This window comes from Blautia sp. HCP3S3_C4, from assembly GCF_052064095.1.
Classification (GTDB): domain Bacteria; phylum Bacillota; class Clostridia; order Lachnospirales; family Lachnospiraceae; genus Blautia_A.
On sequence record NZ_JBQHWF010000010.1, the window covers coordinates 1 to 115,343 of the forward strand.

Genomic DNA, 115,343 nt, shown 5'->3' on the forward strand with positions numbered 1-115,343 from the left:
CGCGAGTAAACTCGCATAAGATGATTTCCACTTTCCGGACATCTGATTCCCAGATTTCCGGAAGTGCGATTTCATCGCACAGGAATATTCAAACAAGAATCAGAGACTTTACTTGATGCAACGCTGGATATGGATAACGAAACAGTTGCTGCACAAATTGAGAAAATTCATAATGAATACGCTTCTGTCATCAGGTATCATGATGAAAATTCATTAAGCAGCGTATTAACCATTGCCTATCTGGGAACCATGCAGTATTATTTTAAACCGGTTCGTGAATTTCCTACAGGACGCGGATTTGCAGATTTTATTTTTGTCCCTAAGTCTGAATATAAAAGTGCTTATCCTGCATTGGTTGTTGAATTGAAATGGAACCAGAAAGTGCAAACGGCAATACAGCAGATTAAAGACAGAAAATACCCATCCTCGATTTCAGATTATACCGGTGATATTTTGCTTGTAGGAATTAATTATGACAAGAAAAGTAAAAAGCATCAATGCATAATTGAAAAAGTGTAATAGCATCTGAAAAATATATATAGAGAAGTGCGAAAGTCCGTAGAAAGATTATTCCTCCGGTATAGAAGTACATACAGTCAACGCATCACCGAAAGTTGGACTTACTTGATTTGGTTTAAATTTTGGCTGTCACCGTGACTGGGATTCAGAGGGCTCCTACCGTGTTGCGGGAATACTATGTCCTGATATCCATGTGATCATTTTTGAACTAAACGATGCGGTGAAGACATCCGGATCGGAATTTGACGTAGCGAATAAAGGAGTTTCTTCTTAATGTATAATAGGTCCAACTCATCATAATCATTGAACTGAATAACGGAAAAATTAGCAAGTCCAGTAGACTACACATCAAATGTAGACTGCTGGGCTTTTTTGCGTTTATGGCTGATTTCTGGATTCTATTTCTGGGAATTGGCTTTAGTTATTTTGCCCAAAAATATACATATTTTAGCATCGGAATTTAGTGGCCTTGTATGGTTAGTCCCAATCCATTCATCTACCCAATACGAAGTGTGTATGGAGTTCCTACCGGGCACTGTTACTATACTTTGATTTATCCGCGATTCTCATTATGGTCCTCATGATTGCGATCCTGTTTCAACGAAAAGTTCAGGGGAGCAGGACGAATGAACTGCTGATGGCACTTTATCTGAATGTATTGCTCACCACGATTTTCGACTTATGGTCAGAGGCATATAACGTCTGGTTCCTGGCACAGGATTCGGATCGAATATATAGAGCTGAATTTGTCCATGAAGCAGTGCATGAAGATGGATCTGACGGATAAAGTGCTTTATTATCTGAAAAAATACAATCTCAAGCCGGAACAGATCAATCTGGAGATAACGGAGACGGCTGCGAATACGACTCAGGACGTTGTGGAAGAGAATATCCGGGCGCTTTCGGAACAGGGCATTGCTTTTTCTCTGGATGATTACGGTACAGGTTACTCCAATCTCAGCAGAATTATTTCTCTGCCTTTTCGTATCGTTAAGATAGACAAGAGCATGACGGATAAGGTTTTTGACAGCAAGATCAGAGCAATCCTGAAATACAACATCCGCCTGTTGAAGGAAATCGGGATGGAGATCGTGGTGGAGGGGTGTGGAAACCGAAGAGGTTTTGAAGCAGTTTGAAGAAATGGGCTGCGATTTCATTCAGGGATATTATTTTTCCAGACCACTTCCCCAGCAGGAATTTGTGGAGTTTATCAAAAAAGTGGAATGGTGAAAGGAATAGGCAGCTATGCGCATGCTGCCTGCCTGAATCTGGGAGAAGCACTTTCCCTAGTTTAATCCATTCTCCGATATATCATCGGAAGTAACTTCGCCCCTCTTTTCATATGCTTCCAGGAGCTTGTCATATACCTTCTTAGCTTCTGTGTAGTTGTTAAATTGAAAAGTTGCAGAGCCACCAGCATTTGTCACATTCGCAAAATTATTTTTCAATGAATGATATTCATTTGCCGTTCCGGTATTGTACTTTACAACTTCGGCATAATACACATCATATTTACCATCACGATACCCCATAACCGGAACTTTTTTTCCAATCACTTCAGAACCTGTGATATCTACACTGCTCCAATAGATGGCAGGCTTTGAGAGGATATCTGTTGAAGAATCACTTTCTTTAACATAAATCTGCCAGGTCTTAGCCCCATAGTCATTCAGATCAAAACCGTATTTTTTGGCATAATCCGTGAATTTTTTGGTTCCGCCATTCTGAGCGTAATGTTCGTTAGAATTGAGGACTGTATATAGATATTCACTGCCTCCGCCCAGAATGACGCCCAAAACCTCCTTTGTCAGAAAATCTGCGGCAGATATGGAATTGATATGATTTTCACTGCTCCAGTTAAAAAAAACGGAACCGTCCATATAATAAACCTTACAATGTCCTTTTGCACGTGGCTTGTTAAGCCAATGTACACTGTCAGAAGAACTGACTCCTGCAATGACAAGTTTTTCCTGGTCTAATGCCCAACCATCCTTTGCCTGTTTCAGTGGTACGATACTCAGATATGTTCCATTTGCTGTGTATAGAGGTGAACTGGTATCCTGCTCCATTACGGCAAGCATCACCTCTGAGTAAGCTGTTCTCACGTTTGAAAGGTCAGTAGTTTCCCGGCTTTTTTCTATATAACCGGAAAACACAGGAGTTACCACCGCCACCAGAATACCAAGGATAGCCACTACAACTACAAGTTCCACCAGAGTGAACCCTTTTCTGTAATTTTTTTTTCATACTGCTCTCTTTCTGTACATTTTTGTCTTATTATATATGATTTTCCATAGCATGGCAAGTTATTTTATAGGACGAATCTATTTCACAAAGAGTGCGGCAGCAGAGTAAAATGTTCTGTACAGTTTGTTCTTTTTCTACATGTTATAAAATTCCTTGTACCGCTGTGCGAACCGGCGCAGTCCTTCCCGGAGGGAGGTCGCAGGCTTGAAGCCGAAATCCCTTTCCAGAGCAGTGGTGTCAGCATAGGTGACCGGAACATCGCCATGCTGCATGGGGACAAGCTTTTTGTGTGCTTCGAAATCATAGTCAGCAGGAAGAACCTCAGCGCGAATCAGCTCCTCCTGGAGGATGGTCACGAAATCCAGAAGATTTTCCGGGTGGTTGTTTCCGATGTTATAAACCGCGTAGGGAGGAATGGGAAGCCCGTCCTCCCCGTTCTTTTTCTCAGGGGCGCCCTGCATCACGCGTTTTACGCCTTCTACGATATCATCTACATATGTGAAATCACGTTTGCAGTTCTTTGATAGATTGATTATATCTTATTAGCCACTACTGTTACAACGTTAGTATAGCACTTCAGGTGGACCTACGAGAAGCTGGCTGAGAAAGGAATACGGCATCTTGGAAATAATCGGGTCCTTGGCTATGACGAGATTGACGGTGTCCTCACACCGAATAAGGACGCATGGGCGATACAGTTTATTTTCGAGGAATACGCCAAGGGGAAGTCGATAAGAAAGATTGCGGGTGAGCTGGAACAGCAGGGGTTCAAGACTCTGCGCGGATGCGATAGGCTTAGCGTTTCAGTAATCGAAGGGATTCTCCGAAACGAGATTTATAAAGGTGACCGCCAGCTACAGAAAGCACCCCATGTCGACTTACTCACACACAGACCTGAGCCGGGCGCAGAGTACAGAACGTACTACCTGGAGGTCGACCACGAGGGAATTGTGAGCAGAGAGCTGTGGGAGAAGGTTCAGGAGGTCCTTGCAACTCCGAAAACAACATGCTGCAATAAGAACTCCCATTTTCTGAAAGGGAAAGTGATCTGTGGGGATTGCGGCAAGCCCTATGTGAGAAACAGCAGAAAAAATGCCAGGGGTGAATATAAAACCTGGGATTGCAAAGGCCGTAAGGGCGGGGGTGACTGTAGAAATATCATATCGAAGGAAGATCAACTGCTTGAGTTGATTGAGAATAAGATAGGCGCTTCTGATGAAGAAACCTGTGCTGGAATTGAGCAGATTGTTGTTTTCAAGGATGGTCGGATTGAGATTAGGATGCGGGATTGACAATAGAATCGGGGTTGTTCAAAGAAAATTTACGATTGACATGATTCCGGATGGTTGAATAAAAAAGCGGAATGTGGTAAAATTAAGACATAATAGGAGTAGTATACACTCCTGTTTGGAATGGGGTGATGGACATTGGGCCAGAAAGATATTGCAGAAAAAATACTTGAGGCTTACAACGACGTTTTCTCTGATATTGTTAATGTACTGCTGTTTAATGGGGATCAAATTCTAAAAGAAAACGAACTTGAAGACCAAGCTCCCAGATCAGCATACAAGGCTGATGGGAAGTACAGAGAGATTGAAAGAGACGTAGCAAAACGTTGGAAAAACAAAAATATACGATTGGCGTGCATTGGACTGGAAAATCAGACAGAGCCAGACGCAGATATGCCGTTACGGATAATAGGATATGATGGTGCTGAGTACCGGGCACAGCTGAATAATGAGAACCAAAGAGAACGGTATCCCGTTATCACATTGGTTTTATATTATGGGTATGATAAACACTGGGATAAGCCACTTTCTTTACTTGAAAGGTTAGATGTCCCGGAAAAGTTTAGGCCGTATGTGAATGACTACAAGGTAAATCTGTTTGAAATTGCATATCTTAGTAGGGAACAGGCTAAGCTGTTTAAGAGTGACTTTCGAGTTGTGGCGGACTACTTCGTACAGATGCAAACAACCGGGACTTATATTGGAAACCCGGAAGAGTTAGTCCATGTTCAGGAAACATTAAGTCTCATGTCAATCATGACAGGGGATCATCGATTTGAAGCTGTACTGTCTGATGAGGACGGATCGAAAGGAGTAGTGATTAAAACTATGTGTGATGTTCTTGACAGAATTGAGGAAAAAGGCCGCATGGAAGGCCGCATGGAAGGCCGCATGGAAGGCCGCATGGAAGGCCGTATGGAAGGCCGTATGGAAGAAAAGAAAGAGATTGCAATAAATCTGCATTCTATGAATATGAAGGATACCGATATTGCTAATGTGGTAAAGGTTTCACTTGATGTTGTGAGGAAGTGGCTGGGGATCGCACCGGCTTAAAATCGATTCTCAAACCTGTTTCGCATAGAGACGGAAGGAGGTCGAACCATCGTGTGTAGAGCAATTGAAACCTATGGAGAACAGATGGCATTAAGAAGAGCGATTGAAAATGCGTTAAGTATGATAGCGGATGGCCAGCTGTCATTGGAAAAAATAGCACAGTATTCTGGCCTTCCCCTTGAGAAGGTGAAGGAACTGGCGGATAAGAGGACCGCGTAAACACAGAGCCTGCCAGGTTGCTGAAGACGAGTGGCTTGGTGGGCTTTCTTGTTATATATGGCTTGTGCTTTCTTATCACGCCCTTATCTTGCTCTGTTGCTCTATTTTTTCTCAATGGAGAATATTTCTCTTGCTATGTGCAAAGAATTCATTTATCCTCTGTGGTAAGGCCGCATAAAGCGGTAATAACACATTACGCAAGGAGAATCAAAATGGAAAGACTAAAAAACATACATATTGAAAATTACCCATTTTCAACTCAGGAGTTACCTGTCCTCGCTTTGATCAAGCTGTACCTTAGCCAAACCAATGAACCCATCAAAGCGATTGATACGGCATTAAATTCGAGAGCAGGTTTGGAGTTCTTGATAGAAAAGGCGAAAGCCTCTGTGTTCCGTTATTAGTGGAGTAGGCGGGGAATCATCCCTACTGCTCTTGTGATAACGCGACACAGGGGCTTTTCTTTTTTTCTGTGCTGTCGGATGCAGCAAAACCCAAACGGTGAATATGGAAGGAGTTTCTTCCTGTTATAACAGGGAGAATTGAAGATACTGCTTTTTCGTTCAGATACAGCCTGTCTTAAACGCAAAACAGAATAACGAGAAGAATTCAAGTCCAGTAGCCTACAGCTCAGATGTAGACTGCTGGGCTTTTTTGCGTTGTGGATGACTATTTTCCGATTTGTTCGCTGATTTCTGGGAATATTCTTGATGCAACATCTTGGACAAATTGCATAAAAAAGGACATGTTTTTAGAATCGGAATTTAGTGACCTTGTATGGTTAGTCCCTAATCATCTATCAACCGTAAGAAACTACCAATCCACACTCTCCATATCACACCCGTATTCGTCGCTATTCACAACTCCACACCCTCCCAACCTCAAAACTACCACTCTACACAAGAAAAACCACACCAATGGCGGGGAAGTGAAAAAGAGAGTGGCAGCGAGAAGGAAAAAGATGAAAAGGGGTGCGGAACGGCACGGGAGAAGGAGAAAATGAGGTTTAGAGAAGGTTAGAGAGGTGCATCTCGACACCAATCCCTAGGCGCACATAAAAACTACTGTATAAAGCTGAAAAAAATCAGGCTTATATACAGTAGTTTTCTTGTTTTTGATTAAAAGTCTAACTGAACTGCGAAGCAGTATTCGGTTATGCGCAAGTAGGGAAGCGGATGATTTTATCCGCTTGACTTCAGAAGCAGTTTACGGTTACCACGCATTTCGCGATTACTCCGGAGCCATCCAGCGCATGTGCAGTTAAAACTGCAGTTCCGTTGCTGACAGGTGTCAGATGGGATTCACTGAATATAGTGGGCCATCCGATATTCACCAGAACTACAGAATTATCGCTGCATGTCCATCGGCACGCTTTTGTTGTGGCATTTTCCGGGCTGAATGTAGTCTTGATACAATAATCCTTATTTTTATCATTTATTGTAATAGATGTTTTCTTTAGCTTTTTACCTTACAGATAGTGATACCAATTCATGTATCTACATAGTCACTCCCCCTTTGTATGAAATGAAGGTTTACTGTTATTTTAATCATATTCCCGTGTGCCTGTTTTCGTCAAGTTGTTTCCTGTTTTCTGTTTTGCCGGATGTATTGTAAAAAAATATAAAAAAGGGATTGACAAATAAAAATAAAGATTGTATAGTATCCCTATCAAATCAATATGAAAACAAGGAAATAGTAATTAGATAAGAAGGTGACAAGACATGAAACAAATCCTATGTTTCGGTGATTCTAATACATACGGTTTAATCCCGGGAACATCCAATCAGAGATATGGATGGGGCACCCGCTGGACCAGCATTCTGGATGACAGAGTAAGAGAGAAAGGTTACCGTGTAATCGAAGAAGGTCTCTGCGGAAGAACCACAGTATTTGATGATCCATTCCGCACAGAAAGAAGAGGAACAGAAATGCTCCCGGCAATCCTTGAAAGCCACAGACCAGTAGACACCATTGTTCTTATGCTTGGTACCAATGACTGTAAGAGCGTATACAGCGCAACCCCGGAGGTGATCGGACAGGGCATTGAACAGCTTCTTGATCAGATCAAGGCTGTAAATCCGGATACTAAAATATTGCTGGTATCTCCCATCTACCTTGGAGAGAGAATCTGGGAAGAGGATTTTGATCCGGAATTCGATAAGAATTCTATTGAAGTGTCACGGAATCTGCCCCGGGTGTATGAGAAAATTGCCAGAAGAAGAAATGTTTCATACCTTCCGGCTTCGGAATTTGCCCGGCCCGGTGAAGCAGATCAGGAGCATCTGGATGAGTTGGGACATAGCAGACTTGCAAATGCAATTTATGAAAAGCTTGCAGGATGACGCCTGAAATGTTATGATAGTTCACAGATGCGCAGATGTAACGCTTTACCTAAGTCAAGTAATTACCTGTTTCAACCACAAAAAGCAGTAAATTTTAATATTTATCTGACTTATAAAAAGGAATAAGCGGCACCAGCGTTCAAGCCGTTAATTAGGACGGTAAATCATAATAATAGAAGGAGAAGAAAGTAACCATGGATTTTGAGTTTATCCGCGAGCAGACACCTCTTTATGTTGAGGCTGCAAAGCTTACCCTTCACATGGCAGTGATTGGTGTGTTGCTTGCTATTGTGGTTGGGCTTATCTGCAGCATGATTAAGTATTTCAGGATTCCTGTACTTCGTCAGATCGTGGAATGTTACATTGAACTGTCCAGAAATACCCCATTGCTGATCCAGCTATTTTTTCTGTATTTCGGTCTTCCTAAAATAGGGATCGTACTCAGTTCAGAGCAGTGTGCCATCTCCGGACTGGCATTTCTGGGAGGCAGCTACATGGCAGAGGCCTTCAGGAGTGGTCTGGACAATGTTCCACCCATTCAAGTGGAATCTGCATTAAGTCTTGGAATGAGTAAAAGTCAGGTATTTACAAACATTATCCTGCCTCAGGCAGTATCCAATTCCATTCCTGCATTCTGTGCAAATGCAATCTTTCTTATTAAAGAAACTTCTGTATTCAGTGCAGTTGCACTTGCAGACCTGATGTTTGTGACAAAAGACCTGATCGGAATTTATTACAAAACAGATGAAGCTCTGTTTATGTTGGTAATTGCATATCTGATCATACTTTTACCAATTTCACTGATCTGTTCATTTGTAGAAAGGAGAGTCCGCTATGCAGAATATGGGGATTGAGGTTCTTTTTAAAGGAATCAACTCATTAAGACTCTGGCAGGGCTTGTGGGTAACAATAAGGATCGCACTGATTTCTATGGTGCTGTCTGTTATCCTTGGCTTTCTGCTTGGCATGGTAATGAATATTCCAAATAAGATCATTAAATTTATCTGTCGTTTTTACCTTGAGATCGTAAGGATCATGCCCCAGCTGGTGCTTTTGTTCCTGGTATATTTCGGAGCAGCCAAGCATCTGGGAATGAATCTTTCCGGGGAAACGGCAGCAGTCATTGTATTTACTTTCTGGGGAACTGCAGAGATGGGCGATCTGGTGCGAAGCGCACTGATCTCCATTCCAAAGCATCAGTATGACAGCGGATATGGTCTTGGCCTGAATAAATGGCAGGTGTACCTTTATATTATCCTTCCCCAGACCATCCGGAGACTTCTTCCATCCGCAGTCAATCTTCTTACCAGAATGATTAAGACTACTTCACTGGTAGCTTTGATCGGTGTGGTAGAAGTATTAAAAGTAGGAAAACAGATTATTGATGCATCCAGATATACAAACCCAACAGCAGCCCTCTGGGTATACGGTGCAGTATTCTTTATGTATTTCATCATATGTTTTCCCTTCTCCAGACTCTCCAGAGTTCTGGAAAAGAAGTTTGCAGACTAATAGAAATGAGGATAAATGAATGGGACAGCCGATTTTAGAAGTAGAGCATTTAAAGAAATCATATGTAAATAATGTTCCTATTCTGGATGATGTTTCTTTCTCCATGCAAAAAGGAGAAGTAGTAGTAATTGTAGGACCTTCCGGATGTGGAAAAAGCACCTTCCTGCGATGTATCAACCGCCTGGAAGAGACAGACAGCGGTGTGTTGAAGCTTAATGGTGTAAGCTATGAAAACGAAAAAAAGAATATCAGCAAAGTCAGGGAAAAAATCGGAATGGTTTTTCAGAGCTATGATCTTTTTCCAAATATGACAATCTTAAATAATCTTCTTCTGGCACCTTTGAAAGTGCAGAAAAGAAATAAAGAAGAAGTAAAAAAAGAAGCGGAACAGCTTCTGGACAGAGTTGGACTTCTGGATAAGAAAGACAGTTATCCAAGACAGCTGTCCGGTGGTCAGAAGCAGAGAGTTGCCATTGTACGTGCCATGCTGATGCATCCGGAAATTATGCTTCTGGATGAGATTACAGCAGCTCTTGACCCGGAGATGGTAAGGGAAGTACTTCAGGTAGTTCTGGAACTTGCAAAAGCAGGAATGACTATGCTGATCGTAACTCACGAGATGGAATTTGCCAGGTCTGTGGCAGACAGAGTGATCTTTATGGATAAAGGAAATATTGTAGAAGAAAATACTCCGGAACAGTTTTTTGACAATCCACAGACAGACAGAGCAAAGCAGTTCCTGAACAGTTTCCATTATGAAACTGTTAAAAAGTAACAGGTAAAGAACATTGCTCAAATGAGAGCGTGTTTGAAAGGCTGGATCACAACAGGTAATTATAAAAATTATGATATAATTCAAGCGGATATTCGCAATCCGCTTCGCTACTTGCTTGATCCGGTTAAAATTTTAAGACATGGAGGAAAAGGACATGAAGAAAAAATTATTAGCAGTTTTATTAGCAACAGGTGTAGCAGCAACAACACTGCTTGGCGGAAGTATTCTTGTAAGTGCGGCAGATGACGGCGGAAACACTGCGCAGGCCCGTACTCTTGATGAAATCAAAAAAGACGGAAAGATTAAGATCGGTGTATTCAGTGACAAGAACCCATTTGGATATGTAGATGAAAACGGTGATGTTCAGGGTTACGATGTTTACTTTGGTAAGAGACTTGCAAAAGATCTTCTGGGAAGCGAAGATGATGTAGAATTTACATATGTAGAAGCAGCAAGCCGTGTTGAATATCTGCAGTCTGCAAAGGTTGATGTGATCCTTGCAAACTTCACAGTAACAGATGAAAGAGCAGAAAAGGTAGATTTTGCACTTCCATATATGAAAGTGGCTCTCGGCGTTGTTTCTCCTGATGATGCACTGATCACAGATGTAAAAGATCTGGAAGGTAAGAAGCTGATTGTTGTAAAGGGAACAACAGCAGAAACATACTTCACAGAAAACTATCCGGATATTGAGCTTGTAAAATTTGATGAATATCAGGAAGCTTATGATGCCCTTCTTGATGGAAGAGGAGATGCCTTCTCCACAGATAACACAGAGGTACTTGCATGGGCACAGCAGAAAAAAGGCTTTTCTGTAGGAATCGAATCTCTGGGTGATATTGATACAATCGCTCCTGCAGTACAGAAAGGAAATACAGACCTTCTGAATGCAATCAATGATGAAATCAAAGCTCTGGCAGACGAACAGTTCTTCCACAAAGACTTTGAAGAAACTCTGAAACCGGTATATGGCGATAACATTAATCCTGAAGACCTTGTTGTGGAAGGTGGCGTTGTAGACAGTGAAGATTCTGCAGCAGAAGATGCAGAGGAAGCGGATACAACAGATGCAGCATCCGATGATACAAAAGACGCAGACACAGCAGATACAGATGCAGCATCCGATGATACAAAAGATGCAGAAACTGCAGATGCTGAATAATAGGGATAAGTATAAAATACAATAAAATGGACCATAATTCCTATTCTCACAAGTATTGAGTTATAAATAAAATGAGACGCACTTTACAGGAGTTTATTCCTGTGGAGTGCGTCTTGTTTTATTATCCTTGAAATAGTCAAGCAGATAAAATCATCTGCTTCGCTACTTACTCATAACCGAATAACTGCTCCGCAGTTTATCAGAAGAAGCTTGCACTCCTCCTGATACAAGCAAGTCCCCTGCTTCAATTGCTTTTCGCAATTCTTTGCCTATTACACCTACGGCCCCAATGGTTCCATCAAGGAGTTTACCTATGTAGACACAACTCACGTTTACCGTTCCTACGATGGCGGTTCAACCTGGTACGACATTACCCCGTCTCCGTCTTCGTCATCGTCATCAAAACCTTAAATCCATTCCACACCATATCCATCCCCGGGAATCTCCCGGAGATGGATATTTTTTCATCTTAGCCTGCATTAACTTGCTATTTGCCCTGTGAAATGGTAAAATCTAAATATCTTACAGTTTGTGACAAAAATTCAAAAAACTGAAAACAAAGGGGAGGAAGCGATGGAAGAGAGAAATAACAGACTGTTGAATGCAAAGCTGAATAAGTATATTATTCCGGGGATTATGATGTCTCTGGCACTTCAGCTGGGAAATATCGTAGATACCATATTTGTAAGTAATCTGATCGGGGTGGAAGCAATGTCTGCAGTTACCCTGAGTCTGCCGGTGGAGACAATTGTTCAGCTGACCGGCTACTGCCTGGGTATCGGCGGTTCCATAGCCGTGGGAAACATGCTTGGCAAACGAGACAAGGAGGGCGCGTCAAAGCTATTTTCCGCCACCTTTATCGTAACACTTGTAGTGGGAATCATAATTGCAATCTGTGCCATTCCTGCTGCCGGTCCCATTGCCAGACTTCTGGTATCCGGTGACGGTGTGCTGACCCATTATACCAGAGATTACATTCGTGTAAGCATGCTGGGTGCACCGGTAATCGGTATCGGCCTGATGATGGTCAACTACCTTGGGGTAGAGAATCACCCGGAGCTGGCATCTGCTTATCTGATTGCCGCCAATGTGATCAACCTTGTACTGGACTATATTTTCCTTAGGTACACTCCTATGGGGATCACAGGTGCGTCCTTATCAACTGTACTTGGTTTCCTGTTTGCCATGGGAATTTTCCTGATCTATATCCGTTCTGACAAACGAAATCTCCGTCTGATGAGGCTGAAATTCAGTGAGTTTGGAATCACAAAGGAAGCTATTATTACAGGCGTTCCCATGCTGATTTTTATGGCAGCCAATTTTGTGAAAGCACTTGGCCTGAATACCATTATCATGAATCAGCTGGGCGAGGAAGGTATGGCAGTATTTACTGTCTGCGACAATGTACTGCTGATCGTTGAGATGCTTACAGGGGGAATCATCGGTGTGATCCCAAATGTGGCAGGAATCCTTTTCGGAGAGAAGGACTACGTGGGAATCCGGGTTCTTTGCAAAAAAATGCTGAAATACAGCTACATCCTGCTGGCTGTGATCTTTGTCCTTATTATGCTATTTACCGAAGAGATCACCATTCTGTTCGGAAGCGGTGGTGGAGAGCTGGGCAGCCATATGGTCCAGGCGCTGCGCATCTTTGCTTTATGTGTGATGCCTTACCTGTGGAATAAGTTTATTATCAGCTATTACGAATCCATTGAGGAGACAGCCATTGCAAGCTTTGCCACATTCCTGGAGAATGCAGTGGTAGTTCTGCCTGCAACTCTGGTGGGAATCCTTGTATGGAAACAGATTGACGGCATCGGAATCGACGGAATTGCAGTTGGATTTGTTGCCACTGAGATCATAACTGTAATTGCAACCTATATTTTCAGAAAAATCAAACATAAGAACACAAGCTTTTATATTGTTCCTGACAAAAATCCGGGAATTAATCTGGATTTTTCCATTAAGAGTACCATGGAGGAAGCAGAAACAGTTCATAAGAAGATCATAGAGTTCTGCCAGGAACAGGGAGCTTCCAAAAGCAAGGCAAATCTTGCCGCAGTGTGCGCGGAAGAAATGACTGTAAATATTATCCGATTCGGGGGAAAAACCTCCAACTGGATCGACATTAACCTTTGTCTGGAGGATGATCTCTGCAGACTAAGGATCAGAGATAACGGTGTGAATTTCAATCCTCTGGAATATCAGTATGACAGTGAAGATTTTGACATACATGGGATTGAACTTGTCAAGAAAGTATCAAAATCCATGGACTATATCCGTGCAATTGATATGAATAATACCATAATATCTTTTTAGGAGGTACATGAAAATGAAAAATATGAATGAAAGGAGCAATTTTGTTTTTGAGTTTCGACCGGTAACAGAATTGTTCGAAAAACAGGTGAAGCTTCATCCTGAAAAATGTGCGGTTGTCTCCGGCAAGGAGAGCTTTACCTATGCACAGCTCAATGAACGGGCCAACAGAATTGCCAATTCCCTTGTGGAAAAAGGTGTCAGGCGAGAGATCATCGTAGGTGTGGTTCTTGAGAGATGCTGTGATTTCTATGCAGTGCGACAGGGTATCCTGAAATCCGGAGGAGCCTTTGCAGTTGCTACGCCGGATTATCCGGATGACAGAATCCAGTACATTTTTGAAGACTCAGGAGCTCCTTTTATTATCACAACCAAGGAAATCGCAGAGGAACGAAAGGAACTGTTTGCAAAGCTTCCCTGCACAATACTGCTTCTGGAGGAACTGCTTGAAAATGAGAATACGGACAATCCCCAGGTAAAAATCGGAGAGCATGACCTCTGTTATTGTATCTATACTTCCGGTTCCACAGGCAAACCAAAGGGTGTTCTGATCGAGCATATCAACCTTTCTAACTTTGTAAATCCAGATCCGAAAAATGCAGAAACATATGGCTATGTAAGCAGAGGAAGTGTGTCTCTTTCTATGGCAGCCATGACCTTTGACGTATCTGTGCTGGAGGAATTTCTGCCTCTGACGAACGGAATGACTGCAGTGATCGCCTCTGATGAGGAAATTCTGAACCCTCTTATGCTGGGCGAACTGATACTCAAAAATAAAGTAGACATTATGACCACAACCCCTACTTATCTGTCCAATATGATCGATCTGCCTCAGCTTGAAAAAGCAGTTTCTCAGATTAAGGTATTTGATGTAGGTGCAGAGGCTTTTCCGCCGGCTCTGTATGACAAGATCCGCAGAGTAAATCCGGATGCCTACATTATGAACGGTTATGGACCTACAGAAACTACTATCAGCTGTACTATGAAGGTGATCACTGACAGTAAAAATATTACCATCGGTGTCCCTAACGGTAATGTTAAGGTCTATATTGTGGACAAGGAGAACCACGTTGTTCCTGACGGCGAGACAGGAGAGCTTGTGATCGCAGGCCTTGGAGTGGGCAGAGGCTATATGAATCTGCCGGAAAAGACAGCAGCTGTCTTTATTGACCTGAACGGAGAGAGAGCCTACAAAACCGGTGACCTTGCAAGAATCAGTCCTGAAGGTGAGATTGAGTTTTTCGGAAGAATGGATAACCAGATTAAACTTCGCGGACTGAGAATTGAGCTTGGGGAGATTGAAGAGGTAATCAATTCTTATGAGGGAATTATTACCAGCATTACCGTACCTGTGGATAATAAGTATCTCTGCTGTTATTTTATTGCAGACCGTGAGATCAGTCCTGAGGAGCTTTCTGATTATGCTGCAGAATCCCTGGCATATTATATGGTTCCTGAAGTATTTATCCAGCTGGAGAAAATGCCCATAACCCAGAACGGTAAGATTGACAAAAAAGCACTTCCAAAACCGGTTGCCCAGCCAAAGAACCTGAAAGAGCCTGAGACCGTAATGCAGAAGAAGATTTTCCACATCGTTGCAAAGGTTGTAGAGAATGACTTCTTCGGTATTGACACAAACTTTTATAAGGCAGGCCTGTCTTCCATAAGTGCCATGAAGCTGTGTATTCTCATCTCCGATGAATTCGGAGTTACAGTGAAAACCAGTGACCTCCACGAAAACAATACAGTGGAGAAGCTGGAAAAATATATTATGCTGGCACCTAAAATCAGAACCTATGAAAAAAGAGAGGTTTATCCTCTTACAGGTTCCCAGAAGGGAATTTTTGCAGAGTGTATGAAAAATCCAGAAAGCACTGTATATAATATTCCTTTCCTCTTTGATCTGGAGCCTGCCATTGATGTACAGAAGCTTTCAGATGCCATTACCAGTACAGTAAGTGCACATTCCTATCTGCTCACAAGGGTGTATCTGAATGACAGAGGTGAAATGGTACAGAAGCCTTACAATGAAACCTTTGTACCTGAGGTGATCCAGACCACAAATGAGCAGTTTGAGGAACTGAAGGCTCAGCTTGTGCGCCCCTTTAAGCTTGAAAAGGGATGTCTGCTCAGAGCAGCGATCTATATTACTGAAGACAGGAAATATCTCTTTACAGACTTCCATCATATTCTTGCAGACGGTAACTCCTATGATATTATTTTTGAAGATATCAACCGTGCCTATATGGGTGAGAAGCTGAAAAAGGAATCCTATACTGGCTTTGATGCTGCACTGGATGAAGAGCAGCAAATGAAAGAGGGTAAATATAAGAAGGCTGAGAAATACTATGACAGTATTTTTGAGGGAGTCGAGACAGAATCCCTTCCTCTTCCTGACAGAAACGGTGAGATCCCTGAGAGAGGTTATCTGTCAAAAGAGATGGACACAAGGGAATCTGTGATCCTTTCCGCCTGCGAAAAGCTGGGTGTTACTCCTAATATTTTATTTACAGGTCTGTTCGGCGTTCTCATGACCAGATACTCCAATTCTGATGACAGTCTTTTTGCCACCATCTATAACGGTCGAAATGACTCCAGACTTGAGAATACCGTTTGTATGCTTGTAAAGACCCTGCCTGTTTATTGCTCCTGTGATCCAAAGGCTACCATACAGACCTATATGACAGAGCTTTCCGAACAGCTTCTGTCCTCCATGGCCAATGATATTTTCCCATTCTCTGACATCTGTGCAAAATACGGTTTCAGTTCTGACCTTGTTTTTGCATATCAGGCAGAGCTCAGTGACGATTATCCCATCGGTGATACCATTGCCAGAGGCCATGATCTTTCCCCGGATATGTCTAAAATGCCTTTACTTATCCAGGTGAGAGAGTATGACCACAAATATGTACTGACTGCAGAATACCGCAGCGATAAGTACAGTGAGGAGTTTGTAAAGGGAATTCTGGATGCCTATGAGGCAGCAATGGATTCCATGCTGAAGGCAAAATATATTTCTGAAATTTCCATTTTGTCCGGAAATGCTGCAGATAAAATCGCAGGGTTTAATCACACTGCCCATGAATATGACAGAAGCCAAACCATCTCTGATATGTTTGACGAAATGGTGGAGACCATTCCGGATCATACTGCAGTTGTATTTAAAGACAGAAAATTTACCTATAAAGAACTGGATGAGATCAGCGACAGACTTGGAAAATATATTGTATCCCAGGGCATCGGCACTGAGGATGTTGTATCTATCCTGATCCCACGCTGTGAATATATGGCCATTGCACCTATGGGCGTGATCAAGGCCGGAGCAGCTTATCAGCCTCTGGACCCCACTTACCCCAAGGATCGTCTCATGTACATGCTGGAGGATTCTGCTGCCAAGCTTCTCATCGCAGACAGAGAGCTTTTACATCTGGTGGACGGCTATCAGGGACCTGTGTTATTTACAGATGAGATCCCGGGACTTGCAGACACAGAAGCCAAACTTCAGAAACCGCAGTTACATGACCTGTTTATCCTTCTCTATACCTCAGGTTCCACAGGTGTGCCAAAGGGCTGTATGATTGAATATGGAAATATTACTGCATTCTGCCGCTGGTACAGAAAGTATTATGGTATAGATTCTGATTCCAGGATAGCGGCTTATGCGTCCTTTGGTTTTGATGCTTCTATGATGGATATATACGGAGCCATTACAAACGGTGCACAGCTTCATATTATTCCGGAAGAGATCCGTCTGGATTTCCTTGGACTTCAGAGTTATTTTGATGAGAACGGCATTACCCATTCCTTTATGACCACACAGGTAGGAAGACAATTTGCACTTGAGATGGAATGCAAGAGCCTGAAATACCTTTCCGTAGGAGGAGAGAAGCTTGTTCCCTGTGAACCGCCAAAGGGTTATACCTTTATAAATGCTTATGGCCCTACAGAGACTACCATTTTCATTACTTTGTTTAAGGTAGATAAGTATTATCCTAATGTTCCTATCGGAAAAGCACTGGATAATGCCAAGCTTTATATTGCAGACAAGTTCGGACATATGCTTCCCCCAGGTGCATGCGGAGAGCTGATGATCACCGGATGGCAGGTTTCAAGAGGATACCTTAATAAGCCAGAGAAAACAGCGGAAGTTTACACAAAGAATATTTACGATGATACTCCGGGTTATGAGGTAATGTACCACTCCGGTGATGTGGCCAGATATCTTCCTGACGGAAATATCCAGATCATTGGCAGAAAGGATTCCCAGGTTAAGATCAGAGGCTTCCGAATTGAGCTTTCAGAAGTGGAAGAAGTGATCAGAAGATATCCTGGTATCAAGGATGCCACTGTGGTTGCTTTTGATGAGCAGGGTGGCGGCAAATATATTGCTGCATATGTGGTATCTGACAGCGAAGTAGATATTCATGCTTTAAATAACTTTATCAAGGAGACAAAGCCTCCATATATGGTTCCTGCTGTTACCATGCAGATTGATAAAATCCCGCTGAACCAGAACCAGAAGGTAAACAAGAGGGCTCTCCCAATGCCTGAGAGAAAGGCAGCAGAGATCATCAAACCACAAAACGAAGTGCAGCAGAAATTATTTGACTGCATTGCAGAGGTTCTGGGTTATACAGAATTTGGAATCACCACAGATATTTATGAGGCAGGACTGACCTCTATTACAGCCATCCGGCTGAATATCCTGATCTCAAAGGCCTTTGACATTGTTGTGAAAACATCGGATGTAAAGAATCATCCGACCATCCAGATGCTGGAGGACTTTGTAAAAACTGCAGGCAAGGAGACAAAGAGGGAAGTACAGGAAAGTTATCCTCTCACCAACACACAGGAGGGAATTTTCATTGAATGTACTGCAAATATGGGTTCAACCATCTACAATATCCCTTATCTGCTGAAACTTGATAAAAAGGTAGATCTGGATAAACTTGCAGCAGCCATTGACAGTACAGTGGAAGCCCATCCTTATCTGAAAACAAAGCTTTTCATGGACGATAATGGCAATGTGCTTCAGAAACGGAATGATGATCTTGTATACAAAACACAGATCATAAACGGAATGAATAAAGAGACACTGGTCCGTCCGTACATGCTGTTTAATGAGAAGCTTTTCCGGTTTGAGATCTACAGAACCTGTGAAGGTAATTATCTGTTCCTTGACCTTCATCATATTGTTGCTGACGGTACCTCCCTTGCCATTATCATGAATGACATTAACAGGGCCTACAGCGGTGAGAAGCTGGAACCGGAGACCTATACCTCCTATGATCTTGCTCTGGACAACAGGGATGCCCTTGCCGGAGATATTTATAAAAACGCAGAAAGCTATTACAGATCTGTATTTGAGAGCGCAGGAGGAAGCATCAGCTTCTATCCGGATAAAAGCGGAGCAGTTCCCACAGCTGAGCTTTACCGCAGGGAAACAGCAGAAATCTCCGTACAGGGTGTAAGAGAATTCTGCAAAAAACATGGAATTACGGAGAACGTATTCTTTATTTCTGCCTTTGGTATTACATTGGGCAAATATAACTTTAAGAAGGAAGCTGTATTTACCACCATTTACCACGGAAGAAATGATTCCAGACTTTCGGAAACAGTGGGTATGCTTGTAAAAACTCTTCCTGTTTACTGTAATTTTGCAGGAAGCACAGAGCAGTGTCTCACTGAGGTTCAGAAACAGCTGATCAATTCCATGAACAATGATATTTATCCGTTCTCACAGATCAGTCATGAGTTTAATATTAAGGCAGATGCCATGGTTGTGTACCAGGGTGATAATTTTGAATTTGATAATGTGGGCGGAGAATATGCACAGGAAGAGCCTGTCCGCCTGAATATGGCAAAAGCCCCGGTATCTATCAGTATCTCCATTGAGAAGAATAAATTTGTCTTTGACATTGAATACAGAGGCGATATGTACCAGGAAGAAACCATAAAATATCTGGCAGATAATCTGGAGCTTATTGCTGAGGGACTCCTGAATGAATGTGACCCTGCAGATATCAGACTGATGTTTGAGGAAGAAACAGAAATGGAGAATATTCCTGAACATGCAGGAAAGACCTTTGTGGATCTGTTCCGGGAGGCAGCAGCAAAATATCCGGACAGACCGGCTGTAAGGGATGAATTTGGTGACTTTACTTACAGAGAACTGGATAAAATGTCTGACTACGTTGCACAGAGGCTTACGGAAAATGGATTTGGTCCCGAGCAGGCAACCGGTATCCTGTGTGGCAGGACAAAGGAATATGCCATCGCTTATGTAGGTGTTATGAAAGCAGGCGGAGCCTATGTTCCTCTGGATCCGGAATACCCCCAGAGCAGAATTGAGTACATGTTAACGGATTCAGGAGCAGAGAATCTTCTTGTGATCGATCAGTACAGAGATCTGGTAAATTTTTATAAGGGAAATGTGATCAGTCTGGATTCTGTGGAAGCAGAAACAAAGGATTTTGAACTTACTGCCAAGCTTACCGCTCCCAAGCCTGAGAATCTTGCGTATATGATCTATACCTCAGGATCCACAGGAAAGCCGAAAGGTGTTATGCTGGAACACAGAAACCTGATGAACCTGATCGAATATATCACACAGGACAGAGGCCTTACACCGGATGACATTACTGCAGAGTTTGCAAGCTTCTGCTTTGATGCGTCAGTGATCGATCTCTTTGCTCCTCTTACTGCAGGTGCGACCTTATACATTTTACCTGAGGGTATCCGAAAGGATGCAATCGCCATAAGCAAATATATAAAAGAAGCAGGAGTCACCACAGTAACCTTCCCTACACAGATGGGTGAACTGGTGGCAGAGCTTCTGGAGGATGCACCGGCTCTTCGATATGTTACACTGGGCGGAGAGAAATTCAAGCATTACAGAAACCGTACCTATCAGATGATCAATGGCTACGGTCCTACAGAAAATACAGTATCTTCCACAGAGTTCAGGGTAGATAAGCAGTATGATAATATTCCAATCGGAAAATCCCAGAGAAATGTCCGCAGTTACATTGTGGATGAGGCTCTGAACAGACTTCCGGTAGGAGCTTCCGGCGAGCTTTGCCACGCAGGACGTCAGATCGCAAGAGGATATCATAATCTTCCGGAAAAGACTGCCTCTGTATTTGTGGAGAATCCATTCTCCGTATGCCAGGAGGACAGAAGACTTTACAGAACCGGTGATATGGTCCGCATGAAGGGTGACGGAAATATTGAATACATAGGCAGAATTGACTCCCAGGTAAAGATAAGGGGATACCGTGTTGAACTTGGTGAGATCGAGGGAGCCCTTCTTAAACATGAGCTGGTACAGAATGCAGCAGTTACAGTGATCGAAAAGAGCGGAAACAAATATATTACTGCTTATTATACAGGGGAAAGCATTCCGGATGAAGAATTAAAAACCTTCCTGGAGCCGCTGCTTCCGGATTACATGATGCCATCCTTCTTTGTTTACCTTGAGGCAATGCCGGTAACACCAGGAGGTAAGATTGACAAAAAAGCATTGCCAATGCCGGAGATAACCACAAATACTGCCAGCTATGTAGAGCCGGTTACTGCAGCTCAGAGAACACTTTGTGAGATTTTTGAGAAAGCGCTGGGAATCGAAAGGGTAGGTATTGAAGACAACTTCTTTGAGCTTGGAGGATCTTCTCTTACTGCATCCAAGGTTGCTGTTATGTGTCTCTCAAAGAATATTTCACTGGTATATGCGGATATTTTCAAATATCCTACTGTACGGGAGCTGGCAGCTCTGATTGATAATGACGGAATTACAGAGACGGCCCAGAGTAAGAACGAATTTTCAGATTATAACTATAACAAGATCCAGAACGTGATCAGTGCAAATACTGACGAAAATGCAGACAGGGTCACAAAGGAAGAGCTGGGAGATATTATGATCACAGGTGCCACAGGTTTCCTGGGAATCCATGTTCTCAAGGCGTTCCTTGACAATTATGACGGCAAGGTTTACTGTCTGGTGCGCAAGGGCAAATATGAATCACCGGAAAAACGAATGATGAATATGCTGATGTACTATTTCGACAATCCATGCAAGGAACTGTTTGAAAATCGTATTATCTGTGTAGATGGGGATATTACTTCCAAAGAACAGGTGGCAGGATTCTCAGCATACAAATTTAGTACCATCGTTAACTGTGCTGCCTGCGTAAAGCATTTCGCAGCAGATGATGTGCTGGAAAGAATTAACGTGCAGGGTGTGGAAAATCTTATTGATTTCTGTAAGAATAACGGCCGCAGGCTGATCCAGATTTCCACAGTTTCTGTTGCAGGAGAAGGTTCTGACGGTGTTCCGCCAATGTCCAGAGTTTTCTGTGAGAATGACCTGTACATCGGACAGAATATTACCAACGAATATATCCGCACCAAATTCCTGGCAGAAAGAGCAGTTCTGGAAGCAGTATCTGAGGGGCTGGACGGTAAAGTAGTACGTGTAGGTAATTTGATGAGCCGAAACTCTGACGGTGAGTTCCAGATCAATTTCATTACCAACGGATTCCTTCGCAGCCTGAGAGGTTATACAGCTGTAGGCAAATTCCCAATGGGAGGCATGCATGAGGTGGCAGAATTTTCACCTATTGATTCCACTGCACTGGCAGTTCTGAGACTGGCACAGACAGACCGGAGATTTACTGTATTCCATGCCTGCAACAGCCACCATATTTATATGGCAGACCTGATCTATGCAATGCGTAATTATGGATTTAAGATTGATATTGTAAGAGATGAAGAATTTGAGGCAGCAGTAAAAGAATTTGCAAAGACCGGACAGGACTCCGATGCGGTTTCCGGACTGATTGCCTATACCTCACATAATGAAAATGAGATTTACACCATTGATTACAGCAACCGGTTTACAGCACAGGTTCTGTACAGACTGGATTATAAATGGCCGGTTACAGATGACAGATATCTGGAAAATGCAATTGCAGCACTTGACAGACTTACATTTTTTGATTAATACAAAAAGGAGATAATTACAATGGAAATTATTACAAAAACAGAAGGTAACAAAGCAACTATGGAAATCAGCGGATGGCTTGACACCCAGACAGCTCCTCAGTTAGGAGAAGCACTGTCCGGACTTGATGACAGCATTACAAGTCTGGTCTTTGATTTTGCAAAGCTGGAGTATATTTCATCTGCAGGCTTACGTCAGGTGATCGTAGCTTACAAAAAAATGGCCCAAAAGGATGGATTTAAGATCATCAATGTTTCTGATGAAGTTTATGATGTGTTCAGCCTTACCGGATTTGACAGCAAGATCGATATTCAGAAAAAGTAACCGCAAAACCTGTTACAGGCTGCAGATTTTCTGCAGTCTGTAATGAAAAATGGGTTACCCAAAAACGGTAACCGGATAGGAGGGCCTATGGGGATACCTGCTGCCACACAACAGGAACAATATCTGGAACTATCCTGTAATTTAGCGGAACTTAAAAAAATAAAAGAATGTATTTTTCAGATAGCCTGCAAAAGTAACCAGGAAATCAATAAGAAAATTTATCTTGCCTGCGAGGAGATCTTTGTGAATATTGTCAGCTATTCCGGCGCAGATCATGCCCGGTTTTTCTGCAGCAGAAATGCAGATAAGATAACTGTTATTTTCACAGATAACGGAAGGCTTTTTAATCCCCTTGAAAGCAGGCCGGAAAAAGATTTTAATGATTTCGATGAAGGCGGGATGGGGATCATGCTTGTAAAGGAGCTGTGTTCTGCCATCAGCTACAGCAATACTGACGGAAAAAACAATCTCAGGATGGAATTTACAGATCACTGATATGCTAAAATTATACAGAATCAATATTAATCATTTTAAAGATCCTCTGGAGGATAAAAGGCTCCTGCAGCTGGTAGACGACAGCCGCAGGCAAAAAGTCCTCCGGTATCTGATGCCTGAGGACAGAAAGAGAAGTCTGGGTGCAGGGATCATTATCCGAAAGATCCTCAACGAGAACGGTCTTTGTGAAGACTGTCTGAAGTATTCAGAAAATGGAAAGCCTGTTGCGGATAATGTTTTTTTTAATATTTCCCATGGAGGGGATTATATTGTGGGAGTGGCCTCAGACTGTGAGGTCGGATGCGATATTGAGAAGAATGGGAATGCTCCCCTTGAGGTTGCAGAGCGCTACTTCTATTTGTCGGAGCTTGAATATATAAGATCTGCAGCTGATAAAAGCAGGGCTTTTTTTACCCTCTGGACTTTAAAGGAAAGCTATATGAAGATGACAGGACGGGGAATGAGCCTTTCCCTGGATTCCTTTGAGGTTGTTCCCCAAGGAGAAGAATTTATCCTGGGAAAATCTGTGGAAAAAGGATGCTTTTTCAAAACTGCAGAGTTTGACAGTCATATTTTTTCCGTCAGCAGAGAATTACCTTTTACTTTCGATCCGATGGATTTTCATGAGATTCTTCTGTAGAAGGGAGTTATCATCTAATTGCCGGCTTCCGATGATTACGTATATGAAAGGGATAACGGTAATCAGAATCTTCTTGAACTTTTCTCTTGAATGTGTATATAATAGGAATACTATGGTGTCTAAGTCTGGTCTTGCATATCCAGACACCTGGTATTCCTGTTTTTTTGGATATGTACTTTATTTCGAAAGGAACGCAATGAGAAAATTAGCATTAAGTGATGAAATTTTAATGAAGGTTGACAAGGCTGCCCGTTACATCGGTGGTGAAGTCAACTCTGTAATGAAAGATAAGAATGACGTAGATATCCGCTTTGCCATGTGCTTCCCGGATGTTTATGAGATCGGTATGTCTAATCTGGGCATGATGATCCTCTACAACATGTTTAATGAGCGTGAAGATGTCTGGTGTGAGCGTGTCTTTTCTCCGTGGATGGATCTGGATAAGATTATGCGTGAGGAACATATTCCTCTCTTTGCCCTGGAATCCCAGGAGCCTGTAAAGGAGTTTGATTTCCTTGGTATTACTCTTGGATATGAGATGTGTTATACCAATGTACTTCAGGTACTGGATTTGAGTCGTGTTTCACTTCTGGCAAAGGATCGTAAGGAAGATGACCCTATCGTTATCGGCGGCGGTGCCTGTGCATATAATCCGGAACCCATCGCAGAATTTTTTGATATGTTTTATATTGGTGAGGGTGAGACTGTCTATGATGCTCTGTTTGATGCCTATAAGGCAAACAAGACAGCAGGCGGCTCCAGAGCAGACTTCCTGTTTGCAGCTTCCCAGATTCCCGGAATCTATGTTCCCTCTTTATACAATGTAACCTACAAAGAGGATGGCACCATTGCTTCCTTTACACCGGCAAAGGAAGGCGTACCTGAAAAAGTCTGTAAGCAGCTGATCACCGATGTCACTAAGGATTACCGCGCAATCAAAGCTCCTGTTGTACCTTTTATCAAAGCAACCCAGGACCGTGTTACCCTGGAGATTCAGCGTGGCTGTATCCGCGGTTGCCGTTTCTGCCAGGCAGGTATGATTTATCGCCCTACTAGAGAGCGTAATGTAGAGGATTTAAAGGCAAGTGCCAGAGAAATGCTTCAGAATACAGGACATGAGGAGATTTCCTTAAGTTCTCTAAGCTCCAGTGATTACTCTGAGCTGAAGGAACTGGTAAACTTCCTGATCGAAGAATTTCATGGCAATGCTGTCAATATCTCTCTGCCATCCCTGCGTATCGATGCTTTTGCCCTGGATGTTATGAGCAAGGTACAGGATGTAAAGAAGAGCAGCCTTACCTTCGCACCGGAAGCAGGCTCCCAGCGTCTGCGTAATGTTATCAACAAAGGTCTGACAGAGGAAGTGATTCTTCACGGTGCAGGAGAAGCATTTAAGGGCGGATGGAACCAGGTAAAGCTTTATTTTATGCTTGGCCTTCCTACAGAAACAGAGGAAGATATGAAGGGAATCGCCCATCTTGCCCAAAAGATCGCTGAAACCTATTATGAGGAAGTTCCAAAAGAACAGAGGAAAGGTAAGGTACAGGTAAATGTAAGTACTTCATTTTTTGTACCAAAGCCATTCACTCCATTCCAGTGGGCAGGCATGTACAGAGAGGAAGATTTCGTAGAGAAAGCAAAGGTCGTAAAAAACGAAATCCGCGCACAGGTAAACCAGAGAAGTATCCGCTACAGCTGGCATGAGCCGGATGTTACGATCCTGGAGGGCTTCCTTGCAAGAGGTGACCGCCGCTGTGCACAGGTGATCCTGAAAGCTTATGAGAAGGGTGCAATCTATGATGCCTGGTCAGAAAGCTTTGATTATCATATATGGAAAGAAGCTTTTGCAGAAACCAATACAGACATTGATTTCTATACACTCCGGGAACGTTCTACAGAGGAGATCCTTCCATGGGATTTCATTGATGCGGGAGTGACCAAAAAATTCCTGATCCATGAATGGGAACAGGCAAAGAAAGAAACTGTAACACCAAACTGCCGTCAGAAATGTTCCGGCTGTGGTGCTATGCGTTATGGCGGAGGTGTATGTTATGAAGGTAAGAATTAAATTCAGCAAAGAGGGTCCTGTTAAATTTGTGGGACATCTGGATACCATGCGTTATTTCCAGAAAGCCATCCGCAGGGCGAATCTTCCTGTTGCTTTTTCCGGAGGTTTCAGTCCTCACATGATCATGTCCTTTGCAGCACCTCTGGGTGTTGGTACTGAGAGTCTGGGAGAGTACTTCGATCTGGAGCTGGCAGAAACTGTTCCTACTTCAGAGATTACCAGACGTCTGGACGCCGTGATGGTGGAAGGTGTCCGTGTGATCAGTACCCGTCAGGTAGAAGATGGCAAAGCAGGTAAGGCCATGTCTCTGGTAGCTGCTGCCGATTATTATGTAGAATTCCGTCCGGGCAAAGAACCGGAGATTTCCTGGAAGGATAAGATTAATGATTTCCTGGCACAGCCGGAGATCAAGGTTATGAAAAAAACCAAACGCAGTGAAAAGGAAATAGATATCCGTCCCTTTATTTATAAAATGGAACTTCAGGGAGACAAGATCTTTATGATGCTTGCTTCTGCAAGTGCCAATTATACAAAGCCGGAACTTGTAACTGATACCTTTTTCGCATGGCTCGGTGCAGAGCTTCCGGACTTTGCCTACACTATTAAACGTCTGGAAGTATATGCAGATAAGGGTACAGAGGATAACCACAAATTCGTTACTCTGGAATCATTAGGAGAAGAAGTTGAATAAGCTTATTATTACGAAAATGGAAATCTGCCAGGTTCCCTGTTATGTATGTGCCCGGGAAGAGGATGGCAGGATCATGGAGCTTCGCTTTGAACCCATAGATCATAAATCTGCCCTGGGAAACATTTATGTAGGACAGGTAGAAAATATTGCGGCCAACATCGGAGCTGCTTTTGTTCAGATTTCTGCAGGGGAACGCTGTTATCTGCAGCTGTCTGATGTTCAGGATGCCATCTATGCCTCTGTCAAAAAGGAAAACAGGCCTATAAAACCGGGAGATGAAATTCTGGTTCAGATCAACAGAGAAGCTATGAAGGGAAAGCTTCCTGCTGTGACTACCAATCTGAATTTTACAGGAAAATATCTGGTTCTCACCACAGGAGATAAGAAATTTGGACTTTCCAATAAGCTTTCCAATGATGACCGAAGCAGACTCAGCAAATGGATGGAAGAAGAGATTCACCGTCCGGATAAGGAATATGGTCTTATCGTGCGTACCAATGCAGCAGATGCATCCAAGGAAGAGCTTCTGCGGGAGCTGGAATATCTTAAATCACTGTACCGAAAAGTAGCTGTAGCCGGAAAATCCCGTACCTGCTTTAGCTGTATTTATAAAACAGAACCCATTTATATTTCTGCAGTCAGGGACATTAACAGCCGAAGCCTGGAAGAGATTCTGACAGATGTACCGGAGATTTTTCAGGAAATTTCCGGTTATCTGAAGGAAAACAGCCCGGAAGAAACAACCAAAATCCGTCTTTATGAGGATAAACTGCTTCCTTTATATAAGCTTCATCGTCTGGAGACTGCTTTGGAAGAGATCAGACACGAAAAGGTCTGGCTGAAAAGCGGGGGATTCCTGGTAATACAACAGACTGAGGCTTTTGTATCTATTGATGTAAACAGCGGAAAATTCACTGGCAGAAAGAAAATGCAGGAGACTTACCGTAAGATTAATCTGGAGGCAGCAGGTGAAATTGCCAGACAGCTGCAGCTTCGCAATCTGTCCGGCCTTATACTGATTGATTTTATTAATATGGAAAATCCGGATCATCAGGATGAACTGTTCCATGTTCTGCAGAAGCATCTGCGGCGGGATCCTGTAAAAGCAAAGGCTGTGGATATCACACCTCTGCATATTCTGGAAATGACCAGAAAAAAGGTGCGCAAACCTGTAATAGAAGAGCTCAGGGAATTACGATAAGCAGAAGTCTTTGTTTCTGGTTTGCAATAATATGATTATGTAAATCTATTTTTTGCAAAAAATATAAAAAAGAAATATTAAAAAAAGGAAAAAACATATTGACAAATCATTTTTTGTTCGATATTATTAACGAGATGCCGCACAGAGAGGTTTAAGTGCCATAAGGCCACCATATCTGGCGAGTAAAGATTATAGGAGGTGCCACAGATGTACGCAATTATTGCAACAGGTGGTAAACAGTACAAAGTTGCTGAAGGCGACGTAATCAGAGTTGAGAAACTCGGTGTTGAAGCTGGTGAAACCGTTACTTTTGATAATGTTATTGCAGTAAGCAATGACGGATTCAAAGCAGGTGAGGATGTTAAAGGTGCCAGTGTTACCGCTACTGTAGTTGAGAATGGTAAAGCAAAGAAAGTTATCGTTTACAAGTACAAGAGAAAAACTGGATATCACAAGAAAAACGGTCACAGACAGCAGTACACTAAAGTAAAAATCGAAAAGATTAACGGTTAATCTGGTGTCATTATGATTACAATTACAGTTAAGAAGAGAAAAGGTACTTATCTGGAACTGATATCAAAGGGACATGCAGGATATGCAGAGGAAGGACAGGATATTGTCTGTGCCGCTGTATCTGTGCTGATCATCAACACAGTGAATTCCCTGGAGGCTTTTACAGACGATAAGTTTGAAGCCAAAGAGAATGATGGTTATGTTTCTATTCGATTTACAGCTCCGGTTACGGAGAAGGGTAAACTTCTCATGGATTCCCTTATCCTCGGATTAACAGAAATTGAGCATAGTTATAACAATCGATATTTGACAGTAAAAGTCAAGGAGGTGTAACAACATGATGAAAATGAACCTTCAGTTATTCGCACATAAAAAGGGAGTTGGTTCTACAAAGAACGGTCGTGACTCCGAATCTAAGAGATTAGGTGCGAAGAGAGCAGACGGACAGTTTGTAAAAGCTGGAAATATTCTTTACAGACAGCGCGGAACTAAGATCCATGCTGGTGAAAACGTAGGATGCGGTAAAGATTATACTTTATTCGCACTCAAAGACGGCGTTGTAAGATTTACCAGAAAAGGACGCGATAAGAAACAGGTTTCTATCGTTCCAGTAGAAGCAGAATAATCTGGTTAGGCGAGAGGCTTCAAATCTGTCAGGGTTTGAAGCCTTTCTTTAAATTTAAAAGATGAGGTGTGTCAAATGTTTGCAGACAGAGCGAAAATTTTTATCCGCTCCGGTAAAGGCGGCGACGGCCATGTAAGTTTCCGCAGAGAATTATATGTTCCCAATGGCGGACCTGACGGCGGTGACGGCGGCCGTGGCGGAGATGTCATATTTGAGGTAGACGAAGGCCAGAACACCCTTGGCGACTACCGACACAAAAGAAAATATAAAGCTCAGGACGGTGAAGAAGGCGGCAAAAAGCGCTGCCACGGTGCCGACGGAGCAGATGTGGTATTAAAGGTTCCGGAAGGAACTGTGATCATGGACGCTGCATCCGGTAAGGTAATTGCAGATATGTCCGGTGAAAATAAAAGGCAGATCGTATTAAAGGGCGGCAGAGGCGGCAAAGGAAACCAGCACTATGCCACAGCGACCATGCAGGTTCCAAAGTATGCACAGCCCGGACAGCCGGCCCAGGAGTTAGAGGTCCTTCTGGAACTGAAGGTAATTGCTGATGTTGGACTGGTAGGATTTCCAAATGTAGGAAAATCCACCTTTCTTTCCAGAGTCACCAATGCTCAGCCTAAAATTGCCAATTATCATTTCACCACCCTGAGTCCGAATCTGGGTGTAGTAGATACAGAAAACGGTGGCTTTGTCATCGCAGATATTCCCGGACTGATCGAGGGTGCATCTGAGGGTGTAGGGCTTGGCCATGAATTCCTGCGCCATATTGAGCGTACCCGGGTAATCATCCATATTGTAGATGCAGCTTCCACAGAGGGACGTGATCCTATTGACGATATTTACAAGATCAATAAAGAGCTGGAAGCCTATAATCCTGAAATTGCTTCCAGACCCCAGGTGATCGCAGCGAACAAAATCGACTGTATTTTTACAGAAGATGGGGAAGAAAGCCCCATTGATAAGCTGAAAAAAGAATTTGAACCAAAGGGTATTCAGGTATATGCCATTTCCGCTGTCAGCGGTCAGGGTGTACGTGAGCTCCTCTTCCATGTAAAAGAACTGCTGGATAACTGTAAGCAGGAACCTATCGTATTTGAACAGGAATTTTTCCCGGAAGATATGCTTATGTCCGAGAACCTTCCTTATACAGTGGAGCAGGATGCCGAGGATCCTACCATCTTTATTGTAGAAGGACCAAAGATCGAAAAGATGCTTGGTTATACAAATCTGGATTCCGAAAAAGGCTTTGCTTTCTTCCAGCGTTTTCTTAAGGAAGGCGGTATTCTGGACGAACTTGAAAAGGCAGGCATCCAGGAGGGAGATACCGTCCGTATGTACGGATTTGACTTTGACTATTATAAATAAGTTTTTCAAACAGAGGACATTAAAATATGATAACAAGTAAGCAAAGAGCATATTTAAAGGGTCTGGCAATGACTATGGACCCAATCCTTCAGCTTGGCAAGGGAGGACTTACTCCTGAGAACACTGCTTCTGTAGATGAAGCACTTGCAGCGAGAGAGCTGATCAAGATCAATGTTCTTCAGAATTGCCTGGAAGATTCCAGACAGATGGCTGAGACTCTTGCAGAGCGTACCCGTTCTCAGGTGGTACAGGTGATTGGCAGAAAAATCGTACTGTACCGTGAAGGAAAAGACGACAAAAAGAAAATTGTATTGCCAAAGAAATAATAAATGGAGAATTTTATGTCTGACAGCAGAAAAAGAGTAGGAATTATGGGCGGCACCTTTGATCCCATACATCTGGGTCATCTGATCCTTGGGGAAAAAGCCTATGAACAACTCCATCTGGACAAGGTTCTTTTTATGCCCAGCGGAAACCCGCCCCACAAAAGGAACCGACAGGGAAGGGCCACAGATGATCAGCGTGTGGAAATGGTCAGGAAGGCAATCTGTGGGAATCCGCATTTTGAGCTTTCCCTGACAGAAATGCATGAAAATGGTTATACTTATACCTATCATACCCTGGAGATGATGAAAAAGCTGAATCCGGATACAGATTATTATTTCATTATCGGAGCTGATTCTCTCTATGATTTTGACTCCTGGATGAAGCCTGACAGGATCTGTCAGAACTGTATCCTGGTAGTAGCTGTCAGAAACCATACCTCAGTTGCGGAGCTGGACAGAGAAATGGAACGTCTTTCCCTTAAATATAAGGGGACATTTCTAAGACTGGATACTATGAATATTGATATCTCCAGCGAAACTATCCGCGACTGGATCAAAGAGAAAAAAAGCATTCGATATTATGTGGCGGATCAGGTGATTTCTTATATTGAAGAAAATCATATTTACAGTCCGGTCAAAGAGAAAGGATGATTTTCCAATGGCAGAATACGACTTTATAAAAATGGAGAAGAAGCTTGCCAAATATCTGGATGAAGACCGTTACGCCCACACCATGGGAGTAATGTACACCTGCGCAGCACTGGCTATGGTACACGGCTGTGATCTGACCCAGGCACAGACTGCAGGCCTTCTTCATGATTGCGCAAAATGCATTCCAAATAAAAAGAAATTAAAAATGTGCAGCCAGCACAAGATTCCGGTAACTGAATTCGAACAGACCCACCCCTTTCTGCTCCATGCAAAGCTGGGAGCCTATGTGGCAAAAGCAAAGTACGGGGTGACTGACCAGGAGATCCTTTCTTCTATCACTTGGCATACCACAGGAAAACCGGATATGACCTTGCTGGAAAAAATTGTATATATTGCAGATTATATTGAGCCTAAACGTGACAAGGCGCCAAATCTGGACTTTGTCCGTAAACTGGCTTTTCAGGATCTGGATGAATGCATGTATGAAATCCTGAAGGATTCTCTTGCCTACCTGGAGGAGAATCCCAAGGATGTTGACACTACAACCAAGGAAGCCTTCTTGTATTATAAAGATTTGCATATAAAGAGAGCTTCCCAGACAGAAAAGGAGATCAACTGATGAGCAGAGAACTGGAAATGGCAAAGCTTGCCTGCCGCGCTCTTGACGAGAAAAAGGGGAAGGATATTAAGGTGATTGATATCCATGAAGTATCTGTGATCGCAGATTATTTTGTAATTGCCAGCGCTTCCAACCAGAATCAGGTACAGGCAATGGTAGATAATGTAGATGAGACTCTGGGCAGAGCCGGATTTGAGGCAAAACAGATTGAGGGAACCCGCAATTCCAGCTGGGTACTTATGGATTACGGCGATATGATCGTTCATGTATTTGACGAAGAAAACCGTCTTTTCTACGATCTGGAAAGAATCTGGAGAGATGGAAAGGAACTGGATATCAGCCAATTTCTGGAGAAATAAAAAGCAGGAGATATACCCACAGAACTCTGTGGCTGTATATCTCCTTTTTTCATAAATAAAATAACCTTATTTGTAAAGTCTGAACACTCCAAACACCTTGCCCAGAATCTCCAGTCCCTCATGGATCAGGATAGGATCCATAGTATCATTCTCCGGCTGAAGACGATAGTAGCCTTTTTCCTTGTAAAAAGTCTTCACTGTAGCTCCGTCCTCCATCAGTGCCACCACAATATCCCCGCTTTCTGCAGTAGACTGCTTGCGGACGAGAACCTGGTCTCCGTCAAATATTCCGGCATTTATCATACTTTCGCCTTTTACCTTCAGCATGAAGCTCTGCTCATTTGGCATAAACTCTGCAGGAACAGGAAAATATCCCTCAATATTCTCCACCGCAAGAAGAGGCTGTCCGGCAGCCACAGTACCCACGATCGGTACATTTACCACCTCACGACGTACCAGATTGAAATTGTCATCAATGATCTCTATAGCACGGGGTTTGGTAGCATCTCTGCGGATGTATCCGTTTTTCTCCAGAGCTTCCAGATGTGAATGCACGGAGGAGGTTGACTTAAGGCCTACTGCCTCACAGATTTCACGTACTGCCGGAGGAAAGCCTCTGTTCAGGATTTCATTTTTGATATAATCAAGAATCTCCTGCTGTTTCTGTGTAATTCTGCCATATGCCATAACGGTTGTACCTCCCGAATCTTTTATAATTTATAATTATAACACATCCTGTACTTAAACGCAAACGGATATTCGGAAAATACGTTCGTTACTGTTCTCTTCGTTCACAGTAACGTAGCCAAAATTCATTCCTGATTGCCTACGGCAATGGAATTTTGGCTTGCATGTCTCGGGATTTTGGCATATTCATGCCAAAACGCCTCGCGGGATAGTGGTGTGTGAACAGCAACATACGTTCTACTCTTGTTTTTATATAGATATGATGTTACAATATTTTGGAATGAATTTTTTAAAGGAGGCAGCCCTTTGCCTGATAATCATAAAAAACAAAAAAAAGCGCCGGGAATCCTTGCCAGATTCAGCAAAATATTTGGCCTGAATATCGGAACCATTATGTTTGGAGTACTGTTTGTATATATGGCTTTCAGTGGAATTCTGTATCTGACTACTCCCCATATAGAATCCTACCAGGTAACCTCCGGCCCCTTATCAAGAAATGAAACCTATACCGGTCTTGCAGTGAGGGAAGAATCTGTCTGCAAGGCTTCCTCATCCGGATATATCACCTATTATGCCAGAGAGGGGAGTAAGATCAATGCAAACGGAGCTGTATACGGAATCAGCAGCACGAAATCCGCTTCCTCCACCTCCCAGCTTTCCCAGGATGAGCTTTCCAGTATAAGAAATGATATGATGAGCTTTTCCAAAAGCTTTAATTCCAGTAAATTTAACAATACCTACAGTTTCAAATATGATCTGAAGGGAAATATCCTTCAGTATGCAGAAAGCGCAGCTTCTACAGCACCTCTGACCTCTGATGAAAGGGATACAGACCAGGATTCATCCGATAACACCGCAGACACTGCGGAACAGGTCACCAGCTATGTAGGAGATGAATCTATAAACAAGGCAGAATCTGACGGGATCATCCTGTACTCTGTGGATAATTATGAGGGCAAAACTGTAGATACTGTCACTGCAGAGGACTTTGACCAGAATTCCTACCATGAAACAGATTTAAAAACTTCAGATTCTGTTAAGTCAGGAGATGATATTTACACAATCATTACTGATGAACGCTGGAGTCTTTTAATCCCCTTAAGTGACAAACAGGCAGAGAAATTAAAGGATCGGTCTGCCATCCGTGTAAAGTTTCTGAAGGATGATATGACTCAGACCGGTGATTTTTCTATTATTACCATTGATGGCGGCAAATACGGACAGATTGATTTCAGCAAGGGACTGATCCGTTATGCATCTGACCGTTTTCTGGATATTGAGCTTGTAACCAATACAGTGGTAGGATTAAAGATTCCCCTTTCCTCCATTGTGACCAAGGACTTCTATGTGATCCCGGACAAGATGGCAGCTACTGATCCCAAAACCGGCAATACAGGTTTTATAATGGAAGAGAAGACAAAATCAGGAAAAAATGCTTCTGTCTTTAAGGATGTAAGTATTTATGCAAAAATTGAGGATCCGGTCACAGATCAGACAAAGGAATTCTCGGAAACCACCTATACCTATTATGTAGACAAAAGCGCTTTCAAAGAAGGTGATGCCATTGTAAATCAGGAAACAGGTGAACGCTATATCATAGGAGAAACAGATACTCTGGAAGGTGTGTACTGCATTAATAAAGGCTATGCTGTTTTCCGCCGTATTGAGGTACTTGACCAGAATGAGGAATACGCTATTGTTTCCAGAAATACCACCTATGGTCTCTATAGATATGATCATATCGTAAAAAACGCAGATAAAGTAAAAGAAGAAGATATTTTGTATTAAAGCCATTAACTTAAAAATAAGAGGAGGCAGTAAAATGTTAGCAGATAATTTGGCAACTGTGCAGAAAAATATAGAACAGGCCTGCCTGAAAGCAGGACGTGACCCCAAAGAGGTAACCCTTGTAGCAGTAAGTAAAACAAAGCCTGTGGAAATGCTTCAAGAGGCTTATGATGCAGGTGCCCGTGTGTTTGGAGAAAATAAGGTACAGGAGATCATGGATAAATATGACAGACTGCCCTCAGATATCCAGTGGCACATGATCGGTCATCTGCAGCGCAATAAAGTAAAATATATTATTGATAAGGTTGCAATGATCCATTCCGTGGATTCTGTGCGTCTGGCTCAGACCATTGAGCAGGAAGCTGCAAAAAAAGATCTCTGTATGCCGGTACTCATCGAAGTGAATGTAGCGGAAGAGGATAGCAAATTTGGCCTGAAAACCTCTGAAGTCCTTCCTTTTATAGAAGAAATTGCTTCTTACCCCCACCTGAAGGTAATGGGACTTATGACGATTGCTCCTTTTGTCTCAGATCCCGAGGAAAACAGAGAAGTTTTTCGCAAATTAAGGAAATTAAGTGTTGACATCAGGGAAAAAAACATTAATAATATTACTATGAGTGTTCTGAGCATGGGAATGACCAATGACTATCAGATCGCTGCTGAGGAAGGATCAACAATGGTGCGTGTGGGAACAGGTATCTTTGGTGAAAGAGATTACTCAATAAAAGAAGAATAAAGAAGATTGGAGATTAAAATGGGCGTTTTAGATAAATTTTTAGATGCCATCAAATTAAATGATGATTATGATGACGATGGATTTCTGGACGATGATCTGTTAGAAGGAGAGGATGACGAGGATTTCCTGGATGATGATTTTGAGGACAAACCAAAGAAGAAATTCTTTGATAAATTCACTAAAAAGAAGGATTCCTCTGAGGACGAAGACTTTGATGATTTCGATGAGAAGCCACTGAAATCAGAATCCAAACAGACATCTTCCCTTAAACAGCCAACAGCTTCCGCTGCAGCGAAAGCTCCGGCCAGACAGGAACGTGCAGAACGCCAGACACGTCCGGCAGCATCTTCCAAGATCACTCCTATGAGAAGCAGCCGTAAAGCTTCCCAGGGACCAAATATGGAGGTGTGCGTGATCAAACCGTCTTCTATGGAGGATACCCGTGAAATCGCAGATACACTGGTAGACAACTCTACTGTAATTTTAAATCTGGAAGGAATCGATGTGGAACTGGCACAGAGAATCATTGATTTCACATCAGGGGCCTGTTATTCTCTGGGCGGAAGCCTTCAGAAAGTATCCAGCTACATTTTTGTACTTGGGCCTTATAATGTAGACATCACCGGTGATCTCCAAAATATACTGGGAGGAGCTGCACCTTCTGTGCGCGCAGGCTATTGATCTCCCATGGAGAAGAATGACTTCTTTTTAAAGAGGATCCGTGAACTGGCTGATCTTTCTTACCAGAGAGATATTGTGACTTTTTCGGATTTTCTTAATCTGAATGAACAGAATATGGTTAATAGTCTCCGGCAGCAATTTCCGCAGATCATTGTGGAATCCTCCGGCGGCTATGCGAATGCGGAGCGTCAGATGGTGGCTTTTCATCCTGATGCTCTTGCTTTTACCTGGGAATATCCTATAGACTGCCTGAAGATTGAACCAAAATCCCTGAAATTTTCAGAAGAACTGACCCACAGAGATTATCTGGGTGCCCTGCTGAATCTGGGCGTGGACAGAGCCATGATTGGGGATATCCTGGTTCAGGAAAAGGCTGCCTGGTTTTTCTGTAATAAAAAAATGACGGATTTTTTTCTTAAAAATCTGTGCCGTGTCCGTCATACCAATATTCTGATCACTGTTGTAGATAAGCAGGCGGAACTTCCTGCACCTAAAATGGAAACTATTCATGGCACCTGTGCCTCTGTCCGTCTGGATTCTCTCATTGCACTGGCTTTTAAAGCATCCAGAAGCAGTATGGTGTCTTATATTGAAGGGGGACAGGTTTTTGTAAATGGAAAGCTGATTACCTCCAATGGTTATGAACCCAGAGAGGGAGATATTATCTCAGTCAGAGGGAAGGGACGTTTTATCTATGATGGCACGTCCCATCAGACCAGAAAAGGACGGAGCAGTATACAGTTAAGTTTATATATTTAAATGACAGGAGGGTATTGAAATGGCAGAACAGAAATTACTTGTAAAACGTGAGGGAGATTTTCATTATCCAATCTATTTTGAAAAAGATTTTTCCGGACTGGCACAAGCTGTAAGGGAAGAAGGACTGTCCGGACATAAAATTTGTGTTGTCACTGACAGTCACGTAGAGCCTTTGTATCTGAAGTCTGTAATGGATTCTCTGCAGGAGGTTTCTTCCCAGATATTTTCCTTTGTCTTTGAAGCAGGGGAAAAAAATAAGAATCTGGACACAGTACAGGAACTGTACCGTTCTCTTATTGAACATGAAATGGACCGCAAGGGACTCCTGGTTGCTTTAGGAGGCGGTGTGGTAGGTGATCTGACCGGCTTTGGTGCAGCCACCTATCTGAGAGGAATTGATTTTATCCAGGTTCCAACCACCCTTCTTTCCCAGGTTGACAGCAGTGTGGGAGGAAAAACCGGTGTGGATTTCCAGCAGTATAAAAATATGGTTGGAGCTTTTCATCAGCCCCGTCTTGTCTATATGAATCTGTCTGCTTTAAATACACTTCCCCAAAAAGAATTTGCCTGTGGAATGGGTGAAATCCTGAAAACCGGTCTTATCTGTGACGGAGAATTTTTCCGATTTATCTGTTCAAATCAAAAAACAATCCAGGAGTTGGATTATACCCTTCTGTCCCAAATGATCCGCAGATGCTGTGAGATCAAAGCAGGAGTGGTAGAACGTGATCCCAAAGAGCAGGGTGAGAGAGCTCTTCTGAATCTTGGACACACAGTTGGACATGCTGTGGAGAAATTAAAGAATTTCCAGCTGCTCCATGGTCAGTGTGTAGGGCTCGGTCTGGTCGCAGCTGCATATCTTTCCATGCAGAGAGGACTTCTGACTCAGGAAGAATATAATGAAATCCGTAATGGATGTGAAGCCTTTCATTTGCCCCTTGCTGTAGATTCTCTGAAAGCCGAGGAGATTCTGGCAGCCACAAAGAAGGACAAAAAAATGGAAGCCGGACATATTAAATTTATCCTGATGGATGGAATCGGCAAAAGTTTTATTGACAAAACCGTGACGGATATGGAACTTTTAAGCGCCATCCGGGAGATTCTGTCATGAAAAGGGAAGGAACTTCAAATCTCCCTTTTCCTGCCTGGACAGGTATGGTCCTGACTCTGCTTCTTATCCTGATGGATCAGGTAACAAAGTTTCTGGCACTGTCACAGTTAAAGGGAAATCCGGATATCATTCTGATCCCAGGTGTTTTACAGCTGAAATATCTGGAAAACAGAGGAATGGCCTTTGGAATGCTTCAGGGAAAGATTCCTCTGCTGATAGCTTTATGTCTTCTGTTTTTCTGTGTATTTTTGTATATTTATATTAAAATCCCCAAAACACGGTATTATCTTCCTCTCATCTGTACAGCCCTTGTTCTGGCGGCAGGTGCTGTTGGAAATCTGATCGACAGAGTATTCCGCGGTTATGTGATCGATTTTATTTACTTTTCACTGATTGATTTTCCTGTATTTAATGTGGCAGATATTTATGTGGTATGCAGCGGCATATTTTTGGTTTTTTGCGTATGTTTCAAATATAAAGATGAAAACGATTTTCGCTTTCTGAATAGAAAAAATTAGGAGCAGAAATGAAAATTCTTAATTATGTAGTTTCAGACGGTCAGTCCGGTATCCGGATTGACCGGTATCTTTCCGATTCAAACGAAGACCTTTCCCGTTCTTACATTCAAAAGCTTCTGAAAGAACAAAAGGTTACAGTTCAGGGAACTTTTGTCAAGGCAAACTATAAGGTACAGGCAGGAGATGTGATCACTGTGGAAGTGCCGGATATGACAGAGCCTGACATTCTTCCGGAGGACATTCCTCTGGATATCCTTTATGAAGATGAGGATGTTCTTGTAGTTAACAAGCCAAAGGGAATGGTAGTGCACCCCAGTGCAGGGCATACTACAGGGACACTGGTAAACGCCATCATGGCACACTGTAAGGAGAATCTGTCCGGTATCAATGGTGTCCTGCGTCCGGGAATCGTCCATAGGATCGATAAGGATACCACAGGAGCACTTCTGGTCTGCAAAAATGATAATGCCCACAGAGATCTTGCCCTACAGTTGAAGGAGCACTCTATCAAACGTCGCTACCGCGCAATTGTAGCAGGTGTGATCAAAGAAAATGAGGGAACCATTGAGGGTCCTATCGGACGTCATCCGGTTGACCGAAAAAAAATGGCGATCAATTACAAAAACGGAAAAGAGGCAGTCACTCATTACAGGGTACTGGAGCGTTTTCCCAATGCCACCTATGTGGAATGCCGTCTGGAAACAGGGCGCACCCATCAGATCCGTGTCCACATGACAAGTATAGGGCATCCCCTGCTTGGCGATGAAGTATATGGCTCAGGCAAGAATCCTTACCATCTTCAGGGTCAGACTCTTCATGCCATGATTTTGGGATTTGTGCATCCATCTACAGGAGAATATATGGAGTTTACAGCACCTTTACCAGAATATTTTGAGAAGCTTTTGGAAAAATTGCGAAAATAGTTTGCTTTTTCAACAATATAATGTATAATATATTTACAATAAGCTAGGTGACAGAAGGGAGTGTAGTATTATGAATAGTACAAGTTCAATTATCACAATCGGTCGTGAATATGGAAGCGGCGGAAGACAGATTGGTCAGGAAGTTGCCAAATATTTCGGAATTAAATGCTATGATAAGGAGCTTCTTGAACATGCAGCCAATGAGAGCGGAATCTGCAAGGAGCTTTTTGAAAATCATGATGAAAAACCAACCAACAGCTTTCTGTATTCTCTTGTAATGGATACATATTCCTTTGGTTATTCCTCAGCAGGCTTTACAGATATGCCAATGAATCATAAGGTTTTCCTGGCCCAGTTTGATGCCATCAAGAAACTGGCTTCCGAGGGTCCTTGCGTAATGGTGGGACGATGTGCAGATTATGCTCTGGCTGAATATAAGGATTGTTTCAGTGTATTTGTACATGCAGATATTGACTGGCGAATCAGCCGTTTATCTCAGAAACACAATAAAACAGCCAAAGAAGCCAAGGACATGATCAACAAAACCGATAAGAGCCGTTCCAGCTATTATAATTATTATACTAATAAAAAGTGGAGCGCTGCATCCAGCTATAATCTGTGTGTAGACAGCAGTAAGCTGGGGATCGACGGAGCAGCAAAAACCATTATCCAGACTGTACAAATTTTTGATTCCACAAAATAATAACTGTTAAAAAGTCCTCTGCTAATGCAGAGGATTTTTTTGTCCTGTATTTTTATTAAAATTCTATTAAATGCAGAGACTTTTATTAAAATAAATGTTATAATCGTAACAGTTTATAAAGGAGGACAATATGAAATTTCGTTGGGATAACAAATATCTGCACTGGGGTGTAACCGCTTTTATGGTAATTGCCGCCAGTATGCTGTTTTATTATGGGATTTTCCATATGAAAACGCTGATCACCGGAATCAAAACATTTCTGGGAATCATGGCACCTATTGTATATGGTGTGATCCTTGCCTATGTTCTGAGCCCCCTGATTAATTTAATGGAGAAAAAGCTTATTTATCCACTGCTTGATAAAAGAGAGATCCATTTACAGAAAAAAGGCAGGAAAGCTGTCCGCTGGGCATGTGTTCTGGTTTCCATGCTTGCCTTCTGGATCCTTATCTATACTTTGATCATGATGGTGCTTCCACAGCTGATCCGAAGCTCCATGAATATTATTTACAGCTTTCCTTATTATGTAAAGGTCATTGAGAAATGGCTGAATTCTTTTGTACAGCATGGATGGAAGCTGAATTCTGAAACCATCGATATGATGAATCAGTATTCTGCCAAATTGCAGGAGTATCTCACCACCAATATTCTTCCACAGATGCAGAATATGCTGAAAAATGTTTCTGATGGAATCTTTGATGTACTGATCTTCATGAAAAACTTTCTCATCGGTGCCATTGTGGCTCTCTATGTGCTTGCAGACAAGGAGAAGTTTATTGCTAAGAGCAAAATGTTTGTATATGCCATTTTGCCTTCCAAATGGGCAAACACACTGATCCATGCCATGCGCTTCACAGACAAAACCTTTGGCGGTTTTCTCTATGGTAAACTGGTGGATTCCGCCATCATCGGTATCTTATGCTATATTGGAATGCTTTTATTGGATATGCCTTATCCCATTCTGATCAGTGTGGTCATTGGTGTGACTAATGTGATTCCTTTTTTTGGACCATACATTGGGGCAATCCCCTGTATTCTTCTGATTTTAGTGGTTGATCCCCTGAAGGGTATCTACTTTGCAATTTTCATTCTGCTTCTTCAGCAGTTTGACGGAAATATCCTTGGTCCAAAAATCCTGGGCGAAACCACCGGTCTGTCCAGCTTCATGGTCATTGTAGCCATTCTCATAGGCGGAGGACTGTTCGGAGTTCCGGGTATGATCGCAGGAGTACCGGTATTTGCAGTGCTTTATGCAATGATATGGAGATTGATCAGTCATTCCCTTGGCGATAAAAAAATGCCTCTTGAGGAGGAATCCTATGTAGATATCGATTGCCTGAACACGGAAACCGGCGAAGCGATCCCCCTGAAAAAACAGGAGAGGCACCACATTTCACCGGAAAAGCTGGAGGCCCAGAAAAATAATTTCTTTATGAAAATCTGGAATCCTTTATGCAGAATCGTGTGTATTATCTGGGAGTATATCAAAAAACTTGTAAACTCCCTGTGGCTTTATATAAAGAAATTATTTCTGCAAATAAAAGATAAGATAAAAAATAATAAAAATACATCAGAAAAATAGTTACTGATATATAAGAAAGATATTATAAAAGATATGAGGGGAAATCAAAAATGAAATTACTGATACAGAGGGTAAACTATGCGCAGGTATGCGTAGATGGAGAAATTGTAGGCAAAATTGGAAAGGGCTTCCTGGTTTTTGTAGGGGTCGGTCAGAATGACACCAGAGAAATTGCTGACAAATATTTGAAAAAAATGCTGGGACTTCGAATCTTCGAGGATCAGAATGGAAAGACCAATCTGTCCCTGAAGGATGTTAACGGAGAGCTTTTGATGGTATCCCAATTTACCCTGTATGCTAATTGCAGACACGGTAACAGACCGGGCTTTACAGATGCCGGTGCTCCGGATATGGCCAATGAACTGTATGAATATATGCTGAACGAAGCTGCAAAACAGGTTCCTGTGGTAGAACATGGTATTTTTGGTGCAGATATGAAAATATCTCTTGAGAACGATGGCCCCTTTACCATTATCCTGGATGAATCACTTCTCTGATAAGGTAACAATAATCAATTTTGGCATCTTTTTGTATAGAATATAATGGGGGCTTTATACTAAGATGAAGCGAAAAACAAACAACAGGAAGCAGTGTCTGGCAATATTGGTGCTGACTATGCTCATACTGACATTATCCGGCACCGGATTGATGACAACTGCAGTCCGCACAGAGGCTGCCCAGAAGAAGACCGGATTTATTAAGAAAAACGGTTCCTGGTATTACTATGATCAGAAAGGGAAACTGGCAAAGGGCTGGTATAAAACATCTTCAGGTCATATGTATTATTTTGGAAAAACCGGTGCAGCAAAGGCCGGAATCCTGTCCATTTCCGGAAAGAAATACTGCTTCAATGAGAAGGGTAAAATGCTTACCACCTGGCAGACCGTCAATGGAAAGAATTATTTTTTTGATGAGAAAAAGGGCTATATGTACACTGGCTGGATCACTACAACCGCCGGAAATAAATATTATTTCTGGAAGGATGGTGTGATCCGTTCCGGTTTCCGAAAAGTAGGAAACAAGATATATTGTTTCTCAGATAAGGGAAAAATGCTGAAAAACTGCTTTGCCAAAAAAGGAAAGGCTACTTATTATCTGAAATCCAATGGAACTCTGGCTAAGGGACGTCTTAAGATTCAAAAATACTGGTATTCCTTCCACCGTGAAACCGGACAGCTTGTACGGAAGGGATGGTACAAGGAGACAGATGGTTCCTATTATTATGCCGCATCCAATGGAAGATTGGTGAAGGGTTTTTATAAGCCGGATTCTTATTATCGGTATTTCCGTTCTTCTGACTGTAAATTAATGACAGGATGGCAGGAAATTGACGGTTATAAATACTATTTTAAAGAAAAAAACGGCATCCGTTATGATAATTGCTTCCTGAAGGATAAATCCGGAAACAGATATTATTTTGACTCAAATGGCAAGCTGGTTGTCAAAAAATGGGTCAAAAAATCCAGTTCCTATTACTATTCCCAGGCAGACGGTACACTGGCCTCCGGATGGCTTACACTGGGGGGAAACAAATATTATCTGAATCCTTCTACCTGTGTAAGGGAAATCGGATGGGTCACTGTAGATGGAGAAAAATACTATCTGGATCCCGCCACAGGCATCCTGGCTCAAAATCAATGGGTCGGCACTGATTACGTAGGAGAGAACGGAGCAATGATACCTGAGTATCATAAAGTGTCGTTTCGGTGGCCTTTAAACTCCAGTTACAATTATATCAGCAGCTATTTCGGAAACAGAGAATCTCCGGGAGGTATTGGTTCCACCAATCATAATGGCATCGATATTCCGGCACCTACAGGCACACCGATCTATGCAGCAGACAGCGGTACAGTCATTACAATGCAAAAACCGTCAGAAAGCGGAGGTGCAGGCTATTATACCAAAATTGACCATGGAAAAGGATTTGTCACTGAATATATGCATCAATCTAAATTTCATCCCAAAGTCAAAGTCGGTACCAAAGTAACCAAAGGACAAATTATTGGATATGTTGGCAGTACCGGCAACAGTACCGGACCACATTTACATTTTGGTGTGATCGCAAATGGTACAAATCAGAATCCATTAAATTACGTAAAGCGTCCCTCATAAAAGGGATGCTTTACCACATATAACAGACTGATTTAAGGGTTTATGTGTAATTTATCTTGATCTATTTGAAAAACCGGCGTTTGTCGTATAGATTGAACGCCCACTTCTACAGGAGCAAATGAGCAAATGAATAACCAAAACGATTATAATGACAACAAAAAAATTACCTATCATGAACAAACAGATATTTCTAATGTCCTGAAGCTTCGTGAAGTTCTGAAAACTCTTCCTCCTTTCTGCAGGGATTATTTCAGGGCTATGGATCCGGTTACCACAACCAATACCAGAATTTCCTATGCCTATGACATACGGATCTTTTTTCAGTTTTTACTGGATGAAAACCCTGCCTTTAAAAATTACTCTTTAAAGGATTTTACTGTTGATGTCCTGGATCAGTTAAAGGCGGTTGATATTGAGGAATATCTGGAATATCTGAAGGTCTACAAAAATGGTGACAAAACCGAAACCAATGGGGAACGCGGAATGAAACGTAAGCTTTCTGCTTTAAGAAGCTTTTACGCCTATTATTTTAAACATGAATTCATAAAAACAAATCCAACTGTTCTTGTGGATGTACCAAAGATCCATGATAAAAGCATCATTCGGCTGGATTCCGATGAGGTTGCTCTCCTGCTGGATCACATAGAACATTGCGGCGATGAGCTTACCGGACAGAAAAAGGCTTATTATGAAAAAACAAAAGAACGGGATCTGGCTATTGTTACTCTCCTGCTTGGCACAGGAATACGTGTATCTGAATGTGTAGGACTGGATGTGGAGGATATTGATTTTAAAAATAATGGTATCAAGATCACCCGAAAAGGCGGCAATGAAATGGTTGTATACTTCGGTTCGGAAGTGGAACGGGCTCTGCGCCAATACCTGACAGTTCGGGAGGGAGTTACTCCTGTAACCGGACATGAACACGCTCTCTTCTACTCTACTCAGCGAAAACGCATTGGTATCCAGGCTGTAGAAAACCTTGTAAAAAAATATGCACGGGCAATTACTACAACCAAGAAAATCACCCCCCATAAGCTCCGAAGCACTTATGGTACTGCTCTCTATCAGGAAACAGGTGACATATACCTTGTAGCCGACGTATTGGGCCATAGAGACGTTAATACAACCAAGAAGCATTATGCAGCCATGGATGACGCAAGACGGCGTAAAGCGGCTTCTGCAGTGCATTTACGGGAAGATTAAAAAGGAGCAGATCAGAAACTGATCTGCCCCAATTTTTATTCTCTGGATTAATTATTCATCGAAATTTGTCTCAAAAACCCCCTCCGGAGTCCGCATTGTCAGAACTCCCAGATTAAATTCATCATCCATCACTGTAATATGATATTCAAAAATAACATCATCATCAAATTTGGACAATAAAACATAAGAACCATTTTCCTTCCCATCTATCTGATCACAGATATCATTATATACCGCTTCCCCTGAAATGCTTCTGGGATACCCGGCTTCTGTAATTTTTTTCTCAATTGCATGGTATAACTCTTCCATTTTTATCAACCGTTACTGAAAACTTATAAAAAGTTATAAACTTCTATGTTCCATTCCTACTTCAACGAGTATGCTTTTGATGATATAAATATCAATCTACTCACAAGTTCTTGTACTCTCCATAGGCGTAAATTTCGGACTAACGTATCCGTACATATTTGCATTAACATTTCAGTGTCAGCTTGCAAATTTTTCTCCATAAGTCTTAAGATTTATAGATGCCTGGAAATCTCTGTCAATCATATTCCCACACGCACATCTATAAACTCTGTCAGATAACTTCAAATCTTTTTTGATGTTTCCACAACAGCTGCAAAGCTTTGATGATGGATAAAACCGATCAGCTACAATAATCTGGATCCCTTTATCGCTGCACTTATATTCAAGCTGTTTTCTAAACCAAAAAAATCCCTGTGCCTGAACTGCTTTGGATAAATGTCTGTTTTTCATCATTCCACTGACATTCAGATCTTCAATACATATAAATCTTGGTTTTCGATCTACGATCTCCGATATGGTCTGATTTAAATAATTTTTACGGATGTTTGTTAATCTGTGATTTCGTTTTAATAAAAGTTTTTCCTTTTTGATTACATTATTTGTTTTACAGTAACTTTCCCCTTTCTTATTTTTCTCGTAAGAACGAGAGATACTACGCTGTAATCTGCGTTTCTGTTTTTCTAATTTCTTTACTTTCTGACTCTTATTGATGTTCTTATACTTAGTCCCATCAGAGCAGACAGCCAGATCTTTGATTCCCAGGTCTATGCCGACTCCGTCATCATTAAGTGTTTCCCTGCAGTCAGGAAATTCTACACATACGCTGATCCACCAGTTCAATCCGTCAAAGGATATTCTCGGGTTCATATATTTAGCATTTGTCGGAATACGTCCATGTTCTGCAAGTCTTACCCAATTCATTTTTTGTTTATTTGCTTTCCTGCTGGAAGAAAAGCCTTCAAATTTAACGTGTGTATTACTGAAGCGTATCTTAACGTTGTCCTGATAGAACTTCGGCATAGATCTCTTTTTTGACTTGAATCTTGGGAACTTTTGCAACCCCCTGAAAAAGTTCTTATAAGCAGTACAGGCATCTTTAACTGCCTGTTTGGTCACATTATTTGAGATATTCAGTAACCATACATATTCATCAGAATGTCTAAGCTTCGTAAATTCTTTTCTGAGTTCTGCATCTGAAATGAATCCGCCGCCTTTTTCATAGTTCTCTATTTCCCTGGCCAAAGCCCAGTTATAAGCAAATCTTGAAGCACCTGCGTACTGAAACATCTTAGTTTTCTGTACATTGTTTGGTATCATCATTACTTTTATGGCTTTTACCATCTGTTTCCTCCTGTATCAATTCCCGGATAAGTTTCTTAGCTTTGTTTGCTCGTTTTCCTTGTAATTTGCAACTGAATACAGTGATTATCTGAACCAGGTCTTCAACAAGTTCCTGCTGTTCGGACTTTTCAGTATTATCAATAATCTCAATCTCACAATTATAAAGTGAAGCGATATATTCTATCAACTCAAAACCAAATCGCAGTAACCGGTCTTTATACAAAACAACAATCTTTTCAACCTGATTTTGAGATATTCGCCTGATCAATTCCTGGAGCCCTTTTTTCTTATAATTAATTCCGGAACCGATATCACTTATTATTTCAAACGGCTGTCCTTTTGCCAGAAGATATGTTTTAACATTATCAATCTGTCGTTCCAGATCATCTTTTTGTTTATGACTGGAAACACGACAATATCCAATTGTAATGCGGTTTTTAGGCTTTACATTTATTACCTGGTTGAGTTGCTCATCAGAATAATATCTATAGCCACTTACTGTAGTATGATGCGGATGAAGTTTTCCATTGGCATCCCAATTTCGTAATGTCTGGGCAGATACGCCTATAATTTTTGAAAATTCATGTATAGAATAATATTTACTCAAAGTATCAACTCCTTTCAATAATATTCTACCCTAATATCTTATAAAACTCAACATGTGCTTATATAATTTTATAATTTATATTTAACTGCTAATAACCTCTTTCTGTGCCACAAAAAGGATATCTGACACGTTATATGGAGATATCCTTTTTGCATTTCGTTATGTAATTTTAAAATTTAATAAGAGTCATTTCCTGGTTGTCATTATTATAAAGCCACGATAACTTTCTCATGGAATATTTCAGGAAGTTCTTCTTTGTCTAAAGACATACTGATTATAAAAGTAACGTTAAACTGAGTTCCAATGGATTCTAACTGCTCAAGGGTACTTGTAACATCCTTACCCTCCAGCTTGGCTACCTTCAGAAAACTGTCAAGATAAATCTGCTCGAGATCATGATCCTGTGAAAGAATACCACAAATAAATCCTACAAATTCATCTGCATTCTTAATCGGGAAGCCGGATACATCGATCAGACGAACCTTATTATTCAGTTCATACATGTGCTTGGTGCTTTTGTCCAAATAAACAATGCTACCATTCGCTTCTTTAACCGCTCCATTCACTTTGTCTAAAAGTACTTTTGTTTTGCCTTTACCTTTCTTTCCTACAATCAGTTCAACCATCCTGTTTTCCTCCTTAGACACATATAATATTAATTATTACTAAATTCCTCAATTAATATGTTTCAATTATAGTGCATATTATCATAAAATTCAAGAGGTTATTTGCTTTTTTTGTGAATTTTTATTGAATTTAAAAAAATGCATGTTTTTACTGGATTTTTGGAGATAATTATCACTATGTGATGTATCTGTTCGATTTCAGAACTCTCTGTATTTTCTTATATCTTCTTATATCTTGGTATGTGTTTGGTGTAAAATTGGTGTAGTAAAGCCCTTTTATAACCATTTCAGAATCAAATTGGTGTAAGCTTATTGTTACAGAACGGTTAATTTTGGTGTAAGCTAGCTATTTTTTATCTAAAAATGTTGTAAGCTTATTATATTACGAAATACGCCTATTATTTAACTTCTGAATTTCGTTTGTCAAGCGTTCATCTGTAACGTGATTATACAATTCCATTGTCATTTTCATAGAAGCATGACCCATGATATCCTGCAATGTTCTTGGGTCAACTGTTTGTAACCGCTGGTTTACTATGGCTTCTGCTGACTTCTCGCCATTCGTTGTTACTGACGGATTTCATACTCTGTTTCCATCCGCTGACGAGACCTCCCTTGGTACCACACGTTTCTTTCTCTCCATATATCTGCCACATTTACTACAGTTAATTCCGAGTAGTTATTGGACTTTGATTTGTTATGCAATCTTATCCTTAACTGAAGCCTGATGTGATTTCTGTTCGTCAGACCAGAGATTTGCCGCCACCTTCCTTCAGATTCCACCTCGCGATGGACACCCTTGGTCTTGGCTGTATCCTTCCCACTACTAGGGCGGATTGGGGACTTTCACCCGTTAGAAACGTGCGCCGCAAGGCGCACATAAAAAACCCTGTTGCTCACGCACCAGGGTTTTGGTTTATCCATCCGTATTTAACAAAAGATTAGGCTTCTATTCAACTTCTGAAAACTCATCTTTTCCAACATTACATAATGGGCATTCAAAATCTTCCGGAACATCTTCCCATTTTGTTCCTGGTGCAATACCACCTTCCGGGTATCCAATCTCCTCGTCATACTCCCATCCGCAAACATCACATACATATTTCATTATTGAATCCTCCTTTCAATAAAGTGTTCTTCAAGCATTGGATGTTTGATTTCTCCAACAACAACATGAACCAAATTACCGTCTAGTGTATATACCGGTACATGCTTCTCGACAGCAGCATCTGTCACTCCGGCTTTCAGTTCCGGCATCAGCTCTCCACAACAAATTACAGGTACACCTTTGTCTTTACCTTTTCAACAATGTTTCCACAATGCTTACATACATAATATTTTACTTCCATGTCTATTCTCTCTTAATAATTCTCTGCACGTACTTCAAAATAACTCTGCGGATGATTGCATACCGGGCATACCTCTGGAGCCTTTGTTCCGACTACAATATGTCCACAGTTACGGCATTCCCATACCTTCACTTCGCTCTTCTCAAACACCTGAGCAGTTTCCATGTTCTTAAGAAGTGCACGATATCTCTCCTCATGGTGCTTTTCAATTTCTCCTACTGCTCTAAATTTTGCTGCAAGCTCAGGGAAACCTTCTTCCTCTGCTGTTTTAGCAAAGCCATCATACATATCTGTCCACTCATAATTTTCGCCTTCTGCCGCTGCCGCCAGGTTTTCCTTTGTATCACCAATTCCTGCTAATTCCTTGAACCACATCTTTGCATGTTCTTTCTCATTATCTGCAGTCTTTAAAAACAATGCTGACATCTGCTCGTAACCTTCCTTTTTCGCTACAGAAGCAAAATAGGTATACTTATTTCTTGCCTGTGATTCCCCTGCAAATGCCTCCTGTAAATTCTTCTCTGTCTGTGTTCCTGCATATTTGTTTGCTGCCATCTCTTTTACCTCCGTTTTCTTTACTACTTTTTCAAAATCTGATGCCGGGTGCTTGCACAAAGGACATATAAAGTCATCTGGTAATTCCTCGCCTACATATTCATATCCGCAAATTCTGCAACGCCATATTGTCTGACTGTCCTCTGTTTTTCCAACCTCCTGTGGCTTAGGCTTAATATTATTCTGATAATAATCATATGTTACTGAAGGAACATTGCTTAAAACTTCCATATCGGTTATCTCACCGATAAACATCGTATGTGAACCCAAGTCCTCTGTTTTAGTAACTGTCACAGAAATGTATGCATTTGTACCTTCTGTAATATAATAAATACCATTTGTGCCCCTGGCACACTGCTCAAATGCTTCAAACTTATTGGTATCTCTTCCTGATTGGAAGCCAAAATGTTTGAACAATTCAAATTGTGCCTTCTGACTTAAGACTGATACAGTAAATTTTCCGGTTCTTTGAATCATATCATGCGTATAATTTGCCTTATTTACACAGATACTTAACTGGTTTGGTGCCGAAGCTGCCTGAATGGCTGTATTAATGATGCATCCGTTATCTTTTTCTGCTTCTTTAGCGGTCAATATAAACAGTCCATAACTCAACTTATACATTGCTTTCCTATCCATGCTGTCCCCCCTTTACCTTCTCCCTGCATTTCGGGCAAATGCCTTTAAATGAAATATCATAATCCACAAATTCAATTCCATGAGTGTTATGAATTCTTTCCAGCAAATCCGGTATTTGATCCATATCCACATCAAAAATTTCACCGCACTTTATACATCTTACATGGTAATGATTTTTCAATATAAAATCAAATCGGTTCGGTCCATCCGGAACTTCAACCTTTCTTAATGCACCTTCCTCTACCAATATATCAAGATTTCTATATACAGTTCCTTTTCCAATTGTTGGATATGCTTCTTTTATAAATTCATACACTTCATTTGCCGTAACGTGTCTTCTCATTTCGTATACGGTATTTCTTACAAGATCTTTTTGAATGGTATTTCTCCTACTTGTCATTCGTCTTCCTTATTAGGATTAGTTCTTAATAAGGATTATATACCACTATTATCCTGTTGTCAATAAAAATAGTAATAATTATCATTATTATAAAAACTGCCAAACTGAGCATCTTTTACCTGAATAACTATTTTATTTTGCGTTCAAATACATATTCTGAATCTGAAGATAAATCAGACCTAAACGAATATCCGAGTCTGTCAAATTTCTGAATCTCCACCGGATTTTCAATATTATTTTCCGCTATGAATCTGACCATTTCACCACGAGCCATCTTGGCATAGGTACCTTTTGTTACCAATTTATCTCCGGATAACTCACAAAATACAATCGTAATATATCTGTCCTGTGGTGTCAGATACTTTTCTATACATTTTGAGTATTCTTTTGATGCAAGATTAATGATAATCCTACTGTCATCGATTACTGAGCGGTATAACAATTCTCCCCAGTACTCATACAGATTTTTTGCATCTCCAATTCCAACCTTTGCCTGCATTTCAAGACGATAAGGAGTCACACCATCCATTGGTTTTAAAATGCCATAAAACGCAGACAAGATTCTTAAATGATTTTGCAAATACTCAAACTGCTGGATTTCAAACACAGATGGTGCCATATATTGAAATGCAATCCCTTCATATGCTAAAACAGCCGGAGTAAGCCTGTTATAAAGATCCATATTTTCCAATCTGTTAAAGTTCTGCTCTGCAATCTTGTCATTACATTTCCAGATAGCTTTCAGTTCTTCTTTTGATTTGCTTTTCATCCAGTTTAATACTTCTGCTGTCTTATCAATATAGACAGGCAGTTCAACCGGTGCTAAGTTATCGGTATCTACAATCATCTTTTTTGCAGGTGATAAAATAATCTTCATTATGCCAATTCCTTAAGCATATTTTCAGGATCATCTGTCGCCTTGACTTTATCATTTGCCTTTATAATGATTCCCTGCTCATCAATAAGATATGTAGTTCTTACTACACCCATAGATACTTTTCCATAATTTTTCTTTTCTTTCCAGACATCATATGCTTCAATAACTTTACGCTCCGGATCTGCTAATAGCGTAAATGCCAGTCCGTATTTTTCTTCAAATCTCTTGTGAGACGCTACAGAGTCCTTGCTTACTCCGAGAATAACAGCTCCCTTCTCAGTAAACTGTGGATAACGCTCAGAAAAGCCACATGCCTGCTTCGTACATCCTGGTGTACTATCCTTTGGATAAAAATATAAGATCACTTTTTTTCCTGCATAATCGCTTAATTTATGCACTTCTCCGTTCTGATCCGGCAATTCAAAATCCGATGCTTTTATTCCTAACTCTAACATTTACTATTCCTCCGCTTTTGTATTTTCCACCTGTTTTCTTGTTCTTTTATTACCTGAAATCATTTTATGACCAGAATAGACTGCCATGATCATGCATATCAGAGAGCCAAATGCAAAGTATTTGTGTGCTGCTTTTAACCCTTTATATCCTGTATAAAAAGTTCCAATCATTGTGATTAAAGCTACTACTGACCAATATTTATGTGCTTTCATGTAATTTCTCCATTTTTCAGTGTATTCAATTCTAATTATACGCTACCACATTCCTATGTCAATTTGATAATAGAGCATTCCTATAAAATTTTTCAGAATATCATGGTTAAAACTATGTATTGTTACCATTTAATTTTTCTTTGAAAAAATCTGACAAAAAGCTTTCTTTCAGGAGATTACTATTTAATCTCTTTTCCATCTATATATAGTTGAAATTTATCAGGATTATTGACTACATCATAGTCCTTTCCGTATTCTACAGGTCTATATTCGGCTGTCATTACCGATTCCCCATCTTCAATATCCTCTTTCCATAAATAGATGTTCATATCAAGGCTCGTCGCATATCCCCTGTCTGTGGAGAATTTTGTCGAATAAAATGAATCATCCTTGTACATCTGCAAAAGTTTCTTTATCCTCGATATGTCCCCGGTTAGCAACCACGGTAATATTTTCATCTCGATTTACGGAAAATGTTCCAACTACATCCGGTTCGCCTTCCTTATGACCAGATTCAGATTTCCCATAAATACTTCCTGCAGCAATTATCAAGATCACTGCTCCTGAAATCAATGCAATTATCTTTTTCTTCATATTTTTATTTTCCTTTTAGTTTTTTTACTGCGTAATTGATTACTTCTTCCGGTGTGGGCCTGTCTCCTTTAAGTGTCATTTTCTTCCATTCTTCCTGCACAGCCGGATCGGGATTATCAAATCCTGCATCTATGGCTATCTGCATTTCTCTGCGTACCTCTTCTGGTGTTGTGTTGTACTTTTCTGCAATCTTCTCATAAATAGTTTTCTCTCTCATTCATTTTCCTCCAATATATAAGTAGAATAGGCGTTTGCGAAACGCCACAACACCGCATAAATACGGCATTTTTTGTTACCTAAAAACAAATAACTCCTCACTGGACATGGTATAATAGAGTTGACTAAAAACTATAAACCTACATCCAAGAAAGGAGTTATTCTGATACTTATGATACCATATAAACAGCTTTCTTTGGCAGATATTTTTTCAGATTGCCATGAAAAATTTGAAAATGACAAACCTGCTTTTCTTTCTCTATTAGAAACACATATCGATATTGATGAGTTAATTCCGATTTCTTTTAGAAATCATTTCTATGCATCGACAGGCAGAACCCATAAATACCCTTTGCAAGCTTTTCTGTGGGCTTTGATTATTCAGCGTATTTTTTCTATCCCTACGGATCAGCTTCTCCTGACTTTTCTCGCTTACTCAAAATCACTTCGGGAATTCTGCGGTTTTATTAATGTCCCTGACGCTTCCAAAATCACCCGATTCAAACAGGATTTTTTAGATGACCTCCAGCTTGTTTTCGATAACCTTGTTGATGTTACCGAGCCTATCTGTCAGGCGATTGACTCTGCAAAAGCGGATATGACCATCTTTGATTCTTCCGGCATCGAAGCATTTGTTACCGAAAATAATCCCAAGTATGCTAACAGGATCATCAAGCAGCTTAAGGCATATGCGAAAGCTCAGGGCTTTGATAAATCCTATGATCCTTATAAAGCTGCCTATGGTTCCATGCCTTCTCATGCTTATGCTAATCCTGAGATTAAGCAGCTCTATATCAATGGGCATTTTTGCTATGTCTTCAAGTTCGGTATTGTCACCAACGGACTGGGCATCATCCGCCACATATCTTTTTATAACAAAAACTTTATGGCTTCACATCCTGACATCGTTGTCGAAAAGAAATCCGATTCCCCTGACGAAGATAAATGTGTTCATGATTCAAAGCTTTTAATCCCGACACTGAAGGACTTCTTTTCCAAGCATCCTTTGATTAATCCAAAAACCTTCCTGGGTGATGCTGCTTTCGATACCGCACAGCTCTATAAGAGCCTTCTTACCGGTGACACTTTTGGTAATGACAAACATTTCTCGAAAGCTTATATTCCGCTGAATGCAAGATCCGGACTTGAAAATCTGGATTATTCTATCAATGAAGATGGTATTCCGTGTTGTCCCCATGATCCTTCTTTACAAATGAAATACGAAGGCACTTCCAAACTTCGCAGTGGAGCAACAAGATATAAATTTGTCTGTCCAAAAATGAAATGGATTTATGATAAATCAACTCAAAAAGCCCATCGTCATTGTTTCTGTGACAACCCTTGTACCTCTTCTAAATGTGGGCGGATGGTCTACATCTACCCAGAAAAGAATCTTCGTGCTTATCCCGGAACGATCCGCGGCACCGAAGAATGGGATGATACCTATAAAATCAGAACTGTTGTCGAAAGGGATATCAACCACATCAAAGACAATCTCTGTCTTGCAGGACGCCGGACCCAAAATGAGAAGACTCTGCATACTAATCTGATTCTTGCCGGTATCACCCAACTTATTACTGTTGTTCTCGCAGATAAGATCAATCACCACGAATATATTCGAAGCTTAAAGCCTCTCATAGCATAGGACTTACCAACTTAATAAGCCCTATGGCTTATTTAAGTATGCCTAAAATATTTCGTCATTTAACATTTTTGCATTTATCATCTCCATTTATTGTGGATAACTGCTCTCATATTTCAAATTTGAGTTTCGCAATTACCTATTTCTTCTATAAAATTATCATTTCTTTGACAATATTTTTAAGCACTAAAATAAGCCCACGTACCTGTTGTTATAAAAGTACATGGACTTATTCAGATGTTTAAAATATTCAGTTATTGTTATAGATGTAATGCTATATTCTGTGGTGTAAATTTGGTGTAATTACACCTGTTTAACATCCGTTTTCCCTTGGTTTTACGGGATAAAATCGAAAATGTTTCATTTATAGTGCATATTATTATAAAATTCAAGAGGTAATTTACTTTTTTTGTGAATTTTTATTGAATTTTTTAACATTAGGGAATATTGATTCCATTTTAGCTATTAATGTTCTGGAGTAAGGAATTCATCTGCTGATATAAAAGCTCTTTGCTGGATGCTCCCAGCACAATGGATACAAAAGGTTTTCCAAAAGCATTCTGGGTTATGATCGCCAGACAGTTACCTGCAGAAGCAGTGGTTCCTGTCTTTCCGCCCAGAACCGTTACATCTTTGGGAGGGGTTGCCTCACCGGTCAGATAATGGTCTGTAGCTTCCAGACTGATACTGTGGGATTCTCCGTCAGCGCCTGTATAAGTAACAGTATACGACGGCATCTGGGTGATCTGAGTGAATTCCTTATAATTCATAGCTTCGTTCAGCATCAGATAAATATCATATGGTGTTGTATAATGATTTTCATCCTGAAGACCATGAGGATTGGTAAAATGAGTTCCCGTACATCCCAGCTGTCTGGCATAGCTGTTCATCATCTCCACAAAATTCTCTGTGGTACCGCCAACATATTCCGCAATTGCAGAAGCCGCATCATTTCCAGAATAAACCAGAAGACAATGGAGCAGCTGATCCAGGGTAACCTGATCTCCTGCCACAAATCCACATACCTGGGAGCCAGCCTCCAAAGTAACATTTTCCTGTGTGATCGTAACTGTATCATCCAGCTTTCCGCTTTTTAAGGCAAGCATAGCTGTCATGATTTTTGTAATGCTGGCTGGATAGATTTTGTCATAGATTCCATTGGCATACAATACCTTATGATTGCTCAGATTAAACAGAAGTCCCTTCTGTTCTTCCTCCAGAGAGGCATTTTTAATACGGTCTACACTGCCCTTGGAAGAAACACAAAGCTTCTGTGCAAAGGGCCGGGCCTTCATATTTTCTTTTCCTGCCAGACTGCTGGTAAATACTTCAGAAGCCTGAAAAGCTTTCACCGGTTTGCCCAGATAAGTACCATTCAATAAGCGGATAGCAAAAAATGCTCCTGCTGCTATAAATACCATAAGCAAAAGCAGTAATATGGTATGCCCTATAGGCTTACGCCTTCTCTGCTTTTGTCTGGAAGGTCTCTGTGATCTGGGAAGTGCAGTTGTCTGTACCTGGGAAGCTGTCCCAGAATGTGACCCATGAACACTTCTCTCATTTTTATATGGCCTGGCCGATTTTTTTTCATTTTTATTCCCGGCAGATGATTTTCCAAACATCATAAGTAGTCCTCTTTCCTGTCAAGCTCTTTCTTCATAATTTCTTTATTATACGCACTGCTCTGAAGTCCAACGTTAAGTACAAGGCCCATACCAATATACAGACTGACCAGAGAGGTAAGTCCATAGCTTACAAAGGGAAGAGGTGTTCCTGTATTCGGTGCCATTCCAGTTGCAACACATATATTAATAAAACTTTGCAGGGCAATCAGCCCTCCCATTCCACAGCACAGGATTTTGCCGGACAGATCCTTGGCCCTCAAACTCATGCGGATACATTCAAAAGAGATTGCCAGAAGCAGCAGGACAATCGTTGTACATCCGATAAATCCATACTCTTCTCCTGCAACAGCAAAAATAAAGTCTGTCTGGTTTTCGGAAACAAAATTACCTTCATTCACAGATGCTGTACTGTCATCTCCGCTTATTCTCTTTCCAACCAGTTCTCCGGATGCTATGGCTGTCTTGGAGTTCTTCTGCTGTTCAATATTATCAGAATACTCTTCGTTTTCCGGATATAAGAAAGACATAATACGTGACCTCTGATAATCCTTCAGCAGTTTCTGATCCGGCTGTACCACAATAGACAGAAAGATGATCAGAAGAGGAACGGAAATCAACAGTGCTCCTCCGATAACTTTATAACTTAGACCTGCAATATATATCATCATACAGAAGATCACGATAACAGTAAGGGTATTTTTTAAATCCGGCTGTTCCAGGATAAGTATAAGAGGAACAGCCAGTAATCCTGCAGAAGCAGCCAGCGTCTTCAGGGTGTTCAGATTTTCCTCATGATCCATGAAAAATTTTGCGAAAAAGACGATCAAAATAATTTTGGACAACTCTGTAGGCTGAAAACGAAAAGAACCGATTCCGATCCATCGTGCAGCTCCATTAGCGCTGGAGCCTGCGATTCGCACTACAATCAGCATGATGATATTAAATCCATACATAAGCCACTGGAAATTCATAATCCAGGAATAATCCATCAAAGATAAGATCACCATAATGATCAGTCCGAGAATCACTCCTGCAAACTGTTTGGACTTAAGATTTTCTGCTGCAGTTCCTACCAGTGTAACACCGATAAGGCTGATGGCCAGCAGAAATATAATAAGTCTGAAATTGTAAAATCGTAATTTATACTGCTTTAACATTTTATCTGTCCTTTTTATCCAGAACAGGAACATACACATAGAGCACAGCCGGCTCCTGGGTGATTTTTAACTTTACCTGTTCTTCCTCTATGGTTAAATATTTCTTTACTGTGTGTATCAGATCACTTTTCAGCATCTGCATCATTTGCGGAGAGCAGTCAATCCTCTCAGACAACAGAAGAAGCTTCATTCTGTCCCTGGCATATCCGGCGGAGCGTTTCTTATCTCTGAAAAAAGCTTTCACACGGAATCCCTCCTTACAGATATTTTATTTCCGAAACATGTTACCGATTTTCCTGAAGAAACTCTTTCTCTCAGCAATGTTCATAAACGGTACATTTTCACCTATAATACGCTGACAGATATTTCTATACTCTTCTTCCGCCTGGGAAGATTTTCCTGAAAGAGGTTCCCCCTGGTTGGTGGCTATCACGATCTGTTCATCATCCAGAATGGTTCCGATCAGATCCACAGCAAGGATTTCCGTCACATCCTCCACAGACATCATATCTCCCCTGGCGATCATGTCCGGCCGGAGCCGGTTAATGATCAGCTGTATATCCCTGATATCATTTGCTTCCAGAAGCCCTATGATACGGTCTGCATCTCTGATGGCAGATACTTCCGGTGTAGTTACAACCAATGCCCTGTCCGCCCCTGCTATGGCATTCTTAAAGCCCTGCTCAATTCCCGCAGGACAATCCAGCAGGATATAATCAAACTCTTCCCGCAGATCATCTGTAAGCTTGATCATCTGTTCCGGAGAAACAGCACTTTTATCCTTGGTCTGTGCAGATGGCAGCAGAAAAAGATTGGGATGACGTTTGTCCTTGATCAAAGCCTGACGCAGGCGGCAGTTTCCGCCAATCACATCTACCAGATTATAAACAATCCGGTTCTCAAGTCCAAGAACCACATCCAGATTGCGCAGACCGATATCCGTATCAACCACTACAACCTTTCTGCCAAGCATGGCAAGACCTGTTCCAATGTTAGCGACAGTGGTGGTTTTTCCCACTCCGCCTTTCCCGGAAGTAATTACAATGGCTTCACTCATAGTTTGTTTTCCTCCTGATCGATAGGCTTCCATACTCCTGGTATTTTTCTTTTGATGCTTAGTCGTTTGAAGTATCACTGGTATCACTGGAAGCAACACCTGTAAGGATGCTTCCTTCATCAGTCAGTTCAAAAATGTATTTAAAAATATCAGCTGCTGCCAGACACGCATTTCCTGATGCATAACCATTTTCAATACGCACGGCAATTGCATATTGGGGATCAGTGGAAGGTGCATATCCCACAAACATACCATGGTTGGGATGGTAAACATCCACCTCGCCAGTACCTGTTTTTCCGGAAACATCCATTCCCAGACCATCGAACTGTTTATGAGTCTGAACCACACGGTACATTCCGTCATGGATATCCGCCCATACACTGGAATCCACATCCAAAGTATTGATCACATCAGGTTCATATTCTTTCAGGATATTTCCCCTGGAATCTGTCAGTTTACCTAGAAGTGTCAGATCATATACAGTTCCACTGGTGGCAATCGCTGTGGCATATCTTGCCAGCTGACTGGTAGTATAGGCATTGGTACCCTGTCCGATATAAGAGGGTACAGCCAGGGAATCTGACACATGGGGAGAAGATTCTGTGATCTCTATTCCGGTCTTCTTATCCAGGCCGATCAAAGATGCATATTTCTGAAGAACTGCAAGACTCCGGTTCTCAGAGAAATTACCTTCCCCATCCTGTCCCAGCTTAAAACCAACCATATTGAAATAATGGTTACAGGACTGTTCAATGGCCTCCCTGATCTCGATGGGGCCATGTCCGTTAATATTCCAACAGTTGATCGGTGGAGTTACCAGGTCAAAGGAACCTGTACATTCAATATAAGTACTGTCATCGATCACACCCTCTGACATACCTGCAATTGTTGACAAAATCTTAAAGGTAGAACCGGGAGCTGTGGTCTGCTGTGTTGCTTTATTGAAAAAGGGACTGGACTGATCTATAGAAAGCTTGGCATAATAATCAGTATCCATATCATTTACCAGCAGATTGTTGTTATAACCCGGATAAGAAACACAGGCCAGCACATCTCCGGTTTTTACATCTGTGATCACTGCAGAAGCAGAACATGGCTCCAGCGCCAGCTGCGCCGGCTCGATTTCCAGATTATATATCTTATTGACCATGAAATCATAGGCGGTCATTGCACCTGATGCCAGAGAATCATACATTCCGTCATCCTTTGAGAGAATTTCCTGGTCATAGAGTACCAGACAGATTTCTCTGCCGGAAATAGTATCCTCCTGGAGCATATACTTATACAGCAGTTTGGAAAAGCTGTTATCTGTCTTCAAGTAGGTAATGATATAATCTGTAAGAGCCTTATATGCCTCCTCAGAATCCAGATATTCTCCCTCAGAGGAAATCTTGGAAATATCAATCCAGTTCTGTCCTGTTGCATAGGTCAGGTAATCCTTCAGACTGATGCTTTCATCCTGACTCCATGCCTTATAAGTAGCGTCAGCAGTATCAATAGCATTTTTTGAGATCACACCCAAAGTATCCCGCAGCAGATCATTACAGATATAAGTGAGATATTCCTGAACCTGATCATTCTCATCCTTTAGAGCAGGAGGATTCTCCTCTGTCAGTCTGTTTGTTATTATATCAAATACCTGCTGCTGTTTTTGCTGAAATTTGGCATATAAATTTTTTTCTGTATCAGAGGCTGTATCCTCACTGAATTTCCGGATATCGATCACACTGTTGGAAATCAGTGCATTGTATACATCATAGATGGGAATTTTAATCTGTGCTGCATCATTAACGCTATAGTCATAGGTTTTTGTGGCTTCTATCTTGGAAAGAAGAATACCAGCAACCCTTTGCTTTAGGATCTGATAGATAGCTGACTGCCATTTACTGTCCACCGTCAGGTATACATCATTTCCTGCCACAGGCTCCACACGTGTGGAATCATCAATTTTCAGGACCTTACCAAGATTGTCTACTGTGACAGTCTCCTCACCATCTGTACCCTGCAAAGTCGTTTCCATATATTTTTCAATACCAACCTTACCTACAATGGCATCATTGGTATATTCCGGATTCTTCTTACGCAGTTCCGTCAATTCCTCTGAAGAAGCACGTCCTGTATATCCCAGGATCGGTCCCAGACTTGGATCATCAATATACTTGCGGACAGAATCCTCTACAATATCAATTCCCTGAAGCTCTGTCTGATTTTCCTTAATCGCTGCCACAGACTGCTCACTTACATTGGTGGCAATGGTTACAGCCATATATTTCTTGAAACTGTTGGTACTCAGCTCATAGCGCATGATCGCCAGATCCAGGATCTCCTGTTTGGAAAGCTCCTCAGGAAGATCATAAGCTTCCAGCTCCTCCTTGGTATAGGCATCTTCTCCGTACAGGGCAATGGAAAACCCACTTTTTCCGGTAAGATATTCCATCATTTCATCTGCAGTTGCAGATTTTTGTTTCTCAGTCAGGTTATCGATCAGAGCCTGTCCATAAATATCAGCCCTGAAACGGTCCAGGGTAAAGCCCTCATCCACATCAAAAACATAATTACCGCTGTGATCCAGCACAATATGGAAATCACGGCTAATGGAATCTCCGTTATGTTCCAGGATCTTGAGAACCCGGTAGGCAACACCGTTCAGGGTAAGGTTCTTCTGTCTGGTGGTATCATAAGTTCCATTATCCTCAAAAGTCACAGAATAAGCCAGAACATTGGAAGCCAGTTCCTCTCCGTTTCTGTCAAAAATATTTCCGCGGGTGCTGTTGATGGCACGTTTTTTTGTAATACGGGATTCAAATTTGCTGATGTAATCCTGCCCCTGAATAATCTGCAGTTCAAAAAGCTGCTTCACCAGGATACCGGACATGAGAACAAACACCACAACAAGTATGGTTGTCCTTTTTATTCGTATTTTCTTTATAAATCTTTTTATTTTAGTACCCAAATAGACTCACTTTCTTTCTTTAACGGACTCATCAGGTGATAATTGATATAGTAAAAAACCCGATAAACAATCAGTGTCAGAATAATCGTATAAAATGTTTCCGGTAAAATGATCCTGCTGAGATAGGTTCCAAGTCCAAGTCTGCCGCGAAGCAGAAACTGCAATGCATACACAGCCAGTCCATACAGGATATCACCTGCACCGGCCAGAAATATAGGAACCTTTACATCATCATCATAACAGATCCTATGTGCATATCCGCTTAAAAAACCAATATACATATAAATCAGTGCATAGAACCCAAAAACAGATCCATAAAACATATCCACCAGAAAGCCGCAGAAAAATCCCGTCCACATTCCGCTTTTTCTGCCTCTCATCAGACCCATGGAAATGCACAGGATCAGGATCAGATTAGGAGTGATCGATCCAATGGCAATCCTGGATATGACTGTACTCTGGAGAAGGAAACATATGAGAATGGTAAAAAACAGAGTAATCTTACTCTTCATTAACAGAATCCCCCTTATTCACTGTGATTACCAGCACATCCTTCAGATGAGCGAAATCTACCGGTGTAACGATGGTTCCATTCTTTGTCAGGTTATTGCTGTCCTGGGAAATCTCACTGATATATCCGATAAACAGTCCCTCCACATATTTCTCGCTGATATTGGAGGTGACAATACGTTCTCCCACAGTAACCTTATTATCCTGGTCATACAGCTGGCTGAAGCTTAGCTTTCCCTCGTCGATCAGTTCAAGATCTCCCTCAACCACACAATTATCCTGTGTACTCACAGTCATTGCACTGACATTACTGCTGTCGTCAATAATGGAGCGTACAGTTGCCCAGTGAGCACCCACCTCTGTGACGATCCCCACCAGTCCTTTTCCGGCAATAACATTATTATCTATCCGGATTCCGTCTGAAGTTCCCTTATTGATCATAAAAGTATCATACCAGTTACCAGGATCCTTGGAAATGATTCTGGCAGCAACCTTGGGATATTCTGTATACTGCTGATCCAGGTCATACAGCTGTTCCAGTCTTACCAGCTCTGTCTGATCCTGGATCAGTCTATTATTCTGTTCTGTCAGGCTATCCACCTGGGACTGAAGCTTCTTATTTTCCGCAAGGATCTCCTCTTTATCCTTCATTCGGTCTGAAATCCCGCTGAAAACAGAACTGATATGATTAATACTGTTTTCGAAAGGAACAATGATTATCCCTGCTGCTTCCTGAAGCGGTACTGTCGTTACTCCTGATGCAAAGGTGGCCACAATACAGCTGGCACAGAAAATAGTCATAATCACTAACAGATGTTTGCTTTTTAAATGAATTCTGATTCGTACTTTCTTTTTCAGGTTTTTCATGATATACCCCTAAAAATTTATAATTTTCTCTGCTTTACAGGCATTGCCCATTTACGCAGTTCTTTGTTCTTAATGATCTTTTCCAGACCGGAAACTGCTGATTTCTCATAGAGATCTGACATATTAAAGGTAAAACCAGTATAGCTTGCCAGATATTTGTCCAAATAAGGAAGCCTGGTGCTGCCTCCGGTAATATAAATTCCCTGTTTCGCAATATGATAGGAAATCTGAGGAGGAATACGCTCCAGAAAGGTCTTCATTTCGGAAGCGATCTCATTTACACAGTTCATGATCCCGTCATTTACCACATAAGAAGAAATCACCTCTTCTCTGGGAAGTCCGGAAATACAGTCAATACCAACTACCTTACGCACGCCCTTTCTCTGGTCGCTGAGCCGTCCCATAACCATTTTCAGTCTTTTGGCTGTACGTGTTCCCAACTGAAGATTGTACCGCTTACGGATCTCCGTGCATATGGATTCATTCATCTGTCTGCCCCCGATAGGTATCTTTTTGCTGATAATAATCCTTCCTCCGGTGATGATGGACATCTCTGTACTCTGTGCGCCCATATTTACAACCATATTTCCGGTGGGATCATCCAGATCCACTCCCATGGCCAGTGCATCTGCAATGGGAGATTCTACCATATAGACACGGTTTTTACGCAGCCAGTATCCATTGGCCACATTAAAATATGCCCGTTTCTCAACAGCTGTCATATCCAGAGGAACTGTAAAAAACATTACAGATCCTACCCCCAGAATGTGATCGATCCTGCGTATCATACTGTACAGCACGATCTCCTGCAGTTCCAGATTGGCGATCATTCCAAATGACATGGGCGAACACACTGCAACCTCTGCCGGAGACTTCTCAAACATCTCATAGGCTTCGTTGCCCACAGCAATGATCTTATGCCCTCTGGATGCGATCATGTTTTTTTCCATATAACTTTTGTTTTTAAATAATGAATAGACCTTTACAGAGCTGCTACCCAGATCTATTCCGTATGTTTTCTCAAACAGCATATATCTGCCCCTTTATCCTGTACATTCATCCCACAGACCGGTTTCCCTGAAACTGCAGTATCTCTGGTCTCCGATCACAATGTGGTCCAGAAGATGTATGCCCAGTAGTTCCCCTGCCTGATAAATCCTGGCAGTGATTTCCATGTCCTCCTGGCTGGGAGTGGGATCCCCGCTGGGATGATTATGGATCAGGATCAGGCTGACTGCATGATAACGCAATGCCTCCAGATAAATTTCTCTGGGAGTAACCAGTGAGCCGGTTACCGTTCCCCTGGTCAGCACCTTATCTCCAAGAAAATGTCCTTTCACATCAGACATCATGCAAAGTACAAGCTCCTGTTCCTCATGACGCAGCTGCTCCATATAATAAGCAGCAATAGAGGATGGATCATTCATTACCAGCTGCGGCCTGGCGGCTGTTCTGGCAATCCGTCTGGAAAGTTCTCCGATACATTTCAGCTGTACCGCTTTTACCTGTCCGATTCCATGAATCCTCATCAGATCCTGCAGAGATACATGGATCAGTCCTGCCAGCCCGCAATAGGCGGAATCTTCCATAAAATGTAAAATCTCCTGTGCCAGTGCCAGAGAATTCTTTCCCTGGGTACCGCTTCGCAGGATCACTGCCAGCAGCTCACTGTCACTTAATGTATTTTCACCCTGTTTGAAACATTTCTCATAAGGGCGTTGTTCTTCCGGTAAATTCTTAATAATATGATTCATAAATTCGCCAATACCGCTCTCTTAAATGCAGACGGCAAATCGCAACCTATATTCTAGCATAAAAAAGGGGAGATGTACACTCTCCCCTAGAAATTTCTATATTTTTTAGAAATGGTTTCTGCAATTTTAATCCCGTCCATAGCTGCACTGGTGATCCCTCCTGCATATCCTGCGCCTTCGCCACAGGGATAAACTCCCTGTATATTGGACAGAAGTTCACTGTCACGGGTAATGCGGACCGGTGATGAGGTACGGCTTTCGACTCCGCTGAGTAATGCATCCTCCCTGTCAAAGCCTGTGATCCTTTTTCCGAAAGAACGGATTCCCTCTTCAATAGAATCTCCCACTGCCTTGGGAAGAACAGAACGTACATTGGCAAGCACATATTCTCCCTTCATACAGGGAACCACTTCTCCCAGAGCAGTACTGGTCTGATTTTTACAGTAATCTCCAAACAGCTGTACCGGAATTTTACCCTGACCAAGCTCCCAGGCCTTCCGTTCCAGCTTGCGCTGAAATTCCACACCCCGTAAAGGACCTTCTCCGCCAAAGTCTTCAGGAGTTACTGTGACAATCATGGCACTGTTTGCATTCCGGGAATCCCTGGCCTGATAGCTCATACCATTGACTGCCAGTCTGCCTGGTTCCGAGGAAGCATTGACTACGTATCCTCCGGGACACATACAGAAGGAATAAACCCCTCTTCCGTTTTCACACTTATGAGTTACCTTGTAGGCAGCAGCACCCAGAAATTCATTTTCTTCCTCACCGTAAAGATCCATATTGATCATGGACTGGGGATGCTCAATACGCAGACCTACAGCAAAAGCCTTGGGTTCCATATAAAGTCCGCGGCGGTAAAGCATTTCAAAGGTATCTCTGGCACTGTGTCCCACAGCCAGCACACATACCTGGGCAGGAATGATTTCCCTGTCATTTACCTGAATTTCCTTTAACACACCCTTCTCAAAATGGAGATCTGTAACCTTGGCGCGAAAACGGAAACTTCCTCCCATTGCCTCAATATCATGGCGCATTTTCTCCACGATCCCAATCAGTACATCAGTACCCAGATGAGGCTTCTGCTGATAAAGGATTTCCTCCGGTGCCCCAGCCTCCACAAAACGCTTCAGAACCTCATGATTCCTTCCATAAGGATCTTTGACCAGAGTATTTAATTTGCCGTCAGAAAAGGTTCCTGCTCCGCCCTCTCCGAACTGCACATTGGAATCCGGATCAAGAATACCGTTTTTCCAGAAATGCTCTACTGTCTTTTGCCTTTTGTCTGCTTCCTCTCCTCTCTCCAGGATCAGGGGCTTATAGCCTGCCTTTGCCAGATACCAGCCGCAGAAAAGTCCGGCCGGACCACTGCCGATCACAACCGGCGGACAGGAAAGAGGCTCCTGCCCAGGCTCCGGAAATACATAAGGCCTCTCTATTGTTAACATAACATTGTTATTGTTAACCCTTTTTGCAATTTTCTGTTCGTCCTTAATTTTTACATCAATAGTATATACAAACATTTTATCGTTTTTATGTCTGCAGTCCAGAGACTGTTTTCTGATCTCATAAGAAAAGGAAGCTGACGGACTTTTCAGAACCTTTCCGATCTTTTTTTCAAGTTGTTCCTTTGTATGGGAAACAGGAAGCTTAAGCTGTGAAATTCGAATCATAATCATTCTCCTTAAATGTCTGCAGCTGCATGTACACCGGCTGCTGCCCCGCTGCTCCATGCCCACTGAAGATTATAACCGCCGCAGGTTCCGTCTATATCCAGAAGCTCTCCTGTAATATACAGGTTCCTGCATTTACGTGATTCCATAGTACGGGAATGAATCTCCCTGGTATCCACCCCTCCGGAACATACCTGGGCCTGGGCAAAAGAAAGACTGTCTGTTACTGTAAGGGTCAGGCTTTTGACCGCCCTCACCAGATCCTTTTGTCCGGCAAAAATCCGGATCAGCTTTTCCGGAAATAATCCAATAAGAAGTTCTCTGTCATTTTTATAGGGGCAGGTTCTTTTTCGTTTTAAAAGCAGCTCCCGGAATTCATCTGCAGACAGCTCCGGCATAAAATCTATGGTGATTTCTGCATCACGGCCCTCTTTTATATTCCGTACTGCATATCTGCTAATCTGAAACACCGGAATCCCTGAAACTCCATAATCAGTAAGCTGCAGTTCTCCCTGCTCTGTAACAACAGGCTTCCCCTCTGAAAAAAGGGTGATTTTCCCCTCTGTACGCACCCCTGACCAGGTTTTAAAGAAATTCCCCTTACATTTCAGTGCAGTAAGTGCCGGCCATACAGGGACTATATGGTGTCCCAGCTTTTTGGCCAGTTCATAACCGCTTCCGTCAGAGCCGGAAATTACTGAAGCTCTGGAACCATTTGCCAGGATCAGGGCGTCTCCTTCGTAGTGCCATCCCTCTGTCAGCACACGAAAACCATTTGTTTTCTTCTGGAAAGATACCACTTTTTCAACAGATACTACTTTTTCATTTGTCTTTATCTTCACTCCCAGATTTGCTGCTTCCATACACAGAACCTCAGTCACACTCTGTGCCTGGCCGCTTCTGGGATAAAGATAGCCTTTTCTGTCCAGAGGATAGATTCCCAGCTCTTTGAAAAACTCTATGGTATCAGACACAGAAAACTGTGCAAGAGCCTCCTGCACAAACTCAGGATGTTCTCCTCTGTATGCATTTTCAGGCATTGCCAGATTTGTATAATTACATCTGCCATTTCCTGTAGCATTGATTTTTTTCCCCGGTTTTTCATTCTGTTCCAGAATGGTCACAGCAGCCCCATTTCTGGCAGCCATGATTCCGGCCATAAGTCCGGAAGCCCCTGCTCCCACAATGATTACATGTTTTTTCTTCATAATGATCTGCTCCCGGCCCCTTCAGGCCACATAATTAGAGAGTAACCAGTTTTTTATCAACAAGCTTCTGCAGAGACATCAGTACCCCAAGCTTTGCATGCTCCCAGGTAAGTCCTCCCTGGAAATACACTGCATAAGGAGGTTTCATAGGTCCGTCTGCTGAAAGCTCGATGGAGGATCCCTGAACAAAGGCTCCTGCTGCCATAATAACCTGGCTGTCATATCCAGGCATATCCCACGGCTCCGGATCCACATAGCTGTCCACAGGTGCTGCTGCCTGGATTCCCTTGCAGAAAGCAATCAGTCCTTCCGGTGTACCAAGGCTTACTGCCTGGATAATGTCCTGACGTTCTTCTGTAGAATCAGGAATTACAGGGAATCCCAATTTCTCATAAATATTTGCTGCAAATACAGCACCCTTTAATGCACCTTTGGTAACCATTGGTGCAAGGAAAAATCCCTGGAAAAAGGAACGGTTAACTCCAAGAGTTGCACCTACTTCACTGCCAAGTCCTGGACAGGTCATTCTGTAGGAAGCGTTCTCTACACATTCTTTCGTTCCTGCAATATATCCGCCGATGGGTGCAAGTCCGCCACCCGGGTTCTTGATCAGAGAACCTACGATCATATCTGCACCAACATCACTTGGCTCAATGGTATCTACGAATTCGCCGTAGCAATTGTCTACCATACAGATCACATCTGGTTTGATACTTTTAACGAAAGCGATCAGTTCCCCAATCTGCTTTACAGAAAATGAGGGGCGTGTCTGGTATCCCTTGGAACGCTGGATCTCTACAAGACGGGTTTTCTCATTGATTGCTTTGCGGATACTGTCATAGTCAAAGGTTCCGTCTTCCAGAAGTTCTACCTGCCGATAAGTTACACCATATTCCGCAAGGGAGCCTTTTGACGGACGGATACCGATGACTTCTTCCAGAGTATCGTATGGTTTTCCGGCAGGTGCCAGAAGTTCATCCCCCGGACGGAGATTTCCGAATAAGGCAATTGCCAGTGCATGAGTTCCACATGTGATCTGCGGACGTACCAGACATGCTTCTGTGTGGAAAGTGTCTGCATAAACCTTCTCAAGAGTTTCACGGCCAATATCATCATAGCCGTAACCGGAAGAGCTGCCGAAGCATTCTGCGCTTACCTTGTTCTTCTGCATGGCAAGGAGAACCTTCATCTGGTTATATTCTGCAGTTTTATCAAATTTTTCAAATCTTTCTTTTAAGGATTCCTCTATTTTATGACCGAAGTCATAAACTTCAGAGGAGATTCCAAGCTGTGCATACATTTCTTTCATAATCTTCTTATTCCTTAATATTCTATATTTTTATCTTTTATCTGTTCGTCAAGAATTTTCTTATCTTTACAGATTTCCACCATTCTCTCAAGGATCAGATCCTCGTTATAATCAAATTCATCTTTATTCATCCAGATCGTCTCTTTTTCTCTCCGAAACCAGGTCAGCTGACGTTTGGCAAAATGTCTGGTATCTCTTTTCAGAACCCGGACTGCTTCCTCCAGAGGATATTCCCCCTCCAGATATGCCAGGATTTCCTTGTACCCCAGTCCCTGCATGGAAACCATACCGCGATGACAGCCCCTTTTCTTCAGCTGCTCTACTTCCTCCAGAAGTCCCTCTTCCAGCATTTCATCAATACGGTCATCAATACGCTTATAGAGAAGTTCCCTGGGTACATTCAGCACAAAATAGGCCAGATTATAGGGCGTTTCATGTCCTTTCTGTTCCTGATTATGGGCAGAAATAGGGGACTGATTCTGGTGATAAAACTCCAGAGCACGGATCACACGCTTTACATTGTTGGCATGGATTTCCTTTGCGCTGACAGGATCCACTTCCTGCAGCATGGTGTGCAGGTAATCATTTCCTTTTTCTGCTGCCAGCTGCTCCAGCTCCCTGCGGTAGCCATCTTCCTGGTCTGCCTGGGTAAAATCAATATCCTTTGTGACTGCCTGTATATAAAATCCTGTTCCTCCTACCAGGATGGGAACCTTACCCTTTGCATATATTTCCTCCATAGCCGCTTTTGCCATCTGCTGGAATTTCACTATATGAAATTCTTCCTCCGGCAGCAGCTCATCTACCAGATAATGTTTTACTCCCTGCATTTCCTCCGGCCGGATCTTTGCAGAACCGATATCCATATATTTATAAACCTGCATGGAGTCTGCAGAAATGATCTCTCCGTTTACTGCCTTTGCAAGTGCAATGGAAAGATGTGTTTTTCCTGCTGCCGTCGGCCCTGTGAGAACGATCAGTGGCTTCTTCATTTTCAACTCTCCCTTTTTGTCAGATACTTTTATTATACGATACGCTTGAATTTCTTTTCAAGCTCTGTTTTAGTCATGGAAATAATGGTTGGCCTTCCGTGAGGGCAATGGTAGGGATTATCCAGTGTGAGAAGTTCATCGATCAGTGCGTCTGCCTCCTGGTTGGACATCTGATGATTGCCCTTTACTGCCGCTTTACATGCCATGGTAGCAAGTCTGGAAGCAAAAATCCCAAGAGGATCCTTATCTTTCTCAGAGGCAAGATTGTCAAGCATTTCCAGAAAAAGTTCTTCCTCCTCAAGACCATACAGATTGGCCGGGACTGCATTGATACAGTATTCCTTACCGCCGAAAGGTTCAATCTCAAATCCAAAATCCTGGAAATACTTACGGTTAGCCTTGAGAAGGGACTCTTCCTGAAGATTCAGAGATACAATCAACGGCGGACTGAGATACTGAGATTCTACTGTCTGCTCACGAAACCTTTTTACAAAACGTTCGTAATAGACCTTTTCATGTGCAGCATGCTGATCGATAATAAAAAATTTATCCTCAAACTGCACCAGCCAGTAGGTGTCAAAAATCTGTCCGATCAGCTTGTGGCGGCTGCGGGATTCCGGAGCCAGCAGTTTTTCCTCAAACAATTCCAGCTGCTGTGGCCTGGATACAGGATTATAATCTGATTCTGCAGATTCCTTTACCGTATTTTCCTTTATCGTTTTCTCTATAGATTCCGGCTGCCTTGTGGAACATGTTCTGTCTTTCTTATCATTCAGCGTTTCTTTAAAAAGCTGTTCTTCTGCTTTTGTAAATGGATCCTTTGTCTGATAAATCTGCTGTTCACGTACTGCCTGTTCTGCCATGGTGATCGTTCCTCTGGCAGGTATGGGATGTTCGGAAACTCTGGCAACCGTATTTTCAGTCCGAGCACTATATTCCAGGGCTTCTGCCCGGCGTCTGGTTTCAAATGGCTCCGGTACATCTCCGGGTTTTACCGTCGGCTGATGCTTTTTTACAGATTCTTCCCTGCCAAAAGGAACGTTCTGGATCATCTCTCTCTGGGTCAGAGCCTTATGGATAACTTCATAGATGGCATCATATACTTCCGGTCCTCTGGCAAAACGCACCTCCATTTTGCTTGGATGTACATTTACATCCAGATCATTTCCCTCCATCTGGATATGCAGGGAAACAAAAGGAAATTTATGCTGCATCAAAAATCCCTTATAAGCATCCTCAATTGCCTTGGCAATGATCCGGTTTTTTACAAAACGACCATTTATATAGTAATTTTCAAAGGTACGGTTTCCTCTGGAAATCTCCGGCTTGCCCACAAATCCCTCTATCTTCATAAAATCATTTTCACAGGAAATCTCAAGCAGTGCTTTTGTAATATCTCTTCCATATATATTATAAATAACATCCTTAATATTATAATTTCCGGAAGTATGCAGTTTCACCTGCTTATTCTGGATATATTTAAAGGAAATCTCCGGATGGGAAAGGGCCAGCTGTTCCATCAGTGTTCCCACATAATTGGCTTCTGTGGAATCTGATTTCAGAAATTTGCTTCTGGCAGGAGTATTATAGAAAAGATTTCGTACCAGAAAGGTAGTTCCCTCCGGTGCCCCCATATCCTCTAAGGACTGCTCCACACCTCCGTTGATCACATAGCGGACTCCACTTAATGCGGAAGGGGTCTTGGTGATCAGCTCCACCTGTGCCACTGCAGCAATACTGGAAAGTGCCTCCCCTCTGAAACCCAGGGAAGCAATATTGGCAAGATCCTCTACCTTTTCAATCTTACTGGTGGCGTGACGCAAAAATGCCAGGGGTACCTGGTCGCGCTCCATACCCCCGCCATTATCTGTAATACGTATCATTTTTTTGCCGCCGTCTGTGATCTCCACAGTTACCGCAGTTGCACCTGCGTCAATGGCATTTTCCACAAGCTCCTTCACAATGGAGGAAGGACGTTCCACTACTTCACCGGCAGCAATCTTATCTATAGTCTGCTGGTCTAATACTGCAATTTTTCTCAACTTTTATCACCATCTGTTCTTAATCTTATTCTGCAGGTTATAAAGTGTATTCATTGCCTCCATTGGAGTCATATTCCCCATATCAAGGCCCTTGATCTCATCAATAATATCGTCATCCTTAACCGTATCGAACAGCGACATCTGCGCCATATCCATCTGATCATATACCGGCTTTTTCTTTTTCGCTGCTGCCAGGTCTTTTACTGCTGCCGTAATGTCCGCATCGCTCAGCTCCTCTACCAGCTCCTTTGCCCTCTGGATCACAGAGTCCGGAACTCCTGCAAGCTTGGCAACCTGGATTCCGTAGCTTTTATCTGCTCCGCCCTGAACGATTTTTCGCAAAAATACAATATCGTCCCCCTTTTCTTTGACGGCAATACAGAAGTTATTAACTCCCGGTATTTTTCCCTCCAACTCTGTCAGCTCATGGTAATGTGTAGCAAACAATGTTTTGGCACCGCAAAGCTTGGTATTGCTGATATGCTCGATCACCGCCCACGCAATGGCAAGACCGTCAAAGGTACTGGTACCTCGTCCGATCTCATCCAGGATCAGAAGGCTTTTGGCAGTGGCATTTCTCAGGATATTTGCAACCTCTGTCATCTCTACCATAAAGGTACTCTGACCGCTTGCCAGGTCATCGGATGCACCAACACGGGTAAAGATCCTGTCAACAATGCCAATATTTGCCTTCTCTGCCGGAACAAAGCTTCCGATCTGTGCCATCAAAACGATCAGTGCCGTCTGTCTCATGTAGGTGGATTTACCGGCCATGTTCGGTCCTGTAATAATAGATACCCGTTTCTTATGACTGTCCAGATAAGTATCGTTTGCGATGAACATATCATTTTCTATCATCTGCTCCACAACAGGATGGCGGCCATTTTTAATATCGATCACGCCTGTGGTATTTGTCTTTGGGCGGACAAAATGATTCCTTTCTGCAACCAGGGCAAGGGAAGCAAATACATCCAGTGCAGCCACAGCTTTGGCAGTTTTCTGGATCCGCACAACCTCTTTTCCTACTGTATCACGTACATTACAGAACAATTCATATTCCAGGGCATAGAGCTTATCCTCTGCCCCAAGGATCATGTCCTCCAGTTCTTTTAACTCCTGGGTAATATAACGTTCTGCATTGGAAAGGGTCTGTTTCCGGATGTATTCCTCAGGCACCAGATTTTTAAAGGTGTTGCTGACCTCAAGAGAGTAACCAAATACACGGTTGTATTTGATCTTCATAGTCTTGATCCCTGTACGTTCTCTCTCCTTTGCTTCCAGTTCAGACAGCCATTTCTTGCCATCTGTCCTGGAACGCCGGAATTTATCTATATCCTCATTATAACCCTCTTTGATGATCCCTCCATCCTTCTGTGCAAGAGGCGGATCTTCCACGATGGCACCTTTGATCAGATCTGTCACATCCTCCAGAGGATCCATATCCTCATAAATCTTCTGAAGCAAAGGTGTTTTAAATTCCTTCAGTACCTGTTTAATATAAGGAAGCATTTCCAGAGAAGAAGCAAAGGCGATCAGATCCCTTGGATTTGCAGATTTATAGCTGATACGGCTGATCAGTCGTTCCAGGTCATAGACAGGTCCCAGATATTCCCTGATTTCATCCCGGAGCATTCCGTTTTTATTTAACTCTTCCAGTGCTTCCAGACGCTTTTCAATCTCATCTCTGTCGATCAGCGGCTGCTCCACATAACCGCGGAGGGTACGGGCACCCATGGCAGTTTTGGTCTTGTCCAGCACCCAGAGCAGAGATCCTCTTTTTTGCTTTTCACGGAGAGTTTCCACAAGCTCCAGATTTCTGCGGCTGGAGCTGTCGATCAGCATATATTTCTCTGCAGAATAGGGACGGATCGTTGCCATATGGGACAGGGCTGTCTTCTGAGTCTCCTGCAGATACTGAAAAAGAGCACCTGCTGCAATGATCCCACAGTCATAATCTCCGATTCCAAGCCCTTCCAGGGAACCTACATGAAAATGCTCCTTCAGGGTTCTCCGGCATAATTCATCATCAAAATACCAGGAATCCAGAGAAAATACACAGATTCCCAGTCGATTTTTCAGATCATCCGTATCAACATTTGACATATAAAAGGAATCATTACAGATAATTTCTGCAGGCACAAATTTATTGATCTCATCCAGAAGCTTCTGCGGTTTGTCTACCTCTGTCAGAAAACAGTCACCTGTACTGATATCCGCAATGGCACAGCCAAAATGCTCCTCAATGGAAACAATAGACATAAGATAATTATTCTTGCTCTCATCCAGAGAAGCAGCATCCAGGGTGGTTCCCGGAGTTACAATACGGACAACCTCTCTCTTTACCAGACCCTTTGCTTTCTTTGGATCCTCCACCTGCTCGCAGATCGCCACCTTATGTCCCCGCTCGATCAGACGGTTGATATAAGTTTCCGCAGCATGATAAGGGACACCACACATGGGTGCCCTCTCCTCTAATCCGCAATCCTTTCCTGTAAGGGTGATCTCCAGTTCCTTGGTGACAAGCAATGCATCATCAAAAAACATCTCATAGAAATCTCCAAGACGGTAAAATAGAATGCAGTCTTTATATTGTTCCTTTGTCTTGCAGTATTCCTGCATCATCGGCGACATGTTCTTACTACTCATAAAGCTCCTTATTATTCATGCGGCCTTACACCGCCTTTATCTTAAATCTGACCACGTTTTTGACACAGCATATGTTTTATAACTGTGTATAAACATGGTCAGGTAATAGTTAGTTACATTTTTGAAACTTATTCAGTTTAACACATATGAGCAGGAGGTTCAAGATGGGGTGGTGAGAAAATTTGCAGAAAACACTTATTGTATACAAAATTTTTCTTACTGTCAGTTCTGGATACCGGTTACCTCATATCCGGCTTCTGCGATCACTTCACGGATCTTTTCCTCATCCAGCTGCTTGTCTGTAGTGATTACCGTAGTTCCGTTTTCATGGGAGGATACCACATCCTCTACCCCAAAGGCTGTTTTGATTGCCTTATTTACATGTGCCTCGCAATGTGGGCACATCATTCCTGTTACGTTTACTGTGATTTTGTTCATTTTTTTATTCTCCTTTTCTTTCTCTGATTTGTGGTTGACATATTCGTGGATCTTTCTGCTGTCCGCAGGCTCTTTCAGACTTTTATCGCCGGCTGTATCATGGATTTTAAACAGATTCAGCCGCAGGGCATTGGTCACTACGCAAAAGCTGGACAGACTCATGGCAGCAGCCCCAAACATAGGGTTTAAGGTCCATCCAAAGATAGGGATCCACACACCTGCTGCCAGGGGAATGCCGATCACGTTGTAAAAGAATGCCCAGAAAAGATTCTCATGGATATTCCTCAGTGTGGCGCGGCTTAACCGGATCGCTGCAGGTACATCACTGAGCCTGCTCTTCATCAGAACCACATCTGCTGCATCAATGGCTACGTCTGTTCCTGCACCGATGGCAATTCCCATATCTGCCCTGGTCAGTGCCGGGGCATCGTTGATCCCGTCTCCCACCATTGCTACTTTTCCGAATTTTTTCAGTTCCCGGATCACACTTTCTTTTCCCTCAGGAAGGACACCTGCGATCACCTCATCCACTCCGGCCTGTTCTCCGATGGCTCTGGCTGTACGTTCATTATCTCCCGTAAGCATTACCACCCGGATTCCCATATCCTGCAGTTCTTTTACTGCCCGGGGGCTGTCCTCCTTTATAACATCAGCCACTGCGATCATACCGATCAGTGTCCCGCCTTTTGCAAAGAGAAGGGGTGTTTTCCCTTCTTCCGCCAGTTTTTCTGCCTGCTTGAGCAGTTCCGATGCCACAGAAACCTGATCACTGATAAACTTCAGGCTTCCTCCCACAATCACTTCATGGTTTTGCACTGCCCGAAGTCCGTTTCCGGGAAGAGCCTGAAAATCTGAGACCTTCTGCAGAGGGATTCCTTTTTCTTCTGCCCCGGCAATTATAGCCTTTGCAAGGGGATGTTCGCTCCTTTTCTCAAGGGCATAGGCACAGCTTAACAATTTTTCCTCTGAGATTCCTTTGGCAGGAATAATATCAGTTACCTCAGGTTCCCCCCTTGTGATGGTTCCCGTTTTATCCAGCGCAACAATCTGAACCTTACCTGCCTCTTCCAGGGAAACTGCTGTTTTAAACAGGATTCCGTTTTTCGCACCCATACCATTTCCCACCATAATGGCAACCGGTGTGGCAAGTCCAAGAGCGCAGGGGCAGCTGATGACCAGAACAGAAATTCCTCTGGCAAGTGCATATCCAAAGTCTTTTCCTGCAACCAGCCAGACAATGATAGTAACAATGGCAATACTGATAACTGCCGGAACGAAAACACCGGAAACCCGGTCTGCGATTTTCGCAATAGGAGCTTTTGTTGCAGCCGCATCACTGACCATCCTGATGATCTGGGAAAGAGTAGTATCCTCGCCTACACGGGTAGCTTCACATCTGATAAATCCGGACTGATTTACAGTTGCTGCAGAAACTGCATCTCCAGGATTTTTATCCACAGGAATACTCTCTCCTGTAAGTGCAGCCTCATTGACTGCGCTGCCTCCCTCAAGTACCACTCCGTCCACCGGAATGTTCTCCCCGGGACGTACTACGAATACATCACCTTTTTTTACCTGCTCAATGGGTATTTCCCTTTCCTGTCCCTCGCGGACAACCACTGCTGTTTTGGGAGCCAGCTTCATCAACCCCTTCAGCGCATCTGTGGTTTTTCCCTTGGAGCGGGCCTCCAGCATTTTTCCTACTGTGATCAGGGTAAGGATCATGGCAGCAGACTCAAAATAGAACTCCATCATATAATTCATAACTGCTGCCGAATCCCCATCCACCTGTGCCCTTGTCATGGCAAACAGCACATAGACACTCCACACAAAAGACGCCATAGAGCCAAGTGCTACCAGGGTATCCATATTTGGGGCACCGTGCCACAGGCTTTTAAATCCATTGATAAAAAACTTCTGGTTGATGACCATGATAATGCCGGCAAGAAGAAGCTGCACCAGTCCCATGGCAATATGATTATCATGAAACCATGCCGGAAGGGGCCAGCCCCACATCATATGTCCCATAGAAAAATACATCAGTACCAGCAGAAAACCGACAGATGCAATGAGCCTTCGTTTCAATATAGGTGTTTCATGATCTTCCAGTGCTTCCTCTGCTGCAGAAGCAGATATCTGTTCCCCGGATGCCCCCTTTAAAGAGGCTCCGTACCCTGCGTCCTGTACAGCCTTAATAATCGCATCTGTACCGGCAGTTCCCTCCACTCCCATAGAGTTGGTCAGCAGACTGACGGAACAGGATGTGACTCCCGGAACCCTGGATACCGCCTTCTCCACTCTGCTGCTGCAGGCTGCACAGCTCATTCCGGTTACATTGTATTGTTCCATTGTAATTCCTCCTCATAACTTTGTGACTTATTATCCCTGATCTGATATCTGCAGATTGCTTCCCTGCTTTACAGCTTCCACAGTTTTTACTTCATCAGTTTCTGCAAAGTAACCACCAGCTCATCGATTGTCTCATCTTTCCCCTGTCGGATATCTCTTGCCACACAGGTACGGATATGCTGAGCCAGAAGCTCCTTGTTAAAGGCATTTACTGCAGCATTCACTGCGGCTGACTGGATCAGGATATCATTACAGTAGGCATCGTTCTCCAGCATCCGGATGATTCCGCGGATCTGTCCTTCCACACGTTTCAGACGATTGACCAGCTTCTTACGTTCTTCCTCTGAACGGGCAGTGTGTTTTTCGCAGCAGGGACAGACCTTCTTCATACCCTCCTCCTGTATTTCCATACTATCTATATTTCTGTTTTCCGATTTTTTCGCCATAAACCGCTCCTTCTTCCGGGCTTCATTTTCTCTTTTTTTGCATTAGTTAAGGGGTATCTGTATTTTTATCTTATACCCCTTACAGGTATTTTTATGATTTATAATATATACCCATTAGGGGTATTTGTCAATTATTTTTTGTCAAGCGGATATTCGCAATCCGCTTCGCTACGTAGCTCTACACCGAATAACTGCTCCGCAGTTTATCAGAAGGAGCTTGCACTCCTCCTGATACAAGCAAGTCCCCACCCACTGCTTATTGCTTTTCGCAACCCCCGCAGGGGACTTACTTGATTCGGTTAAAAAAAGCTTCTGCAAAATGCATCGCTGACACAATATATTCTGCAAAAGCTTTCATTTTTATACTCTATATACAGGCCTTCATTTTCCCATGTACTTTCTTTCTCACAAAGTAGAAGCAGCATACCTGCATCAGTATGGTAAGGATCCAGGATACAGGGTAGGAAATAAACAGCACGGACAGAGATCTGTGGGATGGAAAGATTCCAAAGATCCATACGATTCTGGTTCCCACAGTACCGATGATGGACAGGATCATAGGAACTCCGGAATGCCCCATTCCACGAAGTGCCCCAGGAAACAGGTCCATCAATCCGCAAAGAAAATAGGGAACTGTGGCAAAGGTCATAATCTCCATTCCTGCATGGATCACATCCGGCTCCCTGGTATAAATCTGCAGGATCTCAGGCCCAAAAAAGTAAGCGCAGCAGCCCAGAGTCAGAGAACATACCACAGACAAAATAATACAGTCCACAAGAACCCTGTCCATGCGCTTCCATTTCCGGACACCGTAATTCTGGCTGGTAAAGCTCATACATGCCTGGGTAATGGAATTTACAGAGACATACAGAAATCCAAATACATTATTGGCAGCTGTATATCCTGCCATAGCCACAGAGCCAAAGGAGTTGACAGAGGACTGAAGGAGCGCATTGGAAAAATTGATGACCGTGCTCTGGATTCCCGCAGGAACCCCTACCTGGAAAATCTGTTTCAGGTATTCTTTCTTTATGGAAAGCCTGGAAAAGCGCAGCTGATAGCTTCCCTCCGACATATAAAGACATCGCAAAACCAACACACAGGAAACAAACTGTGAGAATACTGTAGCAATGGCAACCCCGGCCACGTCCATATGGAAGTACACAACCAGGATCACATTCAGCACTGCATTGATCACACCGGAAACTATCAGAAAAAATAATGGCCTTCTGGTATCTCCCACAGCGCGGAGAATGGCTGCACCATAATTATAAAGCATAAAAAAGGGCATTCCCAGAAAATAAATCCGCATATACAGGGCAGACTGACTGATTACATCCTCAGGAGTTCCCATAAGCTCCAGGGAAAATCTGGCAAACATCAGTCCCAGGATTCCCATAAGAACCCCACTGATCAGAGCTACCGTAACAGAAGTGTGGACTGTCTCTGACATCTCCTTCGATTTTCCGGCAGCATAAAATCTGGCAGCAAGTACATTGGCTCCCAGGGAAATGCCAATAAATAAATTAGTAAAAATATTGATCAGTGCAGTAGTAGATCCTACAGCAGCCAGTGCCTGACTTCCACTGAACCTGCCCACTACCACAATATCCACAGCATTAAACAGAAGCTGCAGGATTCCGGACAGCATTAAAGGCAATGAAAAAGAGATCAGCTTGTCCATGATCGTTCCATTGCACATATCTATCTCATATTTATTATGTTTCACGTTTCTTTTATTCCTTTCTCAGTTACAGTAACCAGTTTATCCGTTGAAAAGCCCGGATTTCCGGACTATGCCGGAAATCCAGGCCATATTTATCTGTTTATTCCTCAACCAGAGTACCAAAATAATAAAATCCCTTACAGGTATCCAGTCGTACCTTTACATATTTTCCAAGAAGATCTCTGCAGCCTGGGAAATGCACCAGCAGATTATATTCTGTTCTGCCTGTATAGATTCCCTTTTCCTTACTCTCCTCTTCCACCAGGATCTCCTGCACAGTACCCTGGAAGCGGGAAGAAGCCTGACGCCCCTTTTCCTGTACCAGGGTAAGCAGACGGTCAAAACGATCCTTTACCACATCCTCAGGAATCTGGTTCTCCATTTTTGCAGCAGGAGTACCGCTTCTCTTGGAATAAATAAAAGTAAAGGCTGTATCAAAATCACATTTATCTACCACATCCAGTGTGTCCCGGAAGTCCTCTTCTGTCTCCCCGGGGAAGCCTACGATAATATCCGTAGTAAGGGAAATATCCGGGATGGCTGTACGGATCTTCTGCACCAGCTCCAGGTATTTCTCCTTGTCATAGCGCCGGTTCATGATCTTTAAGATACGGCTGCTTCCGGACTGCATAGGCAGATGAAGATGATGGCATACCTTTTTGCTTTTTGCCATAGTTTCAATCAGTTCATCTGACAGATCCTTGGGATGAGAGGTCATAAAACGGATTCTCTTTAACCCCTCAATTTCCTCTACCTGCTGCAGAAGCTGGGCAAAGGTAATAGGATTCTCCAATGTCTTGCCATAGGAGTTTACATTTTGTCCCAGGAGCATAACCTCTGTCACACCGTCTGCCACCAGCTCTCTGATCTCCTGAAGGATAGCTTCCGGTTCGCGGCTTTTCTCCCGTCCACGGACATAGGGAACGATACAATAGCTGCAGAAATTGTTACAGCCAAACATGATATTCACACCGGTTTTGAAAGAGTATTTACGGTCTGCCGGCATCCCCTCTACGATCTCGTCAGATTCTTTCCATACGTCAATGATCTGCCCCTCCGTATTTAAGCTTCTGTAAAAAAGCTCCGGGAATTTATGAAAATTATGAGTACCAAACACCAGATCAACAAAGGAATAATCCTTATGGATCTTCTCGATTACTTCCGGCTCCTGCATCATACAGCCAAACAGTACGATCTTCATTTCTTTTTTCTGTTTCTTAATGCTCTTCAAATGTCCCAGATGTCCGTAGATCTTCATATTGGCATTCTCACGGACAGTACAGGTATTATAGATCACCACATCCGCATCCTCTTCCCTGGAAACCTCTTCATAGCCCATTTTCTTCACAATACCGGCAACTGTCTCTGTCTGAAGGGAATTCATCTGACAGCCGGCATTCTGGATAAAAAAGGCAGGCTGATGATCATATCTCTCTGCGACCAGTGCCTTACATTTTTCAATATATTCTAACTGCACTTTACTTTCCTGTGTATTAATCACTGTATATTTCCTCGTCCTTTCACAAGTTCTGTTCTATATTTATTATAAATTTGTGCTTTTCTTATCATACAGAATTTAGAGACAGATGTCAAACAAAAAAGCATGAAAAAGGCAGGCCCGAAGGCCCGCCTTTTTCATTCTCACAGCCGCCTGACCCTGTCAGACGGTCCAATTGATTACATTTCTTTTTTACGTTTTCTCACCAGCACATAACCGCCTGCCAAGATAGATGCTGCTGCCAGTGCCATCATAGTACCAACCGGTGATTCATCTCCTGTAGATACTGCTGACTTGGAAGCAGATCCGCTTGTTCCATCTGCATAAGTGGTCGGTGTCAGATCTGATGTACCCTCTGTTGTTCCGTCTCCTCCATAAGTACCGTCTGAACCGGTAACACCAGGAGTTACAGATGTCTGAGCCAGAGGAGCTGCCTTAAACTGATATTTTACAGATTCGATAATACCGCTCTGTGCCTGCCATTCTGTTCCGCTGTATACCTCTTTCTGGAAGAATACATAAATATCATAGGTTGTCTCTGCATCCTTGTAAATACCCTTGGCAGCGCCGATCTTCCAGGTAGTATGCATATCCTTGGAAGATGGATTTGCTGACATGCTCCAGTACTGTGGTACCCATCTCACATCTCCCTCATGAGGATCTGCATTGTCTGTACCTGCACCGATTGCTCTGAAATCATAGAAAGTTCCAGGATAGAAGGTAAGTGCGTTTTCAAAGCCCTGAACCTTACTTTCTGTAACTGCCGGAGTCTTCGGTACCGGAGTAGGTGTCACAGGAGCCTCCGGGCGTTTCTGTGCACTGTTGTCAACCTTTACGGATTTATAGTTTTTAGAATCCTTTTCACTGATTACAGTTACATAAATATCTACATCATAATCCGGCAGATCTGTTACTGTAACAGTTGTACTCTTATCAGCCTTGATCTTCTGACCGCTTACAGTGATCTCCGGCGCTTTTTCACCCTTTTTCACCCAGTCTACCTGGTAAAGTCCGTTAATGTTGGTATGGAATTTAATCTCATAGCTGTTGTGGCTGGTCCATTTACCACTTTCGATTTTGATCGCAGCCTTTGCTTCCGGTTTCTCAGAAGGAGTGGGAGCTACCGTTACAGTGGGATCTACCAGTTTTCCGTCTTCCCCAATGGTAAAGGTCTGTCCTTCATAAGTAAGCTGAGGCAGAACTTCTGCCAGTGTTACATCTGTTACACCTTCTGCTAATCCTACTACTGATACACCGGCCTTTGCATCCTTTACCTGGACGCCGATGGTAGAACCGGTTGTTGCACCGGTCACATTGATCTTGCCTTCTCCTGCCAGAACCAGGTTGCTGACAGCATCATTCTGATCCTTATTTTCTGTTACAGATACAGTGCCCTTTACATTTACTGCACTTTCACTGTAGATACCACCGCCAAGTGCTGCGGTATTGCCTGTAACAGTTCCGCCCTGCAGATATACGTTGGCGCCGGAGACTGCATTAACAGCTCCACCCTGTGCCGCAGTGTTACCTGTAACAGTTCCTCCTAAAAGATAGAAAGCTGCACCGGAAGCCACGTTAACAGCTCCACCATTTACCTCTGTGGAAGTGTTAGCATTTCCGGAAAGTGTTACACCGTCAGAAATTCCAAAGGTGCCGCTCTGTACATCAACCATAGGTGCTGTCACAGCTGTTGTGCCATCCCCTGTACCGTCTACTGTAATGGAACCGGTTCCTATTGCATTTCCGTCTTTATCATTTACTGTACCGCCGGCAATCTGGAAAGTACCGCCGGATACTGAGAAAAGGCTTCCTGCAAAACCGGCAGCACGTTTGATCTTAATATCCTCTGCTGTTGCAACCAGCATAATATTTTTGTTAGCCGGAACATCAATTGTCTCTCCAAGCTCAATCTCGCTGCTGATCTTAATGTATGTAGGATCATTGGCTTCAGCTGTACTGTCAGGTACTGCTGCAAATGCTTCCTTCAGAGTTGCATAGGCAGTCTCGCCGATCACGATTGTTCCGCTTCCTGCTTCTTCTGCAGCCGGTACCTCAGTAGGGTCTGCTGACTGTGTTTCCGGAGTCTCTGCAGGAGTCTCCTCTGACGGTGTTTCATCAGGAGTCTCTGCAGGCTCTTCTGCCGGTGTTTCCGGAGTCTCTGCAGGAGTTTCAGAAGCTGCCGGATCCTCTGCCGGTGCATCTGTACCTTCCTCTGCTGCCAACTCTCCCTCTGCTTCTGCCTGTGCTGCTACTGTATCTGCTGCTGCAAATGCAGCAGAAGGAGCCATTCCCATAGATAATGCTCCAGCCATCAAAATGGCAAATAATTGTTTTCTCCTCATTTTATGTCCTCCATAAATAAGTCTTTTATTTCATTTTTGCAATTCAAAACTAATTTTGAGTATAGCACACCTTTTGCAAAAAATCAAACTTACGGACGAATTTGTCCGTTTCCATAGATAATATATTTGGTAGTGGTAAGTGCCAGTAATCCCATAGGTCCCCTTGCATGTAATTTCTGGGTACTGATACCGATCTCCGCGCCAAAGCCAAACTCAAACCCATCTGTAAATCTGGTGGAAGCATTCACATACACTGCCGCAGCATCCACCTGATCCAGGAATTTCTGGGCATGCTCATAATTATTGGTAATGATTGCCTCAGAATGTCCGGTATTATATTGATTAATATGGCTGATTGCTTCTTCTACAGAGGAAACTACCTTCAGGGAAAGAATATAATCCAAATACTCTCTGCCCCAGTCTTCCTCTGTTGCATGTACAGCTCCGGGGATCAGCTCACAGGCTGCTTCATCTGCCCGGATTTCCACCTGTTTCTCCTGCAGGCGTCTGGCCAGAACAGGCAGAAACTCATCCTTTACTTTCTCATGGACCAGTACAGACTCACAAGCATTGCACACACCGACCCGCTGAGTCTTGGCATTCATAATAATATCTGCTGCCATCTGCAGATCAGCAGTTTCGTCCACATAAATATGGCAGTTACCTGTACCGGTCTCGATCACAGGGATTGTACTATTCTCAACTACTGCTTTAATCAGTCCTCGGCCACCTCTGGGGATCAGCACATCCACATACTGATTCATTTTCATAAATTCTGCTGTGGTTTCTCTGGAAGTGTCTGTGATCAGCTGGATGGCATCCTCTGTGATCCCCTGCTCCCGTAATACCTCACGGATACATTTTACAATGGCCTCATTGGAATGAATGGCATCGCTTCCACCTTTTAAGATCACCACATTTCCGGTCTTAAAGCAAAGGGCAAAGGCATCTGCTGTTACATTTGGCCTGGCTTCATAAATAATTCCGATCACACCTAAGGGCACTCTTTTCTGCCCGATCATCAGACCATTGGGACGCTTCTTCATCCCCAGGACCTCACCTACAGGGTCCTCCAGCGCCGCCACCTGGCGAAGTCCCTCTGCCATCCCACGGATCCGGTCACCGGTAAGAAGCAGTCTGTCCACCAGAGCCTCCGGCATATTATTTTTTCTGCCGTTTTCCACATCCAGGGCATTGGCTGCTGTCAGAGTATCTGCATTCTCTGTCAGTGCCTCTGCAACCTTAAGAAGCACCTCATTTTTCTCATTTGCAGAAAGATTTCTCACAAGAACTTCCGCATTCCTGGCATTTTTTCCAAGAGTATTCAGCATTTCATTCATTTCTCAAACTCCTTTCGGTCACAAGATTTAAGTCTCAGACGTCAGGCAGCAGGTTTCCTCCTCTGTCACCAGGATCTGAGGACAGATATCTGTAGGTTCTGTGGGAACCTGATCAAACATCTGAAAGGAAAAGGCCACTGCCACTCTCTGGATATCCGGATGCTTCTCCAGATAACGGTCATAAAACCCTCCACCGTATCCTACCCGGTGATTCTCCCTGTCAAAAGCCACACCAGGCATGATCATAAGTGCTGTGGGCCATTCCACGATTTCCCCTGAAGCAGGCTCCGGGATCTGGAAATACCCAGGTTCAAGCTGGGAAAAATCAGTAAGCTTATAAAACACCATATCCTTTCCCACCACCTTAGGTACCGCAACCTCTTTGCCGGCCTTCCATGCCTCTTCAATAAGATACTCCGTGATCACCTCATGATTGTAATCTGCATATGCCAGGATCCTGTCTGCATGCTTAAAGGCAGGAAGAGCCACCACTCTCTGAGTGATCGCTTTGCTCATTTCCTCCACCCAGGCATCTGTACACTGTTTTCTGGCTGCAAAAACTTTTTTCCTAATTTCCTTTTTTGTGTCCATATTTCTCTCCAAGATTTACTACTGAGCCATCTGCTTCTTTGATATCAATATTATCCAGCTGAGTACGAAGATTCAGACGGACATAGGCAATATATTCCTTGCGCAGCAGTTCCCTCTCCTTTTTTTCTTCTTCCGTAAGTCCTACGCTTTTCGCCTTATGTGCCAGTGCATTGATCCGTTCAATCTTTTCTGCCTCCATAAATAAATTCCTCCTGTGTTTTTATAATAATTTATCAATAATATCGATAAGATAAAACTCTTCTCTGGACTGACCCACAAATAAGGTACCGTAGTCACGGCCCTCTGTGATCTTGTGGATAATATGGAAATCAGCTCCATTGGCAATGACCATATCCACTCCTGCAGCAGAGGCAATCCTGGCAGCCGTAAGCTTGGTAGCCATTCCTCCGGTTCCCACAGTGCTCTTGGATGTGGATTTTCCCATCTCCAGAAACTCCTCATCCAGATTCTCCACCAGATCAATAAATCTGGCATCCGGATTGATATTGGGATCATCCGTAAAAAGTCCGTCAATATCTGACAGCAGGATGAGCAGATCTGCCTGCACCAGTGCCGCAACCACTGCAGACAATGTATCATTATCTCCAAACTTCTCCAGAGACTGCAGCTCATAAGTGGAGATAGAGTCATTTTCATTTACAATGGGAATGACTCCCAGACTCAGAAGCTCATTAAAGGTATTCTGAGCATTTTTACGGTTCGCATTATTAACCATTGTATTTTTTGTCATCAAAATCTGAGCTGAGGGCTGGTTGTATTCCAGAAAAAGCTTCTGATAGATCATGATCAGACGGGCCTGTCCCACTGCAGCGCAGGCCTGCTTGGTCTTAAGCTCTGTAGGCTTTTCCTTCATTCCCAGAGCAGCTACTCCTGTAGCCACAGCTCCGGAAGAAACCAGGATCACATCTTTTCCCTGACTTCGCAGATCACTTAGTTCCCTGGCCAGAACCTCCAGCTTTCGCAGATTCAGTCTCCCTGTTTCCGAATGGGTCAGGGATGAGGAACCGATTTTAATTACTATTCTCTTTTTATCCTTTAATCTTTCCCGGTAATTCATTTTTCACTCCGTAATTTCAAGTCTTTTTATCGTGTAATGCCAAGCTCATCCAAAGCAGTTCTCTGTTTATTTTCCATAACAACAGCCTCCTCAGGTGTCATATGGTCATAGCCCAGCAGATGCAGCATACTGTGGGCTACCAGGAAACAGAATTCTCTGGTAACACTGTGTCCGTATTCCTCAGCCTGGGCGAAAACCTTATCTACAGAGATCATAATATCTCCCAGTAATAATTCATCTGTATCCAGGTCAAAATAGGATTGGTCCTCCTCCACAATGGCGTAATCTGCCGGTGTCTCAAATGGGATCATAGGAAAAGACAGAACATCTGTAGGTGCAGCAATTTCCCTGAATTCTGTATTCACTCTCTGGATCTCTTCATTATCTGTGAGAACCAGATTTACCTGTGCATCATAAGGACAGCCTTCCATATCCAGAACCTTCTGCACTACTTTTTTTGCCAGCTCCTCATACTCAATTCCGATTTCACGGTCTGTCTCATAATCTATCTGCAATGTCATCTCTCATATCCTCCTCTTCGTCCCCTGACAGGGCGCTCCGGCTTCTGCTTTTTTTCATAGGCATCATAGGCCTGGACAATCTGCTGCACCAGAGGATGGCGTACCACATCCTTGCTGGTCAGCTGGCAAAAGCCAATATCATCTATTTTCTTCAGCACCTTCATAGCCACATCCAGCCCGGAAACAGCATCCCGGGGCAGATCCTTCTGAGAAGCATCTCCGGTAACAATTACCTTGGAGCCAAATCCAATACGTGTCAGGAACATTTTCATCTGTGCAGGGGTGGTATTCTGGGCTTCATCCAGAATAATGAAAGCATTATCCAGAGTACGTCCTCTCATATAGGCAAGAGGAGCCACCTCGATCAGTCCCCTCTCCATATTTTTGGCAAAGCTGTCTGCTCCCATGATCTGATACAGCGCATCATAGAGAGGGCGCAGATAGGGATCTACCTTACTCTGGAGATCACCGGGCAGAAAGCCAAGCTTTTCTCCTGCTTCAATGGCAGGGCGTGTCAGGATGATCCTGCTTACCTCTTCATTTCGAAAAGCAGTCACTGCCATGGCCATAGCCAGGTAAGTTTTACCTGTACCTGCAGGCCCCACTCCGAAAACAATCATTTTTTTGCGAATCTGGTCTACATATTCCTTCTGTCCCAGAGTCTTGGGCTTTATTGGCCTGCCCTGAATGGTATTGCAGATAAAATCCTTATCTATTTCTGTAAGTACCTCATTCCTCTGCTCCATGGCAAGAGAAAGAGCATAGTTTACATTCTGTCTGGTAATCGTATTGCCTCTTTTTGCCAGAACCACCAACTCATCGATCAGTTTTTTCGCAGAGGCTGCATTCTGTTCACTTCCTAATATTTTCAAAACTCCGTCTCTGGAGATCACAGTTACATTTAAGGTCCGCTCGATCAGCTTCAGATGCTCATCAAACTGTCCGAACACATTTGATTCCTGATCAGCCGGTACTTCTGTATGCAATTCAATAATACTGCCTGCCATTTAAAATAATTCCTTTCTGTAGTTACTGTGTTTTATTGTATCACCCTTTTGTATTTTTTGAAATAAAAAATTTAAGGTTTTTCCCAGGGCACTTCTTTTCCTGTCTTTTCAACTATTTCCAGAACACCGGAGCTTATACAGGCAGAGTCTGTGACCCTTATGGCAACACGATTGTCTGTAATCTCTTTTCCCTCTTCCAGAAGTTTTTTCATATATGTGTGCAGGCAAAGCTCTGCCTGGGTCCTGGCTTCTGCAGGTGTATAAATTTCCGTAATCTGTCTGTATTTTTGAAACTCCACTTTTCCCACAGACAGAGGCAGGCTGAAATTCTCATTAAGATATAAGGGATATTCTGCGGAAGATATCTTCCAGTTACCCTTTGGAATATGAAAAAGTTCCAGGTACCAGGCTCCTGCCTTCAGATAAAAGCCCGTTTCAGTTTTACCGGTCATCTCTCTTTCTCTGTGCTTAAGAGGAAACTCCCTGTGATAAACTACAGGATGAGAAATGTAGATATCCGCATCTGCATGGACATATTCTCTGCGCTGGATCTCCTGGTTATCATTCATAATATGTAATTCACCGGAAACAAGAATATCTCCGGCATCACAGGTGTCTCCCACTTTTTTTACAGGAATTCCTGCACGGGCAATGATCCGGACAATTTTCCCCTTTTGATTCGCCACCAGATCGCAGGGCATACTATTTTTTTCTGTTTCCTGCAGTTCCTCCTTCTCTTTTATATCCAGTATCAGCTTACAGCCTGTGATCCTGGCAGATACCCAGGTAATATCCGGAAAATCTTTTCGCACAGAGGCAGCAAGCTGTGTACAGTTTACTTTCTTTTTGGACATCCCATGGACGATTTCTTCCTTTTCCAGATATTTCAGTATTTCCGGAGTACTGTTTTTTATATTTCCACTGATCTGAATATTCCATATTCTGCCGGACAGAAAGATCACAAGAATGCTACCCAGAAGAAGCCCTGCTGCAAAGGCCTTTTTCTTCCTGCACCGGATCATCCGGACCGGAAGCCCTCCCTTTTTCAGTATTTTAATATGAACTCCTGTTTTATTTCTGACAGGCCTTAATTTAAAATAATCTCTCACAGAAACACAGGCCTGTATCCTGCCTTCACCTTTATAAGAGATCTTTTCCATAAAAATCCCACGGTTCCTGCACAGATTAAGAAATCGTCCTAATTGCTCTCCCTCTATGCAAAGGATCACATATCCATATAGAAATCTTAATAATTTTCCCATATCCGGTAGTCATTTCTGCTGCAAAAGAATACTGGAGATCGCCCCGGTAATCTTCATTTCCAGAGAGGTATACCAGACAATTTCCAGATTTCTGCCACGCAGAAGGACCTTTCCCCGAAGAGACTGGAGCAGAATTTCAGAATCTGTATACTGCAGAATACCTTTATAATTTTCTATCACTGCTTCCCCGCTTCCTGTGAGGGAAATCTTAGTTTCCCCACCGTCCAGATCCGGCGCCAGCTCCAGTGCAGTGACCACCTGCTTCTTCCACAGTCTGTTTTTTTCCATAAAAAATCCCTCCGGCTTTTACTGTCAGTTTATGCCGGAGAGATTTATGGTATGCAAAAGCCCAGGAAAATACAGGGAAACCTTCACTTTCATCGGATCAGGATCATGGAAAACCAGAGGATGGTATTTCCGCCCAGGTTATATTCCATGGACTGCTCTTCCACAATTTCATTTACCACTACGCCGTGGCTTTCCAGACAGGGATGCATTCTGTCTGGATGTCTGCAGGGCTTTCCTTCTGTATATGCACATTTCTCACAGATATCACAGGACTCTGTGGAAAGGATAAAGGTTTCATAGCCTTCCTCTTTCAGATATCTTCCCACCTCAGTGGTCAGGTCCTCATGAGCCCGCCTGGTAGAGAGCATTTCTTCCATATTCAGGATATCTGACACCTCTGCCACACTGGAAAAAAATACAGCCTGGGGGTATTTTTTGATTCTTTTCTCACACTCCTCCAGAGTGCCCACAGCCGGGGGACAGGCCCAGGTAGAGCCATAACGGGTACACTCCTGCCTGCAGATCGTCCTGACCCGCTCTTCTATCCTTATATTCTGAGTGTCCAGCAACCGATATTCATAAATGGGATACTGTGAAATAAATTCTTCAAATTTCTGTCTGTCCATAACCTGCTCCTTGTACTATTTGTGATATGGCTCATGATTTATGATCCTGTAGCTTCGATAAATCTGCTCAAGAAGGATCATCTGCATCAGCTGATGGGGAAAGGTCATTTTCGAAAAGCTCAGCTTATAATCTGCCCGTTTCAGCACCTTATCACTTAGCCCCAGGGAGCCCCCGATCACAAAGGCAATGGAGCTGACACCTGAAACGCCAAGACGTTCTATCTTTTGGGACAGCTCCACAGAATCTGCCATTTGTCCGTCAATAGCAAGAGCGATCACATAATCCTGCTCCCGGATATGTTTCAGAAGCCGTTCCCCCTCTGTATCCTTAATCTGCTGATTCAAAGTCTCAGAGGCTTTGTCCGGTGTCTTTTCATCCGGCACCTGACAGAAGGTCAGCTTGCAATATCTGCTAAGGCGCTTGGCATATTCTGCAATTCCTGCACTTAAATATTTTTCTTTAATTTTTCCAACTGATACAATACGGATTTCCATTCTCTTCTTTCCTGTCTTTAATATTGTAAATAGTATTCCCTGGAAGTAAGCTTGCTGGTTTTTCCGTTGGCTGCCACAAGGATCACATTAAATATATGGTATCCCACAGGCATGGATATGGGCTGTTCATATTCTGTACTGTTCACATCCGGTTCTCTGTCAAAGGCATAATAAGCCTTACATCCATCCGGCACACTGACCTTGATGGTTGTCTCTTTGCTGAAATCCCCTGACTTTGGATAAACAACAGGGGCTGCCGGAGTTTTCAGCACAATAATATATTTTCCGGAAGCCACTTCGCTTATAATGTTTTTGGCATTCACACCGATTGCCTTTATACAGGTAGTTCCCTCATTTAATTCAACGGGTTCCGTATACACAGAACTTTCCAAAGTAGGATCTGTACCGTCCAGAGTATAATAAATCCTCTGGTAATCTCCAGAAAGCTCCAGTTTCTGAAGTGAAGTATAGGTTCCCGGAGCAATGCTGAAAGCCGGGGGACTGCACATATATTCCCCACAGGCCTCCTGGGCTTTTTTGCTGCTGTTCTGCAGAATATCCCGTACCTCTGCACTCTGTCCATTTTTTGCAAGCAAAGACACCAGCTCCTCATAAACACCTACACCTGCATCTGCATTTTTTACCAGTGGCTTCAGAATCAGGATTCCTTCCTTCAGTTTTCCCTGCTTCTCCAGACATTTTGCCAGAAGAATATTTGCAGACTCATTATTGGGCTTTTTTTCCAGGGCTGCTTCTATAGATCTGGCCGCTGCCCCATAATGTTCCTGTTCAAACTGCTGGCTGGCATGACTGTATAATGCCGAAAAAGTATGTAACTGCCGGTAACAGAACGCTCCCAGAAGGACTGCAGCTGCCAGACAGACAACAATAGTCCTCTTCCGGTTATAAATAAACTTTCCTGCAGACAGTCCTTCCCTGTCACTTTCTTCACCTGAGTCCTGCTGTTCCTTTTTTCTGAGCTGTGTTTCCACAGAATCAAATTCCCTGACCCAGGGAATTTCTGAAAGGCAATGAGGACAATACAGGGAACCTTTTTCCACTTCTTTGTGGCAACTGGGACATTTCATAGACACCCTCACTGTTTCTTAAACCTATTATCCATGTTACTGCGCACAAAGCAGGCAGTAACCCCTTAATTGTTCTCTATATAATTTTCAAACTGTTCCATAGACATAAGCACTTTTCTGGGCTTGGTTCCCTCCTCAGGTCCTACTACTCCTGCATCACAGAGCTGATCCATGATCCTGGCTGCTCTGTTAAATCCTATCTTAAACATTCGCTGAAGCATGCCTATGGAAGCTTTCTCCTTCTCAATAATAAACTTTCCGGCTTCCTCAAAGTGTACATCCCTGTCTTCACCGGCTCCGCCGACTGCTGCCCCAGGAGAATTCACCTGCTGCTCAATCTGCTGGTCATACTGTACTCCAGGATTTTTATCTGCCAGGAACTCAACCACCTGGCTGACCTCCTCATCCGATACAAAAGCTCCCTGTAATCTGGCAGGCTTCTGATATCCCTGAGGATAAAAAAGCATATCTCCCTTACCCAGAAGCTTCTCTGCCCCATTCATATCCAGAATGGTGCGGGAATCCACTCCCGATGATACAGAAAAAGCAATTCTGGAAGGCATATTCGCCTTGATCAGACCTGTAATAACATTTACGGAAGGTCTCTGGGTAGCAATGATCAGATGGATGCCTGCCGCACGGGCCAGCTGGGCCAGACGGCAGATGGCATCCTCCACTTCACCGGGTGCTACCATCATAAGATCTGCCAGCTCGTCTACAATGATTACGATCTGAGGCATTTTATCCGGTCGGGACTGCTCTTCTGTGAAATGCATGGTTTCAATCTTACGATTATATTCGGAAAGATTACGGACTCCGTACTCCGCAAAGGTATTATATCGGTTTGTCATTTCTGTAACAGCCCAGTTCAACGCTCCTGCCGCTTTCTTCGGATCTGTGACTACCGGAATAAACAGATGAGGAATTCCATTATATACACTAAGCTCTACCACCTTGGGGTCGATCATGATCAGCTTCACTTCTTCAGGCTTCGCCTTGTACAAAATGCTGACGATCAAAGTATTAATACATACGGATTTACCGGAGCCTGTGGCACCGGCGATGAGAAGATGAGGCATTTTTGCAATATCTGTTACAACTGTTTTGCCTGCAATATCCTTACCTACAGCAAAAGAAAGTCTGGATTTTGCTTTCTGAAATTCCTCTGACTGAAGGAGATCGCGGAGCATGACCGTACTGTTTTCCTTATTGGGCACCTCAATTCCCACAGCTGCTTTGCCGGGAATAGGCGCCTCGATACGGATGTCAGGGGTAGCCAGATTCAGCTTGATATCATCTGCCAGACCTACGATCTTGCTGACCTTAACCCCCATTTCCGGCTGAAGCTCATACCTGGTTACAGTAGGACCACAGCTTACATTTGTCACTGTCACATTTACTCCGAAATTGTGAAGAACCTCCTGCAGCTTCTGGGCAGTTTTACGCAAATGGGCATCCGTATCTCCCTGGGATTTTCCGCTGCCTCTTTTCAGCAGGTTAAGAGGTGGAAATCTGTATTCTTTTTTCTCAGCGGCTTCCTTCTGGCTGATCTCGTGCTGTATACTTACAATGCCGTTCTGAATCTCTGCTTCAGAAGATTTCGGATTCTTCGAAGGCTGCCGCTGAGCCTTCTCCGGCTGAAAAGGGGGCACTTCTTCCTCTTCTGCATCACTTTCTGTATCGTCTTCTGTATTTTCTTCTATATTTTCTTTATCATCTGCCGGAACATCTGTCAGTTCATCCGCTCTCTGAATCTGGAAATCCATAGCAGGAGAGAATTCTTCATTCTCCTCCGGCTGAACTTCATCCATTTCTTCCGACACATCTGAAAGATTATCTGGCTCATCTGCAATCGCAGAAACCGCAGCTTTCTTTGATGGCTTCCCTGACTTCTTCTTATTTTTCTGAGATTTCGGCTCTGTCAGTCTGGTACCTTCCAGAAATCCGGCTTTTTTCATATTCTTTGCTTCTTTTGGGTCTAGCAAGAAGTCCTCCTCATTGTCAAGAAAGTCCTCCTCTTCCTCTCCTTCAGCTGCAATCTCCTCTTCCAGCCTCCGGATTTTTTCCTCTCTGCGTTCCTCACGAAGCTGTTTTCTCTGTTGCGCACGAACCTGACGGCGAATCTGTCTCTCCGGTTGTCCCTCCATATACTGGGCACGACCGTTCTTAATCAGATCAAGAATCCGGATCACCAGCATGGTGACAAAGTCAAGAAGGGATCTCTGAGTAATGATGATCAGGCATACAATATACACCAGAATAATGATTACTATCCCTCCTGCTGTACCAAAGGCAGATGTAATTGAAATACAGAGTGCTCCGCCAATCAATCCTCCACCGGTTTTATAATCAGCACTTAAATTAAAATAATCCATTAAAGTAGTGCCTGACATGTATCCGTCCGTGAGAAGCTGTGCTGTTGCACACATAAAAAGAAACATCACAAAAACTGCTGCCATTTTTTTGTATGCCAGACGGTTAGTTTTATTGATCAGAATAAAGGCTGCCCCTACAAAGAAAATGACAGGAAAAAGATATGCCATCATTCCCATCAGTCCAAAGCAGAAATGACTGATGGCATCCCCTACAAAGCCTCCCATTCCGAAATTGCTGACCAGAAGGATCACACAGGCTGCCAGGATCACAAATAAAATAATCTCTGTCTGAAACCCTGCTGTCTCCTGCCTGGATGCAGCTCCTCTGCTGTTTTTCCCCTTTTTTACTGTACGTTTCCTGTTAGATGCTGCCATTTCCAGGCTCCCCTCCTAATTATGTTACTGTTTTTTGTTACTGTCTTCGCCCACTGATTATCACTTTTTGTAAATCGAACACAGAGCTCACCTGATCCGGTCAAAAGGCATAATTACACAGCAAAACGATCACACCAATGGCAAACGAATAAACTGCAAAATACCGAAACTTTGTTTTCTGCACAAGCTGAACCATAAAACGGATCACCAGACATCCTGCCACCCCCGCCAGGAGCATTGCAAAAATGCTGGCAAAAATCATTCCAACTGTCATACTGGGCGCACCAAAATATCCTATTTCCGTAAAGAACGCCCCGATCACAGCCGGTAAACTCATAAAAATCGAAAAAAGCAGGGCAAATTTACGGCTGTATCCGCACAGCAGAGCTGCACATACAGTCAGCCCCAGCCTGGAAATCCCCGGAAATACAGAAAGCCCCTGACAAATTCCAATCCACATGGCACTGTCCCAGGACGCTTCACGGGGGCCCTTCTCGCCGCCGGAATTATTCAGATCTGTCACCAGAAGGATAATTCCTGAGATCAGAAAACCAATTCCCTGACAGATAGGAGAGGCTCCCGCCACAACTGCCAGTCTTCTGGAGCTGATACCCAGTAATGCGGTAGGAATCATAGATACAAGCAAAAGTGCCGCGAACTTACGATAGGATCCTGTTACGATCCTGGCATATTTTAAGTTGTTTCCTGTCCGCCTGTTATGAATGTACAGATTTAGATTACCAATGGCATCCATAAGCATTCCCACAGCTTCAAAAAGCAGTCTCTTTAATTCATTCCTATAGAGAAAAATAATGGCTGCAGCTGTACCCAGATGCAGCATGGACTCAATGAGAAGGCCTGTATCCTGTTCCATTCCCAGAAAATGCTCCATCACTCCAAGATGTCCCAGACTGCTCACCGGCAAAAATTCTGTGACCGCCTGGATTACAGCCATTAAAATCAAATATAAAACGATCATAAATGTATTTCCTTTTCCTATATTCGAAATCCGTTGATATCATATTATAGCACACCTATATTCAATTGACAACTGCCTCTAAAATACAGCAAAAACTCCTGTCCGCATTTCTATGCAGACAGGAGCCTGAATATGTATCAGTCCAGTTCAAAGAACCGGGTTTTATTTATTTTTCAGATATTCATCGATACCTTTGGCACCTGCTTTACCAGCACCCATGGCAAGGATAACAGTAGCTGCACCTGTAACAGCATCACCACCGGCATATACACCGTCTTTGGATGTCTTACCTGTTTCTTCTTCAGCAACGATACATCTTCTCTTATTCACTTCAAGACCCTTTGTTGTAGAAGAGATCAGTGGGTTCGGGGAAGTACCAAGAGACATGATCACTGTATCTACATCCATATCATACTCAGATCCTGGGATTTCAACCGGACGACGTCTTCCGGAAGCATCCGGCTCACCAAGTTCCATCTTGACAACCTTCATACCTTTTACATGGCCATTCTCATCAACAAGAATTTCCTTCGGGTTTGTAAGAAGATCGAAGATGATTCCCTCTTCCTTAGCGTGATGAACTTCCTCTGCTCGTGCAGGAAGCTCTGCTTCACTTCTTCTGTATACAATATGTACCTCAGCACCAAGTCTCAGAGCAGTTCTTGCAGCATCCATAGCAACGTTACCGCCGCCTACAACTGCTACTTTCTTGCCAGCTGCGATCGGTGTGTCATAAGACTCATCAAAGGCTTTCATCAGGTTGCTTCTTGTAAGATATTCGTTGGCAGAGAATACACCGCTTGCATTCTCACCCGGGATACCCATGAACATTGGAAGTCCGGCACCTGATCCGATGAACACAGCTTCAAATCCTTCGTCCTCGATCAGCTGATCGATAGTTGTAGATTTACCGATTACTACGTTAGTTTCGAATTTAACACCTAATTCTTTAACTTTTTCGATTTCTTTCTTAACAACCTTCTGTTTCGGAAGACGGAACTCCGGAATACCGTAAACAAGAACGCCGCCAAGTTCATGAAGAGCTTCGAATACAGTTACATCATAACCTGCTTTTGCAAGGTCACCTGCACAGGTAAGTCCGGAAGGACCGGAACCGATTACTGCAACCTTATGTCCGTTCTTAACCTCTGCTCCTGCAGGTTTGATATCATGCTCCAGAGCATAGTCAGCAACAAATCTCTCCAGTTTACCGATAGAAACGGCTTCCCCTTTGATTCCACGGATACATTTACCTTCGCACTGGGATTCCTGAGGACATACACGTCCGCAGATAGCCGGAAGTGCAGAAGATAATCCGATTACTTTGTATGCTTCTTCAATCTTACCTTCTTTGATCTGTTCAATAAATCCAGGAATGTTGATGGATACCGGGCAGCCTTCTACACATTTGGGTTTCTTGCAGCCTAAGCATCTCTGTGCCTCTTCCATTGCTTCTTCCTGATTATATCCAAGACAAACTTCTTCAAAGTTTGTTGCACGTACCTTCGGATCCTGTTCTCTTACAGGAACTTTTTTTAACATCTTTGCATCTGCCATTACTCGTCACCTCCACAATGTCCGCATCCGCCGTGATGGGTATCGCCTTCCTGAAGCTTCAGTAATGCACGACCCTCTTCTGTCTTATACATCTGACTTCTCTTCATAGCCTGATCGAAATCAACCAGATGTCCGTCGAATTCCGGTCCGTCTACACATGCAAATTTAATCTCATCACCAACCTGGAGACGACATGCTCCGCACATACCTGTTCCGTCAACCATGATCGGGTTCATGCTGACAATTGTATGAATGCCAAGCTTTTTGGTAAGAAGACAGACAAATTTCATCATGATCATCGGTCCGATGGCTACACAGACATCATAATGTTTGCCTTCATTTGTTACCAGATCCTCAAGAGTCTTGGTAACCATACCGGAACGTCCATAGGAACCATCATCTGTTGTAACATACAGATTGGAAACTTCGCCAAGTTCCTTCTCAAGGATAACCATATCCTTTGTCTTGGAACCAAGGATAACATCTGCTGTGATGCCATGCTCATGGAGCCATTTAACCTGTGGATAAACAGGTGCTGTACCAACACCGCCGGCAACAAATACCATTTTCTTTTTCTTTAATTCTTCAATATCTTTGTGAACAAATTCAGATGGACATCCAAGAGGACCTACGAAATCGCGGAAAGAATCTCCGGCTTTTAATTCTGCCATCTTGATCGTGGATACACCGATCTCCTGGAATACAATGGTAATTGTACCCTCTTCACGGTCGTAGTCACAGATAGTAAGAGGAATTCTCTCACCCTTCTCATCTAACTTAACGATAATAAATTGTCCTGGCTGGCAATGGCTTGCAACACGCGGTGCATGTACAACCATTAAATGAATTTTAGCGGCCAGTGTCTCAGCTTTTAAAATCTTATACATGGTTTTCCTCCTCGCAAATAATAAGCCTTCAATTATAATACGTCAAAAAAAGTCAGATGGCAAGTATTCTTTTCCAACAATATAAGATTTTTTCAGTTTTTGACTTCATTCCTTCTTCTGCATTTCAATCAATTCATATAACTTTCCCAGCGCTTCCCGGATACCACCCACCTCATCGATCAATCCCTCTTTCACTGCCTCAGGACCTTCCAGCATGGTTCCCACATCTTTTACCAACTGGGAGGTATCCAGCATCAGCTCCTCCAGTCTCTTCTGTGTCATATGGGAATGGCCGGAAATAAAGGTGGTGATCCGGTCCTGGATTTTTTCCATATTCCGGTATGTCTGCGCCACTCCGATAAACATACCATTGGAACGGACCGGATGGATCACCATAGTGGCACTTGGTACTACAAAGGAATAATCTGCAGAGACAGCCATAGGCACTCCGATAGAATGTCCCCCGCCAAGAACCAATGATACGGTAGGAATACTTAAGGATGCGATCATTTCTGCAATGGCAAGCCCTGCTTCCACATCTCCTCCTACTGTATTAAGCAAGATCAGTAATCCTTCTATTTCTTCATCATCCTCAATAATCGCAAGTTTTGGAAGTATATGCTCATATTTCGTGGTTTTGGAATGAGAGGGTGCAGACTCATGGCCTTCCACTTCTCCGATGATAGTCAGAAGTTCAACCTTATGATTGCGGGAATTTCCGTTCAAAACCGCCTGTCCCATTTCCTTGATCTGCTGGTTTTTACTTTCCTGGGCATTGTTTTCCTGTTCCTGGTTTTCCGGTTTTCTGTTTTCTTCCTCTCCGGCGTTTTGATTTTCCTCTTTAACTTCATATTTATTTTCAGACATAAAAATACCTCCAGTTTTCTTTCTGGAGGTATTTTTGCCTTTTTTATACTAAACTATACACCATTTCTGCGTTTAAAAGGATTTACTGCTCATCCCAGTTTGTCCAGTAATCTGTTACATCATCGTCATCATCCAGCAGATCCAGAGTTCTCTGAAGATCCTTGAGAGCCTGCTCATCTGTAAGCTCTACATAAGTCTGAGGGATCATGGCAACCTGTGCCTCTGCAATAGGCAGACCTGCTTTATCCAGAGCTTCACGGACTGTACTAAAATCATCAGGAGCAGTAAGAACCTCATAGCTATCCTCTTCCTCGCTGAAATCCTCAGCACCTGCATCCAGGGCAAGCATCATAATCTCATCAGCATCCATCTCACATTCTTCTTTGTCAATGATGATCTGTCCCTTCTGGTCGAACATATAGGATACACAGCCCTGGGTACCAATACTTCCGTTACCCTTTGTAAAGGCATTACGCACGTTACCTGCTGTACGGTTTTTGTTATCTGTCAGAGTCTCAACGATGATCGCAACACCGTTTGGACCGTAGCCTTCATATACAGCCTTCTCATAATTATCAGCAGAATCAGCACCTGCAGCCTTTTTGATGCCACGGTCAATGGTATCATTAGGCATGTTGTTGGCTTTTGCTTTCGCAATTACATCACGAAGCTTGCTGTTGTTATTTGGGTCCGGGCCGCCTGCCTTCACAGCCATAACCAGCTCACGGCCGATTACTGTAAAGATCTTTCCCTTCTTTGCATCGTTTTTCTCTTTCTTATGCTTAATGTTTGCAAATTTTGAATGTCCTGACATTTCACTTTCTCCTTTTGTTATACACTTTTTTATTTACACTTCCTGTATTCAGGAATTATTTTTATCTGCCGGATTCTTTTCCTCTGCCAGCTTCTCGGCACGTACCTTACCGATAGTCTTATTTCCGATAGACAGAATGGTAAACATATAACCATTTGCCTTAATGACCACATCAACATCCTTCTTTGAGGGAACATGCCCCAGAAAGCTGGTAAGGTATCCATTCAGTGTCTCAAACTCCACATCTCCAAAGTCGATATCCAGTTCTTCCTCCACATCCTCCAGACAAGCCAGTCCGTCAATGATCAGACTGTGATCCTTCTGAGCTCGGATGGTAACCTCATCCTCATCATACTCATCCAGGATATCACCTACGATCTCCTCCAGAATATCCTCCATGGTAACAATTCCTGCAGTCTGTCCATATTCGTCCACTACCACGGCCATATGGATTTTTTTCGCCTGCATGGTATGAAAAAGATCTCCGATACTTCTGGTCTCAGGAATCAGTGAAGCCTCTCTGATGATTCCGGGCAGCTCCTTTAAGGGCTTAAATTTGGCCCAGGGATTCTGAGTCATAAATTTCAGTGCATCCTTATAATGAACGATTCCCCTGATATTGTCAATATTTTCCTCATAGACCGGATAGCGGGAATTGCCCTCCTCCAGCATGGTATCGATCATATTTTTCAGAAGAACCTCCTGATCAAAGGCTACCACATTGGTCCTGTGGGTCATAATATCATGGGCCTCTGTCTCATTAAAGGAAATAATATTCTGGATCATCTCCGCTTCGTTCTCCTGGATCACGCCCTGTTCATGGGCCTCATCCACAATGGAAATAATCTCCTCCTCTGTTACCGCCGCCTCTGTCCGGTTCAGCTCTACCCCAAAGGGTACAGCCGCCAGCCTGGCAATCCAGGTGATAAACAGAGTAAAAGGCCTGAGCACCATTACCCAGAAATGCACCAGCTTCAGATAACGGTATGCATATTTCTCCGGATGATAGGTACCCACCCGGCGAAAAGTAAGGATTCCAAGTCCTGCAAGCAATATCACACATACTGCCAGAACCAGAACAAGAGCCGCTGCATGCTGTATGTATGGACGAAAAGCCGCCACTGCCCATGGCACCAGAAAAGCACCAAAACAAATTCCCGATGCCATGACCATCAGAGGGATGGCATTGACAAACTGAGCCGGCCTGTCGATCAGCTCCAGAAGCATCCTGGCTTTCTCGTCTCCTTCGTCCGCTTTCTTTTGTGTATCATTCTCACTGATATTTCGCATTGCTGCCGCAAACCCATAAAAAATGCCGTTCAGCCACAGCAGAAATACCAAAACAAATACGCCCCAGAGGGGCATACTACTGCCGTCTTCCATTACGCTTAACCTTCTCCTTTATAAAGAAAACGCATAGTTACTGATAAAATATATCACTTTCGCCCATATCCGTCAAGCGATAAGTACGTCTTTTCAGAAGCTGAGCTCCAGGCTGATCTCCAGTGCATGGTTTACCTTATCAAGCATAGCATCATCCAGATGACAGACCTTATCCTTCAGTCTTCGCTTATCTATGGTACGAAGCTGTTCCAGCAGGATCACAGAATCCTTCTCGATTCCATACTTCACTGCATCGATCTCTATATGTGTAGGAAGCTTTGCTTTATTCATTTTAGATGTAATGGCAGCACAGATCACTGTAGGACTGTGCCTGTTCCCTACATTATTCTGAATGATCAGTACCGGGCGGATCCCGCCCTGTTCGCTCCCCACTACAGGCCGCAGATCCGCATAATAGATATCCCCTCTTTTAATTACCACACAATTCACACTCCGATTCTGTTTGGGATTTTTACTTTAAGTATTTCCAACTTTCTCCTGTGTATACATGCGTGGTTGATTTTCCTTTATGGCTCTGCCGCCAGAAGGCATTTACCTTTAATTGTATTTTTCGGTTTCCTTTCCGTCCTTTATATAGACTCTGGGAACCCTGTCACTGATCTCGCAGGCGAATTCATAGGAAAAACGCCCGGAAAGATCACCCATCTCCTCAATACTGATAAATTCATCTCCGTCTCTGCCGATCAATGTAACCTGGTCTCCCTTCTTCGCATCCGGGATTTCTGTCACATCTATCATGAACTGATCCATGCAGACTCTGCCCAGGATTGGTGCCTTCTTTCCATGGACCAGAACCCATCCTTTGCCAGAAAGCTGTCTGGGGTAACCATCCGCATAGCCCACCGGCACTGTTGCCACACGAAGCTTCCTGTCTGCCACATAGGTTCCTCCATAGCTGATCGCCGTGCCCGGAAGTACATCCTTTACATATGTAATATGGCTCTTTAACTCCAAAACCGGAGACAATTTCACAATATCCCTCTCCACCTGAGCAGAAGGATAGATGCCATAGATTGTAATTCCTGCTCTGACAATGCTTAAATTTGCTTCCGGAATACGGATAATACCTGCACTGTTGGAGCAGTGGCGCAGAGGAATCTCAATTCCTGCCTCTGAAAGCAGACTGCAAAAATCCAGGTAACGCTTCAGCTGAACCATGGCAGGACTTCTGTCATACTCATCTGCCCTTGCAAAATGAGTAAACATTCCTTCAATCTCCAACCCGGGAAGTGCTGCGATTTTTTTGATTTCCTCCACGCTTGACGGTTCATCGGCAAAACCGATTCTGGTCATACCCGTATCCAGCGCAAGATGAATATGTATGGTCTTTCCCTGAGACACAGCCTCTGCGGAAAGCTTTGCAGCCTCCTGATATTCACACACAGCAGGGCGCAGATCATAAGAAACCAGCTCAGGATAAAATTCCTCAAATATAATTCCCAGGATCAGGACAGGCTTGGTGATCCCTGCCTTTCTCAGAGCAATGGCCTCCTCTGCTGTAGCAACAGCAAATCCCCAGATATAATCATAACCCTCTATCATATGGGCAATCTGCACAGCGCCATGACCATAAGCATTTGCCTTGATCACAGCGATCATTTTTGTGTCACTGGCAATATTTTTTCTCATCTGGCGGAAATTTTCCTCCACTGCATCCAGAGAAATCACTGCTTTTACTCGGTTACATTTTTCCATAATAATCTCTTCCTCTTTTTGTATTCTTTATCTGTCCCACATTCCATCAAAGAAACTCCGGACACTCAAAATCTCTTCCTCTACTGCACCTTCAGCACTTCAGGCAGAAACCGGATAATATCCCTGGCAGTCATGCCTCTTTCTCCCACATTCTCAGCTGCCATATCTCCTGCCAGTCCATGGATCAGTACTCCCAGCGCTGCCATCTGACCATAAGCAGGCTTTTTTTCTGCTGCCAGAAACATGCATAAAACTCCTGCCAGTACACCGCTTAATACATCTCCGCTGCCAGCAGTAGCCATGCCTGCATTACCACTCATATTCAGATATTGTTCCCCTTTCTCAGAGGCCACTACTGTACAGGCATCCTTCAGGACACATACTGTATGAGTCTCTTCTGCATACAGGGAAGCAGTCTCTGCCAGGTTTTCCCGGATCTCACCGATGCTTTTCCCGGTCAGGCGGCTCATTTCTCCCAGATGGGGAGTGAGAATTACCTGTTCTCCCAGATATTTCTTCCATTCTCCATGTACTGCCAGCAGATTCAGGCCATCTGCATCCAGGATCACAGGCTTACCACACCAGGCAGCATGAGACAGGAACCACTGTACCCTTTCTCTGCTCTCTCCTGACATCCCCAGTCCAGGTCCGATCACAAGCACATCGCACCAGTCCAGTATTTCCTGATTGCTTTTCTCATTAAACTTACAGGTAACCATAACCTCCGGAAGCTGTGACTGAAGAGGAATCCTGTTCTCCTCCACAGTCTGAACCTTCACCATACCTGCCGAAGCTCTGAGTGCCGCAGCACTGCTCAGGCAGGAAGCCCCGCACATTCCGCGGGAGCCGGCTATCAGAAGCACTTTTCCGAAAGTTCCCTTGTTTCCCCAGGGAATTCTGGAGGGCAGCATTGACAGATCCTCTTTCTCCAGATAAGCCATAGAGGGATCTCTGTCCGGATTTGCATAAATCCCTATATCTGCAACGATCAGCTCTCCTGCATACATTCTTCCCGGATAAAAGCACAGCCCCCTTTTACAAAAAGCAAAGGTTACTGTAAGATCTGCCCGAAATCCGATCCCCATTTCCCGGCCTGTATCTCCGTTGATGCCGGAAGGAATATCCACAGCCACCCGGAAAGCCCCGGACTGGTTCAGCATGTGGATGATTTCTGCATATCTGCCCTCTACAGGTCTGGACAGACCAACCCCCAAAAGGGCATCTACTATAATAGTATATTCATCCGGCTGCAGGTTATGCTCCAAAGGTACCTGATAATATTTGGCGATCTGCAGCTGCTGCCTGGCCTGGTCTGTCAGCTTCTCCTCCTGACCGGCCAGATAAATCCCGACTTTGATCCCCTTTAGATGGAGAAGTCTGGCAATGGCCATCCCGTCACCGCCATTATTGCCATTTCCGCACACCACCAGTACACGATCCTTGTTACCCAGATATTTTTCCATAGCCTCCACTGTTTTCAGTGCAGCTCTTTCCATAAGTACCATACCCGGAACCCCGGCAGATTCTATTGTGTTCCGGTCCAGCCCTTTCATTTCACCGGCTGTTACCACAGGTTTCATTCAGCCACCTCCTGTCATTGGAAACAGTATACACCTATTTTTTCAAAAAGAAAAGCTATGATCTAACGACCACAGCCATTCAAATCGTCACCGTCCCCTCTGCTGCCGGCAACTACATATGTACTATTATTACTGGTTCTCATGTTCCTTACGATATTCACTCAGATTATAGGAAAGGGTCATCAGGCTCTCTGACAGATGTACATTTTCTACCATAACATCCTCCGGTGCATCCAGATCAATATGTGCAAAGTTCCAGATTGCCTTGATCCCGTTTTCTATGAGAATCTTCGCCATTTCCTTGGCCTTTGCCTTAGGTAAGGTCAAAATCGCAATCTCCACATTATTCTCTTTGAGAAAAAGGGGAAGGTCACTAAGCATCTGTATCTCAATTCCCCTTACTGCAATGCCCTCCAGCACAGGGTTTACATCAAAAATACCAACCAGCCGAAAACCGCGCTTCTCAAAATCTACATAATTTGCCAAAGCCTGTCCCAGATTACCGGCACCCAGGATAATCATCGGGTGCACTGTGTCAAGTCCCAGAATCTTACCGATTTCAGTATATAAATAACGTACATTATATCCATATCCCTGCTGTCCGAATCCACCGAAATTATTCAGGTCCTGACGGATCTGTGAAGCAGTCACGTGCATTTTCTTGCTGAGATCGTTGGACGAGATCCGTTCTACATTCTCCTCCATCAGTTCTCCCAGATAACGGTAATATCGAGGCAAACGTTTGATCACCGCTTTTGAAATTTCCTTAGGTTCCACAAATATTCCCTCCTTATATATCCTAGGTCAATTATAACCAAATGTTATTTTATTGTCAAATTAAATTTGTACTTTATTTACAAATTTTTATCATTAAATTTAGACTATCTGATAGAATGTGCAAAATTTCATCCAAATCATAAATTAAAACACTTTTTTTCTTTCAAAAACAGTCCGGTTCAGTTATAATAAATTCTGTATGTGTACATTTCAGCAGTCAAAGCGGATATTCGCAGGCTGCTGCAATAATATAAATTTCGGAGGAATTTGTATGATCCTATCATGTCAGAATATCTGCAAATCCTTTGGCGAGAAGGTAATCCTTCAGGATGCCAGCTTCCATATAGAGGACAGGGAAAAGGCAGCCCTGATCGGCAACAACGGTGCAGGCAAAACCACCCTGCTGCGTATTATCATCCACGAACTGTCCCCGGATTCCGGAAATGTTATTCTTGCCAAAGATAAAAGCATCGGTTACCTGGCCCAGTACCAGGATATCCATGGACACCACACCATCTATGAGGAGCTGATCTCTACTAAGCAGCACATCATTGATATGGAAAACCGTCTCCGCTCCATGGAGCATGAAATGAAAACTGCTGCCGGGGAAGCCCTGGACAGCCTGATGAACACCTATACCAGACTGAGCCATCAGTTTGAGCTTGAGAACGGTTATGCATATAAAAGCGAGATTATGGGTGTATTAAAGGGACTTGGCTTTACAGAGGAGGACTTCGAAAAACAGATTGAAACTCTTTCCGGCGGTCAGAAAACCCGGGTTGCCCTGGGCAAGCTTCTGCTCTCCAATCCTGACATTCTTCTGCTGGATGAGCCCACCAACCACCTGGATATGGAAAGCATTTCCTGGCTGGAAACCTATCTGCTGAATTATCCGGGAGCTGTTTTTATTGTCTCCCATGACCGTTATTTCCTGGATAAGGTTGTCACTAAGGTAGTAGAGATTGAAGCCGGCAATATGCGAATGTACAGCGGCAATTACTCTGCCTACGCTCTGAAAAAAGCCCAGCTCAGGGATGCCCAGTATAAAGCTTACTTAAATCAACAGCGGGATATTAAGCACCAGGAGGCGGTCATTGCCAAGCTGAAATCCTTTAACCGTGAGAAATCTATCAAACGTGCCGAAAGCCGTGAAAAAATGCTGGATAAGGTGCAGCGGATCGAAAAGCCTCTGGAGATCCAGAATCAGATGCGGATTTCCCTGGAGCCCAGATACATCAGCGGAAATGATGTACTCACTGTGGAGGATTTATCCAAAGCTTTTCCCGGACAGACTTTGTTTTCCAATATTTCTTTTGACATTAAGCGTGGGGAACGGGTGGCTCTCATCGGCAATAACGGTACCGGCAAAACTACCATGCTGAAAATCCTTAACGGTCTGGTAGACGCTGACAGCGGACGCTTTGCTCTCGGCTCCAAGGTACAGATTGGATATTATGATCAGGAGCACCATGTACTCCACATGGAAAAAACTATTTTCCAGGAAATTTCAGACACTTATCCAACGCTTACAGAGACAGAAATCCGAAATATGCTGGCAGCCTTTCTCTTCACAGGGGATGACGTATTTAAGCTGATCTCTGCCCTCTCCGGTGGCGAGAGAGGCCGTGTATCCCTGGCAAAGCTTATGCTGTCAGAGGCCAACTTCCTGATCCTGGATGAGCCTACCAACCATCTGGACATTGCCTCCAAGGAAATCCTGGAGGAGGCTTTAAACAGCTATACCGGTACTGTACTCTATGTCTCCCATGACCGATATTTTATCAATCAGACAGCCACTAGGATTCTGGATCTGACCAATCAGGCCATTGTAAACTACATTGGTGACTATGATTATTATCTGGAAAAGCGGGAAGAGCTTACAGAAAAATATGCTCCGGCAGCAGCCCAGGCTGAAGCAGAGGTCAAACAAGCCTCAGACAATAAGCTTTCCTGGCAGCAGCAGAAGGAAGAGCAGGCGCGGCAGAGAAAGCGTGAAAATGAATTAAAGAAGGTGGAAGCCCGGATCGAAGAACTGGAAATCAGAGATAAGGAAATCGATGAAACCATGGTTCTCCCGGATATATGCACCAATGTGGCAGAATGCGCCAGATTAAGCAAAGAAAAGACAGCCATCACAGAAGAACTGGAGGGCTTATATGAAAAATGGGAAGAGCTTGCATAATGCAGGCCCTTCCCTTTTTATTTTGTATCTTATATCAGATTGCCTCTTACATCAGGGATGTAAGCTTTTCACGGATTGCTTTAATAAACTGCTCACTGTTTAATACTTCTACATCCTTTAAGGTTGTGATCAGAGCCAGATCCTTGGTCATTCTGCCATCCTCGATGGTTCCCAGAGTGGCTTTTTCCAGCTTATCTGCAAATTCCATCAGTTCTTGATTGCCGTCCAGCTCTCCTCTCTTTCTGAGAGCACCTGTCCATGCAAAAATAGTAGCAACGGAATTGGTGGAAGTCTCTTCCCCTTTCAGGTGACGATAATAATGTCTCTGTACAGTTCCATGTGCAGCCTCATATTCATAATATCCATCCGGAGATACCAGCACAGAAGTCATCATTGCCAGAGAACCAAAAGCAGAGGAAACCATATCACTCATAACATCTCCGTCATAGTTCTTGCAGGCCCAGATAAATCCCCCTTCTGCCTTCATAACACGGGCAACGATATCATCAATCAGGCTGTAGAAATATTCAATTCCGGCAGCCTCAAATTTCTCTTTGAACTCCTGCTCATAAACCTCTGCAAAAATCTCCTTGAAGCGTCCGTCATAAATCTTGGAGATCGTATCCTTGCCTCCAAACCACAGGCTCTGCTTTGTATCCAGTGCATAATTAAAGCAGCACTTTGCAAAGCTTGTGATGGATGCATCCAGGTTATGCATTCCCTGAAGGACACCTGCACCCTCATAATGATGGATCAGTTCCTTTTTCTCCTCACCGTTCTCACCCTTAAACAGCAGATAGGCATCTCCCGGTCCGTCAATATACATTTCTGTATTCTTATATACATCTCCATAAGCGTGACGGGCAATGGTAATGGGTTTCTTCCAGTTTTTTACGCATGGCTCAATCCCTTTCACTACAATAGGGGCACGGAACACGGTTCCGTCCAGAATGGCACGGATGGTACCGTTAGGACTTTTGTACATTTTTTTCAGTGTGTACTCTTCCATTCTGGCTTTATTGGGAGTGATGGTCGCACATTTTACAGCAACGCCATATTTCTTTGTAGCTTCTGCTGCATCTACAGTTACCTGATCATCTGTTTCATTTCTGTATTCCAGGCCAAGATCATAGTACTCTGTGTTCAGATCAATAAAAGGAAGAAGAAGCTCATCCTTGATCATCTTCCAGAGGATTCGGGTCATCTCGTCTCCGTCCATCTCCACAAGCGGTGTCTGCATCTGAATTTTTTTCATAAAGATCCTCCTCTTTGTACGGGTTTATCCCTTTAGCATTTTACAGTAACTGTTCAGCGCTACTACACTGAAGCATTACATTTTACGTATCATTTTAACGGAAATAGATTCGTTCGTCAATGCCTGTTTCATATCCAGTTCTCCTGAGCCCTGCAGATTCCTGGGCAGCCCCAGGTCTCTGGCCGATTCCTTCAGGCATCTTTTGATTTCCACATTGGTAAGGGTAGGATATTTTTGCAGAAGAAGGGCTGCAGCGCCACTGACTAAGGGTGTGGACATAGAGGTTCCGCTTTTTACTCCATAGGCAAAATCCGTTCCCGGAGCGCAGGACAGAATACGATTACCCGGAGCTACCAGATCCGGCTTACAGATGCACTCTGAGGTAGGTCCCCGCCCGGAAATAGCCGTTCTGCCTGTAAGCAGGTCGCTTGATCCCACAGTGATGATCTTACGGCTGCTGCCCGGAGCTGTAACACTTCCTGACCGGGGACCCTGATTTCCTGCAGCAGCCACCACTACCAGCCCTGCATCCCACAGTCTTTCCACCCCTTCGATCAGCTGTCTGTGATCCTGTTTTTCCCTGCAGGTTGTCCCTATGGAAATATTTACTACCTGAATCCCGTAAGCATCTTTATTTTTCAGAATCCAGTCAAAGGCCCGCAATACATCCCTCTTTTTTCCATTTCCATATCTGTCAAGTATCTTCAGGGCAACCAGATTGCACTCCGGGGCGATTCCCCTGATTCTTCCTCCTGAAGCGCTCCCATCGCCGCCGATAATGCCGCTTACATGGGTTCCATGGGAATTGTCATCATAAGGTAACATATGCTTTCCCACAAAATCCTGAAACCCGATAATCCGGTCTCTGAAATCTATATGAGGATAAATGCCGGTATCCAGCACACACACGCAGACATTTTTTCCGGTATAGCCTGTATCACCTAATTGATCTATGTCAAAATTTTCCATATAAAAATCCTCCGAAAAAGCAGAAGATGTTGCTTACTCTACTTTATTCGGAGGATTTTTAAATGAAACTTCATATGTGCTTTGAACACATATTTCTGCCGATTTTTCATAAAATGTATAAATCCCGGATGATAGGCCAATACTTAAAAAGTGATGTATCTCACAACAATCCGTCAAATATGTCATCCAAGGGGAGGAATATTCTATGATCTTACTGTTGATACTTATCTTTCTGCTGTTTCAGCTCTTTATCCTGCTCTGCTGTGTAGCAGCCGGAAACGACGCTGCTTCCCAGGAAATCTCCGACCAGGAACAGCTGGAATTCATCCGTGAATGGAAGAAAAAGCACCCGCTGCGGTAGTCATCCTATCTGGCCACATCTGCCTCAGATAACCGGAAGCCTTCCCGCACCTTCTTCATCAGCACCTTAGCCTTATCCACTGTGTTCTGATCCGGAATCATAACATATGCCTTAGAGCTCATGGAATAAGGCTTCTGGGTATCCCCTGTACCATCTACGCTATAAGACAATACCTGCCAGCTTCCACCCTCGTCCAACTGTTTGCGGACCAGAGAGGCCATCACATCATAAGGAACATTGGTCTCAAAAGCACCATCCAGACTGTCCAGAACAGAAAGGTAATTTTTCAGGAACGCAGGCTGGGTTGCCTTATCGACTACACCCTGGATCACAGCCATCTGATTGCGTCCTCGCTGACGGTCTCCCTCTTTAAAAGCATAACGTTCTCTGGCAAAGACAAGAGCCTGTTCGCCGTTCAGGTGGTTTTCACCTTTATTAAAGTGATAGCCCGTAGTATTACCAGAATCAAAATCATAATCAGAATTAACGTTAACTCCGCCAAGGGCATCAATAATCTGCTCAAATCCTGCAAAATTCAATCTGAAATAGTAATTGATATCGATATCATAAAGCATATCCAAGGTATCCATACATACATTTACACCATAGATGCCTGCATGGGTCAGCTTATCCGGCACACCGTTGGAAATAGACAAGGGCACAAAATAATCTCTGGGTGTGGAGACCATAAGGATCTGCTTTGTAGTAGCATTAAGGGTAAGGATAATATTCACATCACTGCGGCTGGAGGCAGTCATTCCGCCTCTGGTATCAATACCGCTGACAAAAATAGTATATACCTCATCTGTAACCGCATCATCCTTTGCAGAAGTATCTGAAGAGGTCTGTTCCTGATCAGCAGAGGATGTCTGCTGGGCTGCAGGTGTATTTCTCTCAACCACTGTAGCAACCTTCAGGGAAGCGATTTCTCTGATCTGGGATGGAAAAGATCCATACTGATCCATTTCTGCGATCACATCCAGGTAAGCCTTATTCAGCAGAATGGCACCGCAGGTTCCATTGTTCAAAGCATCTGCCAGTTCTCCCAGGCCTGCATATTCGCTGGTCTGTACATCAGTTCCCAGTTCATTATACACCTGCTTCAGAGCTGCATCTGTGTTGGTACGGTCCAGCTCTCCCAGAACACCAAAGGTATAACCGGATGCATCGGCCAGCTTCTGGGCTTTATCATCCTGCTTTACATACACATTGATCTCTGTATACTCCTGATTTACTCCGGTAATACTATCCAGCGTAGATACTGTCTTGTATATATACAGACTGGCCAGACCCAACACTACTGTAATCAAAAGAGCCAGCACTACACCGATACAAAAAGGCACCGTCTTTCGTATTTTTCTCACCAGAAAATATACGATCACCAGAAGCAAAAGAAGCCCGGCAGCTATTATGCCGATATATTTCATGGAAATAAGCTTCGTATAAAGGAGCAGCACCAAAAAAGCGCACTCAATAACAAATAAGATCAGGGAAATGACAATTCCGGGAATCCGATCCTGTTTTTTTGATTTAACCTTCATCTTATATCCTCTCTACGACTGAAAGCTGCCTGTAAAGACAGGCAGCCCAATCACTTTCTAAGCTATTCTACAACCACCGTCAACTCAGCACTGTTGGACATATTGCCGGCTGTGTCAACTACATAATAGGTACAGGTATAGGTACCTGCTACTGCAGTATTCACCTGTCCTGTGATCTGGATCCTCTTCCACAGTTCAGAGGTCTCATCTGTATCATCCTGGATATCCTTCACATAAGAAAGCAGATTCACAGAGCTTCCCACAGAAGTAGTCACATAATAGTCTGTAAGATAAATTTTCGGGCTGGTGGATGGCATGGCATCCGCCTTTGCCTCCTGCTCCTGTTCTGCCAAGGCAGCAGGGTCATCTGAGGCAGGGGTTAATTCAGGGGTTGGAGTCAAAGACAGATCTGTACTGCCAGACTCAGAATCACCTGTCTCCACATCCTCCACCGGAACCTGGGTAGGCTCTGCATCTGTTTCCGTCTCAGCATCAGACTTCGTTCCTCTCTTCACTACCCCACTGTCCCGCATTTCCTCGGGATCAGCATCTAAATTTCTCTTAAACTTAGTAATATTATTGGATTTGTCCTTTGCCACATAAGTGACAACCACATGAGAATCATCCACCTCATACACGGATTCCACAGTCAGAGTATCTGTCACATCTCCGTCTACATCATCACTGGCAGTAATACCCTGGGTCAGGTCTGCGTCGCTCATAGAAGGGTCATATTCTTTTGCCGCCTGATCTGAGCAGACAATCTCAGGACCCTTATGATCGGACTCCGTTCTCAGATATACGACTCCGCCAGCCAGCCCCACGCAGACAACCAGCATCACTGCAATCCACTTTTTTGCCATAATCACTGCTCCTTACTGGTCTTTACTGTTATTATCTTTGCCATAATATTTTCCGTAGTATTTGCCATAATATTTACCATAGTAGCCCTGCTTACTCATATCTACTTTATTCAGGATCACACCAAGGATCGGGCAGTCACATTTCTCCAGCTGCTCCTTAACCTCCTGGGCAAAACGATAACTGATGGCTCCGGATTCCATAACAATGATGGAACCGTCACATTCATCTGCAATAACCGCACTGTCAATAACACTTCCAAGAGGAGGAGTATCAATGATTATGTAGTCATAAACCTTCTTTACAGCTGCAAGCACACGCTTAAAGTATTCTGCACCAAGAAGCTCCGCAGGGTTTGGCGGTACAGTTCCTGCATAAATAATATTAAATCTGGGGATATTGGTTGCATAAATCACGTTTTCAATGGTTTCCTGATGAGAAAGAAGGTGGGAAAGGCCCTTGATCTCCTGATCAACCTCTGTTCTTCCCAGAAGTACAGATTTACGAAGGTCCGCATCGATGAGCAGGACTTTCTTACCGGAATCTGCCAGAGATAAAGCCAGATTCAGCGATACTGTACTCTTACCTTCATTTGGAGTACAGCTGGTAATGGCAATTACCTTTTTCTCTTCTCCACAGAAAAGGAGATTGGTTCGTAAGGATTTATAGGACTCATTGGCACTATAATCCAGCATTGGACGATATATATTTACTTCTTTCATGACTTATCTTCTCCCTCTTCCCCTTTTTTGTTTTTTCTGCTTCTTTTTCTTTTTATTCTTACGGTCCTCTTCAGACATAGGGATCGTACCCAGTGTACTCAGATTCAGATAACGTTCTACATCCTCCTGAGTCTTGATAGTATCATTAGACAGATAGGAAATCAGGATCACTGCTGCTGCAATAAGCACACCTGCCAGTCCGCCGATCACACCATTCTTGGAAATGCTTGGGCTTACCTTCTGCTCCGGAATATTGGCAGTCTCAACTACATTTACCGCATCGATATCCATAACATTCTTGATATGGTTGGCAGCCACATCACGGATAGCATTGGCAATCTCACAGGCTACATAAGGATCTGCATCTCTCACAGAAATTGACAGGATACGGGTATCTGTGGCAGAATCCACTGTCATCTTCTTGAGAAGCTCCTCATGAGTCATATCCAGATTCAGCTGGGTAATAACTCCCTCTGTAACTGTACGGCTCTTGATCAGCTCTGCATAGTCCTTAGTCAGGGACAAACTGGTCTGCATATCCTGGCTGGTCAGCGTATTACTGTCCTGCTTGCTGAGCACATACATCTTGGTAGTAGATTCATACTGCGGGGTCACAAACAGAAGCGTAGCTGCCACTACCACCAATGCTGCAAGCACACCTGACAGGATAATGGCCCAGATCTTATCCAGCAATACATAGAATACTTCCAGTAAATCAATTTCTACTTCATCGTTGTTCTGTACATTGTGTTGTTCCATTTGGCTTTATCTTTCCTTCCTTCTTTTCGCATCCTCCAGAATTCTCCGGGGATTTTCTATAAATAAATGGTCTGCATAAGCTTCTCCCATTTTTTTCGCAACATAATCATAGGCCTCGCCCATCCTTGAGATACGGCTTCTGGTATTGTGACAGTCCGAGCCTACAAACTTCACCAGATCATATTTCATCAGCTTCCTGCAATACCGTTTGGTGGAAAAGCCTTCCTTGCCGACAATACTGTCTGCATTGATCTGCATGGATACTCCCATATCCACAAGCTCCTCCACGAAGCCCGGGTCTGACCTTGTGGCCTCATACCTTTCTATATGGGCTGCAATGGGCTTATAGCCACTGGAAATCAGCTTGTTCAGCCTTTCCCTTATGTAAGAGCCCTCTGAACTCTCCGAAAACTCCGCCAGCACATACCTGGAACCTGCCATGGTGCTGACCTCTCCCTCTCTCAGCATACGGTACATCTCCATATTGGCATGGAACTCACAGCCAAGATATACCTGAAGATCATCACCGATCTCCGCTGCTGCCTTCTGTACAAGCAAAAACTGCTCCTGCACTCTGGACAGAGGGGTCTCAAACATACGAAATCTGAAATGAGGGGTGACAATAATGTTCCTTACCCCCTGATCATATTCCATACGCAAAAGCTTCTTCGTATCCTCATAATCCGAGGCACCGTCATCCACTCCCGGTACAATATGACAGTGAATGTCATAGATACCTGTTCTGGACATATTTATCAATCCTCCTTCGCATGGTAAAAATAGCATACCATCTTTTTCATTAAACCATTTCTCTGTTCAAATGTCAATATACTTGCTTTACAGAATATGAAAAATATAATAGAATTTGTCGGTTCCATTTGCTATAATCAAACAGAGAAAGCAAAAGAAAAAAATACCTGAAAACAAACAGGCAATACAGGAGGTACCTATGAAAAAGCAAAACAAATTACTTTCCTTATTATTATCCCTGTTTCTGCTGCTGTTTACCCTGGCTCCCCAGTCGGCACTGACAGTCTATGCAGATGAAAATGGAGACATGGCTGTACATTTTATTGATATCGGACAGGGAAATGCCATCCTGGTACAGTCAGGAGGCCAGAATCTTCTCTATGACGGAGGAGACCCAAGCCACGCTGATCTGCTCATCTCTTATCTGCAGCAGCAAAATGTAGAAACCATTGACTATATGATTGCCTCACACTATGACGAGGATCATATCGGTGGCCTTGTTCCCTGCATAGATGATTTCTCTGTAAGCAATATTTTCGGCCCGGATTATGTACATACGTCCAATTTGTTCAACAATTTCATGAATACTGCTACTGCAAATGCCATCATCGTACAGTATCCTTCTGTAGGTGAGACCTTTGATTTCGGTACCGGAAGCTTCACTGTACTGGCACCGGACGGCATCAGCCAGAACAGTAATGACAACTCCCTTGTGATCAAGCTTGAAAATGGCTCCAACAGCTTTATTTTTACAGGCGATGCCGAGGAAACCAGTGAACAGGATATGATCAGTACAGG

At 43.2% G+C, this 115,343-nt stretch carries 106 protein-coding genes and 5 pseudogenes (1 of these 111 running past the window's edge); 44 read left to right on the forward strand and 67 right to left on the reverse strand.

What is annotated here, in order from left to right; all coding sequences use genetic code 11:
• Positions 1-87: 87 nt before the first annotated feature.
• The 3 genes and pseudogenes from ACTNC6_RS10065 to ACTNC6_RS10075 form a co-directional block, all read left to right on the forward strand.
• Positions 88-519: pseudogene (locus ACTNC6_RS10065) on the forward strand (PD-(D/E)XK nuclease domain-containing protein); the annotation flags it as partial.
• A 653-nt stretch (positions 520-1,172) separates the two neighbouring features.
• Positions 1,173-1,655, forward strand: a complete 483-nt coding sequence (locus tag ACTNC6_RS10070) for an EAL domain-containing protein (protein ID WP_441043999.1) — start codon at positions 1,173-1,175, stop codon at positions 1,653-1,655.
• Positions 1,642-1,749: a hypothetical protein gene (locus tag ACTNC6_RS10075; RefSeq protein WP_441036842.1), complete on the forward strand. Its 108-nt coding sequence runs from the start codon at positions 1,642-1,644 to the stop codon at positions 1,747-1,749. Before ACTNC6_RS10070 ends, ACTNC6_RS10075 begins: the two co-directional genes overlap by 14 nt.
• A 56-nt stretch (positions 1,750-1,805) precedes the next feature.
• Here ACTNC6_RS10075 and ACTNC6_RS10080 read toward each other — a convergent pair.
• Both ACTNC6_RS10080 and ACTNC6_RS10085 read right to left on the reverse strand, forming a co-directional pair.
• Positions 1,806-2,747: pseudogene (locus tag ACTNC6_RS10080) on the reverse strand (type IV pilin protein); the annotation flags it as partial.
• A gap of 153 nt (positions 2,748-2,900) precedes the next feature.
• A pseudogene (locus ACTNC6_RS10085) lies at positions 2,901-3,284 on the reverse strand (GDP-mannose 4,6-dehydratase); the annotation flags it as partial.
• A 135-nt stretch (positions 3,285-3,419) separates the two neighbouring features.
• On the opposite strand from ACTNC6_RS10085, the gene ACTNC6_RS10090 reads away from it, so the two are divergent.
• From ACTNC6_RS10090 to rsfS, 25 genes are all read left to right on the forward strand, one after another.
• Positions 3,420-4,058, forward strand: coding sequence for a recombinase family protein (locus tag ACTNC6_RS10090; protein WP_441044060.1), 639 nt, complete (start codon positions 3,420-3,422; stop codon positions 4,056-4,058).
• 135 nt (positions 4,059-4,193) lie between these two features.
• On the forward strand, positions 4,194-5,108 hold the full coding sequence (locus ACTNC6_RS10095) for an Rpn family recombination-promoting nuclease/putative transposase (RefSeq protein ID WP_441044000.1): 915 nt from the start codon (positions 4,194-4,196) through the stop codon (positions 5,106-5,108).
• Positions 5,109-5,159: 51 nt separating this feature from the next.
• The gene (locus ACTNC6_RS10100) at positions 5,160-5,327 is read left to right on the forward strand and encodes a hypothetical protein (RefSeq protein ID WP_441034669.1); all 168 of its coding nucleotides are present in this window, start codon (positions 5,160-5,162) and stop codon (positions 5,325-5,327) included.
• Positions 5,328-5,539: 212 nt separating this feature from the next.
• Entirely contained in the window at positions 5,540-5,731 is a 192-nt protein-coding gene (locus ACTNC6_RS10105; protein WP_441034670.1) for a hypothetical protein, read from the forward strand.
• Between the two features lie 1,317 nt (positions 5,732-7,048).
• Entirely contained in the window at positions 7,049-7,669 is a 621-nt protein-coding gene (locus ACTNC6_RS10110; protein ID WP_441044001.1) for a GDSL-type esterase/lipase family protein, read from the forward strand.
• 194 nt (positions 7,670-7,863) lie between these two features.
• Entirely contained in the window at positions 7,864-8,523 is a 660-nt protein-coding gene (locus ACTNC6_RS10115) for an amino acid ABC transporter permease (protein WP_173743922.1), read from the forward strand.
• Positions 8,504-9,181 (forward strand): amino acid ABC transporter permease, encoded by a 678-nt coding sequence (locus ACTNC6_RS10120; RefSeq protein WP_441044002.1) that lies wholly within the window; start codon positions 8,504-8,506, stop codon positions 9,179-9,181. The genes ACTNC6_RS10115 and ACTNC6_RS10120 overlap by 20 nt, the downstream gene beginning before the upstream one ends.
• 19 nt (positions 9,182-9,200) lie before the next feature.
• Entirely contained in the window at positions 9,201-9,956 is a 756-nt protein-coding gene (locus ACTNC6_RS10125; RefSeq protein ID WP_441044003.1) for an amino acid ABC transporter ATP-binding protein, read from the forward strand.
• Between the two features lie 154 nt (positions 9,957-10,110).
• Complete coding sequence (locus ACTNC6_RS10130; protein WP_441044004.1) at positions 10,111-11,118, forward strand: cysteine ABC transporter substrate-binding protein; 1,008 nt, start codon at positions 10,111-10,113, stop codon at positions 11,116-11,118.
• Between the two features lie 573 nt (positions 11,119-11,691).
• A complete protein-coding gene (locus ACTNC6_RS10135; RefSeq protein ID WP_441044005.1) occupies positions 11,692-13,437 on the forward strand; it encodes an MATE family efflux transporter in 1,746 nt (581 codons plus the stop codon).
• A 13-nt stretch (positions 13,438-13,450) separates the two neighbouring features.
• Entirely contained in the window at positions 13,451-22,435 is an 8,985-nt protein-coding gene (locus ACTNC6_RS10140; protein ID WP_441044006.1) for an amino acid adenylation domain-containing protein, read from the forward strand.
• 21 nt (positions 22,436-22,456) lie between these two features.
• Positions 22,457-22,759, forward strand: a complete 303-nt coding sequence (locus ACTNC6_RS10145; protein WP_173743927.1) for an STAS domain-containing protein — start codon at positions 22,457-22,459, stop codon at positions 22,757-22,759.
• A gap of 87 nt (positions 22,760-22,846) precedes the next feature.
• A complete protein-coding gene (locus ACTNC6_RS10150; protein ID WP_441044007.1) occupies positions 22,847-23,254 on the forward strand; it encodes an ATP-binding protein in 408 nt (135 codons plus the stop codon).
• Between the two features lies 1 nt (position 23,255).
• A complete protein-coding gene (locus tag ACTNC6_RS10155) occupies positions 23,256-23,894 on the forward strand; it encodes a 4'-phosphopantetheinyl transferase family protein (RefSeq protein WP_441044008.1) in 639 nt (212 codons plus the stop codon).
• Between the two features lie 196 nt (positions 23,895-24,090).
• Positions 24,091-25,962 carry a TIGR03960 family B12-binding radical SAM protein gene (locus tag ACTNC6_RS10160; protein WP_441044009.1) on the forward strand — a complete coding sequence of 624 codons (1,872 nt, stop codon included), beginning with the start codon at positions 24,091-24,093 and terminating at the stop codon, positions 25,960-25,962.
• The gene (locus tag ACTNC6_RS10165; protein WP_173743931.1) at positions 25,946-26,653 is read left to right on the forward strand and encodes a TIGR03936 family radical SAM-associated protein; all 708 of its coding nucleotides are present in this window, start codon (positions 25,946-25,948) and stop codon (positions 26,651-26,653) included. Before ACTNC6_RS10160 ends, ACTNC6_RS10165 begins: the two co-directional genes overlap by 17 nt.
• Positions 26,646-27,854 (forward strand): ribonuclease E/G, encoded by a 1,209-nt coding sequence (locus tag ACTNC6_RS10170; RefSeq protein WP_441044010.1) that lies wholly within the window; start codon positions 26,646-26,648, stop codon positions 27,852-27,854. The genes ACTNC6_RS10165 and ACTNC6_RS10170 overlap by 8 nt, the downstream gene beginning before the upstream one ends.
• 207 nt (positions 27,855-28,061) lie before the next feature.
• Positions 28,062-28,367: a 50S ribosomal protein L21 gene (gene rplU, locus ACTNC6_RS10175; RefSeq protein WP_019161701.1), complete on the forward strand. Its 306-nt coding sequence runs from the start codon at positions 28,062-28,064 to the stop codon at positions 28,365-28,367.
• Between the two features lie 12 nt (positions 28,368-28,379).
• Positions 28,380-28,700, forward strand: a complete 321-nt coding sequence (locus ACTNC6_RS10180) for a ribosomal-processing cysteine protease Prp (RefSeq protein ID WP_441044011.1) — start codon at positions 28,380-28,382, stop codon at positions 28,698-28,700.
• A gap of 4 nt (positions 28,701-28,704) precedes the next feature.
• Positions 28,705-28,992: a 50S ribosomal protein L27 gene (gene rpmA, locus ACTNC6_RS10185; RefSeq protein WP_008703124.1), complete on the forward strand. Its 288-nt coding sequence runs from the start codon at positions 28,705-28,707 to the stop codon at positions 28,990-28,992.
• Positions 28,993-29,067: 75 nt separating this feature from the next.
• Positions 29,068-30,363, forward strand: coding sequence for a GTPase ObgE (gene obgE, locus ACTNC6_RS10190; protein ID WP_019161699.1), 1,296 nt, complete (start codon positions 29,068-29,070; stop codon positions 30,361-30,363).
• 29 nt (positions 30,364-30,392) lie between these two features.
• On the forward strand, positions 30,393-30,689 hold the full coding sequence (gene yhbY, locus ACTNC6_RS10195; protein ID WP_026076968.1) for a ribosome assembly RNA-binding protein YhbY: 297 nt from the start codon (positions 30,393-30,395) through the stop codon (positions 30,687-30,689).
• A gap of 15 nt (positions 30,690-30,704) precedes the next feature.
• Positions 30,705-31,340 carry a nicotinate-nucleotide adenylyltransferase gene (gene nadD, locus ACTNC6_RS10200; protein ID WP_441044012.1) on the forward strand — a complete coding sequence of 212 codons (636 nt, stop codon included), beginning with the start codon at positions 30,705-30,707 and terminating at the stop codon, positions 31,338-31,340.
• Between the two features lie 7 nt (positions 31,341-31,347).
• A complete protein-coding gene (gene yqeK, locus ACTNC6_RS10205; protein ID WP_173743933.1) occupies positions 31,348-31,959 on the forward strand; it encodes a bis(5'-nucleosyl)-tetraphosphatase (symmetrical) YqeK in 612 nt (203 codons plus the stop codon).
• Positions 31,959-32,318 (forward strand): ribosome silencing factor, encoded by a 360-nt coding sequence (gene rsfS / locus ACTNC6_RS10210; protein ID WP_173743934.1) that lies wholly within the window; start codon positions 31,959-31,961, stop codon positions 32,316-32,318. The genes yqeK and rsfS overlap by 1 nt, the downstream gene beginning before the upstream one ends.
• A gap of 66 nt (positions 32,319-32,384) precedes the next feature.
• Here rsfS and lexA read toward each other — a convergent pair whose 3' ends face one another.
• On the reverse strand, positions 32,385-33,005 hold the full coding sequence (gene lexA, locus ACTNC6_RS10215; protein ID WP_019161694.1) for a transcriptional repressor LexA: 621 nt from the start codon (positions 33,003-33,005) through the stop codon (positions 32,385-32,387).
• Positions 33,006-33,311: 306 nt separating this feature from the next.
• Here lexA and ACTNC6_RS10220 point away from each other — a divergent pair, with 306 nt between their 5' ends.
• From ACTNC6_RS10220 to ACTNC6_RS10275, 12 genes are all read left to right on the forward strand, one after another.
• Positions 33,312-34,793 carry an HlyD family efflux transporter periplasmic adaptor subunit gene (locus ACTNC6_RS10220; protein WP_441044013.1) on the forward strand — a complete coding sequence of 494 codons (1,482 nt, stop codon included), beginning with the start codon at positions 33,312-33,314 and terminating at the stop codon, positions 34,791-34,793.
• 34 nt (positions 34,794-34,827) lie between these two features.
• Positions 34,828-35,529, forward strand: a complete 702-nt coding sequence (locus ACTNC6_RS10225; RefSeq protein WP_441034704.1) for a YggS family pyridoxal phosphate-dependent enzyme — start codon at positions 34,828-34,830, stop codon at positions 35,527-35,529.
• Positions 35,530-35,547: 18 nt separating this feature from the next.
• The gene (locus tag ACTNC6_RS10230) at positions 35,548-36,210 is read left to right on the forward strand and encodes a cell division protein SepF (RefSeq protein ID WP_186993886.1); all 663 of its coding nucleotides are present in this window, start codon (positions 35,548-35,550) and stop codon (positions 36,208-36,210) included.
• 6 nt (positions 36,211-36,216) lie between these two features.
• A complete protein-coding gene (locus ACTNC6_RS10235; RefSeq protein WP_433844352.1) occupies positions 36,217-36,969 on the forward strand; it encodes an RNA-binding protein in 753 nt (250 codons plus the stop codon).
• A 19-nt stretch (positions 36,970-36,988) separates the two neighbouring features.
• Entirely contained in the window at positions 36,989-38,080 is a 1,092-nt protein-coding gene (gene aroB / locus ACTNC6_RS10240) for a 3-dehydroquinate synthase (protein ID WP_441034708.1), read from the forward strand.
• Positions 38,077-38,598: a signal peptidase II gene (gene lspA, locus ACTNC6_RS10245; RefSeq protein ID WP_441044014.1), complete on the forward strand. Its 522-nt coding sequence runs from the start codon at positions 38,077-38,079 to the stop codon at positions 38,596-38,598. Before aroB ends, lspA begins: the two co-directional genes overlap by 4 nt.
• An 8-nt stretch (positions 38,599-38,606) precedes the next feature.
• On the forward strand, positions 38,607-39,521 hold the full coding sequence (locus ACTNC6_RS10250; RefSeq protein ID WP_441034712.1) for an RluA family pseudouridine synthase: 915 nt from the start codon (positions 38,607-38,609) through the stop codon (positions 39,519-39,521).
• A gap of 70 nt (positions 39,522-39,591) precedes the next feature.
• Positions 39,592-40,224: an AAA family ATPase gene (locus tag ACTNC6_RS10255; RefSeq protein ID WP_433844356.1), complete on the forward strand. Its 633-nt coding sequence runs from the start codon at positions 39,592-39,594 to the stop codon at positions 40,222-40,224.
• Between the two features lie 130 nt (positions 40,225-40,354).
• Entirely contained in the window at positions 40,355-41,806 is a 1,452-nt protein-coding gene (locus ACTNC6_RS10260; protein WP_441034714.1) for an AI-2E family transporter, read from the forward strand.
• A 50-nt stretch (positions 41,807-41,856) separates the two neighbouring features.
• Positions 41,857-42,303 (forward strand): D-aminoacyl-tRNA deacylase, encoded by a 447-nt coding sequence (dtd, locus tag ACTNC6_RS10265; RefSeq protein ID WP_173743944.1) that lies wholly within the window; start codon positions 41,857-41,859, stop codon positions 42,301-42,303.
• 64 nt (positions 42,304-42,367) lie between these two features.
• Positions 42,368-43,918 (forward strand): peptidoglycan DD-metalloendopeptidase family protein, encoded by a 1,551-nt coding sequence (locus ACTNC6_RS10270; protein ID WP_441034717.1) that lies wholly within the window; start codon positions 42,368-42,370, stop codon positions 43,916-43,918.
• A gap of 126 nt (positions 43,919-44,044) precedes the next feature.
• Entirely contained in the window at positions 44,045-45,124 is a 1,080-nt protein-coding gene (locus tag ACTNC6_RS10275) for a tyrosine-type recombinase/integrase (RefSeq protein WP_441044015.1), read from the forward strand.
• 51 nt (positions 45,125-45,175) lie between these two features.
• On the opposite strand, the gene ACTNC6_RS10280 is transcribed toward ACTNC6_RS10275, so the two are convergent.
• The 15 genes and pseudogenes from ACTNC6_RS10280 to ACTNC6_RS10350 all read right to left on the reverse strand — a co-directional run bounded on the left by ACTNC6_RS10280 (position 45,176) and on the right by ACTNC6_RS10350 (position 53,306).
• Positions 45,176-45,433, reverse strand: coding sequence for a hypothetical protein (locus tag ACTNC6_RS10280; protein WP_173743947.1), 258 nt, complete (start codon positions 45,431-45,433; stop codon positions 45,176-45,178).
• 177 nt (positions 45,434-45,610) lie between these two features.
• Positions 45,611-46,774 carry an RNA-guided endonuclease InsQ/TnpB family protein gene (locus tag ACTNC6_RS10285; RefSeq protein WP_441044016.1) on the reverse strand — a complete coding sequence of 388 codons (1,164 nt, stop codon included), beginning with the start codon at positions 46,772-46,774 and terminating at the stop codon, positions 45,611-45,613.
• Positions 46,722-47,381 (reverse strand): IS607 family transposase, encoded by a 660-nt coding sequence (locus tag ACTNC6_RS10290; RefSeq protein ID WP_441044017.1) that lies wholly within the window; start codon positions 47,379-47,381, stop codon positions 46,722-46,724. Before ACTNC6_RS10290 ends, ACTNC6_RS10285 begins: the two co-directional genes overlap by 53 nt.
• Before the next feature lie 206 nt (positions 47,382-47,587).
• The gene (locus ACTNC6_RS10295) at positions 47,588-48,007 is read right to left on the reverse strand and encodes a twitching motility protein PilT (protein WP_173743948.1); all 420 of its coding nucleotides are present in this window, start codon (positions 48,005-48,007) and stop codon (positions 47,588-47,590) included.
• Positions 48,008-48,956: 949 nt separating this feature from the next.
• Positions 48,957-49,115 carry a rubredoxin gene (locus tag ACTNC6_RS10300; RefSeq protein ID WP_441034722.1) on the reverse strand — a complete coding sequence of 53 codons (159 nt, stop codon included), beginning with the start codon at positions 49,113-49,115 and terminating at the stop codon, positions 48,957-48,959.
• A gap of 14 nt (positions 49,116-49,129) precedes the next feature.
• A pseudogene (locus tag ACTNC6_RS10305) lies at positions 49,130-49,356 on the reverse strand (desulfoferrodoxin family protein); the annotation flags it as partial.
• A 12-nt stretch (positions 49,357-49,368) separates the two neighbouring features.
• Positions 49,369-49,911 (reverse strand): rubrerythrin, encoded by a 543-nt coding sequence (gene rbr / locus ACTNC6_RS10310; protein WP_441044061.1) that lies wholly within the window; start codon positions 49,909-49,911, stop codon positions 49,369-49,371.
• Between the two features lie 18 nt (positions 49,912-49,929).
• A pseudogene (locus ACTNC6_RS10315) lies at positions 49,930-50,550 on the reverse strand (flavin reductase); the annotation flags it as partial.
• Entirely contained in the window at positions 50,543-50,950 is a 408-nt protein-coding gene (locus tag ACTNC6_RS10320; protein ID WP_441034724.1) for a Fur family transcriptional regulator, read from the reverse strand. The pseudogene ACTNC6_RS10315 and the gene ACTNC6_RS10320, both read right to left, overlap by 8 nt.
• Before the next feature lie 127 nt (positions 50,951-51,077).
• A complete protein-coding gene (gene yaaA / locus ACTNC6_RS10325; RefSeq protein WP_024854728.1) occupies positions 51,078-51,827 on the reverse strand; it encodes a peroxide stress protein YaaA in 750 nt (249 codons plus the stop codon).
• Positions 51,827-52,282 (reverse strand): thioredoxin-dependent thiol peroxidase, encoded by a 456-nt coding sequence (gene bcp / locus ACTNC6_RS10330; protein ID WP_441044018.1) that lies wholly within the window; start codon positions 52,280-52,282, stop codon positions 51,827-51,829. The genes yaaA and bcp overlap by 1 nt, the downstream gene beginning before the upstream one ends.
• Before the next feature lie 3 nt (positions 52,283-52,285).
• Complete coding sequence (locus ACTNC6_RS10335; RefSeq protein ID WP_168934311.1) at positions 52,286-52,495, reverse strand: DUF6219 family protein; 210 nt, start codon at positions 52,493-52,495, stop codon at positions 52,286-52,288.
• Positions 52,496-52,674: 179 nt separating this feature from the next.
• Positions 52,675-52,893 (reverse strand): hypothetical protein, encoded by a 219-nt coding sequence (locus ACTNC6_RS10340; protein ID WP_304279163.1) that lies wholly within the window; start codon positions 52,891-52,893, stop codon positions 52,675-52,677.
• The gene (locus ACTNC6_RS10345; protein WP_441044019.1) at positions 52,880-53,089 is read right to left on the reverse strand and encodes a hypothetical protein; all 210 of its coding nucleotides are present in this window, start codon (positions 53,087-53,089) and stop codon (positions 52,880-52,882) included. Before ACTNC6_RS10345 ends, ACTNC6_RS10340 begins: the two co-directional genes overlap by 14 nt.
• Positions 53,090-53,093: 4 nt before the next feature.
• Entirely contained in the window at positions 53,094-53,306 is a 213-nt protein-coding gene (locus tag ACTNC6_RS10350; protein ID WP_029732086.1) for a sporulation initiation factor Spo0A C-terminal domain-containing protein, read from the reverse strand.
• 171 nt (positions 53,307-53,477) lie between these two features.
• Between ACTNC6_RS10350 and ACTNC6_RS10355 the strand changes: the two genes are divergently transcribed.
• Positions 53,478-54,950 carry a transposase gene (locus ACTNC6_RS10355; RefSeq protein WP_441044020.1) on the forward strand — a complete coding sequence of 491 codons (1,473 nt, stop codon included), beginning with the start codon at positions 53,478-53,480 and terminating at the stop codon, positions 54,948-54,950.
• Between the two features lie 455 nt (positions 54,951-55,405).
• On the opposite strand, the gene ACTNC6_RS10360 is transcribed toward ACTNC6_RS10355, so the two are convergent.
• The 42 genes from ACTNC6_RS10360 to ACTNC6_RS10565 all read right to left on the reverse strand — a co-directional run bounded on the left by ACTNC6_RS10360 (position 55,406) and on the right by ACTNC6_RS10565 (position 105,145).
• Complete coding sequence (locus ACTNC6_RS10360) at positions 55,406-56,572, reverse strand: D-alanyl-D-alanine carboxypeptidase family protein (RefSeq protein ID WP_441044021.1); 1,167 nt, start codon at positions 56,570-56,572, stop codon at positions 55,406-55,408.
• Complete coding sequence (locus ACTNC6_RS10365) at positions 56,569-57,729, reverse strand: FtsW/RodA/SpoVE family cell cycle protein (RefSeq protein WP_441044022.1); 1,161 nt, start codon at positions 57,727-57,729, stop codon at positions 56,569-56,571. The genes ACTNC6_RS10360 and ACTNC6_RS10365 overlap by 4 nt, the downstream gene beginning before the upstream one ends.
• Before the next feature lies 1 nt (position 57,730).
• The gene (gene minE, locus ACTNC6_RS10370) at positions 57,731-57,973 is read right to left on the reverse strand and encodes a cell division topological specificity factor MinE (protein ID WP_019161677.1); all 243 of its coding nucleotides are present in this window, start codon (positions 57,971-57,973) and stop codon (positions 57,731-57,733) included.
• A gap of 24 nt (positions 57,974-57,997) precedes the next feature.
• Positions 57,998-58,786 (reverse strand): septum site-determining protein MinD, encoded by a 789-nt coding sequence (gene minD / locus ACTNC6_RS10375; RefSeq protein ID WP_019161676.1) that lies wholly within the window; start codon positions 58,784-58,786, stop codon positions 57,998-58,000.
• Between the two features lie 58 nt (positions 58,787-58,844).
• Positions 58,845-61,739, reverse strand: coding sequence for a penicillin-binding transpeptidase domain-containing protein (locus ACTNC6_RS10380; protein ID WP_441044023.1), 2,895 nt, complete (start codon positions 61,737-61,739; stop codon positions 58,845-58,847).
• A complete protein-coding gene (gene mreD, locus ACTNC6_RS10385) occupies positions 61,724-62,251 on the reverse strand; it encodes a rod shape-determining protein MreD (RefSeq protein ID WP_019161674.1) in 528 nt (175 codons plus the stop codon). The genes ACTNC6_RS10380 and mreD overlap by 16 nt, the downstream gene beginning before the upstream one ends.
• Positions 62,241-63,116 carry a rod shape-determining protein MreC gene (mreC, locus tag ACTNC6_RS10390; protein WP_441044024.1) on the reverse strand — a complete coding sequence of 292 codons (876 nt, stop codon included), beginning with the start codon at positions 63,114-63,116 and terminating at the stop codon, positions 62,241-62,243. Before mreC ends, mreD begins: the two co-directional genes overlap by 11 nt.
• Before the next feature lie 17 nt (positions 63,117-63,133).
• Positions 63,134-64,147: a rod shape-determining protein gene (locus ACTNC6_RS10395; protein ID WP_173742878.1), complete on the reverse strand. Its 1,014-nt coding sequence runs from the start codon at positions 64,145-64,147 to the stop codon at positions 63,134-63,136.
• 12 nt (positions 64,148-64,159) lie between these two features.
• Positions 64,160-64,870: a RadC family protein gene (gene radC, locus ACTNC6_RS10400; RefSeq protein WP_173742877.1), complete on the reverse strand. Its 711-nt coding sequence runs from the start codon at positions 64,868-64,870 to the stop codon at positions 64,160-64,162.
• 86 nt (positions 64,871-64,956) lie between these two features.
• A complete protein-coding gene (locus tag ACTNC6_RS10405) occupies positions 64,957-66,543 on the reverse strand; it encodes an NAD(P)/FAD-dependent oxidoreductase (protein ID WP_441044025.1) in 1,587 nt (528 codons plus the stop codon).
• Between the two features lie 11 nt (positions 66,544-66,554).
• The gene (locus ACTNC6_RS10410; protein WP_441044026.1) at positions 66,555-67,751 is read right to left on the reverse strand and encodes an NAD(P)/FAD-dependent oxidoreductase; all 1,197 of its coding nucleotides are present in this window, start codon (positions 67,749-67,751) and stop codon (positions 66,555-66,557) included.
• Between the two features lie 34 nt (positions 67,752-67,785).
• The gene (locus tag ACTNC6_RS10415) at positions 67,786-69,060 is read right to left on the reverse strand and encodes a methionine gamma-lyase family protein (RefSeq protein ID WP_019161668.1); all 1,275 of its coding nucleotides are present in this window, start codon (positions 69,058-69,060) and stop codon (positions 67,786-67,788) included.
• 14 nt (positions 69,061-69,074) lie between these two features.
• Entirely contained in the window at positions 69,075-70,052 is a 978-nt protein-coding gene (gene miaA, locus ACTNC6_RS10420; protein WP_441034747.1) for a tRNA (adenosine(37)-N6)-dimethylallyltransferase MiaA, read from the reverse strand.
• Between the two features lie 32 nt (positions 70,053-70,084).
• Complete coding sequence (gene mutL / locus ACTNC6_RS10425; protein WP_441044027.1) at positions 70,085-72,094, reverse strand: DNA mismatch repair endonuclease MutL; 2,010 nt, start codon at positions 72,092-72,094, stop codon at positions 70,085-70,087.
• A 6-nt stretch (positions 72,095-72,100) separates the two neighbouring features.
• Positions 72,101-74,740 carry a DNA mismatch repair protein MutS gene (gene mutS / locus ACTNC6_RS10430; protein ID WP_441044028.1) on the reverse strand — a complete coding sequence of 880 codons (2,640 nt, stop codon included), beginning with the start codon at positions 74,738-74,740 and terminating at the stop codon, positions 72,101-72,103.
• A 222-nt stretch (positions 74,741-74,962) separates the two neighbouring features.
• Positions 74,963-77,527 (reverse strand): heavy metal translocating P-type ATPase, encoded by a 2,565-nt coding sequence (locus ACTNC6_RS10435; RefSeq protein ID WP_441044029.1) that lies wholly within the window; start codon positions 77,525-77,527, stop codon positions 74,963-74,965.
• An 86-nt stretch (positions 77,528-77,613) separates the two neighbouring features.
• A complete protein-coding gene (locus ACTNC6_RS10440; RefSeq protein WP_441034754.1) occupies positions 77,614-77,973 on the reverse strand; it encodes a metal-sensing transcriptional repressor in 360 nt (119 codons plus the stop codon).
• 367 nt (positions 77,974-78,340) lie between these two features.
• Entirely contained in the window at positions 78,341-79,675 is a 1,335-nt protein-coding gene (locus ACTNC6_RS10445; protein ID WP_441044062.1) for an MATE family efflux transporter, read from the reverse strand.
• A 124-nt stretch (positions 79,676-79,799) separates the two neighbouring features.
• Positions 79,800-81,200 carry a tRNA (N6-isopentenyl adenosine(37)-C2)-methylthiotransferase MiaB gene (gene miaB, locus ACTNC6_RS10450; protein ID WP_441044030.1) on the reverse strand — a complete coding sequence of 467 codons (1,401 nt, stop codon included), beginning with the start codon at positions 81,198-81,200 and terminating at the stop codon, positions 79,800-79,802.
• A 176-nt stretch (positions 81,201-81,376) separates the two neighbouring features.
• On the reverse strand, positions 81,377-83,539 hold the full coding sequence (locus ACTNC6_RS10455; RefSeq protein ID WP_441034758.1) for an LPXTG cell wall anchor domain-containing protein: 2,163 nt from the start codon (positions 83,537-83,539) through the stop codon (positions 81,377-81,379).
• A gap of 89 nt (positions 83,540-83,628) precedes the next feature.
• A complete protein-coding gene (locus tag ACTNC6_RS10460; protein WP_433844378.1) occupies positions 83,629-84,879 on the reverse strand; it encodes a glutamate-5-semialdehyde dehydrogenase in 1,251 nt (416 codons plus the stop codon).
• Between the two features lie 27 nt (positions 84,880-84,906).
• Positions 84,907-85,470 carry a 5-formyltetrahydrofolate cyclo-ligase gene (locus ACTNC6_RS10465; RefSeq protein WP_441044031.1) on the reverse strand — a complete coding sequence of 188 codons (564 nt, stop codon included), beginning with the start codon at positions 85,468-85,470 and terminating at the stop codon, positions 84,907-84,909.
• A complete protein-coding gene (locus ACTNC6_RS10470) occupies positions 85,448-85,669 on the reverse strand; it encodes a DUF896 domain-containing protein (RefSeq protein ID WP_173742861.1) in 222 nt (73 codons plus the stop codon). The genes ACTNC6_RS10465 and ACTNC6_RS10470 overlap by 23 nt, the downstream gene beginning before the upstream one ends.
• 21 nt (positions 85,670-85,690) lie before the next feature.
• Complete coding sequence (proB, locus tag ACTNC6_RS10475; RefSeq protein WP_441034763.1) at positions 85,691-86,548, reverse strand: glutamate 5-kinase; 858 nt, start codon at positions 86,546-86,548, stop codon at positions 85,691-85,693.
• A 26-nt stretch (positions 86,549-86,574) separates the two neighbouring features.
• Positions 86,575-87,069 carry an rRNA maturation RNase YbeY gene (gene ybeY, locus ACTNC6_RS10480; protein WP_303242762.1) on the reverse strand — a complete coding sequence of 165 codons (495 nt, stop codon included), beginning with the start codon at positions 87,067-87,069 and terminating at the stop codon, positions 86,575-86,577.
• Entirely contained in the window at positions 87,066-88,076 is a 1,011-nt protein-coding gene (locus ACTNC6_RS10485; RefSeq protein ID WP_173742858.1) for a PhoH family protein, read from the reverse strand. The genes ybeY and ACTNC6_RS10485 overlap by 4 nt, the downstream gene beginning before the upstream one ends.
• A 71-nt stretch (positions 88,077-88,147) precedes the next feature.
• On the reverse strand, positions 88,148-89,338 hold the full coding sequence (locus ACTNC6_RS10490; protein ID WP_441044032.1) for a sporulation protein YqfD: 1,191 nt from the start codon (positions 89,336-89,338) through the stop codon (positions 88,148-88,150).
• A 9-nt stretch (positions 89,339-89,347) separates the two neighbouring features.
• Positions 89,348-89,626, reverse strand: coding sequence for a YabP/YqfC family sporulation protein (locus ACTNC6_RS10495; RefSeq protein WP_173742856.1), 279 nt, complete (start codon positions 89,624-89,626; stop codon positions 89,348-89,350).
• A gap of 89 nt (positions 89,627-89,715) precedes the next feature.
• Positions 89,716-90,252 carry a DUF2284 domain-containing protein gene (locus tag ACTNC6_RS10500; protein ID WP_173742855.1) on the reverse strand — a complete coding sequence of 179 codons (537 nt, stop codon included), beginning with the start codon at positions 90,250-90,252 and terminating at the stop codon, positions 89,716-89,718.
• A gap of 15 nt (positions 90,253-90,267) precedes the next feature.
• Positions 90,268-90,747: a 23S rRNA (pseudouridine(1915)-N(3))-methyltransferase RlmH gene (gene rlmH / locus ACTNC6_RS10505; protein WP_173742854.1), complete on the reverse strand. Its 480-nt coding sequence runs from the start codon at positions 90,745-90,747 to the stop codon at positions 90,268-90,270.
• Between the two features lie 17 nt (positions 90,748-90,764).
• Complete coding sequence (locus tag ACTNC6_RS10510) at positions 90,765-91,835, reverse strand: chitobiase/beta-hexosaminidase C-terminal domain-containing protein (protein WP_441044033.1); 1,071 nt, start codon at positions 91,833-91,835, stop codon at positions 90,765-90,767.
• 65 nt (positions 91,836-91,900) lie between these two features.
• Positions 91,901-94,585 carry a DNA translocase FtsK 4TM domain-containing protein gene (locus tag ACTNC6_RS10515; protein ID WP_441044034.1) on the reverse strand — a complete coding sequence of 895 codons (2,685 nt, stop codon included), beginning with the start codon at positions 94,583-94,585 and terminating at the stop codon, positions 91,901-91,903.
• Positions 94,586-94,685: 100 nt separating this feature from the next.
• Complete coding sequence (locus ACTNC6_RS10520) at positions 94,686-95,564, reverse strand: undecaprenyl-diphosphate phosphatase (protein ID WP_441044035.1); 879 nt, start codon at positions 95,562-95,564, stop codon at positions 94,686-94,688.
• Between the two features lie 162 nt (positions 95,565-95,726).
• The gene (gene gltA / locus ACTNC6_RS10525; protein WP_441044036.1) at positions 95,727-97,121 is read right to left on the reverse strand and encodes an NADPH-dependent glutamate synthase; all 1,395 of its coding nucleotides are present in this window, start codon (positions 97,119-97,121) and stop codon (positions 95,727-95,729) included.
• Complete coding sequence (locus ACTNC6_RS10530; protein ID WP_441044037.1) at positions 97,121-98,008, reverse strand: sulfide/dihydroorotate dehydrogenase-like FAD/NAD-binding protein; 888 nt, start codon at positions 98,006-98,008, stop codon at positions 97,121-97,123. The genes gltA and ACTNC6_RS10530 overlap by 1 nt, the downstream gene beginning before the upstream one ends.
• A 105-nt stretch (positions 98,009-98,113) precedes the next feature.
• A complete protein-coding gene (locus ACTNC6_RS10535; RefSeq protein ID WP_019161628.1) occupies positions 98,114-98,875 on the reverse strand; it encodes a ClpP family protease in 762 nt (253 codons plus the stop codon).
• An 82-nt stretch (positions 98,876-98,957) separates the two neighbouring features.
• Positions 98,958-99,689, reverse strand: a complete 732-nt coding sequence (locus tag ACTNC6_RS10540; protein WP_019161627.1) for a YebC/PmpR family DNA-binding transcriptional regulator — start codon at positions 99,687-99,689, stop codon at positions 98,958-98,960.
• Positions 99,690-99,737: 48 nt separating this feature from the next.
• On the reverse strand, positions 99,738-101,072 hold the full coding sequence (locus tag ACTNC6_RS10545) for a hemolysin family protein (RefSeq protein WP_441044038.1): 1,335 nt from the start codon (positions 101,070-101,072) through the stop codon (positions 99,738-99,740).
• Positions 101,073-101,165: 93 nt separating this feature from the next.
• A complete protein-coding gene (locus ACTNC6_RS10550; RefSeq protein WP_173742846.1) occupies positions 101,166-101,513 on the reverse strand; it encodes a type II toxin-antitoxin system PemK/MazF family toxin in 348 nt (115 codons plus the stop codon).
• Between the two features lie 117 nt (positions 101,514-101,630).
• Complete coding sequence (gene alr / locus ACTNC6_RS10555) at positions 101,631-102,788, reverse strand: alanine racemase (RefSeq protein ID WP_441034781.1); 1,158 nt, start codon at positions 102,786-102,788, stop codon at positions 101,631-101,633.
• A gap of 80 nt (positions 102,789-102,868) precedes the next feature.
• Positions 102,869-104,368: an NAD(P)H-hydrate dehydratase gene (locus ACTNC6_RS10560; RefSeq protein ID WP_441044039.1), complete on the reverse strand. Its 1,500-nt coding sequence runs from the start codon at positions 104,366-104,368 to the stop codon at positions 102,869-102,871.
• Between the two features lie 129 nt (positions 104,369-104,497).
• Entirely contained in the window at positions 104,498-105,145 is a 648-nt protein-coding gene (locus ACTNC6_RS10565; protein ID WP_019161622.1) for a redox-sensing transcriptional repressor Rex, read from the reverse strand.
• 271 nt (positions 105,146-105,416) lie between these two features.
• Here ACTNC6_RS10565 and abc-f point away from each other — a divergent pair, with 271 nt between their 5' ends.
• Positions 105,417-107,327: a ribosomal protection-like ABC-F family protein gene (abc-f, locus tag ACTNC6_RS10570; protein WP_441044040.1), complete on the forward strand. Its 1,911-nt coding sequence runs from the start codon at positions 105,417-105,419 to the stop codon at positions 107,325-107,327.
• A gap of 46 nt (positions 107,328-107,373) precedes the next feature.
• On the opposite strand, the gene ACTNC6_RS10575 is transcribed toward abc-f, so the two are convergent.
• Positions 107,374-108,582, reverse strand: coding sequence for an NADP-dependent isocitrate dehydrogenase (locus tag ACTNC6_RS10575; RefSeq protein ID WP_173742842.1), 1,209 nt, complete (start codon positions 108,580-108,582; stop codon positions 107,374-107,376).
• A gap of 75 nt (positions 108,583-108,657) precedes the next feature.
• Complete coding sequence (locus ACTNC6_RS10580; RefSeq protein ID WP_433844390.1) at positions 108,658-109,551, reverse strand: S8 family peptidase; 894 nt, start codon at positions 109,549-109,551, stop codon at positions 108,658-108,660.
• Between the two features lie 205 nt (positions 109,552-109,756).
• Between ACTNC6_RS10580 and ACTNC6_RS10585 the strand changes: the two genes are divergently transcribed.
• Positions 109,757-109,912, forward strand: a complete 156-nt coding sequence (locus tag ACTNC6_RS10585; protein ID WP_019161618.1) for a hypothetical protein — start codon at positions 109,757-109,759, stop codon at positions 109,910-109,912.
• A gap of 5 nt (positions 109,913-109,917) precedes the next feature.
• Here the strand turns inward: ACTNC6_RS10585 and ACTNC6_RS10590 are convergent, their stop codons facing one another.
• From ACTNC6_RS10590 to ACTNC6_RS10610, 5 genes are all read right to left on the reverse strand, one after another.
• A complete protein-coding gene (locus ACTNC6_RS10590) occupies positions 109,918-111,453 on the reverse strand; it encodes an LCP family protein (protein WP_441044041.1) in 1,536 nt (511 codons plus the stop codon).
• A gap of 62 nt (positions 111,454-111,515) precedes the next feature.
• The gene (locus tag ACTNC6_RS10595; protein ID WP_441044042.1) at positions 111,516-112,316 is read right to left on the reverse strand and encodes an immunoglobulin-like domain-containing protein; all 801 of its coding nucleotides are present in this window, start codon (positions 112,314-112,316) and stop codon (positions 111,516-111,518) included.
• A gap of 12 nt (positions 112,317-112,328) precedes the next feature.
• A complete protein-coding gene (locus tag ACTNC6_RS10600; protein ID WP_441044043.1) occupies positions 112,329-113,036 on the reverse strand; it encodes a polysaccharide biosynthesis tyrosine autokinase in 708 nt (235 codons plus the stop codon).
• 3 nt (positions 113,037-113,039) lie between these two features.
• Positions 113,040-113,795, reverse strand: a complete 756-nt coding sequence (locus tag ACTNC6_RS10605; RefSeq protein ID WP_441044044.1) for a YveK family protein — start codon at positions 113,793-113,795, stop codon at positions 113,040-113,042.
• A 6-nt stretch (positions 113,796-113,801) separates the two neighbouring features.
• Complete coding sequence (locus ACTNC6_RS10610) at positions 113,802-114,545, reverse strand: CpsB/CapC family capsule biosynthesis tyrosine phosphatase (protein WP_441044045.1); 744 nt, start codon at positions 114,543-114,545, stop codon at positions 113,802-113,804.
• 199 nt (positions 114,546-114,744) lie between these two features.
• Between ACTNC6_RS10610 and ACTNC6_RS10615 the strand changes: the two genes are divergently transcribed.
• A protein-coding gene (locus ACTNC6_RS10615; RefSeq protein ID WP_441044046.1) for a ComEC/Rec2 family competence protein crosses the window boundary here: on the forward strand, positions 114,745-115,343 show its 5' portion. 505 nt of this gene lie beyond the right edge of the window; only the first 599 of its 1,104 coding nucleotides appear in the window; it begins with the start codon at positions 114,745-114,747; the stop codon falls past the right edge of the window.

Coding starts and splice junctions, on each gene's coding strand:
- ACTNC6_RS10530 (WP_441044037.1), bottom strand. CDS start 98,008: ATGTATAAGATTTTAAAAGCTGAGACACTGGCCGCTAAAATTCATTTA.
- ACTNC6_RS10180 (WP_441044011.1), top strand. CDS start 28,380: ATGATTACAATTACAGTTAAGAAGAGAAAAGGTACTTATCTGGAACTG.
- ACTNC6_RS10405 (WP_441044025.1), bottom strand. CDS start 66,543: ATGATTCGAATTTCACAGCTTAAGCTTCCTGTTTCCCATACAAAGGAA.
- ACTNC6_RS10610 (WP_441044045.1), bottom strand. CDS start 114,545: ATGTCCAGAACAGGTATCTATGACATTCACTGTCATATTGTACCGGGA.
- rbr (WP_441044061.1), bottom strand. CDS start 49,911: ATGGCAGCAAACAAATATGCAGGAACACAGACAGAGAAGAATTTACAG.
- ACTNC6_RS10125 (WP_441044003.1), top strand. CDS start 9,201: ATGGGACAGCCGATTTTAGAAGTAGAGCATTTAAAGAAATCATATGTA.
- ACTNC6_RS10500 (WP_173742855.1), bottom strand. CDS start 90,252: ATGGACAGACAGAAATTTGAAGAATTTATTTCACAGTATCCCATTTAT.
- ACTNC6_RS10590 (WP_441044041.1), bottom strand. CDS start 111,453: ATGAAGGTTAAATCAAAAAAACAGGATCGGATTCCCGGAATTGTCATT.
- rlmH (WP_173742854.1), bottom strand. CDS start 90,747: ATGGAAATCCGTATTGTATCAGTTGGAAAAATTAAAGAAAAATATTTA.
- nadD (WP_441044012.1), top strand. CDS start 30,705: ATGTCTGACAGCAGAAAAAGAGTAGGAATTATGGGCGGCACCTTTGAT.
- gltA (WP_441044036.1), bottom strand. CDS start 97,121: ATGGCAGATGCAAAGATGTTAAAAAAAGTTCCTGTAAGAGAACAGGAT.
- ACTNC6_RS10165 (WP_173743931.1), top strand. CDS start 25,946: ATGAAGGTAAGAATTAAATTCAGCAAAGAGGGTCCTGTTAAATTTGTG.
- ACTNC6_RS10355 (WP_441044020.1), top strand. CDS start 53,478: ATGATACCATATAAACAGCTTTCTTTGGCAGATATTTTTTCAGATTGC.
- ACTNC6_RS10300 (WP_441034722.1), bottom strand. CDS start 49,115: ATGAAATATGTATGTGATGTTTGCGGATGGGAGTATGACGAGGAGATT.
- ACTNC6_RS10360 (WP_441044021.1), bottom strand. CDS start 56,572: ATGATGTTTGGAAAATCATCTGCCGGGAATAAAAATGAAAAAAAATCG.
- ACTNC6_RS10445 (WP_441044062.1), bottom strand. CDS start 79,675: ATGTGCAATGGAACGATCATGGACAAGCTGATCTCTTTTTCATTGCCT.
- ACTNC6_RS10395 (WP_173742878.1), bottom strand. CDS start 64,147: ATGCTGTTTGAGAAAACATACGGAATAGATCTGGGTAGCAGCTCTGTA.
- ACTNC6_RS10130 (WP_441044004.1), top strand. CDS start 10,111: ATGAAGAAAAAATTATTAGCAGTTTTATTAGCAACAGGTGTAGCAGCA.
- radC (WP_173742877.1), bottom strand. CDS start 64,870: ATGAATCATATTATTAAGAATTTACCGGAAGAACAACGCCCTTATGAG.
- ACTNC6_RS10455 (WP_441034758.1), bottom strand. CDS start 83,539: ATGAGGAGAAAACAATTATTTGCCATTTTGATGGCTGGAGCATTATCT.
- ACTNC6_RS10295 (WP_173743948.1), bottom strand. CDS start 48,007: ATGGTTGAACTGATTGTAGGAAAGAAAGGTAAAGGCAAAACAAAAGTA.
- ACTNC6_RS10470 (WP_173742861.1), bottom strand. CDS start 85,669: ATGGAGGCAGAAAAGATTGAACGGATCAATGCACTGGCACATAAGGCG.
- ACTNC6_RS10260 (WP_441034714.1), top strand. CDS start 40,355: ATGAAATTTCGTTGGGATAACAAATATCTGCACTGGGGTGTAACCGCT.
- ACTNC6_RS10585 (WP_019161618.1), top strand. CDS start 109,757: ATGATCTTACTGTTGATACTTATCTTTCTGCTGTTTCAGCTCTTTATC.
- ACTNC6_RS10545 (WP_441044038.1), bottom strand. CDS start 101,072: ATGGAAGACGGCAGTAGTATGCCCCTCTGGGGCGTATTTGTTTTGGTA.
- ACTNC6_RS10495 (WP_173742856.1), bottom strand. CDS start 89,626: ATGGAAAAAAACAGACTGTGGAAGAAGCAGGTGGTCACTGCACTGGAG.
- ACTNC6_RS10540 (WP_019161627.1), bottom strand. CDS start 99,689: ATGTCAGGACATTCAAAATTTGCAAACATTAAGCATAAGAAAGAGAAA.
- ACTNC6_RS10335 (WP_168934311.1), bottom strand. CDS start 52,495: ATGAAAGCACATAAATATTGGTCAGTAGTAGCTTTAATCACAATGATT.
- aroB (WP_441034708.1), top strand. CDS start 36,989: ATGGCAGAACAGAAATTACTTGTAAAACGTGAGGGAGATTTTCATTAT.
- mreC (WP_441044024.1), bottom strand. CDS start 63,116: ATGAAAAACCTGAAAAAGAAAGTACGAATCAGAATTCATTTAAAAAGC.
- ACTNC6_RS10510 (WP_441044033.1), bottom strand. CDS start 91,835: ATGAAATGTCCCAGTTGCCACAAAGAAGTGGAAAAAGGTTCCCTGTAT.
- ACTNC6_RS10535 (WP_019161628.1), bottom strand. CDS start 98,875: ATGTCTGAAAATAAATATGAAGTTAAAGAGGAAAATCAAAACGCCGGA.
- rsfS (WP_173743934.1), top strand. CDS start 31,959: ATGAGCAGAGAACTGGAAATGGCAAAGCTTGCCTGCCGCGCTCTTGAC.
- ybeY (WP_303242762.1), bottom strand. CDS start 87,069: ATGACATTGCAGATAGATTATGAGACAGACCGTGAAATCGGAATTGAG.
- ACTNC6_RS10595 (WP_441044042.1), bottom strand. CDS start 112,316: ATGGCAAAAAAGTGGATTGCAGTGATGCTGGTTGTCTGCGTGGGGCTG.
- ACTNC6_RS10270 (WP_441034717.1), top strand. CDS start 42,368: ATGAAGCGAAAAACAAACAACAGGAAGCAGTGTCTGGCAATATTGGTG.
- mutS (WP_441044028.1), bottom strand. CDS start 74,740: ATGAGTAGTAAGAACATGTCGCCGATGATGCAGGAATACTGCAAGACA.
- ACTNC6_RS10160 (WP_441044009.1), top strand. CDS start 24,091: ATGAGAAAATTAGCATTAAGTGATGAAATTTTAATGAAGGTTGACAAG.
- yqeK (WP_173743933.1), top strand. CDS start 31,348: ATGGCAGAATACGACTTTATAAAAATGGAGAAGAAGCTTGCCAAATAT.
- ACTNC6_RS10365 (WP_441044022.1), bottom strand. CDS start 57,729: ATGTTAAAGCAGTATAAATTACGATTTTACAATTTCAGACTTATTATA.
- ACTNC6_RS10275 (WP_441044015.1), top strand. CDS start 44,045: ATGAATAACCAAAACGATTATAATGACAACAAAAAAATTACCTATCAT.
- ACTNC6_RS10515 (WP_441044034.1), bottom strand. CDS start 94,585: ATGGCAGCATCTAACAGGAAACGTACAGTAAAAAAGGGGAAAAACAGC.
- ACTNC6_RS10460 (WP_433844378.1), bottom strand. CDS start 84,879: ATGAATGAAATGCTGAATACTCTTGGAAAAAATGCCAGGAATGCGGAA.
- ACTNC6_RS10560 (WP_441044039.1), bottom strand. CDS start 104,368: ATGAAACCTGTGGTAACAGCCGGTGAAATGAAAGGGCTGGACCGGAAC.
- ACTNC6_RS10465 (WP_441044031.1), bottom strand. CDS start 85,470: ATGGACACAAAAAAGGAAATTAGGAAAAAAGTTTTTGCAGCCAGAAAA.
- ACTNC6_RS10600 (WP_441044043.1), bottom strand. CDS start 113,036: ATGAAAGAAGTAAATATATATCGTCCAATGCTGGATTATAGTGCCAAT.
- ACTNC6_RS10285 (WP_441044016.1), bottom strand. CDS start 46,774: ATGGTAAAAGCCATAAAAGTAATGATGATACCAAACAATGTACAGAAA.
- ACTNC6_RS10320 (WP_441034724.1), bottom strand. CDS start 50,950: ATGACAAGTAGGAGAAATACCATTCAAAAAGATCTTGTAAGAAATACC.
- rplU (WP_019161701.1), top strand. CDS start 28,062: ATGTACGCAATTATTGCAACAGGTGGTAAACAGTACAAAGTTGCTGAA.
- ACTNC6_RS10115 (WP_173743922.1), top strand. CDS start 7,864: ATGGATTTTGAGTTTATCCGCGAGCAGACACCTCTTTATGTTGAGGCT.
- dtd (WP_173743944.1), top strand. CDS start 41,857: ATGAAATTACTGATACAGAGGGTAAACTATGCGCAGGTATGCGTAGAT.
- ACTNC6_RS10350 (WP_029732086.1), bottom strand. CDS start 53,306: ATGAGAGAGAAAACTATTTATGAGAAGATTGCAGAAAAGTACAACACA.
- ACTNC6_RS10140 (WP_441044006.1), top strand. CDS start 13,451: ATGAAAAATATGAATGAAAGGAGCAATTTTGTTTTTGAGTTTCGACCG.
- obgE (WP_019161699.1), top strand. CDS start 29,068: ATGTTTGCAGACAGAGCGAAAATTTTTATCCGCTCCGGTAAAGGCGGC.
- ACTNC6_RS10580 (WP_433844390.1), bottom strand. CDS start 109,551: ATGGAAAATTTTGACATAGATCAATTAGGTGATACAGGCTATACCGGA.
- ACTNC6_RS10340 (WP_304279163.1), bottom strand. CDS start 52,893: ATGTACAAGGATGATTCATTTTATTCGACAAAATTCTCCACAGACAGG.
- mreD (WP_019161674.1), bottom strand. CDS start 62,251: ATGAAGAGTAAGATTACTCTGTTTTTTACCATTCTCATATGTTTCCTT.
- ACTNC6_RS10280 (WP_173743947.1), bottom strand. CDS start 45,433: ATGGAAGAGTTATACCATGCAATTGAGAAAAAAATTACAGAAGCCGGG.
- ACTNC6_RS10105 (WP_441034670.1), top strand. CDS start 5,540: ATGGAAAGACTAAAAAACATACATATTGAAAATTACCCATTTTCAACT.
- ACTNC6_RS10520 (WP_441044035.1), bottom strand. CDS start 95,564: ATGATCGTTTTATATTTGATTTTAATGGCTGTAATCCAGGCGGTCACA.
- alr (WP_441034781.1), bottom strand. CDS start 102,788: ATGGAAAAATGTAACCGAGTAAAAGCAGTGATTTCTCTGGATGCAGTG.
- ACTNC6_RS10435 (WP_441044029.1), bottom strand. CDS start 77,527: ATGGAACAATACAATGTAACCGGAATGAGCTGTGCAGCCTGCAGCAGC.
- ACTNC6_RS10135 (WP_441044005.1), top strand. CDS start 11,692: ATGGAAGAGAGAAATAACAGACTGTTGAATGCAAAGCTGAATAAGTAT.
- ACTNC6_RS10250 (WP_441034712.1), top strand. CDS start 38,607: ATGAAAATTCTTAATTATGTAGTTTCAGACGGTCAGTCCGGTATCCGG.
- ACTNC6_RS10575 (WP_173742842.1), bottom strand. CDS start 108,582: ATGAAAAAAATTCAGATGCAGACACCGCTTGTGGAGATGGACGGAGAC.
- yaaA (WP_024854728.1), bottom strand. CDS start 51,827: ATGAAGATTATTTTATCACCTGCAAAAAAGATGATTGTAGATACCGAT.
- ACTNC6_RS10410 (WP_441044026.1), bottom strand. CDS start 67,751: ATGAAGAAAAAACATGTAATCATTGTGGGAGCAGGGGCTTCCGGACTT.
- ACTNC6_RS10235 (WP_433844352.1), top strand. CDS start 36,217: ATGGAGAAGAATGACTTCTTTTTAAAGAGGATCCGTGAACTGGCTGAT.
- miaA (WP_441034747.1), bottom strand. CDS start 70,052: ATGAAGAAGCCACTGATCGTTCTCACAGGGCCGACGGCAGCAGGAAAA.
- ACTNC6_RS10415 (WP_019161668.1), bottom strand. CDS start 69,060: ATGAAAGAAATGTATGCACAGCTTGGAATCTCCTCTGAAGTTTATGAC.
- lspA (WP_441044014.1), top strand. CDS start 38,077: ATGAAAAGGGAAGGAACTTCAAATCTCCCTTTTCCTGCCTGGACAGGT.
- ACTNC6_RS10230 (WP_186993886.1), top strand. CDS start 35,548: ATGGGCGTTTTAGATAAATTTTTAGATGCCATCAAATTAAATGATGAT.
- ACTNC6_RS10485 (WP_173742858.1), bottom strand. CDS start 88,076: ATGGCAGGCAGTATTATTGAATTGCATACAGAAGTACCGGCTGATCAG.
- ACTNC6_RS10155 (WP_441044008.1), top strand. CDS start 23,256: ATGCTAAAATTATACAGAATCAATATTAATCATTTTAAAGATCCTCTG.
- ACTNC6_RS10120 (WP_441044002.1), top strand. CDS start 8,504: ATGCAGAATATGGGGATTGAGGTTCTTTTTAAAGGAATCAACTCATTA.
- proB (WP_441034763.1), bottom strand. CDS start 86,548: ATGAATTACCGGGAAAGATTAAAGGATAAAAAGAGAATAGTAATTAAA.
- lexA (WP_019161694.1), bottom strand. CDS start 33,005: ATGGCATATGGCAGAATTACACAGAAACAGCAGGAGATTCTTGATTAT.
- ACTNC6_RS10605 (WP_441044044.1), bottom strand. CDS start 113,795: ATGGAACAACACAATGTACAGAACAACGATGAAGTAGAAATTGATTTA.
- ACTNC6_RS10225 (WP_441034704.1), top strand. CDS start 34,828: ATGTTAGCAGATAATTTGGCAACTGTGCAGAAAAATATAGAACAGGCC.
- ACTNC6_RS10070 (WP_441043999.1), top strand. CDS start 1,173: ATGTATTGCTCACCACGATTTTCGACTTATGGTCAGAGGCATATAACG.
- ACTNC6_RS10490 (WP_441044032.1), bottom strand. CDS start 89,338: ATGGGAAAATTATTAAGATTTCTATATGGATATGTGATCCTTTGCATA.
- ACTNC6_RS10255 (WP_433844356.1), top strand. CDS start 39,592: ATGAATAGTACAAGTTCAATTATCACAATCGGTCGTGAATATGGAAGC.
- ACTNC6_RS10440 (WP_441034754.1), bottom strand. CDS start 77,973: ATGGCGAAAAAATCGGAAAACAGAAATATAGATAGTATGGAAATACAG.
- ACTNC6_RS10145 (WP_173743927.1), top strand. CDS start 22,457: ATGGAAATTATTACAAAAACAGAAGGTAACAAAGCAACTATGGAAATC.
- rpmA (WP_008703124.1), top strand. CDS start 28,705: ATGATGAAAATGAACCTTCAGTTATTCGCACATAAAAAGGGAGTTGGT.
- ACTNC6_RS10345 (WP_441044019.1), bottom strand. CDS start 53,089: ATGAAGAAAAAGATAATTGCATTGATTTCAGGAGCAGTGATCTTGATA.
- bcp (WP_441044018.1), bottom strand. CDS start 52,282: ATGTTAGAGTTAGGAATAAAAGCATCGGATTTTGAATTGCCGGATCAG.
- ACTNC6_RS10110 (WP_441044001.1), top strand. CDS start 7,049: ATGAAACAAATCCTATGTTTCGGTGATTCTAATACATACGGTTTAATC.
- abc-f (WP_441044040.1), top strand. CDS start 105,417: ATGATCCTATCATGTCAGAATATCTGCAAATCCTTTGGCGAGAAGGTA.
- minD (WP_019161676.1), bottom strand. CDS start 58,786: ATGAGTGAAGCCATTGTAATTACTTCCGGGAAAGGCGGAGTGGGAAAA.
- ACTNC6_RS10150 (WP_441044007.1), top strand. CDS start 22,847: ATGGGGATACCTGCTGCCACACAACAGGAACAATATCTGGAACTATCC.